General features: G+C 59.2%; 104 protein-coding genes, 7 tRNA genes and 1 other RNA gene (1 of these 112 running past the window's edge). 40 read left to right on the forward strand and 72 right to left on the reverse strand.

All coding sequences use genetic code 11. The features are described from left to right. Positions 1-509, forward strand: the final stretch of a protein-coding gene (locus F3J41_RS16150; protein WP_166711759.1) for a 4-aminobutyrate--2-oxoglutarate transaminase. 751 nt of this gene lie to the left of the window's left edge; the window shows 509 of its 1,260 coding nt (coding positions 752-1,260); the start codon falls outside the window, past its left edge; it ends in the stop codon at positions 507-509. 45 nt (positions 510-554) lie between these two features. On the opposite strand, the gene yfcD is transcribed toward F3J41_RS16150, so the two are convergent. Continuing rightward, complete coding sequence (yfcD, locus tag F3J41_RS16155; protein WP_021509200.1) at positions 555-1,100, reverse strand: NUDIX hydrolase YfcD; 546 nt, start codon at positions 1,098-1,100, stop codon at positions 555-557. A 105-nt stretch (positions 1,101-1,205) separates the two neighbouring features. Then, on the reverse strand, positions 1,206-1,847 hold the full coding sequence (gene yfcF, locus F3J41_RS16160) for a glutathione transferase (protein WP_166711761.1): 642 nt from the start codon (positions 1,845-1,847) through the stop codon (positions 1,206-1,208). A 204-nt stretch (positions 1,848-2,051) separates the two neighbouring features. On the opposite strand from yfcF, the gene F3J41_RS16165 reads away from it, so the two are divergent. Further along, positions 2,052-2,948 carry a TIGR01777 family oxidoreductase gene (locus F3J41_RS16165; protein ID WP_166711762.1) on the forward strand — a complete coding sequence of 299 codons (897 nt, stop codon included), beginning with the start codon at positions 2,052-2,054 and terminating at the stop codon, positions 2,946-2,948. Positions 2,949-2,965: 17 nt separating this feature from the next. Here F3J41_RS16165 and F3J41_RS16170 read toward each other — a convergent pair whose 3' ends face one another. Next, positions 2,966-3,853, reverse strand: a complete 888-nt coding sequence (locus F3J41_RS16170) for a LysR substrate-binding domain-containing protein (RefSeq protein WP_166711764.1) — start codon at positions 3,851-3,853, stop codon at positions 2,966-2,968. Between the two features lie 172 nt (positions 3,854-4,025). Between F3J41_RS16170 and F3J41_RS16175 the strand changes: the two genes are divergently transcribed. Then, complete coding sequence (locus F3J41_RS16175; RefSeq protein ID WP_166711766.1) at positions 4,026-4,895, forward strand: MBL fold metallo-hydrolase; 870 nt, start codon at positions 4,026-4,028, stop codon at positions 4,893-4,895. Positions 4,896-4,951: 56 nt separating this feature from the next. On the opposite strand, the gene F3J41_RS16180 is transcribed toward F3J41_RS16175, so the two are convergent. Beyond that, entirely contained in the window at positions 4,952-5,716 is a 765-nt protein-coding gene (locus F3J41_RS16180) for an SDR family NAD(P)-dependent oxidoreductase (protein ID WP_058775818.1), read from the reverse strand. A gap of 278 nt (positions 5,717-5,994) precedes the next feature. Between F3J41_RS16180 and F3J41_RS16185 the strand changes: the two genes are divergently transcribed. The 3 genes from F3J41_RS16185 to F3J41_RS16195 are packed head-to-tail and all read left to right on the forward strand — an operon-like array spanning position 5,995 to position 9,722. Further along, positions 5,995-6,744, forward strand: coding sequence for a gluconate 2-dehydrogenase subunit 3 family protein (locus tag F3J41_RS16185; protein ID WP_247656303.1), 750 nt, complete (start codon positions 5,995-5,997; stop codon positions 6,742-6,744). Next, a complete protein-coding gene (locus F3J41_RS16190; RefSeq protein WP_088517054.1) occupies positions 6,745-8,511 on the forward strand; it encodes a GMC family oxidoreductase in 1,767 nt (588 codons plus the stop codon). Further along, positions 8,508-9,722, forward strand: coding sequence for a cytochrome c (locus F3J41_RS16195; RefSeq protein WP_166711768.1), 1,215 nt, complete (start codon positions 8,508-8,510; stop codon positions 9,720-9,722). The genes F3J41_RS16190 and F3J41_RS16195 overlap by 4 nt, the downstream gene beginning before the upstream one ends. A 55-nt stretch (positions 9,723-9,777) precedes the next feature. Here the strand turns inward: F3J41_RS16195 and F3J41_RS16200 are convergent, their stop codons facing one another. Genes F3J41_RS16200 through dalD form a run of 3 tightly spaced genes read right to left on the reverse strand, consistent with a single transcriptional unit; the run spans position 9,778 to position 13,952 of the window. Beyond that, positions 9,778-11,058 (reverse strand): MFS transporter, encoded by a 1,281-nt coding sequence (locus F3J41_RS16200; protein ID WP_021509191.1) that lies wholly within the window; start codon positions 11,056-11,058, stop codon positions 9,778-9,780. 29 nt (positions 11,059-11,087) lie between these two features. Further along, positions 11,088-12,557: a xylulokinase gene (gene xylB / locus F3J41_RS16205; RefSeq protein WP_104188554.1), complete on the reverse strand. Its 1,470-nt coding sequence runs from the start codon at positions 12,555-12,557 to the stop codon at positions 11,088-11,090. 12 nt (positions 12,558-12,569) lie between these two features. Next, complete coding sequence (gene dalD / locus F3J41_RS16210) at positions 12,570-13,952, reverse strand: D-arabinitol 4-dehydrogenase (protein WP_166711770.1); 1,383 nt, start codon at positions 13,950-13,952, stop codon at positions 12,570-12,572. 196 nt (positions 13,953-14,148) lie between these two features. Here dalD and F3J41_RS16215 point away from each other — a divergent pair, with 196 nt between their 5' ends. Beyond that, entirely contained in the window at positions 14,149-15,096 is a 948-nt protein-coding gene (locus tag F3J41_RS16215) for a sugar-binding transcriptional regulator (protein WP_166711772.1), read from the forward strand. Between the two features lie 102 nt (positions 15,097-15,198). On the opposite strand, the gene hisP is transcribed toward F3J41_RS16215, so the two are convergent. From hisP to F3J41_RS16295, 16 genes are all read right to left on the reverse strand, one after another. Continuing rightward, the gene (gene hisP / locus F3J41_RS16220) at positions 15,199-15,972 is read right to left on the reverse strand and encodes a histidine ABC transporter ATP-binding protein HisP (RefSeq protein ID WP_058769896.1); all 774 of its coding nucleotides are present in this window, start codon (positions 15,970-15,972) and stop codon (positions 15,199-15,201) included. A gap of 8 nt (positions 15,973-15,980) precedes the next feature. Continuing rightward, the gene (locus F3J41_RS16225; protein ID WP_021509186.1) at positions 15,981-16,697 is read right to left on the reverse strand and encodes an ABC transporter permease; all 717 of its coding nucleotides are present in this window, start codon (positions 16,695-16,697) and stop codon (positions 15,981-15,983) included. Next, positions 16,694-17,380 carry a histidine ABC transporter permease HisQ gene (locus tag F3J41_RS16230; RefSeq protein WP_058785603.1) on the reverse strand — a complete coding sequence of 229 codons (687 nt, stop codon included), beginning with the start codon at positions 17,378-17,380 and terminating at the stop codon, positions 16,694-16,696. Before F3J41_RS16230 ends, F3J41_RS16225 begins: the two co-directional genes overlap by 4 nt. Positions 17,381-17,574: 194 nt before the next feature. Then, on the reverse strand, positions 17,575-18,357 hold the full coding sequence (gene argT / locus F3J41_RS16235; RefSeq protein ID WP_031280032.1) for a lysine/arginine/ornithine ABC transporter substrate-binding protein ArgT: 783 nt from the start codon (positions 18,355-18,357) through the stop codon (positions 17,575-17,577). Positions 18,358-18,631: 274 nt separating this feature from the next. Continuing rightward, entirely contained in the window at positions 18,632-19,201 is a 570-nt protein-coding gene (locus F3J41_RS16240) for a UbiX family flavin prenyltransferase (RefSeq protein ID WP_021509183.1), read from the reverse strand. A gap of 113 nt (positions 19,202-19,314) precedes the next feature. After that, a complete protein-coding gene (gene purF, locus F3J41_RS16245) occupies positions 19,315-20,832 on the reverse strand; it encodes an amidophosphoribosyltransferase (RefSeq protein ID WP_021509182.1) in 1,518 nt (505 codons plus the stop codon). 33 nt (positions 20,833-20,865) lie between these two features. Further along, complete coding sequence (cvpA, locus tag F3J41_RS16250; protein ID WP_021509181.1) at positions 20,866-21,351, reverse strand: colicin V production protein; 486 nt, start codon at positions 21,349-21,351, stop codon at positions 20,866-20,868. Beyond that, positions 21,338-21,523, reverse strand: a complete 186-nt coding sequence (locus F3J41_RS16255) for a hypothetical protein (RefSeq protein WP_152390625.1) — start codon at positions 21,521-21,523, stop codon at positions 21,338-21,340. The genes cvpA and F3J41_RS16255 overlap by 14 nt, the downstream gene beginning before the upstream one ends. A gap of 78 nt (positions 21,524-21,601) precedes the next feature. Then, on the reverse strand, positions 21,602-22,351 hold the full coding sequence (dedD, locus tag F3J41_RS16260) for a cell division protein DedD (protein ID WP_058769894.1): 750 nt from the start codon (positions 22,349-22,351) through the stop codon (positions 21,602-21,604). Continuing rightward, complete coding sequence (folC, locus tag F3J41_RS16265) at positions 22,341-23,609, reverse strand: bifunctional tetrahydrofolate synthase/dihydrofolate synthase (RefSeq protein WP_166711774.1); 1,269 nt, start codon at positions 23,607-23,609, stop codon at positions 22,341-22,343. The genes dedD and folC overlap by 11 nt, the downstream gene beginning before the upstream one ends. Before the next feature lie 72 nt (positions 23,610-23,681). After that, the gene (accD, locus tag F3J41_RS16270; RefSeq protein WP_021509178.1) at positions 23,682-24,590 is read right to left on the reverse strand and encodes an acetyl-CoA carboxylase, carboxyltransferase subunit beta; all 909 of its coding nucleotides are present in this window, start codon (positions 24,588-24,590) and stop codon (positions 23,682-23,684) included. A 132-nt stretch (positions 24,591-24,722) separates the two neighbouring features. Then, positions 24,723-25,385 carry a DedA family protein gene (locus F3J41_RS16275; RefSeq protein WP_010617492.1) on the reverse strand — a complete coding sequence of 221 codons (663 nt, stop codon included), beginning with the start codon at positions 25,383-25,385 and terminating at the stop codon, positions 24,723-24,725. A 27-nt stretch (positions 25,386-25,412) separates the two neighbouring features. Beyond that, positions 25,413-26,225 (reverse strand): tRNA pseudouridine(38-40) synthase TruA, encoded by an 813-nt coding sequence (truA, locus tag F3J41_RS16280; protein ID WP_166711776.1) that lies wholly within the window; start codon positions 26,223-26,225, stop codon positions 25,413-25,415. Beyond that, complete coding sequence (locus tag F3J41_RS16285) at positions 26,225-27,235, reverse strand: aspartate-semialdehyde dehydrogenase (protein WP_058775824.1); 1,011 nt, start codon at positions 27,233-27,235, stop codon at positions 26,225-26,227. Before F3J41_RS16285 ends, truA begins: the two co-directional genes overlap by 1 nt. Before the next feature lie 77 nt (positions 27,236-27,312). After that, a complete protein-coding gene (gene pdxB / locus F3J41_RS16290) occupies positions 27,313-28,449 on the reverse strand; it encodes a 4-phosphoerythronate dehydrogenase PdxB (protein ID WP_136545521.1) in 1,137 nt (378 codons plus the stop codon). 57 nt (positions 28,450-28,506) lie between these two features. Then, positions 28,507-29,286 carry a helix-turn-helix domain-containing protein gene (locus F3J41_RS16295; protein ID WP_021509174.1) on the reverse strand — a complete coding sequence of 260 codons (780 nt, stop codon included), beginning with the start codon at positions 29,284-29,286 and terminating at the stop codon, positions 28,507-28,509. 95 nt (positions 29,287-29,381) lie between these two features. Between F3J41_RS16295 and F3J41_RS16300 the strand changes: the two genes are divergently transcribed. Beyond that, positions 29,382-30,287 carry a DMT family transporter gene (locus tag F3J41_RS16300; RefSeq protein WP_088517062.1) on the forward strand — a complete coding sequence of 302 codons (906 nt, stop codon included), beginning with the start codon at positions 29,382-29,384 and terminating at the stop codon, positions 30,285-30,287. Here the strand turns inward: F3J41_RS16300 and F3J41_RS16305 are convergent. Both F3J41_RS16305 and tctD read right to left on the reverse strand, forming a co-directional pair. Beyond that, on the reverse strand, positions 30,274-31,650 hold the full coding sequence (locus F3J41_RS16305) for a sensor histidine kinase (protein WP_127834372.1): 1,377 nt from the start codon (positions 31,648-31,650) through the stop codon (positions 30,274-30,276). The genes F3J41_RS16300 and F3J41_RS16305 overlap by 14 nt on opposite strands. Continuing rightward, the gene (gene tctD / locus F3J41_RS16310; protein WP_104093057.1) at positions 31,641-32,312 is read right to left on the reverse strand and encodes a transcriptional regulator TctD; all 672 of its coding nucleotides are present in this window, start codon (positions 32,310-32,312) and stop codon (positions 31,641-31,643) included. The genes F3J41_RS16305 and tctD overlap by 10 nt, the downstream gene beginning before the upstream one ends. A gap of 120 nt (positions 32,313-32,432) precedes the next feature. Between tctD and F3J41_RS16315 the strand changes: the two genes are divergently transcribed. The 4 genes from F3J41_RS16315 (at position 32,433) to flk (ending at position 36,524) form a co-directional block, all read left to right on the forward strand. After that, entirely contained in the window at positions 32,433-33,410 is a 978-nt protein-coding gene (locus F3J41_RS16315) for a tripartite tricarboxylate transporter substrate binding protein (protein ID WP_127834373.1), read from the forward strand. Positions 33,411-33,421: 11 nt separating this feature from the next. After that, complete coding sequence (locus F3J41_RS16320) at positions 33,422-33,853, forward strand: tripartite tricarboxylate transporter TctB family protein (protein ID WP_058769887.1); 432 nt, start codon at positions 33,422-33,424, stop codon at positions 33,851-33,853. 12 nt (positions 33,854-33,865) lie between these two features. After that, entirely contained in the window at positions 33,866-35,374 is a 1,509-nt protein-coding gene (locus F3J41_RS16325; RefSeq protein WP_058782030.1) for a tripartite tricarboxylate transporter permease, read from the forward strand. Between the two features lie 118 nt (positions 35,375-35,492). Further along, positions 35,493-36,524: a flagella biosynthesis regulator Flk gene (gene flk / locus F3J41_RS16330; RefSeq protein WP_166711778.1), complete on the forward strand. Its 1,032-nt coding sequence runs from the start codon at positions 35,493-35,495 to the stop codon at positions 36,522-36,524. Positions 36,525-36,538: 14 nt separating this feature from the next. Here flk and F3J41_RS16335 read toward each other — a convergent pair whose 3' ends face one another. Beyond that, a complete protein-coding gene (locus F3J41_RS16335) occupies positions 36,539-36,982 on the reverse strand; it encodes a rhodanese-like domain-containing protein (protein ID WP_021509166.1) in 444 nt (147 codons plus the stop codon). A gap of 86 nt (positions 36,983-37,068) precedes the next feature. Between F3J41_RS16335 and F3J41_RS16340 the strand changes: the two genes are divergently transcribed. Continuing rightward, positions 37,069-38,487, forward strand: a complete 1,419-nt coding sequence (locus tag F3J41_RS16340; RefSeq protein WP_166711780.1) for a PLP-dependent aminotransferase family protein — start codon at positions 37,069-37,071, stop codon at positions 38,485-38,487. A gap of 62 nt (positions 38,488-38,549) precedes the next feature. Here F3J41_RS16340 and fabB read toward each other — a convergent pair whose 3' ends face one another. Then, entirely contained in the window at positions 38,550-39,770 is a 1,221-nt protein-coding gene (gene fabB, locus F3J41_RS16345; protein ID WP_021509164.1) for a beta-ketoacyl-ACP synthase I, read from the reverse strand. A gap of 155 nt (positions 39,771-39,925) precedes the next feature. Here fabB and mnmC point away from each other — a divergent pair, with 155 nt between their 5' ends. Beyond that, positions 39,926-41,938, forward strand: a complete 2,013-nt coding sequence (gene mnmC, locus F3J41_RS16350; protein ID WP_166711782.1) for a bifunctional tRNA (5-methylaminomethyl-2-thiouridine)(34)-methyltransferase MnmD/FAD-dependent 5-carboxymethylaminomethyl-2-thiouridine(34) oxidoreductase MnmC — start codon at positions 39,926-39,928, stop codon at positions 41,936-41,938. Between the two features lie 29 nt (positions 41,939-41,967). Here the strand turns inward: mnmC and F3J41_RS16355 are convergent, their stop codons facing one another. From F3J41_RS16355 to prmB, 6 genes are all read right to left on the reverse strand, one after another. Further along, complete coding sequence (locus tag F3J41_RS16355; protein ID WP_010617478.1) at positions 41,968-42,249, reverse strand: YfcL family protein; 282 nt, start codon at positions 42,247-42,249, stop codon at positions 41,968-41,970. A gap of 33 nt (positions 42,250-42,282) precedes the next feature. Further along, positions 42,283-42,828, reverse strand: a complete 546-nt coding sequence (locus F3J41_RS16360; protein WP_021509161.1) for an elongation factor P hydroxylase — start codon at positions 42,826-42,828, stop codon at positions 42,283-42,285. 66 nt (positions 42,829-42,894) lie between these two features. After that, a complete protein-coding gene (locus F3J41_RS16365) occupies positions 42,895-43,692 on the reverse strand; it encodes a sulfite exporter TauE/SafE family protein (protein WP_152390613.1) in 798 nt (265 codons plus the stop codon). A gap of 9 nt (positions 43,693-43,701) precedes the next feature. After that, positions 43,702-44,529 (reverse strand): penicillin-insensitive murein endopeptidase, encoded by an 828-nt coding sequence (gene mepA / locus F3J41_RS16370; protein WP_211075281.1) that lies wholly within the window; start codon positions 44,527-44,529, stop codon positions 43,702-43,704. Between the two features lie 5 nt (positions 44,530-44,534). Further along, a complete protein-coding gene (gene aroC, locus F3J41_RS16375) occupies positions 44,535-45,620 on the reverse strand; it encodes a chorismate synthase (RefSeq protein WP_166711784.1) in 1,086 nt (361 codons plus the stop codon). Positions 45,621-45,666: 46 nt separating this feature from the next. Then, entirely contained in the window at positions 45,667-46,599 is a 933-nt protein-coding gene (prmB, locus tag F3J41_RS16380) for a 50S ribosomal protein L3 N(5)-glutamine methyltransferase (protein ID WP_166711786.1), read from the reverse strand. Between the two features lie 153 nt (positions 46,600-46,752). Between prmB and smrB the strand changes: the two genes are divergently transcribed. Then, the gene (smrB, locus tag F3J41_RS16385; RefSeq protein WP_166711788.1) at positions 46,753-47,301 is read left to right on the forward strand and encodes an endonuclease SmrB; all 549 of its coding nucleotides are present in this window, start codon (positions 46,753-46,755) and stop codon (positions 47,299-47,301) included. Positions 47,302-47,618: 317 nt separating this feature from the next. On the opposite strand, the gene sixA is transcribed toward smrB, so the two are convergent. The 4 genes from sixA to F3J41_RS16405 form a co-directional block, all read right to left on the reverse strand. After that, positions 47,619-48,101 carry a phosphohistidine phosphatase SixA gene (gene sixA, locus F3J41_RS16390; protein WP_021509155.1) on the reverse strand — a complete coding sequence of 161 codons (483 nt, stop codon included), beginning with the start codon at positions 48,099-48,101 and terminating at the stop codon, positions 47,619-47,621. A gap of 195 nt (positions 48,102-48,296) precedes the next feature. Next, positions 48,297-50,426 (reverse strand): fatty acid oxidation complex subunit alpha FadJ, encoded by a 2,130-nt coding sequence (fadJ, locus tag F3J41_RS16395; RefSeq protein WP_166711790.1) that lies wholly within the window; start codon positions 50,424-50,426, stop codon positions 48,297-48,299. Next, positions 50,426-51,736, reverse strand: a complete 1,311-nt coding sequence (fadI, locus tag F3J41_RS16400) for an acetyl-CoA C-acyltransferase FadI (protein ID WP_021509153.1) — start codon at positions 51,734-51,736, stop codon at positions 50,426-50,428. Before fadI ends, fadJ begins: the two co-directional genes overlap by 1 nt. A gap of 168 nt (positions 51,737-51,904) precedes the next feature. After that, positions 51,905-52,201 carry a YfcZ/YiiS family protein gene (locus F3J41_RS16405; protein WP_021509152.1) on the reverse strand — a complete coding sequence of 99 codons (297 nt, stop codon included), beginning with the start codon at positions 52,199-52,201 and terminating at the stop codon, positions 51,905-51,907. A gap of 358 nt (positions 52,202-52,559) precedes the next feature. Between F3J41_RS16405 and fadL the strand changes: the two genes are divergently transcribed. Beyond that, complete coding sequence (gene fadL, locus F3J41_RS16410) at positions 52,560-53,843, forward strand: long-chain fatty acid transporter FadL (RefSeq protein ID WP_166711792.1); 1,284 nt, start codon at positions 52,560-52,562, stop codon at positions 53,841-53,843. A 71-nt stretch (positions 53,844-53,914) separates the two neighbouring features. On the opposite strand, the gene mlaA is transcribed toward fadL, so the two are convergent. Genes mlaA through ccmA form a run of 10 tightly spaced genes read right to left on the reverse strand, consistent with a single transcriptional unit; the run spans position 53,915 to position 61,674 of the window. After that, the gene (gene mlaA / locus F3J41_RS16415; RefSeq protein WP_021509150.1) at positions 53,915-54,682 is read right to left on the reverse strand and encodes a phospholipid-binding lipoprotein MlaA; all 768 of its coding nucleotides are present in this window, start codon (positions 54,680-54,682) and stop codon (positions 53,915-53,917) included. 35 nt (positions 54,683-54,717) lie between these two features. Then, positions 54,718-55,929: a c-type cytochrome biogenesis protein CcmI gene (gene ccmI, locus F3J41_RS16420; RefSeq protein WP_166711794.1), complete on the reverse strand. Its 1,212-nt coding sequence runs from the start codon at positions 55,927-55,929 to the stop codon at positions 54,718-54,720. Beyond that, on the reverse strand, positions 55,929-56,384 hold the full coding sequence (locus F3J41_RS16425) for a cytochrome c-type biogenesis protein (RefSeq protein WP_021509148.1): 456 nt from the start codon (positions 56,382-56,384) through the stop codon (positions 55,929-55,931). Before F3J41_RS16425 ends, ccmI begins: the two co-directional genes overlap by 1 nt. After that, positions 56,381-56,938 carry a DsbE family thiol:disulfide interchange protein gene (locus F3J41_RS16430; protein ID WP_058782039.1) on the reverse strand — a complete coding sequence of 186 codons (558 nt, stop codon included), beginning with the start codon at positions 56,936-56,938 and terminating at the stop codon, positions 56,381-56,383. Before F3J41_RS16430 ends, F3J41_RS16425 begins: the two co-directional genes overlap by 4 nt. Then, positions 56,935-58,893 (reverse strand): heme lyase CcmF/NrfE family subunit, encoded by a 1,959-nt coding sequence (locus F3J41_RS16435; protein ID WP_058769877.1) that lies wholly within the window; start codon positions 58,891-58,893, stop codon positions 56,935-56,937. Before F3J41_RS16435 ends, F3J41_RS16430 begins: the two co-directional genes overlap by 4 nt. After that, a complete protein-coding gene (ccmE, locus tag F3J41_RS16440; protein ID WP_021509145.1) occupies positions 58,890-59,375 on the reverse strand; it encodes a cytochrome c maturation protein CcmE in 486 nt (161 codons plus the stop codon). The genes F3J41_RS16435 and ccmE overlap by 4 nt, the downstream gene beginning before the upstream one ends. Further along, the gene (gene ccmD / locus F3J41_RS16445) at positions 59,372-59,605 is read right to left on the reverse strand and encodes a heme exporter protein CcmD (protein WP_031280028.1); all 234 of its coding nucleotides are present in this window, start codon (positions 59,603-59,605) and stop codon (positions 59,372-59,374) included. The genes ccmE and ccmD overlap by 4 nt, the downstream gene beginning before the upstream one ends. Then, positions 59,602-60,342, reverse strand: a complete 741-nt coding sequence (locus F3J41_RS16450) for a heme ABC transporter permease (RefSeq protein WP_031280027.1) — start codon at positions 60,340-60,342, stop codon at positions 59,602-59,604. Before F3J41_RS16450 ends, ccmD begins: the two co-directional genes overlap by 4 nt. Positions 60,343-60,400: 58 nt before the next feature. After that, entirely contained in the window at positions 60,401-61,060 is a 660-nt protein-coding gene (gene ccmB, locus F3J41_RS16455) for a heme exporter protein CcmB (RefSeq protein WP_058758454.1), read from the reverse strand. Beyond that, entirely contained in the window at positions 61,060-61,674 is a 615-nt protein-coding gene (gene ccmA, locus F3J41_RS16460) for a cytochrome c biogenesis heme-transporting ATPase CcmA (protein WP_104093049.1), read from the reverse strand. The genes ccmB and ccmA overlap by 1 nt, the downstream gene beginning before the upstream one ends. A gap of 243 nt (positions 61,675-61,917) precedes the next feature. Between ccmA and F3J41_RS16465 the strand changes: the two genes are divergently transcribed. Together F3J41_RS16465 and F3J41_RS16470 are read left to right on the forward strand one after the other, a co-directional pair. Further along, the gene (locus F3J41_RS16465; protein WP_021509140.1) at positions 61,918-62,850 is read left to right on the forward strand and encodes a formate/nitrite transporter family protein; all 933 of its coding nucleotides are present in this window, start codon (positions 61,918-61,920) and stop codon (positions 62,848-62,850) included. 88 nt (positions 62,851-62,938) lie between these two features. Further along, positions 62,939-63,013, forward strand: a tRNA-Arg gene (locus F3J41_RS16470). 34 nt (positions 63,014-63,047) lie between these two features. Here F3J41_RS16470 and F3J41_RS16475 read toward each other — a convergent pair. The 12 genes from F3J41_RS16475 to F3J41_RS16530 form a co-directional block, all read right to left on the reverse strand. Continuing rightward, the gene (locus F3J41_RS16475; RefSeq protein WP_166711796.1) at positions 63,048-64,412 is read right to left on the reverse strand and encodes a VasL domain-containing protein; all 1,365 of its coding nucleotides are present in this window, start codon (positions 64,410-64,412) and stop codon (positions 63,048-63,050) included. Positions 64,413-64,536: 124 nt separating this feature from the next. Then, positions 64,537-64,926, reverse strand: a complete 390-nt coding sequence (locus tag F3J41_RS16480) for a hypothetical protein (RefSeq protein ID WP_072217051.1) — start codon at positions 64,924-64,926, stop codon at positions 64,537-64,539. A 52-nt stretch (positions 64,927-64,978) separates the two neighbouring features. After that, positions 64,979-65,434, reverse strand: coding sequence for a type VI secretion system baseplate subunit TssE (tssE, locus tag F3J41_RS16485; protein WP_058775843.1), 456 nt, complete (start codon positions 65,432-65,434; stop codon positions 64,979-64,981). Further along, positions 65,434-65,979 carry a type VI secretion system lipoprotein TssJ gene (tssJ, locus tag F3J41_RS16490; RefSeq protein WP_127834381.1) on the reverse strand — a complete coding sequence of 182 codons (546 nt, stop codon included), beginning with the start codon at positions 65,977-65,979 and terminating at the stop codon, positions 65,434-65,436. Before tssJ ends, tssE begins: the two co-directional genes overlap by 1 nt. After that, on the reverse strand, positions 65,957-67,042 hold the full coding sequence (tssG, locus tag F3J41_RS16495; protein WP_166711798.1) for a type VI secretion system baseplate subunit TssG: 1,086 nt from the start codon (positions 67,040-67,042) through the stop codon (positions 65,957-65,959). The genes tssJ and tssG overlap by 23 nt, the downstream gene beginning before the upstream one ends. Then, positions 67,006-68,760 carry a type VI secretion system baseplate subunit TssF gene (gene tssF / locus F3J41_RS16500; protein ID WP_166711800.1) on the reverse strand — a complete coding sequence of 585 codons (1,755 nt, stop codon included), beginning with the start codon at positions 68,758-68,760 and terminating at the stop codon, positions 67,006-67,008. Before tssF ends, tssG begins: the two co-directional genes overlap by 37 nt. 41 nt (positions 68,761-68,801) lie before the next feature. Beyond that, positions 68,802-70,403: a type VI secretion system protein TssA gene (gene tssA / locus F3J41_RS16505; protein ID WP_166711802.1), complete on the reverse strand. Its 1,602-nt coding sequence runs from the start codon at positions 70,401-70,403 to the stop codon at positions 68,802-68,804. Further along, positions 70,400-72,358 (reverse strand): type VI secretion system protein TssL, short form, encoded by a 1,959-nt coding sequence (gene tssL / locus F3J41_RS16510; protein WP_166711804.1) that lies wholly within the window; start codon positions 72,356-72,358, stop codon positions 70,400-70,402. The genes tssA and tssL overlap by 4 nt, the downstream gene beginning before the upstream one ends. Beyond that, positions 72,355-73,695 (reverse strand): type VI secretion system baseplate subunit TssK, encoded by a 1,341-nt coding sequence (tssK, locus tag F3J41_RS16515; protein ID WP_058758377.1) that lies wholly within the window; start codon positions 73,693-73,695, stop codon positions 72,355-72,357. Before tssK ends, tssL begins: the two co-directional genes overlap by 4 nt. Before the next feature lie 17 nt (positions 73,696-73,712). Next, the gene (tssC, locus tag F3J41_RS16520) at positions 73,713-75,260 is read right to left on the reverse strand and encodes a type VI secretion system contractile sheath large subunit (RefSeq protein ID WP_031280019.1); all 1,548 of its coding nucleotides are present in this window, start codon (positions 75,258-75,260) and stop codon (positions 73,713-73,715) included. Positions 75,261-75,293: 33 nt separating this feature from the next. Next, positions 75,294-75,791, reverse strand: coding sequence for a type VI secretion system contractile sheath small subunit (gene tssB, locus F3J41_RS16525; RefSeq protein WP_021509110.1), 498 nt, complete (start codon positions 75,789-75,791; stop codon positions 75,294-75,296). A gap of 613 nt (positions 75,792-76,404) precedes the next feature. Then, positions 76,405-77,268: a helix-turn-helix domain-containing protein gene (locus F3J41_RS16530; RefSeq protein ID WP_059009050.1), complete on the reverse strand. Its 864-nt coding sequence runs from the start codon at positions 77,266-77,268 to the stop codon at positions 76,405-76,407. A 182-nt stretch (positions 77,269-77,450) separates the two neighbouring features. Here F3J41_RS16530 and F3J41_RS16535 point away from each other — a divergent pair, with 182 nt between their 5' ends. Then, complete coding sequence (locus F3J41_RS16535; RefSeq protein WP_059009049.1) at positions 77,451-78,350, forward strand: DMT family transporter; 900 nt, start codon at positions 77,451-77,453, stop codon at positions 78,348-78,350. A 36-nt stretch (positions 78,351-78,386) separates the two neighbouring features. On the opposite strand, the gene F3J41_RS16540 is transcribed toward F3J41_RS16535, so the two are convergent. After that, entirely contained in the window at positions 78,387-78,626 is a 240-nt protein-coding gene (locus tag F3J41_RS16540; protein ID WP_166711806.1) for a hypothetical protein, read from the reverse strand. Positions 78,627-78,906: 280 nt separating this feature from the next. On the opposite strand from F3J41_RS16540, the gene F3J41_RS16545 reads away from it, so the two are divergent. Both F3J41_RS16545 and F3J41_RS16550 read left to right on the forward strand, forming a co-directional pair. Next, a complete protein-coding gene (locus tag F3J41_RS16545) occupies positions 78,907-80,124 on the forward strand; it encodes an MFS transporter (RefSeq protein ID WP_166711808.1) in 1,218 nt (405 codons plus the stop codon). Between the two features lie 281 nt (positions 80,125-80,405). Next, positions 80,406-80,558 carry a hypothetical protein gene (locus F3J41_RS16550; RefSeq protein ID WP_166711810.1) on the forward strand — a complete coding sequence of 51 codons (153 nt, stop codon included), beginning with the start codon at positions 80,406-80,408 and terminating at the stop codon, positions 80,556-80,558. A 73-nt stretch (positions 80,559-80,631) separates the two neighbouring features. On the opposite strand, the gene F3J41_RS16555 is transcribed toward F3J41_RS16550, so the two are convergent. The 4 genes from F3J41_RS16555 to F3J41_RS16570 all read right to left on the reverse strand — a co-directional run bounded on the left by F3J41_RS16555 (position 80,632) and on the right by F3J41_RS16570 (position 83,226). After that, complete coding sequence (locus F3J41_RS16555; protein ID WP_021509105.1) at positions 80,632-80,913, reverse strand: membrane lipoprotein lipid attachment site-containing protein; 282 nt, start codon at positions 80,911-80,913, stop codon at positions 80,632-80,634. 254 nt (positions 80,914-81,167) lie between these two features. Continuing rightward, positions 81,168-81,971 (reverse strand): hypothetical protein, encoded by an 804-nt coding sequence (locus tag F3J41_RS16560; protein ID WP_058770795.1) that lies wholly within the window; start codon positions 81,969-81,971, stop codon positions 81,168-81,170. A 9-nt stretch (positions 81,972-81,980) separates the two neighbouring features. Beyond that, complete coding sequence (locus tag F3J41_RS16565; protein ID WP_058758371.1) at positions 81,981-82,433, reverse strand: universal stress protein; 453 nt, start codon at positions 82,431-82,433, stop codon at positions 81,981-81,983. A 7-nt stretch (positions 82,434-82,440) separates the two neighbouring features. Next, a complete protein-coding gene (locus F3J41_RS16570) occupies positions 82,441-83,226 on the reverse strand; it encodes an IclR family transcriptional regulator (protein ID WP_021509102.1) in 786 nt (261 codons plus the stop codon). Positions 83,227-83,375: 149 nt separating this feature from the next. Between F3J41_RS16570 and F3J41_RS16575 the strand changes: the two genes are divergently transcribed. From F3J41_RS16575 to ypdK, 3 genes are all read left to right on the forward strand, one after another. Further along, positions 83,376-84,977, forward strand: a complete 1,602-nt coding sequence (locus F3J41_RS16575; protein WP_166711811.1) for an MFS transporter — start codon at positions 83,376-83,378, stop codon at positions 84,975-84,977. Between the two features lie 5 nt (positions 84,978-84,982). Continuing rightward, the gene (locus F3J41_RS16580; protein ID WP_166711813.1) at positions 84,983-86,011 is read left to right on the forward strand and encodes an HlyD family secretion protein; all 1,029 of its coding nucleotides are present in this window, start codon (positions 84,983-84,985) and stop codon (positions 86,009-86,011) included. A gap of 202 nt (positions 86,012-86,213) precedes the next feature. After that, on the forward strand, positions 86,214-86,285 hold the full coding sequence (gene ypdK, locus F3J41_RS16585) for a membrane protein YpdK (protein ID WP_006120362.1): 72 nt from the start codon (positions 86,214-86,216) through the stop codon (positions 86,283-86,285). A gap of 42 nt (positions 86,286-86,327) precedes the next feature. Here the strand turns inward: ypdK and alaC are convergent, their stop codons facing one another. Both alaC and F3J41_RS16595 read right to left on the reverse strand, forming a co-directional pair. After that, positions 86,328-87,563 carry an alanine transaminase gene (alaC, locus tag F3J41_RS16590; RefSeq protein WP_058758368.1) on the reverse strand — a complete coding sequence of 412 codons (1,236 nt, stop codon included), beginning with the start codon at positions 87,561-87,563 and terminating at the stop codon, positions 86,328-86,330. Between the two features lie 119 nt (positions 87,564-87,682). Next, positions 87,683-88,207, reverse strand: coding sequence for a GNAT family N-acetyltransferase (locus F3J41_RS16595; protein WP_031280018.1), 525 nt, complete (start codon positions 88,205-88,207; stop codon positions 87,683-87,685). Positions 88,208-88,806: 599 nt separating this feature from the next. On the opposite strand from F3J41_RS16595, the gene F3J41_RS16600 reads away from it, so the two are divergent. Both F3J41_RS16600 and F3J41_RS16605 read left to right on the forward strand, forming a co-directional pair. Continuing rightward, positions 88,807-90,498: a sensor histidine kinase gene (locus tag F3J41_RS16600; RefSeq protein ID WP_021508253.1), complete on the forward strand. Its 1,692-nt coding sequence runs from the start codon at positions 88,807-88,809 to the stop codon at positions 90,496-90,498. After that, positions 90,495-91,223: a LytTR family DNA-binding domain-containing protein gene (locus F3J41_RS16605; protein WP_021508252.1), complete on the forward strand. Its 729-nt coding sequence runs from the start codon at positions 90,495-90,497 to the stop codon at positions 91,221-91,223. The genes F3J41_RS16600 and F3J41_RS16605 overlap by 4 nt, the downstream gene beginning before the upstream one ends. Before the next feature lie 35 nt (positions 91,224-91,258). On the opposite strand, the gene glk is transcribed toward F3J41_RS16605, so the two are convergent. Together glk and F3J41_RS16615 are read right to left on the reverse strand one after the other, a co-directional pair. Then, a complete protein-coding gene (glk, locus tag F3J41_RS16610; protein WP_166711817.1) occupies positions 91,259-92,224 on the reverse strand; it encodes a glucokinase in 966 nt (321 codons plus the stop codon). A 154-nt stretch (positions 92,225-92,378) separates the two neighbouring features. Further along, positions 92,379-94,040, reverse strand: coding sequence for an alpha-keto acid decarboxylase family protein (locus tag F3J41_RS16615; RefSeq protein WP_166711819.1), 1,662 nt, complete (start codon positions 94,038-94,040; stop codon positions 92,379-92,381). A 213-nt stretch (positions 94,041-94,253) separates the two neighbouring features. Between F3J41_RS16615 and F3J41_RS16620 the strand changes: the two genes are divergently transcribed. Then, positions 94,254-95,243, forward strand: a complete 990-nt coding sequence (locus tag F3J41_RS16620; protein WP_166711821.1) for an aldo/keto reductase — start codon at positions 94,254-94,256, stop codon at positions 95,241-95,243. A gap of 157 nt (positions 95,244-95,400) precedes the next feature. Beyond that, positions 95,401-95,754 (forward strand): DUF2502 domain-containing protein, encoded by a 354-nt coding sequence (locus tag F3J41_RS16625; protein WP_058758363.1) that lies wholly within the window; start codon positions 95,401-95,403, stop codon positions 95,752-95,754. A gap of 50 nt (positions 95,755-95,804) precedes the next feature. Here F3J41_RS16625 and F3J41_RS16630 read toward each other — a convergent pair whose 3' ends face one another. After that, positions 95,805-97,046, reverse strand: coding sequence for an Nramp family divalent metal transporter (locus F3J41_RS16630; RefSeq protein WP_166711824.1), 1,242 nt, complete (start codon positions 97,044-97,046; stop codon positions 95,805-95,807). A 370-nt stretch (positions 97,047-97,416) separates the two neighbouring features. Between F3J41_RS16630 and F3J41_RS16635 the strand changes: the two genes are divergently transcribed. From F3J41_RS16635 to F3J41_RS16655, 5 genes are all read left to right on the forward strand, one after another. Beyond that, positions 97,417-98,607 (forward strand): NupC/NupG family nucleoside CNT transporter, encoded by a 1,191-nt coding sequence (locus F3J41_RS16635; RefSeq protein ID WP_031279840.1) that lies wholly within the window; start codon positions 97,417-97,419, stop codon positions 98,605-98,607. A 192-nt stretch (positions 98,608-98,799) separates the two neighbouring features. Next, positions 98,800-99,888: an LLM class flavin-dependent oxidoreductase gene (locus F3J41_RS16640; RefSeq protein ID WP_021508245.1), complete on the forward strand. Its 1,089-nt coding sequence runs from the start codon at positions 98,800-98,802 to the stop codon at positions 99,886-99,888. After that, entirely contained in the window at positions 99,888-100,871 is a 984-nt protein-coding gene (locus F3J41_RS16645) for an ABC transporter substrate-binding protein (protein ID WP_132464867.1), read from the forward strand. Before F3J41_RS16640 ends, F3J41_RS16645 begins: the two co-directional genes overlap by 1 nt. Continuing rightward, a complete protein-coding gene (locus F3J41_RS16650; protein WP_058770806.1) occupies positions 100,868-101,458 on the forward strand; it encodes a cysteine dioxygenase in 591 nt (196 codons plus the stop codon). Before F3J41_RS16645 ends, F3J41_RS16650 begins: the two co-directional genes overlap by 4 nt. After that, positions 101,451-103,067: a rhodanese homology domain-containing protein gene (locus F3J41_RS16655; RefSeq protein ID WP_166711826.1), complete on the forward strand. Its 1,617-nt coding sequence runs from the start codon at positions 101,451-101,453 to the stop codon at positions 103,065-103,067. Before F3J41_RS16650 ends, F3J41_RS16655 begins: the two co-directional genes overlap by 8 nt. A gap of 125 nt (positions 103,068-103,192) precedes the next feature. Here the strand turns inward: F3J41_RS16655 and F3J41_RS16660 are convergent. Further along, a tRNA-Ala gene (locus tag F3J41_RS16660) sits at positions 103,193-103,268 on the reverse strand. 44 nt (positions 103,269-103,312) lie between these two features. Continuing rightward, positions 103,313-103,388 (reverse strand) — tRNA-Ala (locus tag F3J41_RS16665). Positions 103,389-103,749: 361 nt separating this feature from the next. On the opposite strand from F3J41_RS16665, the gene F3J41_RS16670 reads away from it, so the two are divergent. Both F3J41_RS16670 and F3J41_RS16675 read left to right on the forward strand, forming a co-directional pair. Beyond that, positions 103,750-104,538, forward strand: coding sequence for a formate/nitrite transporter family protein (locus tag F3J41_RS16670; protein ID WP_021508241.1), 789 nt, complete (start codon positions 103,750-103,752; stop codon positions 104,536-104,538). 111 nt (positions 104,539-104,649) lie between these two features. Continuing rightward, positions 104,650-105,003 carry a YfeC-like transcriptional regulator gene (locus F3J41_RS16675; RefSeq protein WP_058758359.1) on the forward strand — a complete coding sequence of 118 codons (354 nt, stop codon included), beginning with the start codon at positions 104,650-104,652 and terminating at the stop codon, positions 105,001-105,003. Positions 105,004-105,086: 83 nt separating this feature from the next. On the opposite strand, the gene gltX is transcribed toward F3J41_RS16675, so the two are convergent. Continuing rightward, positions 105,087-106,508: a glutamate--tRNA ligase gene (gene gltX / locus F3J41_RS16680; protein WP_166711828.1), complete on the reverse strand. Its 1,422-nt coding sequence runs from the start codon at positions 106,506-106,508 to the stop codon at positions 105,087-105,089. 273 nt (positions 106,509-106,781) lie between these two features. Here gltX and F3J41_RS16685 point away from each other — a divergent pair. The 5 genes from F3J41_RS16685 (at position 106,782) to F3J41_RS16705 (ending at position 107,352) form a co-directional block, all read left to right on the forward strand. Then, positions 106,782-106,857: transfer RNA gene (locus F3J41_RS16685), tRNA-Val, on the forward strand. Between the two features lie 41 nt (positions 106,858-106,898). Beyond that, positions 106,899-106,974: transfer RNA gene (locus F3J41_RS16690), tRNA-Val, on the forward strand. A gap of 41 nt (positions 106,975-107,015) precedes the next feature. Continuing rightward, a tRNA-Val gene (locus F3J41_RS16695) sits at positions 107,016-107,091 on the forward strand. A gap of 4 nt (positions 107,092-107,095) precedes the next feature. Further along, positions 107,096-107,171 (forward strand) — tRNA-Lys (locus tag F3J41_RS16700). Between the two features lie 44 nt (positions 107,172-107,215). After that, positions 107,216-107,352: non-coding RNA, RtT sRNA (locus F3J41_RS16705), on the forward strand. Positions 107,353-107,508 lie beyond the last annotated feature (156 nt).

The raw sequence follows: 107,508 nt of genomic DNA on the forward strand, positions 1-107,508 counted from the left end.
TTGCCAGCGAATATTATGAGGTGCAGCCGGATCTGATCACGCTGGCGAAAAGTCTGGCAGGCGGGTTTCCGCTGTCGGCGGTGAGCGGCCGGGCCGCGGTGATGGATGCACCGGAGCCGGGCGGTCTGGGCGGCACTTATGCTGGCCATCCGCCAGCAATTGCCGCCGCGCATGCGGTGCTGGATATTATCAGTGAAGAAAACCTGTGCGAGCGTGCGCAATGGCTCGGTACGCAGCTGGCAGAAGCGTTGAACGGCGCCGGCTGCCGTGCGCTGGCAGAGGTGCGCGGCTATGGCTCGATGATGGCGGCGGAGTTTCATGACGCCAGCGGCCGACCCTCAGCGGAGATCGCCAAAGCGATTCAGCAGCAGGCGCTGGCCGAAGGATTGATCCTGCTGACCTGCGGCGTGCACAGCAACGTGATCCGCTTTCTTTATCCGCTAACCATTCCGGACGCCCAGTTCAGTACGGCGCTGAACATTCTCACCCGCATTCTCAGCCAGCATTAAACACAAAAGGCACCCTTAGGGTGCCTTAATGCGGAAGCGCAGGAATCAGGCTTCGCTGCTTTGCTTACTGCGCACCGCGTCACTGTTGCGGCTCAGCCACAGCGACAGGGCTTTGAGTGAATCATCGGTGAATTCATCACATCGGGCGGTGATCTCTTCCGGCGTCATCCAGAACACTTCATCCACTTCCTCTTCCTGCATGGCAAACGGACCGTGCGACACGCAGCTGAACAGCCCACCCCATACGCGGCAGTGCTGATCTTCGAAGTAGAATTTGCCGTGCTCGGCGAACGGGACATCGGCGATGCCGAGCTCCTCTTCCGCTTCACGACGGGCGGATTCCAGCAGGTCTTCACCGCTTTGCACTACGCCACCCGCAGTGGCATCCAGCATACCCGGCATGAAATCTTTGCTCTCGGTACGGCGTTGCACCAGAATCTTGCCCATGCCGTCGTGCACTACAATATAGGTAGCGCGATGGCGCAGACATTGCGCACGCATCTGCGCACGGCTGGCCTGCGCAATCACTTCGTTTTCTTCGCTAACGATATCCACCCACTCGATACCGTCACCTGCCGTTTGATCCACCATCCGGTAACCCTTTCTCTGTTTTCGGCGTGCCCAGCACGCGCCTGTTTGCGATGCTTTATTAGAATGAGCGCTAAGGTAAAGCGTTCTTTTCGCCGCCGCAAGGTTTTAGCGTGCTTTACCCGACTCGGCCAGCCACAGCTGCACCGAGGCGCGCTGCCACTGGAATTCTGCATAGTGCTGCAGCTTCACCGGCAGCGGATCGCCGTGCAGCGCCAGCCGGTTAATCATCACCGCCAGGTCGGTGTCGGCAATCGACCACTCGCCAAACAGGTTCTGTTGGCCGTCCGGCAGCAGGCGCTGCACCGCGGTAATCAGTTTACTGGCGGCCTGTTCGCCAGCGGGCGTGAGCGGAGCAAAGCGTTCAGCAGCAAACAGCACTTCGGTAGGTCGCTCCGTGCGCAGCGCCAGTAAATCGCTGCGCAGCCATGCCTGCACTTCGCGCGCGTGAGCACGTTTTTCGCGATCGCGCGGATAGAGGCGCTCAAACTCCGGCGCCGGAAAACGCTCTTCGAGATATTCGGCGATGGCCGAGGATTCATTCAGGCTGACATCATCAATTTGCAGCGTGGGCACACGGCAGGTCAGCGACAGGCCGCGGTATTCATCGTCAAGCTGTGCATTGCGCGACAGGTCAACGCGCCTGACAGTAAAGGGAATGCCCTTCTCGGTAAGCGCAACATAAACTGACATGGCATACGGGCTAAAAAAACAGGAATCGGACCACAACGTAATGGCGGGATAGTTCATCAGCTGCCTCGGCTAAGCGTCAGGTGTGCATCATGTTTACCGATTTTTGCCGGCTAAGGCAATGGCGCGCTGGTCCGATGTTTTGCCGCAGGACCACGGCAAACTGGCGGTTTTTCATCATAAGCGTAAGCGCTGTCACGCCGCAGCGGCACTTCTCTTCTATGCTCAATTCAGAGCAGATAATTAATGACAGGGAGACTAAACATGCACCTGCTTATTACCGGCGGTACCGGCTTGATAGGTCGCCATTTAATTCCGCGCCTGCTGCAGCTGGGCCATCAGGTGAATGTGGTAACGCGTGACGTGGCGGCCGCGCGGGAAAAACTCGATGCGCGCGTGATGCTGTGGTCGGGCATTAACCAGCAGTCCGATCTCAATGCTATTGACGGCGTCATCAATCTGGCGGGAGAACCGATTGCCGACAAGCGCTGGACCGAGCAGCAGAAGCAGCGCCTGTGCGAAAGCCGCTGGCAAATCACTGAACAGATCGTCTCGCTGATCCACGCCAGCAGCAATCCGCCGCGCCTGTTGATTTCCGGCTCGGCCACCGGCTTTTATGGTGATACCGGCGATGTGGTGGTGACCGAGGACGATCCGGGCCACGAGGAGTTTACCCACACCCTGTGCGCCCGCTGGGAGCAGCTGGCGATGAAGGCGCAAAGCGAGCGCACCCGCGTGTGCCTGCTGCGCACCGGTGTGGTGCTGGCGCGCGAAGGTGGCGCGCTGAGCAAAATGAAGCTGCCGTTCAAACTTGGCGTCGGCGGACCGATTGGCAGCGGCAAACAGTACCTGCCGTGGATCCACGTGGACGACCTGGTCAACGCCATCCTGTGGTTGATCGATAACGATCAGTTGCAGGGCCCGTTTAACATGGTGGCGCCTTACGCGGTGCGCAACGAGCAGTTCGCCGCCACGCTGGGCCAGGTGATGCATCGTCCGGCCTTTATGCGCACCCCGGCCAGCGCCATCAAACTGATGATGGGAGAATCCGCCGTGCTGGTGCTGGGCGGGCAGCACGTGCTGCCGAAGCGGCTGGAGGAGTCCGGCTTTGGTTTCCGCTGGTACGATTTGCAGGAAGCGCTGCAGGATGTCGCCGGCTGACGCACCTCCGCTCAGGCTTACCGCGGCGCCACGGCGGGCGTGAGGCAAAGCTGCTGCAGAAAACGCGCCGTCAACGGTCGGGTATCCTGCCTGCGCCAGACGGCATACAGCACAATCTCCAGCGCCAGATCGGGTAGCGGCATCAGCACAACGTTATCCGGAACGATGCGCGCCAGGCTGTGCTGGATCAGGGTGAAACCCAGCCCGGCTTCGACACAGGCAAGCGCGGCCAGCGGACCATTCACTTCAAAACGAATATCCGGCTGAAAGCCGGCACGCTGGCAGGCTGCCAGCAATCGCGCCCGCGCGGCAGGGTTGAGATTTTCCTGGTCGGCAATCCACGCCCGGCCGTGCAAATCAGCCGCCAAGGGCGCGGTCAGCGCACTGGACGCCGGCATCGCCAGCAGCACCGGTTCGGTCGCGATCTTCTTATGCACAAAATCCGCGTCGACGTGCGGCAGCGTATGCACAATGGCAATATCGATCGCCCCCGCCTCTAACCGGGCAATTTGCTGTGCGGAACGTAACGCATGCAGCCGGACATCAATGCCCGCCCCCGGTGCCAGCCGCGCCAGCGCCGCGGGCAGCAGGCGCGAGTGAATAGCCGCCTCCACATATCCAATATCCAGCCGCCCAACGTCACCCTGCTGCAGATGCTGCGCATACTCTTTTAGCCGTTCGTGATGCTGCAAAAAGGGCGTCACCTCGGTGAGAAAGCGCTTACCCTCGTCCGTCAGGCGCAGACGTTTCTTTTCACGGTGAAACAGCACCATGCCCAGTTCGCTTTCCAGCTGCTGAATTTGCCGGCTAAGCGGAGACGGCGAAATATGTAACCGTTCCGCAGCCTGACCAATATGCTCCAGCGCCGCGACAGTGGCAAAGGCGCGCAAAATTTTTATGTCCATGACAATCCGGGTCTCAACTCTGTCAAAAATGACACTGGTCACCTTAACGGTGTTAGCGTCATTATCGCGCTGACAGCCACTGACGCAGCATTATCATCGCGCTAATCCGCCGCGAAAATTGCCGCGTTATTTTGTTTAACGTGAACGAATAAATTAGCGCACAGAGATCATTATGAGCCAGGCAATATTTTCATACACCACAGGGAAATATCAGGTCAGCGCCATCAGCGACGGCACTATGCAAGCCAGTCTGAGTTTATTAACGGATATTCACCACGACGATGCGGTCGAACTGCAACGTCAGGCAGGCATAGCACAGCCGGGCGACATCCATGTGTTTTGTTATCTGATTCGCGGTCAGGGACGCGTGATTCTGGTGGATACCGGGATGGGAAAACGCGATGCGCAGAGCGGCAAATTACTGCCTCATCTGCAGCTGGCCGGGGTGACGCCGGACGACATCGATACCCTGTTATTAACCCATGCGCACCCCGATCATATTGGCGGCTTGCTGGACAGCGCGGGTCAGCCGGTCTTTCGCCATGCCCGGCTCTGCCTCAGCCACAGCGAAGCCGCCTTCTGGCAGGATGATGCGGCGATCAGCCAGCTGAGTGAACGCGCGCAGTTAAACGCGGCGCTGGTGCGGCGCACGCTGCAGGCTTATAGCCCGCGGCTGCAGCTAATGGCGGATGAGGAGATCAGCCCGGGAATCCGTGCGCTGGCGTTGCCCGGTCATACCCCGGGGCATTGCGGGTTTCGCATTGATTCAGACGGCGAGCATTTATTGATCTGGGGTGATATTGTGCATTACCCGCCTGTTCAGCTGGCCTGCCCGCAGGTTTCCATTGCCTTCGATATCGATCCCGTCATGGCCAGAGAGACGCGCCAGCGTATTTTGCAGCAGGTGGCAGCGGAAAATACGGTGATTGCCGGCATGCATTTTGGCGCGTCTGGCTTTGCCAGAATCGTGGCGTTAGAGAACGGCGGTTATACGGCCAGCTATGTGTCAGCGTGTCACGATGGCGAAGCGGGTGAGCCATGACCGACTAACAGGCGGATTGACGGTGACAGTACACCTGACTCTCCGCCTGCTATGACTCACGCCTGTTTCGGCTGGCCGTTCGACGCCGTCAGACCGCCATCGACCGGCAGGTTAACGCCGGTGATATAACGCGCGTCGTCGCTGGCGATGAAAGCAATCGCGCTGGCGATATCTTCCGGCTCACCGGCGCGGCCCAGCGGAATACGGTCATAGAAGCGTGCAAGCAGCGCCTCATCGTTTTTCATCTCTTCGGTGAGATCGGTAAAGGTAAAGCCCGGGCAAACGGCGTTAACACGCACGCCGTCGGTGCCATAATCCATCGCCAGCGCGCGGGTAAAATTGGTCACCGCGCCCTTGGCGGCGTTGTAGACACTCATGCCCCAGTCGCCGCCCAGTCCGGATACCGACGAGGTATTCACCACGTTGCCTTTACTGTTGAGCAGCGCGGGCATAAAGAAGTGGGTGCAGTAAAATACACCGTCGAGGTCAGTGCTCATCAGCGACTTCCAGTCCGCTATCGACACTTCGTGAATTTTGCCCTGCACGATGCTGCCGGCGTTATTCACCAGCACATCCACGCGCCCATACTGGCGCTGCACCTGCTCTGCCAGCTGTTTAACCTGATCCGCATCGCCGACGTCGCAGGGTGCCACCAGATGATTCTCGCCGCTCAGCGTGCTCAGCACCTGTTCCAGCTTGTCACGGGTTCTGCCCACCAGCACCACCTGTGCGCCTTCACTGGCGAAACGCTGCGCCGCTGCGGCACCAATGCCGGATCCGGCTCCGGTAATCACCACCACTTTCTCTGCAAAGCGCGACATATTTCCTCCTGGTTATTTCGTGGTTGAAACGGTTAAGCCTGGCAGCCAGCGCGCTGAGTTCAAGCGAAGCCTGCAGATTTAACGTGGCGCTTAGTTCAGGAAATAACCGGCGGATTATCAAATAGTGCACTTTTTTGTACGGTTATTGGTCGCCACCACCCAGCCCGTCTACAGTTAACATTCGCCATAAAAATTTACAAAAACTGAAGATTCCGGCCCGTTGTGTCGCCGTGCACGCCGGCCGGTTACGCCTTATCTTGTTACTCTGTCTGGAAGCGATGATGAAAAAACGAGCCAAAACCCTGCCCGGTGTCACACGACGCCAGGTCCTGACCTGGTCGACGCTGGGCGTTGCCGCTGGCGTCACCCGCGCCGCCGATGCTGACTCCCTCAAGGGCTCCCCCGGCTGGACGCCCTTCGCCGATAACCCACCGGAACAGTTCCAGGCTCAGGGCTGGCTGTTCTTCACCGAGGAAGAAGCGCGCACCGTGGAAGCCATGGTTGACCGCATTATTCCGGCGGACGAGCTGAGCGTGGGCGGCAAAGAAGCCGGCTGCGCTGTCTTTATCGACCGCCAGCTGCACGGCTTTTATGGCACCTTCGAACGCCTCTATATGCAGGGCCCGTTTCAGCAGGGCACCACCGAGCAGGGCGACCAGTCGCCGCTGGTGCCGCAACAGCGCTATCGCCAGGGGCTGGCGGCGCTCAACCGCTACGTGCAGCAAACCTCGCAAAAGAACTTTGTCGATCTGACGCCGGCGCAGCAGGACGCGCTGCTGGCAGACATGGAAGCCGGAAAGGTGCATTTCAGCGGCTTTGATGCGCAGTCGCTGTTTCTCGAGGTGCTGAACAACACCATGGAAGGCTTCTTTGCCGATCCGATCTACGGCGGCAACAAAGACATGGTGTCGTGGAAGATGCTGGGCTTTCCCGGCGCGCGCTACGACTATCGCGAATACATTGAGCGCCATAACGAAAATCTGGGCTTAGAGCCGATCAGCATTGCGCAATGGAAAGCACGGGGATAGATGATGAAGAAATTACCGAAAACCGATGTGGTGGTGATTGGTCTCGGCTGGGCCGGATCGATTATCGCCAATGAACTGGCCGACGAAGGCCTGGAAGTGATCGGCATTGAGCGCGGCCCGTGGCGCGACACCGCGCGCGACTTCAATATTGGCACCGTCACCGACGAGCTGCGCTACGTGATGCGCGAAGAGCTGATGCTGCGTACGCGGCAGAACACCTGCACCATGCGCAACAATCCGTCGCAAACCGCCCTGCCGATGCGCACCTGGGGCTCGTTCCATCCGGGCAACGGCACCGGCGGCGCGGGCAACCACTGGGCCGGCATTACCTTTCGCTTTCAGCCGGAAGAGTTTCGCCTGAAAAGCCACCTGACCGAACGCTACGGCGCCAGTGCCATTCCGGATGAGCTGGTGCTGCAGGACTGGGGCACCAGCTGGGAAGAGATGGAGCCGCACTACATGCAGTTTGAGCGCGTGGCCGGCACCTCGGGTTACGCCGGTAATATTCAGGGAGAGAAACGCACGGGCGGCAATCCGTTCGAAGGTGCCCGGTCGGCCGACTATCCGACGCCGCCGCTGCGCCAGCCCTATGGTCCGACGCTGTTTGCCGAAGCAGCAAAAAATCTCGGCTACCAGCCGTTTCCGGTGCCCTCCTCGCTGGTCTCCGAGGCGTACACCAATCCCTATGGCGTCACCATGGGTCCCTGCACCTTCTGCGGCTTCTGCACCAACTACGGCTGCGCCAACTACTCGAAAGCCAGCGCCATCACCACCGTGCTGCCGGCGCTGATGCGCAAAGAGAACTTTACCGCGTACACCAACTGCGAAGTGCTGGAAGTGCTGACCGATGCCAGCGGCAAACAGGCCACCGGCGTTACCTACATTGACTCTTCCGGCGATAAGTGGGAACAGCCGGCCGATCTGGTGATCGTCGCCGCCTTTACCTTTGAAAACGTGCGCCTGATGCTGCTCTCTGGCATTGGCCAGGCTTATGATCCGGTCACCAACAAAGGCACCACCGGCCGCAATTACGCCTACCAGACCGCCAACGGCGTCACGCTGTTTTTCGACAACAAAAACTTTAACCCGTTTATCGGTGCCGGCGCGGTGGGCATGGGCATTGATGAATTCAATAACGATAATTTTGACCACAGCGGTCTGGGCTTCTTCGGCGGCGGCAGCATCCGCGTGACGCCCATCGGCTCGGCACCGATTGGCTACCGGCCGCTGCCGCCCAACACGCCCAAATGGGGCTCGAAGTGGAAGCGCGCGCTGAAAGACAACTACCTCAGCACCATGTCAATTGGCTGCGAGGCCAGCAGCTACACCACGCGCACCAACTATCTGTCGCTCGATCCCAACTACAAAGATCCGCACGGCCGACCGCTGCTACGCATCACTTTCGACTTTGCGGCGAACGATCTGAAAATGGCGCAGTACTGCACCGGTAAAGTGGCGGAAATCGCTAAATCGATGAACCCGCGCGAGATGATTGTCAAACCGATGACCGGCCACTGGAGCAGCGTGCCGTATCAGTCGTCGCACGTGGTTGGCGGCTTCATTATGGGCAGCGATCCCTCAACCAGCTCGGTCAATAAACATCTGCAGGTGTGGGATGTACCGAACCTGTTCGTGGTGGGCGCGTCAGCCTTTCCGCAAAACCCGGGCTATAACCCGACCGGCACCGTCGGCGCGCTGGCATTCAAAGCGGCGCATGCGATTCGTCACTACTATCTGCAACGTCCCGGGGAGATGATTACCGCATGAAAACACGCCTCTCTCTGTGCGCTGCCGCGCTGCTGCTCACCAGCTTTGTGTCTCACGCCCAGCCGGAATACGATCAGTACGCGCGCGGCAGCTATATCGCCACGCTGGCGGACTGCACCGCCTGCCACACCGCCGATCCGCAGCAGCCGTTTGCCGGGGGCGTCAGGTTGCAGACGCCGTTTGGTACGCTGGTCGGCGCTAATATCACGCCGGATCGCGAAACCGGCATCGGCAACTGGCGCTATGAAGATTTCCGCCGCGCCATGACCGAGGGCATCGGCCACGGCGGCAAGCGGCTGTACGGCGCGATGCCGTTCACCGCGTACACCAAAATGTCGGATAAGGATCTGCAGGATTTGTGGGCATGGATGCAGACGCTGCAGCCGATACACAACCCGGTCGAGACCAATCAGCTGCCCTTCCCTTTCAACATCCGCACCAGCCTGATGGTGTGGAACTGGATCAACTTTGACCAGGGCGCGTTCCAGCCGGACGCCCGTCAATCCGCCCAGTGGAATCGCGGTGCGTATCTGGTGCAGGGCGCGGGCCACTGCGGCACCTGCCACACGCCGAAAAACCTGCTCGGCGGCGATAAAAATGGCTCGTTCCTGCGTGGTGAAGTGGTCGAAGGCTGGATGGCGCCGGACATCACCGCGAACCCGCACAGCGGGCTGGGCAAATGGAGCCAGCAGGATATCGTCAGCTACCTGCGTACCGGCGTGAACCGTTTCGATATCGCTTCCGGTCCAATGGCCGACGCGGTGCGTCACTCCACGCAGCACTGGCGCGATGAAGATCTGCAGGCGGTGGCGGTGTACCTGAAAAGCGGTGAATCACGTGATGAGCAAGCGCCCGCCGCACTTGCCGCGACGGACGATCGCATGAAGCTGGGCGCGCAAATCTATGCGGCGAAGTGTTCAGCCTGCCACAGCCCGGGCGGCCGCGGTGAGAAGAATATCTTCCCGCAGCTGGCGGACAATCCGTTGCTCAATCAGGAGGATGCCACCTCGCTGATTCGGGTGGTCGCCGCCGGCAGTCGCGGTGTCGATACCGATGCCCGCCCCACGGCACCGGCAATGCCGGCCTTTGCCGGCACGCTGGGTGATGAGGAGATCGCCGCGGTGGTGAGCTACATCCGCAACAGCTGGGGAAATGCCGCCGCACCGGTCAGCGCTGACGACGTGAAGAAAGTGAAACAGAAGCTGGAATAGCGCCATGTCAGCACCGGCAGTCCTTGCTGCCGGTGCGACAGATTGACACTCAGCTTTAGCTACGCTGCTGCACCACCGACGACTTCACCGCTGACGCTTCCCGTGTGTGTCCCGGCTGCGGCACGCGGATGATAAAGGTCAGCACGCCGGCGAACAGGTAGAGCGCGGTATAGGCCCACACCACCCCGACGATATCGAAGAACGGCAGCAGCAGCGAAGCAATCGCCGGGGCAACAAAGTTACTCAGCCCGGCCGACAGATTGTAAATCGATACCGCTGCGCCCTTATGATGCGGTTCCAGCGTCGGGAACACCGCGGTCATTGGCACAAAGGCAGCGACAAAGATCCCCAGCATGATCGCCGGAATCAGCGCCACCCAGAAGTTATGCCCGGCATACAGCGGCAGGTAGTAAAACGCCAGGCTGGAGATCGCCATACCGAGGCAGCCGAACCAGCGCACCTGACGGATCCAGCCCAGCTTCTCACCGGTAATGCCCCAGAAAATATTGGTAAAGATGGTGACGAAGAAGAACACCGCCCAAATCTGCAGCCATTCGGAAATGGTAAAGCCGAGCCGATCGACAAACAGCAGCGGCATGATGATGGCAAAACCAAACAGCGACAGCGTATTGATGATGCGGATCAGGCAGGCATAAAACACATGCTGGTTGGTGAACAGAATGGTTACGGCACGCGACATCTCCGTCATCTTATCCCGCAGCGGCAGATTAACGCGGGAACGGTCCACCGGCACGTTGCGCAGGCTGAAGTAGGCCAGCACGCCGCCGCACGCCACCCAGACAATCGCCAGCCATAAGGTGCCGGTTTCGCCCAGCATCGGGATGGTCAGGCTCGGCAGATAGCTGCCCACCACGCCAATCCCCACGGAATACATCGCCCAGAACCAGCCGGTGGCGGCGGCCAGCTTGTCACGCGGCAGCACCTGCACCAGCATCATCATGAACGAGTAGATAAACAGCGGATAGGCCAGGCCGCGAATGCCGTAGAACAGCACCATCAGCGGATAGTTACGCAGTCCGAGCCCCAGCGACATAAACAGCGCATGCATGACGATCCACAGCACAAAGCCAATCATCATGGCGCGCTGCGGCGTAATCAGCTCCGCCACCACACCGGAGGCCCACGCCGCCAGCGCGGCGGCCAGACCATAAAACGTAAACACCACCGCCGACTGGGCCGGCGAAAAGCCCATGTCAGTGATGTGGCGCGAGAGAAACGCCATTTCGAAGCCGTCGCCGGCCATGAAAATGGCGATGGCCAGAAAGCCCCAGAACATCTTTTTCGGTAAGCCAAACCAGTATGCGTTCGATTGCATGACAATCTTCCTTCCGTTCGCTAATCCGATCAGGCAGGCAGCAACGCGCGCGCCTGCTGTTGTTGTACATAGAGTTCACGGAACAGGCGCAGCCGCTGCTGCAGCACGGCCCCGCGCGCCGCATCGGGCTGATAGCGCGCCTGCACCGGCGGCTTCAGGCACACGTCGGCTTCACTGCCGCCGTCGGCCAGCCACGCCAGTCGCGCCGCCCCCAGCGCGCCGGAGGCGCTGGCCGGATGGGTCACTATCGGCAGCTGCAGCACGTCGGCAATCAGTTGCGCCCACAGCGTGCTGCGCGCGCCGCCGCCGGTCAGGCTGCACTGCTGAATCTGCTGCTGCGTATCGCCCAGCACCGCCAGACCATCCGCCAGGCCAAACGCCACGCCCTCAATCACCGCATAGCCGAGCAGCGCGCGCGGCGTTTCGTGGCGCAGATGGAAAAATGCCCCGGTCGCCTGCGGATCGTTGTGCGGCGTGCGTTCACCAGAGAGATACGGCAGAAACAGCGGTGCCTGACGCAGCTGTTCCGCGCTGAGCTGTGCCATCTCGTCCATCAGCTGGCTTTCGGTGACCGACAGCAGATTGCACAGCCAGCGCAGACAGCTGGCGGCGCTGAGCATCACGCTCATCTGGTGCCAGCGTCCCGGCAGCGCATGGCAGAAAGCGTGCACGCCGGATTGCGGATCGGCACGCAGCCGATCGTTAACCACAAAAATCACGCCTGACGTGCCGAGCGAGATAAAGGCATCGCCCGCATTAACCGCACCGACGCCCACCGCCGACGCGGCATTATCACCGCCGCCGCCGGCCACGCTCACCGTGGCGGCTAAGCCCCATTCGCTGGCCAAATCGGCGCGCAGCGTAGCGCTGACCGCGCTGCCCTCAACCAGTTCGGGCATCTGTGCGCGCGTCAGCCCGCTAATTGCCAGCAGTGCGTCAGACCAGTCGCGCTGCGCCACGTCGAGCCACAGCGTACCGGCGGCGTCCGACGGCTCGCTGACAAAGCGCCCGGTCAGACGCCAGCGCAGGTAATCCTTCGGCAGCAGCACCTTGTCGATGCGGCGGAAGATTTCGGGCTCATGTTCCGCCACCCAGTGCAGTTTCGGCGCGGTGAAGCCGGGCATAATCAGGTTGGCGGCGATCTGCATCATCTGCGGATGCTGCTGGCGCAGCGCATCACACTGCGCCGCGCTGCGCGTGTCGTTCCACAATATGCACGGCCGCAACACCTCACCGGCGGCATCCAGCAGCACGGCGCCATGCATCTGACCGGAGAGACCGATGGCGCGAATCGCGGCCCACGCGTCCGGTGCCTGCTGGCGCAGCCCGGCGATCGCCTGACCACACGCCTGCCACCAGCGCTCGGGATCCTGCTCCGCCCAGTGCGGATGCGGGCGCTGCACGCTGAGCGTGGCGTGATTCGACGCCACAATCTCGCCCTGCGGGTTAACGATCAGCGCTTTGAGTTCAGAGGTGCCAATATCAATGCCGAGATACATGCTGTGCGCTCCTTACACCGTCGCCGGCTGCAGCAGTTGCTGCTCTATGGCGTCTACGCTGCGCGTCACCAGCGCATGAAAAGCGCGGTCATCGGCCAGTTCGGCAAACAGCGCGCGGTCGCTGAGGAACCGCTGCAGTGCATCCTCACCGGCCAGCTGCTGGCGCAGCGCATCAGCATTGAGCACGCCATCCTGATACGCATACGGCAGCTGGTTACTGGCCCAGCGTTGCAGGAACAGGTAGAACAGCGCCGGCAGCACGGCGGTAGCGGTCGGTTCTGCGCCGCGCTGATAGCATTCGCGCAGCGTTGGCGTCACCATGCCGGGAATCTTCGACAGCCCATCGGCACCAACGCGCTGGTTGGTGTCTTTGATGTAGGGATTGCTAAAGCGCGCCAGCACCACGTCGCGGTAATCCGCCAGATCGAGCGGGCTGGGCGACAGTGACGGGATCACGTCCTGCGTGATGTAGTCATACGCCAGCTGATAGATCGCGGGCTGCCGCGTGCTGTCATCAATGTAGTCATGGCCGGTGAGCGTGCCGGCCCAGGCAATCGCCGCGTGCGTGGCGTTGAGAATGCGGATTTTCGCCTCTTCCCACGGCAGCACCGACGCCACCAGCTCCACGCCCACCTTTTCCAGCGCCGGGCGTCCGGCGATGAAATCATCCTCAATCACCCACTGGATGAACGATTCCGCCATTACCGCCGCGCCATCGTCTTTGCCGGTGGCCGCTTTGACGCGTTCGGCAACATCCGGCGTGGGGCGCGGCGTGATGCGATCCACCATGGTGTTTGGCGAAGTGGTGTTATCGCGCACCCAGCTGGCCAGCGCGTGGTCGCCCTGCGCAGCAAGAAACGCCAGCATGCCGTGACGGAAACGTTCGCCGTTGTGACGCAGGTTGTCGCAGTTGAGCAGCGTGACCGGCGCACCGCCGCTGGCCACGCGCTGGCGCAGAATGCGGGTCAGCGCGCCGTAAATAGTGCGCGCCTCACCACGGAGATCGGCCTGAATATCCGCCTGGCTGAGATCGAGTTCATGCGCCGGCGTCAGGTAGTAACCCGCTTCGGTCACGGTAAAACCGATCACTTTTGTCTCAGCGCTGGCGCCCTGTGCCACCAGCGCGCTGATCTCCGCGTCCCACGGCAGGATGGTGCGCAGCGAAGTAATGGTTTCATACGCGCGCTCGCCCTCCGGCGTCACGGTTTCCAGTACGTACTCGCCGTTTTGCGCCTGCAGCTGGTTGAGCAGCGCTACCGCATCGCCGCGGATGTTGCCAAGTGCGATGCTCCAGCTGTCATCGCCCTGCTGGTACAGCTGGTGCAGATACCACGCCTGATGCGCGCGGTGAAAAGAACCTGCGCCGATATGCATCCACACTGATTTCGTCGTCATAGTCGCCTCGAAATAAACATTTGCCACAATGGAGGGCATTTGCCCGATGAGGCGTAGCATAGTCGCCGGCGGGGCGATCGTTCTGCGATATCCATCACATTTAATACTTTTGCTCTTTTTTAGGGCTTTTGCTCAGTTAACGCTTCAGGGGCAAGACGCGATAAACTGGCGCATCGGAGTTTGACGGAACAAGGCGATGAGCAGAGAAGAGAAGAAGCAGGAGCTGGCAGCGCGGGCAGCGTGGATGTATTACGTGGCGGGCGTCACGCAGCAGGAGATTGCGCGCGCGCTGGGCTTATCGCGGCAGGTGGCGCAGCGGCTGGTTTCCAGCGCGCGTGAAATGGGCATGGTCAGCGTGAAGATCGACCATCCGGTCACGCACTGCCTGCATCTGGCGCGCGAGATCGAACAAAAGTTTGGCCTGACGCTGTGCCGCGTGGTGCCGTCAGCCGGGCTGGATGATGAGGCGATTCAGCAAATGCTGGCGGTTGAAGGTGCGGCGGTGATGGCGCAGTTTATCAACGAAGAGACGCCGCAGGTGTTTGGCATCGGTTCCGGCAAAACGCTGCGCTCAATGATTGATGCGCTGCCGTGGGTTGAACGGCCACAGCATCAGTGTGTGTCGATGATCGGCGCGATTGCGCGTGACGATTCCGGTACCCGCTACGACGTACCGCTGAAAATGGCGGAGAAGATGCAGGGCAAATATTTCTTCATTCCGGCGCCGCTGTATGCTGACACGCCGCAGGATAAGATGATGTGGGTGCAGCATCAGGTCTATCAGCGTGTCACCCAGCGTGCGCTGCAGGCGAACGTGGCGTTTGTCGGCATTGGCGAAGTGATGCCGGGCTGCCCGCTCAATGCCGAAGGCTTTATCACCGATGCGCAGGTAGAAGCGCTCAACGCACGCGGCGTGGTGGGTGAAATGCTGGGGCATTTTTTCAATCAGCAGGGAGAGCGGGTGTACGGCGAAACCGATGAGCTGCTGACCAGCGTGCTGCTGGAGAGCCAGACGCAGCGCAATATCATCGGCTTTGCCGGCAGCGCGCGCAAATACGCAGCGATTCACGCCGCGCTGCACGGCAGCTGGATCTCCGGGCTGGTGACAGATGAAGACACCGCGCTGAAACTGCTGCATGATTAATTAAATATTTCTGTGATTCGTCACGGCGCGATGTATCGCGCGGGTTTGACCGCCACATCGCCGGGAAACGCGCAGTATATTGCGCCGCAACGGTTCAGAAACCTATTTCAACGATCCCTTCAAAAACTGCTGCAGGCGCGGGCTTTTCGGGTTGCCGAACAGTTCGTCTGGCGCGCCCTGCTCTTCGATTTTGCCCTGATGCAGAAAAATCACGTGGTTGGATACGTGACGGGCGAACTCCATCTCGTGCGTCACTACCACCATGGTTTTGCCCTCTTCGGCCAGCTTCTGCATGATGCGCAGCACTTCGCCTACCAGCTCCGGATCGAGCGCCGAGGTGGGTTCGTCGAACAGCAACACTTCCGGCTCCATCGCCAGCGCGCGGGCAATCGAGACACGCTGCTGCTGGCCGCCTGACAGATGCACCGGGTATTTGGCACGCGCGCGCGCATCAATACCGACTTTATCGAGATATTTAATTGCCCGCTCGCGTGCTTCGGCTTTGCTCAGCCCCAGCACCTGAATCGGTGCTTCAGTGACGTTATCCAGCACCGTCATGTGGCTCCACAAATTAAAGTGCTGGAACACCATGGTCAGCCGGGTACGCAGCGAACGCAGCTGCTCCTTGTTGGCCACTTTCAGCTGGCCATCGGTGTCGCGCACCAGGTTTATCGCCTCGTTGTTAACCGCGATGGTGCCTTCACTCGGCTTTTCGAGGAAGTTGATGCAGCGTAAAAAGGTACTTTTCCCGGAACCGGACGAGCCAATAATGCTGATCACATCGCCGGCGTTGGCCTGCAGCGACACGCCCTTCAGAACTTCATGTTCACCGTAACGCTTATGCAGTTCGGTAACGCTTAATTTATTTTCAGCCATAGTCATACTCAGTGCGACGAAGAGGGTTTCACATGCGCGAGGAAGCGGCGCTCCGCAAGGCGGAACAGGCTAATCAGCACGTAAGAGATAATCAGGTACAGCACCGCAGCGATGCCGAACGCGGTGAACGGCTGATAGGTCGCCGAGTTGATATCGCGCGCGATTTTTAGCAAATCCGGCACGGTGGCGGTGAACGCCAGCGCGGTGGAGTGCAGCATCAGAATCACTTCATTGCTGTAGGCGGGCAGCGCGGTGCGCAGCGCCGACGGCAGAATGATGCAGCGGTAAAGTTTAAACGGCGAGAAACCATAGGCGCGCGCGGCTTCGATTTCACCGTGTGGCACGGCGCGAATGGCACCGGCAAAAATCTCGGTGGTATAAGCACAGGTGTTCAGGGTAAATGCCAGCAGCGTACAGTTCAGGCCGCTGCGGAAGAAGGCGTTCAGCAGCTCGGAGCCTTTCACCACCTCCAGCGTGTACATGCCGGAATAGAACACCAGCAGCTGCACATACAGCGGCGTGCCGCGAAACACATAGGTAAACAGCCACACCGGCGTGGAGATATAGCGATTTGGCGAGACGCGCGCGATGGCCAGCAGCACCGCAAGGCTGCCGCCAATCACCACGGACAGAATCAGCAGCCACAGCGTGATGGCCACGCCGGTAAAACGGTAACCGTCGGTCCAGAGCAGTTGTTTCCAGTACTCCTGAATAATCTCGATCATAACTCTGCCCTTTTCACCCCTACCGAGTAGCGGCGTTCAAGCCACCACAGCACGCCGTTGGACAGCGTGGTAAACACCAGATAAATCACCCCGGCAACAATCGCGAAGTAGAACGGTTGCCAAGTACTTTTGCCGGCCAGCTGCGTGGCTTTTACCACATCTTCAAGGCCGAGCAGCGACACCAGCGCGGTGGCTTTGAGAATCACCTGCCAGTTGTTGCCGATGCCGGGCAGCGCAAAGCGCATCATCGCCGGGAACAGAATGCGACGGAAAGTTTGCGCGCCGGTAAAGCCGAAGGCGGTGGCGGCTTCAATCTGCCCTTTCGGCACCGCGAGAAACGCGCCACGGAAGGTTTCAGTGAAGTAAGCACCGTAGATGAAGCCGAGCGTAATAATACCGGCCACCATCGGGTCGATATCAAACTGTGCCATGCCGAGCGCATCGGTTACGGCGTTGAGGGCAATCTGCAGACCGTAAAAGATCAGCAGCATCAGCACCAGGTCGGGCACGCCACGGATTAGCGTGGTGTAGCCTTCAAAAATCATCGCCAGCGGGCGATTGCGGGAGAGTTTGGCGCCGGCCCCTATCAGGCCCAGCACCACGGCCAGTACCACCGAGCTGAGCGCCAGCTCAAGAGTCACCAGCGTGCCTTTGAGAATTACTTCAGAATAGCCATACAACATGGGTTCGATCCTGTCGTGAGGGAAATAAACAAACGCTGTCCAACAACACACGGACAGTCCTGACCAGGGATGTGAATCACGGAAGGATGGTGGCAAGCGTATGAACTCCGGGAGTTTACATAAGTAAGCGCCCGGAGTGAATAGTTATGACCCACGTTAGCGTGACTCAATACACCCGTTCAGGAACAGGAGTCTTAATCGCCGTAAACGTTGAAATCAAAGTACTTCTTCGCAATCTTGTCGTAGGTACCGTCTTTGCGCATGTCGTTAAAGGCTTTGTCGATGGCAGCTTTCAAATCAGCGTCATCTTTACGCAGGCCCATACCGGTGCCGACGCCAAAGATTTTGTCATCTTTCACCGCCGGACCGGCGAAGGCGTAGTTTTTTCCGACCGGCTGCTTAAGGAAGCCTTCGCTCGCCTGCACTTCATCCTGGAACGCCGCGTCAATACGGCCAGCATTCAGGTCCTGATACACCAGATCCTGGTTGGCATACGGCGTGACGGTCACCCCTTTTGGACGCCAGTATTCATTGGCGTAGGTTTCCTGCGTGGTGCCCTGCAGCAGACCAATGTTCTTGCCCTTCAGCGACTCAATGGTCGGCTGCAGTTTAGACCCCTTCGGCGCCACTAAACGCGCGTTCGCTGCATACAGTTTTTCCGAGAAGGCGATCTCTTCCTGACGTTTCTCGGTGATTGAGAGTGAAGAGATGATGGCGTCGATCTTCTTCGCTTTCAGCGACGGGATCAGCGCATCGAAATCACTTTCCACATAAGTACATTTGGTCTTGATACGCTTACAGATCTCGTTGGCCAGGTCGATATCAAAGCCAACCAGCTGGCCCTGCGCGTTCTTGGACTCAAACGGCGGGTAAGTTGGATCGGTCCCGATGCGCAGCGACTGCGGTACCGCCGCGAACACGCTCGCAGCGCCGGACATAGCCAGCATCAGAGAAAGAGCCAGAACTCGCTTTTTCATAGGTAACCCTCAAGTGAAGTGCTTATTGTTATGTGGTGCGTGATGTGTTTGCGCTGAATGTTTTGCAGGTTTCATGCCAGTTGTGCAAATCGGCGAAACTGTGCGCAGGCGCACTAAATACCGCGTCCATCTGGGACGCAAGCACTTAGTTTGTGAGGGAAATATAACAGCGGTGTGAGGAAGAAAAAGTGAGATTGTTAACTTTTGGTGCACAAGATGCACGAACAGTGATCGGCCCCGCGCTTTTGCACGCATTCAGTGCATTATTGCACCATCATGCACCCTGCCAGCGGGTAAACAGATCTTCCGGCAGCTCGATATCAAACTGATCCAGCACGCGGTTGACCGTCTGATCAATCAAATCGTCGATGCGCTGCGGGCGGTGATAAAATGCCGGCACCGGCGGCATAATCAGCGCCCCAAGCTCGGCGGCGGTGGTCATCATGCGCAGATGACCGAGATGCAGCGGGGTTTCCCGCACGCACAGCACCAGCCGGCGCTGCTCTTTCAGCACCACGTCGGCGGCGCGCGTCAGCAGACTGTCGCTGTAGCTGTGCACAATGCCCGACAGGGTTTTCATGGAACACGGCACAATTGCCATACCCAGCGTTTTGAACGAGCCGGACGAGATGCTGGCGGCGATATCGCGCACATCGTGCACAACATCGGCCAGCGCCTGCACGTCACGCAGGCTGTAGTCAGTCTCCAGCGCCAGCGTTTGCCGCGCCGCCGGGCTCATCACCAGATGGGTTTCCACTTCGGCTAACGGTTGCAGCACCTGCAGCATACGCACGCCGTAGATCGCGCCGCTGGCGCCGGAAATACCAATGATGAGTCGTTTCATAATTCAGCCTTGCTGCAAAAGAGTGCGCCAATAATAGCCGCTCCGCCGCCATAAATACAAAAACAAACAGGGCGGGATTGCGCCCGCCCTGTTTCGTCTGCCTGAGACTGACCTTAACCTTCGTTATGCAGTTCCAGGTTCTCCACTTCGTTCTGACGCGCAATCGCTTTAGCATCGTCGTTACGCAGCGACTGCAGATATTCCAGATACTGCAGGTCAACGTCTTTGGTGACGTAGATGCCGTTGAACACCGAGCATTCGAACTGGGCAATATCCGGGTTCTCTTCACGCACCGCGTCGATCAGATCCTGCAGATCCTGGAAAATCAGCGCATCGGCTTTAATCAGCTGACGAATCTCTTCCACTTCACGGCCGTGCGCAATCAGCTCGGTAGCGCTCGGCATATCGATGCCGTAGACGTTAGGGAAGCGAATTTCCGGTGCCGCCGACGCCAGATAGACGCGTTTCGCGCCCGCTTCACGCGCCATCTCGATAATCTGCTCAGAGGTGGTGCCGCGCACAATCGAGTCATCCACCAGCAGCACGTTTTTATCGCGGAACTCAGCGCGGTTGGCATTGAGCTTACGGCGTACCGCACTGCGGCGCAGCTGCTGGCCCGGCATAATAAAGGTACGGCCCACGTAGCGGTTTTTCACAAAACCCTGGCGGTACGGCTTATCAAGAATACGGGCGATCTCCAGCGCAGTATCGGTCGAGGTTTCCGGAATCGGGATCACCACGTCAATATCGAGATCTTCCCACTCGCGGGCAATTTTCTCGCCCAGCTTGGTGCCCATGCGCACGCGTGCGCTGTAGACGGAGATCTTGTCGAGGAACGAGTCCGGACGCGCAAAGTAAACGTACTCGAACAGGCACGGATTGCTTTTCGGGTTCTCTGCGCACTGGCGCGTCGAGAGCTGACCCTGCTCGGTGATGTACACCGCTTCGCCTGGCGCAACGTCACGAATAAATTCGAAGCCGAGCGTATCCAGCGCCACGCTCTCTGAGGCCACCATGTATTCGGTGCGGCCATCGGCCAGCTCACGCTTGCCCAGTACCAGCGGACGGATACCGTTAGGATCGCGGAACGCAACCATGCCGTGACCGATAATCATCGCCACCACGGCGTAAGCGCCGCGCACCTGCTGATGCACCGCCGCCACGGCAGCAAAAATGTTGTCAGCTTCCAGCGGATAGTGCTGAAAACGATCCAGCTCCTGAGCAAAGATGTTGAGCAGGATTTCGGAGTCTGAGGTGGTATTCACATGACGGCGACCGACTTCGAACAGCTGCTTGCGCAGTTCATGGGCGTTGGTCAGGTTACCGTTGTGAGCCAGCGTGATGCCGTACGGCGAGTTCACGTAGAAGGGCTGCGCTTCAGAGGCGCTGGAGCTGCCGGCAGTCGGATAACGCACGTGGCCGATACCCATATTTCCCTGCAAACGCTGCATGTGGCGCGCTTCAAACACGTCGCTGACCAGGCCATTGGCCTTACGCAGACGGAAGCAGTTCAGCGCATCGATGGTACAAATGCCGGCGGCATCCTGCCCGCGGTGCTGCAGCACCGTTAACGCGTCATAGATCGACTGGTTTACTGGCATAAAACCGGTGATACCAACAATACCGCACATGTTGTCATTTCCTCATTAGCCGCACTCCCGGTGTTACCGGGGTAAAAAACTCGACGTGCTTTTCAGGTAATCGAAAAACCACCTGATGATGTAACTGAACTGGGGAATGAGTTGAGACTGTTGCCAGTCCGGACTTTTTGAAAAGCCGGTGAATGTATCAAGGAAGAAGAGAATGGCGGATACAATCAGCACGCCACGCAACGCCCCGAAACAGACCCCCAACACCCTGTCGGTTCCCGACAAGCCGGTTTTCTCAACCAGCGAGCCGATCACATAGTTCACGATGGCACCCACAATCAGGGTGGCAACGAATAACACCGCGATGGCGATGCCGTTGCGAACCAGTTCGTCGTCAAAACCTGTAAACCAGACTGCAAGGTAGGCGTAGTAATGACTGGCGACAAAAAACGCGCATCCCCAGGTAACAAGAGATAAGGCTTCCCGGACAAACCCGCGAATCAGGCTGACCAGAGCCGAAAAACCAACTACCGCAATAATGACGTAATCAATCCAGATCATGAACGCTTCCAGTACAGTGCATTTGCACCCCTGCATCCAGTTCGGGGCGCATTCTAACAGAAAAAGAAAACGTTTGCGTAGGGTTTTCCGGTTCTGTCCCGAGAAAAAGGGCGATGAAAAAAACTTTCCTCGCCCTTGTTGATGTCAGCCATTTAACCTGCTGATATTCCATAAATTTTCATTAATGCTTCACTAAAAAACACGCCAAAAGCCGCGCCTGTTTCTGCTATCGGCGCGGCTTATCAGTTGATCAGCGTGTGCTGTACGGCTTCACAACGCCGCCGAGGCCGGAGATGCCTTTCAGCTCGCCGAGTGCGCCCTGCAGTTTCGCTTTGGACGCATCCGGCCCCACGTAAATACGGGTGATCTGCCCCTGCACCGGCGTCGACGGCACGGTAAAGGCGCGATAGCCGGAGAGCCGCAGCTGCGCCACGATCTCATTCACTTTGGCGGCGTTCTTCAGCGCGCCGAGCTGTACCACATACGCCTGTCCTGCTGGCGCGGCCGGTTCGCTCTGCTTCGGCGTTTCCGCCGCTTTAGGTTGCTCTGTAGTTTTTGGCTGTTCTGTCGCTTTCGGTTGTTCTGCCGGCTTCGGTTTCGGCTGCTCCACCGGTTTAGGCTTCGGCTGCTCCACCGGCTTCGGCTTCACCTGCTCTGCCGGTTTCTGCTGCTGGTGCACCGGCGGCGGCGTCACGACGCTGGGCTGGCTGTTTTGCGCTGGCTGCGTGCTGCCGCTGGCGGCACTGCTCTGCGTTGCGCTGCTGGCGGGCGCCTGCTGCGCCGCGCTTGCCCCTTCCGGCGGCTGCGACGGCAGCGGCTGCGTCACCGGCGGCACCATTTCGCTGTCCTGCTGATCGTCAGGCTTTGGCACCAGCGGAATCGCCGCGAACTCCTCTTTATAATGCTTTTTCTTACCGTCCAGCAGACCCGGCAACACGATGACGCCAATCGCCACCAGAATCACCGTGCCCACTAAACGATTCTGAAACTTACTTGCCACTGCCGTTCTCCGCTGCCATCGATTGCATTACCTGCGCCACGGTGTGGAACGAGCCGCACACCAGAATCACATCGTCGGGCTGAGCCTGCTGCCGCGCCGCCTGCCACGCGGCTTCAACGCTCTGCCAGGCGCTGCCGCCCTGCAGATGCGCCATCAGCTCATCAGCGGACGCCCCGCGCGGGCCGTCGAGCGGCGCGCAGTACCAGCGGTTGACCTGCGGTGCCAGCGCAGCCAGCGTCCCGGCGATATCCTTGTCGTGCAACATGCCAACCACCGCATGCACCGTGCCGTGTGCCGGCAGCTCAGCGAGACGTGAAGCCAGATAATAAGCCGCATGCGGATTGTGTGCCACATCAAGGATCACGCGCGGCGCGGTGCTGACCGTCTGGAAACGTCCCGGCAGAATCGCCAGCGGCAGATGCTGACGAATCAGCGCCTCGCTCACCGTCAGGCCGGAAGCGCGCAGCGCAGCAATGGCGGTGGCCGCGTTAGGGAGCGGCACCTGGGGCAGCGGCAGATCGCGCAGTTCACCCTGGGCATCCTGCAGCGTCCAGCTGTCGCCCTGGCGCTGCCACTGCCAGTCGCGGTTAATTTGTAACAGCTGCGCACCCTTCTCTGCGGCCACCTGGGCAATGGTGGCGGGCATATCAGCCTCGCCGACCACCGCCGGTTTACCGCCGCGGAATACGCCGGCCTTCTCGCGGCCAATGCTGGCGCGATCCGGCCCCAGCCAGTCGGTGTGGTCCAGCGCAATGCTGGTGATTACCGCCACGTCGGCGTCGACAATGTTCGTCGCATCCAGCCGGCCGCCCAGCCCCACTTCCAGAATCACGACATCCAGCTGCGCTTCACGGAACAGATTAAGCGCGGACAGCGTGCCAAACTCAAAGTAGGTAAGCGAAATATCGCCGCGTCCGGCCTCGATGGCGGCAAAGCTGGCGCTGTGCCGGGCTTCATCCAGCTCAGCGCCCTGCACGCGCACGCGTTCGGTGTAGCGCACCAGATGCGGCGAGCTGTAGACGCCAACGCGATAGCCTGCGGCCATCAGCAGGGTTTCCAGCGTACGGCAGGTAGTGCCTTTGCCGTTGGTGCCGGCGACGGTGAAGACAAACGGAGCGGGTTTTAGCAGGTCGAGGCGTGCGGCGACGCGCTGAATACGGTCCAGGCCCAGATCGATAGCCTGAGAATGCAGATGCTCAAGATAATGAAGCCACGTGGCCAGAGGCGACGTGGCTTGCGGGAGGTGAAGAGTGTCCATGTGCCCTGTTAGCTCTTTACGATGTGATGCATGAATAAAAAGGCGCATCACTCTGCGCCTTTCGGTTGCCTGTCAGGCTTCGTTGCTCTCCGGCTCAGCCGCAGTCGGGCGATCACCATCCTGCAGCGGTGCCGGCAGGTTCATCATTTTCGCCAGCAGGCTGGCCAGCTTAAAGCGCATTTCCGGACGACGGATAATCATGTCGATCGCGCCTTTTTCGATCAGGAACTCACTGCGCTGGAAGCCCGGCGGCAGCTTTTCACGTACCGTCTGTTCAATTACGCGTGGGCCGGCAAAGCCGATCAGCGCTTTTGGCTCAGCGACGTTCAAATCGCCCAGCATCGCGAAGCTGGCGGAGACGCCACCCATGGTCGGATCAGTCAGTACCGAAATATACGGCAGACCGCGCTCCTGCATTTTTGCCAGCGCCGCACTGGTTTTCGCCATCTGCATCAGCGACTGCAGCGCTTCCTGCATACGCGCACCACCAGAGGCGGAGAAGCAGATCAGCGGGCAGTTGTCTTCCAGCGCCTGCTCAACCGCACGCACGAAACGGGCGCCAACCACCGAGCCCATTGAGCCGCCCATAAAGGAGAACTCAAATGCGGCGGCCACTACCGGCATACCGTGCAGCTGGCCTTTCATTACCACCAGCGCATCTTTCTCGCCGGTCTCTTTCTGTGCCGCAACCAGACGATCTTTGTACTTCTTCGAGTCGCGGAACTTGAGCAGGTCTTTCGGTTCCAGCTCGCTACCCAGCTCTGTCATCGAACCTTCATCCATCAGGCTATGCAGACGCTCGCGCGCGTGCATACGCATGTGGTGGTCGCACTTCGGGCAGACTTCAAGGTTGCGCTCCAGCTCGGCGCGGTACAGCACCTGACCACAGCTATCGCATTTGGTCCACACCCCTTCCGGGATGCTGGCTTTGCGCGAAGGCGTGGTAGTGCTTTTATTCAGTATGCGTTCAATCCAGCTCATTGATGACCTTTCTGTTTAATGCTGACCTGGTCCAGTCTTGTCGTTACTGCTGAAATCACCTTCAGCAGGCCGTAAATGTCGCTCATTAAACCACAACCCGTTCACGCTGTGGATAAAAATCTGGTAACAGGCTTACTGCGACTTGTGCTGACGCGCCTGGCGGCGGTGACGCCACACTTCAATCACGCCTGGCAGTACCGAGACAATGATGATGCCGACAATCAGCAACTTAAGGTTTTCCTGCACCACCGGCAGGTCACCAAACAGGTAACCGGCATAGGAGAATAGCAGGACCCACAGCAGCGCGCCTGTCACGTTAAAGAGCGCGAAGTGGCGATAAGACATGTGTCCCATTCCCGCCACAAAGGGGGCAAAGGTTCGCACGATTGGCACAAAGCGCGCAAGTATAATGGTTTTACCGCCGTGGCGATCGTAAAACGCGTGGGTTTTGTCGAGGTAGCTGCGGCGGAAAATTTTCGAGTTCGGGTTGCTGAACAGCTTCTCGCCAAACAGCCGGCCAATGGTGTAGTTAACCGCGTCGCCGAGGATCGCGGCAATCACCAGCAGCGTCACCATCAGGTGCACGTTGAGGTCGTTGCCCGGCAGCGCCGCCAGCGCACCGGCGACGAACAGCAGCGAATCGCCCGGCAGGAACGGCGTAACCACCAGCCCGGTTTCACAGAACAGAATCAGGAACAAAATGGCGTAAATCCAGATGCCGTACTGCGCCACCAGCTCGGCCAGATGCACGTCAATGTGCAGAATGAAATCGACGATAAAGTGGATAAACTCCATAACAGCTAACTCCCTGACACTTTCCGATTAAAATGAATCCGCGAGGAACAACGGTCCCAGCGCAGGCTGAGGTAACGCAAACTGAGCAGGGTAATCCACCGCCACCAGATACAGCCCTTCGGCTTTCGCCGTTGCCGCCGCCAGCGTACGATCTTTTGCCGCCAGCAGCGTGGCCATCCACGTTTCCGGCTGATTGCCGCAGCCAATCTCCAGCAGACTGCCGACGATATTGCGCACCATGTGATGCACAAAGGCGTTGGCTTTGATATCCACAATCACGTACGGCCCCAGGCGCGTGACGTTGAGATGCATCACGTTGCGCCACGGCGTGCGCGACTGGCACTGCACTGCACGGAACGAGGTAAAATCGTTCTCACCCAGTAAAGCCTGGGCGGCGCAGTGCATTTTTTCCGCATCCAGCAGATGGTAAAAATGGGTAATGCCTTTACCGAGAATTGCCGGGCGCAGCCGCTGGTTGTAGATCACGTAGCGATAACGGCGCGCGGTAGCGCTGAAGCGCGCGTGAAAGCTTTCCGGCACCGCTTTCACCCAGCGCACCGCAATATCGTCCGGCAGGTTGGCGTTCACGCCCAGCGTCCAGGCGCTGTCGGCACGCGAGGAGGTGGTCTCAAAATGCACCACCTGGCCGGTGCCGTGCACGCCCGCGTCGGTGCGTCCGGCGCAGAACACGTTCACCGGGTGATTGGCCACTTTCGCCAGCGCTTTTTCCAGCTTTTCCTGCACGCTGCGTACTTCATTCTGGCGCTGCCAGCCGTAGTAACGGCTGCCGTCATACTCAATGCCGAGCGCCAGCTTAAACGGGGTCGCGTCTTCCAGCATTAATACAGATACTCCTGCACCAGCTTCTCTGCGGTTTTCACCGCCATCAGCGCGCCGCCGAAGCGGATGTTGTCGGCCACCGACCAGAACTGCAGCAGCTCCGGGATGCCGTAATCGTTGCGCACGCTGCCGATGCTCAGTGCTTCACTGCCGGAGGCGTCGCTGACCGGCGTCGGGTAATCACCGTCGTCGCTCAGGCTGATATCGTCGGCGCGCGCCAGTTCGTCACGCGCTTCCTCCGCCGACAGCGGCCGCAGGTTTTCGATATAGACGATCTGCGCGTTGCCGTAGAACACCGGCGCCTGCACGCTGCTCACCGCAATCGGTAATCCTTCGTCCTGCAGCACTTTACGCACCTGATCGACCAGCCGGCGCTCGCTCGCCACGCTGCCGGCACTGTCCGCCTGCTGCGGCAGCAGGTTGAACGCCAGCTGGCGGCCAAAATAGTGCTCATCGGCCGGTACGCCGTTCAGCAGCCGCGCGCTCTCACCGGCCAGGCCGTCTACTGCTGCTTTACCGTGGCTGGAGACCGACACCAGGTTGGTCACCTGCAGACGGCCTAAACCGGCGGTATCCACCAGCGGTTTGATGGCGCTTAACAGCTGGCTCACCAGCGCATCGGCCACGGTAATGATGTTGCGATTACGGTAATCCGCCAGCACCTGTGGATTGACATCCGGCACCACCAGCGGCACGTCCGGCTCCAGCGCGAACAGGTCGCTGCTGTCGATTACCAGGCAACCCTGGCTGGCGGCTTCTTCGGCATAACGCGCCGACGCCTCGCGACCGGCGGTAAAGAACGCCAGCTGCGCCTGCGACCAGTCAAATTCCGCCGCGTCCTGCACGCGCAGCGAGCGGCCATCAAAGCGCACGCTTTCACCGGCGCTGTTTTCACTCGCCAGCAGATACAACTCACCAACCGGGAACTGGCGTTCCGCCAGCAGTTCCAGTACAGCGTTCCCTACTGCGCCTGTCGCGCCCAGTAGCGCAATATTCCAGCCGTCAGACATGTTGGTTTACTCCAGACAATGACATAAAAAAGAGAGGCGATGACATGCATCGCCCATTAATTCAGAAAAATCAGAGATTAGTGATTCGCCTGCAGCGTGGCGCTGAAGCCAAGCTGATTGAGCAGCGCCGCGCTCTCCGCCTCATCACAGATCACCTGCAGCGAAGACCACTCGCGGCGCTCGACATACTGCTTGCGCAGGCGATCAAATTCGCCCGGCTGCGCGGCCACTTTGCGCAGCGGCGCATCGTCGCGGCGCACATCATACACCAGATGCACCAGGCGTTTCAGCGTCGGCTGATCGAGCTTGCCGTGCAGCGTAAGGGTGCCAAACTCGGGGCGCGGCAGCAGCGTGTCCAGCGCCACCTGCTGCGGCTGACCAATAAATTCGCTCCAGGCCTCAAACACCTGAGTGGTGCCGCGCGCTTTCCCTTCAAGGGTATAACCGGCGATATGCGCGGTGGCGATATCGACCTTGTCCAGCAGATCGAGGTTGAGATCCGGCTCCGGTTCCCACACGTCCAGCACCACGCTGAGATCGTTACGCAGTTTCAGCACCTCCAGCAGCGCGGCGTTATCCACCACCGGGCCACGACAGGCATTGATCAGAATGGTGTTGGGGCGCAGCGCCATCAGCAGCGCGGCATCCGCCAGATGCCAGCTTTTGTAGCGGCCGTCTTTAAACAGCGGCGTGTGAAAGGTCAGGATATCGGCCTGTGCCACCAGCGCGTCGAGCGAGTGGAAATCTTCGTCATCGCCGCGATCGGCGCGCGGCGGATCGCACAGCAGGGTTTTTACTCCCCACGCGGCGAGGCGTTTAGCCAGCCGTCCGCCCACGTTACCGACGCCGACGATACCCACGGTGCGATCGCGCAGATCAAAGCCGTCGCGTTCGGCCAGCAGCAGCAGCGCGGAGAACACATATTCCACCACCGCAATCGCGTTACAGCCCGGCGCGGCCGAGAAGCCGATACCGGCCGCCGCCAGCGAGGCATCATCGACATGATCGGTGCCGGCAGTGGCGGTGCCGACAAACTTCACCGGCGTGCCGGCCAGCAGTGCGGCATCCACTTTGGTGACGGAGCGCACCATCAGCGCGCTGGCATCCTGCAGTTCGGCTGCCGGCAGCGGGCGGCCCGGCACCGCCACCACCTCTCCGGTGCGGCTGAACAGTTCACGGGCGTAGGGCATATTTTCATCGACGAGAATTTTCACGGCGGCGGTCCTGTCTGCTTGAAATAAACGGGGCATATCATGGCACAAAGCCGGGGATTAACCTAACCGACTGCGATAGCGATCCGGCGTGGTGCCCGCCTGCTGCTGAAACATCACGATCAGCGCAGAGGCGGAGCTGTAACCCAGCTCGTGGGCGATGCCCTGCACGCTGCAGCCCTGCTCAAGCAGCGCAATCGCGCGCAGGAAACGTAAACGCTGGCGCCACTCGCTGAATGACATCTGCAGCTGCTGCTGACAGCGCCGCGCCAGCGTACGCTCGGTGGTAAACACGCGCTTCGCCCATTGTGCCAGCGTGGTGTTATCACCCGGGTTCTCTTCCAGCGCGCGCAAAATCGGTGCGAGGAATTTATCGTCGGACATCGGCAGATAGCTGGTGTTCACCGGTGCAAGACGCAGCCGATCAATCAGCACTTCGCACAGCCGCCAGTCGGCGTCGCTCTGCGGCTGCTCCAGCGCGCGGCGGGCAAAATCATTCATGATGGCGTGCACGATGGCGTCCACGCTCAGCAGGCAGGCTTTCTCTGGCATGCCGGCGCATAAATCCGCGGCAAGGTTGAAGGTGCGAAACTGCGCCTGACAGTGGTTGTAGCTGCTGTGGCGCTGGCCCGGCGGGATCCAGATCGGCATTTCGGCCGGCGTCAGCAGCCGCTCGCCCTCCACTTCCATCTCCAGCACGTGGCTGGTGACAAATATCGCCTGGCCCCAGTCGTGCTGGTGCGGCAGGTATTCGGTTTTGGCGTTGGTTTGCTCATAGCGCATGAAAAAACGCAGCAGCGGCGCGTCGCGCGGTGGCTGATACTCAACCTGAAGATTCATTCTGTCCGGTCACTAACGAATTTTGTCCGATTTTAACTATCTGCTTTAAACCGGTCAAACGTAAGCTAGTCGCGATTCACATTTGGAGCCGTACTATGAACTTATTGTTACCGCTGGTGGCGGTGCTGATCTGGTCGATCAACACCATCGTCAGCAAGCTGTCTGCCGGCAGCATCGATCCTGCTGCCATCTCTTTTTACCGCTGGTTGCTGGCGCTGCTGGTACTCACGCCGTTCTGCCTGCCGGGCGTATGGCGCCATCGTCACACCATCAAAACCCAGCTGTGGCGACTGCTGGTGCTGGGCCTGCTCGGCATGGTGCTGTATCAGAGCCTCGCCTATTACGCGGCGCACAGCGTCTCGGCGGTGATGATGGGGATTCTTGGCGCCACCATTCCGCTGCTGACTATCCTGCTCAGCCTGGTGGTACTGCGCCTTGCGCCGACGCGCGGCATTCTGATTGGCGGCCTGCTGTCGTTTGCCGGGCTGGTGTGGCTGGTGAGCGCCGGCAACCCGGCACAGCTGCTGAGTCAGCGCCTCGGCAACGGCGAGCTGATGATGCTGGCAGCCTCAACCTCCTACGCGCTGTATGGCGTACTGACGAAGCGCTGGGCAATCCCGCTGCCGACGTGGCAAAGCCTGTACGTGCAAATCTTCTTCGGCGTGCTGTTGCTGCTGCCCGGCTTCTGGCACGCGCCGGAGGTGGCGCTGAATGCCGACAATATTCCGCTGGTGCTGTTCGCCGGGCTGTTTGCCTCGATTGTAGCGCCGTTCCTGTGGATCCTCGGCGTGCAGCGCCTCGGCGCCAGCACCACCAGTATTTTCATGAACGTGGTGCCGGTGTTTACCGCCCTCATTGCCGTGCTGTTCCTGCACGAACAGTTGCATGCTTATCACTGGATTGGCGGCGGTCTGACGCTGGTCGGGGTGATCCTGGCGCAGCGGCTGAAAACCCCGCTGCGTAAAGCGCGCGCGATGACTCCACCGATCAGCGAAAGCTAACCGTCACCCGCAGGCCACCCAGCTGCGGGCTGCGGTCCAGCTGCAGCTGCGCGCCGTGCCAGGCGCAGATATCCTGCACCAGCGCCAGTCCAATGCCCGCCCCGGGCTGGCTGGCGTGATCGAGCCGGCCAAACGGCTGCAGCGCCTGCCGCTGCTGATCCGCCGCGATGCCCGGCCCGCTGTCTTCAATCTCCAGCACCTTTTGCCGCAGCCGCGCGGTCACCGTGCCGCCGTGTGGCGTGTATTTGATAGCGTTGTCCAGCAGATTGGCGCACAGCTCGGCCAGCAACAGCGCATCGCCCTGCACCTGGCTCGCCGCCTGCTCTTCAAACCCCAGGTCGATCTGTTTACGCCGCGCCGCCGCATAACCGCTAAAACAGGCCTGCTGCACGATGTCGCTGAGATTGACCTCACTGAAAGGCTTGTCTTCGCCGTGACGCGCCTTGATTTGCGCCAGCTGCAGCAGGCGATCGGTGAGCTGAACGGTGTCGTCCAGCGTGTGGCGCATGCCCTGCAGGCTTTCGCGCCACTGCTGCGGGTCGTCGCTACTGAGCGCGACGCCAACCTGGGTTTTCAGGATGGTGAGCGGCGTGCGCAGCTGGTGCGATACATCGGCGCTAAAGCGTTCCTGCCGCGCCAGCAGCCCGCGCAGCCGCTCCAGATGGCGGTTGAAGGCGACGATCAGCGGCTGCAGTTCGGACCACGGCAGCAGCGACGGCAGCGGCGTCAGTTCGCCCGGCGCGCGGCGCAGCATCATGCGCGACAGCCGGCGCAGCGGGCGCAGCACTTTCCGCAGCAGCAGCCCGGCCAGCAGCAGCGTAATCAGCACCAGAAAACTCTGGCTGATCAGCGCGGTGCGCAGCAGACTGTCGGCAAAGGCGTGACGCGAATTGAGCGTTTCCGCCACCAGTACCAGCGCCATGCCCTGCACCCCTTCCTCGTTCACCGGCTGCCACAGCGCGGCCACGCGAATCGGCTGCTTGCGGTAGTGCGCATCGTAGAAATGCACCAGCGCCGGATAGACATCGGACAGCGGCGCGTTGCCCGGCACCAGCGGTAAATCCGGGTAGCCGGACAGCGTGCGACCTTCGGGCGAAATCACCTGATAGAACAGCTGATCGTTCATGTTGCGCTCAAAGCTGTCCAGCACCACCCAGGGCACATCCACCTCCAGGCGTTGATGACGCACCACCAGCCGCTCGGCCACGGTGCGCGCCGAGGCCAGCAGCGAGCGATCGTAAGCCTGATTCGCCGCCTGCAGCGCGCTCTGATAATGGGTGTAGACCGACAATCCCCACAGCAGCAGCAGCGGCGCGCCCAGCCACGCCAGCAGTTCACCGCGCAGCGAGTGGATCAGTCGCACGGCTGGCACTCCAGGCTGTAACCGAGGCCGCGCAATGTGACGATCGCCACGTCGCTGCCCGCCAGCTTTTTACGCACCCGATGCACATACAGCTCAATGCTCTCCGGGCTGGCCTCATCCGCCAGCGTGAACGTTTGCTCGTACAGATGCTGGCGCGACACCGGCCTTCCCGGGCGCTGCATCAGCGTCGACAGCACGCTGGCCTCGCGCGGCGTCAGCGGCAGCGGCTTGTGATTCAGCAGGAAATAGCCTTCCGCATCGCGTTCCAGCTGGCCGAGGCTTTGCGTCTGCGTGGCCTGGCCCTGACTGCGGCGCAGCAGCGCGCGCAGCCGCGCGTCCAGCTCGTCCAGCTCAAACGGCTTGGTGAGGTAATCATCGGCGCCCGCATTCAGCCCCTGCACGCGCTGTTGCAGCGCGCTCTGTGCGGTGAGCAACAGCACCGGCACGCGTTGTCCGCGCTTGCGCAGGCGCGCCAGCACCGCAAGGCCATCCAGCCGCGGCAGCGACACATCCAGTACCACCAGCGCATAATCCTCACTCTGCAACACATGATCCGCCGCCACGCCGTCGGCCACCCAGTCCACGGCGAAGCCTTTTTGCGTCAGCGCTTTCTGCAGCCAGTTGGCCAGCTCCACGGTATCTTCCACCAGTAAGAGACGCATATCACATCCTGTTAGTTTTGCCGATGGCTGAAAGGTAAATGAAAGGTTGCTGTTTTAACAATTCAGCAACCCCGAATGTTCGGTGGCAATCACACTCTGGAAGAAACAATGGAGCGACAGATGAAAAAAACAATGCGCACCGCCTTTGCCACAACCCTGCTGGCTTTTTCCCTCGCGGCGGCTCAGGCCGCAGCACCCGAGCGGACCGAATGTATCGCCCCGGCCAAACCCGGCGGCGGTTTTGATCTGACCTGTAAACTGATCCAGGTTTCCCTGCAGGAAACCGGGCAGATCACCACGCCGATGCGCGTCACCTACATGCCGGGCGGCGTCGGTGCCGTGGCATATAACGCCATCATTGCGCAGCGGCCCGCCGAAGCAGGCACGCTGGTGGCCTTCTCCGGCGGGTCGCTGCTGAACCTGTCGCAGGGCAAGTTTGGTCGTTACTCGGTGGATGACGTGAAGTGGCTGGCGGCCATTGGTACGGACTACGGCATGGTGGCGGTGCGCGCCGATGCGCCGTGGAAAACGCTGGGCGAGCTGCTGGAGGCGATGAAACAGGATCCGACCAAAGTGGTGGTCGGCGCCGGCGCGTCGATCGGCAGCCAGGACTGGATGAAAACCGCGCTGCTGGCGCGGGAAGCCGGTATCGATCCGCGCAAAATGCGCTATGTGGCGTTTGAAGGCGGCGGCGAACCGGTTACCGCGCTGCTCGGCAACCACATCCAGGTGGTATCAGGCGACATGAGTGAAATGGTGCCGCACCTGCAGGGCGGCAAGATGCGCGTGCTGGCGGTAATGAGCGATAAACGTCTGCCGGGTGAGCTGGCTGACATCCCGACCGCCAAAGAGCAGGGCTTCAACGTCGAGTGGCCGATTATTCGCGGCTATTACCTCGGCCCCAAAGTCAGCGATGCCGATTATCAGTGGTGGGAACAAACGTTTAAAAAACTGGTGACCACCAAAGAGTTTCAGCAGCAGCGCGATCTGCGCGGCCTGTTTGAGTTCAACCTGTTTGGTAGCGAGCTGGACGCCTACGTCAAGAAACAGGTGGCGGATTACCGTGAACAGGCGAAATCGTTCGGCCTGGCGAAATAACGGAGGCACAGATGAGCGATCGTATCTTTGCGGCGGTGTGGCTGGTGCTCTGCATCGTCGGGATGGTTATCGCCTGGCAGATTCAAAGCGAGTACAGCTACGAGCCGGTTGGCCCGCGCCCTTTCCCGCTGCTGCTGCTCGGTCTGATGGCGATCTGCGCGGTGATGATGCTGCTGCGCAAGCCGGACGCCGTACAGTGGCCGGTGGCGGCAACGCTGAAAAAGCTGCTGGCGCTGTGCGTGATGCTGATGGTGTACGGCTGGCTGTTTGAGAAGCTGGGTTTTGCCCTGTGTACCACGCTGCTGACCTTCGGCATCGGCATGCTGTTTGGCGCACGCTGGTGGGCAGCCGTCCTCTCCGGTGTGGTAATGGGTGTGGCGCTGTTTTACGCCTTCGATCGTCTGCTGGACGTTACGCTGCCGGTCGGCAGCTGGTTCAGTTAACAGGAGTCAATTATGGATACCTGGTCTTTTCTGATGCAGGGTTTCGCCGTCGCCATGACGCCGGAAAACCTGATGATCGCCCTGATTGGCTGCTTTATCGGCACCATCGTCGGCCTGCTGCCGGGGCTTGGGCCGATTAACGGCGTCGCGATTCTGATGCCGCTGGCGTTTGCGCTGCACTTACCGGCGGAATCCGCGCTGATCCTGCTGGCAACGGTGTACATCGGCTGCGAATATGGCGGGCGCATCTCGTCGATTCTGCTTAACGTGCCGGGGGATGCCGGCGCGATCATGACCGCGCTGGATGGCTATCCGATGGCGCAGCAGGGCAAAGCCGGCGTGGCGCTGTCGATCTCGGCGGTCAGCTCATTCATCGGCTCAACCATCGCCATCATCGGCATCATTCTGTTTGCGCCAATCCTCGCCAACTGGTCGCTGGCGTTTGGTCCGGCAGAGTACTTCGCGCTGATGGTGTTCGCGATTGCCTGTCTCGGCAGCATGATGAGCCACAATCCGCTGAAGTCGTTCCTCGCTGCGCTGATTGGCCTCGGCATGGCGACGGTGGGCGTTGATGCCAACACCGGCGTCTATCGCTTTACCTTCGACAGCGTGCATCTCTCGGACGGCATTCAGTTTGTGGTGGTGGTCATCGGCCTGTTCTCGGTGAGCGAAATTCTGCTGATGCTGGAATCCACCAGCAGCGGCCAGAAAATGGTGCGCGCCAGCGGCCGCATGCTGTTCAACATGAAAGAAGCGGCGCAGGCTACCGGCGCAACGCTGCGCTCCTCGTTCATTGGCTTCTTTGTCGGCGTGCTGCCGGGTGCAGGCGCCACCATCGCCAGCGCCATTGCCTATATGAGTGAGAAGAAAATCAGCGGCAGCGATCAGTTTGGCAAGGGCGACATTCGCGGCGTGGCAGCGCCGGAAGCGGCGAACAACGCCTCAGCCTGCGGATCGTTTATCCCGATGCTGACGCTGGGCATTCCCGGCTCCGGCACCACGGCGGTGATGGTCGGCGCGCTGACGCTGTATAACATCACGCCCGGTCCGGCGATGTTTACCGAGCAGCCGGACATCGTCTGGGGGCTGATCGCCGCGCTGCTGATCGGTAACGTGATGCTGCTGATCATGAACATTCCGATGATCAACATCTTTGCACGCATGCTGACCATTCCGCTGTGGTTCCTGGTACCGGCAATTGCCGCGATTTCGGCGGTGGGCGTGTATGCGGTGCACAGCACTACGTTTGACCTGCTGCTGATGGTCGGGCTGGGCATTTTCGGCTATATCCTGCGTAAGATGGATTTCCCGATGTCGCCGCTGATTCTCGGCTTTGTGCTGGGCGAAATGCTGGAGCAGAACCTGCGGCGCGCGCTGTCAATCAGCAACGGCAACCTGCCAATTCTGTGGGAAAGCCTGATCTGTAAAGTGCTGCTGGTGCTGGCTGTCGCCGTGCTGGTGGTGCCGCCGCTGTGGAAGCGCTGGCGTCGCAAGCGCATGAAGCTGGCCGCCGCCGAATAAATCCGTGTCTTATTGTTTTTCTCCCTGCCGCCCCCGTGGATTTCCCGGGGGCTTTTGCTATCATGTGCCATCGTTTTTCCGGCGCACCCGGATCTGACTCGTTTTCAAGGATTCCGCCATGCAACCTCTCAGCGGTCCCGGTGTGCCCGCGGGCGATCGTTCCTCTGTTAACCCGGCTAACGGCACCGGCCGCCCCGGCGCGGTACTGGGCGACCAGCCGCTCTCCCCGGCCCAGCGCACCACGCTGGAACGCCTGATCGTCCGTATCATGTCACTCAGCACGCTGAAAGCGCCCGAACTGTGGGCTGGCATACGCCACGAAGTGGGCGTGAAAAATGATGCCGAACTGCAGTCGCGCCACTTTCCGGCGGCGGAGCAGCATCTTAACAGCCGTCTGACGCAGGTGCAGAACAGCCACGCCACGCGTCAGCTGTTGCAGCAGCTGCTGGAAAAGCTGCCGCAGGGCAACAATCGCCAGGCGGTGAGCGACTTTATCCGCCAGCAATTTAACCAGACGGTGTTAAGCGCGCTGAGCCAGGATCAGCTGCGTCAGGTGCTGACCATGCTGCAGAACGGCCAGATGGCCATCCCGCAGCCGCAGCAGACGCGCACCACCGATCGCACCCTGTTACCGGCCGAACAGCAGGCGCTTAACCAGCAGGTCACGCGCCTTGCCGCCGCGACCGGGGAATCGCCGGTAAAAGTGCTGGCCGACACGCTGAAACTGGTCAATCTGAAGAGCGGCGACCCGGTTCCGTCGCGCCACTTCCCGCTGCTGACGCAGTTTTTACAGGTGCGCCAGACGCTGAGCCAGCACAGTGCGCCGACGCTGCAGCTGCTGGAAAGCTCGCTCAAACAGCCGCTGAGCCACGACGAGCAGCGTATGCTGGAGGATTACAGCCTGCAGCGCTTCCAGGCCACGCCGCAGACGTTGCTGACACCGGCGCAGAGTCAGGATCTGCTGATGCTGCTGTTCAGCCGCCGCGCCGAGCGCAACAGCGAAACGCCGCTGGCCGACAGCGAGCTGCGTCCGCAGCCAATCTGGGCACCGTTTGTCGAAATTCTGCCGCGTCCACTGGCGCAGCGCCCGGCGCTGACGCTGGTGCTCGGCCTGGCGCTGTTCTTCTTTTTGCTCTGGCTGCTGCTGTAGTTAAGCCATCGCGCTCAGCAGCCGCACTCCGCCGCGGATGTCGCGGCGGGCCACTCGCCTGCCGCCGCGCCCCACGCCATCGGGTGGCCGTCGCGCTTCCAGAAATCCAGCCCGCCAATCAGCTCTTTAACCTGAAACCCCAGCTCAGCCAGCTTTAGCGCCGCTTTGGTCGAACCGTTGCAGCCAATGCCGTCGCAGTAAGTCACATAGACGCGGTGACGATCGAGCCGAGCGGTGCTGGCCGCATCCATCTCGCGATGCGGCAACGACAGCGCGCCGCAGATATGTCCGGCCTGATATGCGTCGCGGCTGCGGGCATCAATCACCACAATCTGCGTGACGCCCTGCGCCAAATCCGCCGCCAGATCCCAGGCATCGGTGTAGTAGCTCAGTTTGTGCTGCAGATAAGCCACGCTGTGCTGCGGGCTGGCGGGCGGATAAAACAAAACGGCTGACATGGCATTCTCCTGTTGTGATGTCCCTGCAGTGTACGGCAAAGTGGTCTGCACTCTGATACCACTTCAGCCGGAACGATAAGACCATTATGCACCACGCCTTTTTGCCGCTGTTTCGTCATCAGACGCAGGGCGGTTTACGCCAGCGGCTGTGCGCCACGCTGCGCCAGGCCATTGTCAGCGGCCATTTGCACTTCGGGCAGAAGTTGCCGTCCAGCCGCCAGCTGGCTGCCGATCTGGCGCTGTCACGCGTGACGGTCGAAGCCGCTTACAGCCAGCTGGAGAGCGAAGGCTACCTGCAGCGGCACAGCGGACGCGGCACCTTTGTCGCCATCGCCCTGCCGCCGCCGGCGGAAAAGGCCACGCAGCAGCGCGCACCGCGCTTTTCGCGCCGCGGCGAGCAGGTGCTGGCCACCGGTGGCTGTCAGGATCCCCCTTTCCCCCTCGCTTTTGCCGCCGGATCACCGGATCTGCGCGCGTTTCCGCACCGCCAGTGGCAGCGGCTGAGTCACAGCGTGCAGCGCGCGCTGGGCAGTCAGGTGATGGGCTATGGCGATCCGCTCGGTTATGCGCCGCTGCGCCAGGCGGTGGCGGATTATCTGGCGCTGTCGCGCGGCGTGCGCTGTACGGCTGAGCAGGTCATCATGCTCACCAGTTCACAGCAGGCGCTGCAGCTGCTGGCGCTGATGTTTCTGGATGCAGAGGATGAAGTGTGGCTGGAGGAGCCGGGCTACCGTGGCGCGCGGAACGCCTTTCTCGCCGCCGGTGCCCGCTGCCGCGCCATGCCGCTGGACGATCAGGGCGCGCTACCACTCAGCGGCCGGGCGCAACTGGTGTATCTGACGCCCGGCCACCAGTATCCGACCGGCACACCGATGAGCCTCGCGCGGCGGCTGCAGTGGCTGGCGTGGGCACGTCAGCACGATAGCTGGCTGATCGAGGATGACTACGACAGTGAATTTCATTATGACGGTCGCCCGGCGCCGGCGCTGCAGGGCATGGAAGCCGATAGCCGGGTCATCAGCCTGGGGACTTTTTCCAAAACCCTGTTTCCATCGCTGCGGCTGGCGTGGATGGTGGTGCCCGCGGCGCTGGTGACGGCGCTGGGTCGCGCGCGCAGCGTACTGGACGGCCACAGCGCCCTGCTGCCGCAGGCGATCACCGCCGAATTTATCCAGCAAGGCTATTTCGCCAGCCACCTGCGGCTGATGCGTCAGCTCTATCATAGCCGGCGCGATCGGCTGCTGGCGCAGCTGGAACAGCATCTGCAGCCGTGGCTGCGGCCGCTGCCGGCAACAGGCGGGTTGCAATTGACGGTTGAGTTATTACAGGGAGATGAGGCGCGGCTCACGCAACAGGCGCAGGCCGACGGTCTGCTGCTGCCGCCGCTGTCACCCCTTTACGCCGGCGCATCGCCACAGCAGGGCTGGATACTCGGCTTTGCGGCGTTGACGCCCGGCGAAATTGACCGCGCTTGCGCGAAGCTGGTAAGGCTGCTGGCAACCTGAATCCATCAGCGACAAAAACAACAAAGGCCGGATTAACCGGCCTTTGAGCATTAGCGTAAGCGTTACGCCTGGTATTTACGCAGGGTCAGCGTGGCGTTGGTGCCACCGAAGCCGAAGCTATTGGACATCACCGTGGTCAGCGCTTTTTCGGTTGGCTGCGTCACAATGTTCATACCCTTCGCTGCGTCATCCAGCTGTTCCACGTTAATGCTTGGCGCGATGAAGCTGTGCTCCAGCATCAGCAGGGTGTAAATCGCTTCCTGCACGCCTGCCGCACCCAGCGAGTGACCGGTCATGGCTTTGGTCGCAGAGATGTATGGCGTGTTGTCGCCAAACACTTCGCGAATCGCGCCCAGCTCTTTCACGTCGCCGACCGGCGTTGACGTGCCGTGGGTGTTGAGGTAGTCGATTGGCGTATCCAGACCCTGCATCGCCATCTTCATGCAACGCACCGCGCCTTCGCCTGACGGAGCCACCATGTCAGCGCCGTCAGAGGTTGCGCCGTAGCCGACGATCTCAGCGTAGATGTGGGCACCACGCGCCAGCGCATGCTCCAGCTCTTCCACCACCACCATACCGCCGCCGCCGGCGATCACGAAACCGTCACGGCTGGCATCGTAAGTACGCGACGCTTTTTCCGGGGTTTCGTTGTATTTAGTCGAGAGCGCGCCCATGGCGTCGAACTCACAGGCCATTTCCCAGCTCAGCTCTTCGCCGCCGCCAGCAAATACCACATCCTGTTTGCCCAGCTGAATCTGCTCTACCGCGTTACCGATGCAGTGTGCAGAGGTGGCGCACGCCGAGCTGATGGAGTAGTTGACGCCGTGGATTTTGAACGGCGTGGCCAGGCAGGCAGAGACGCCGGACGCCATCGCTTTGGTCACCACGTACGGGCCAACGCCTTTCAGGCCGCGCGGGCCACGCATCGCGTCGGCACCGAACACCTGATAACGCGGGGAACCGCCACCGGAACCAGCAATCAGACCGACGCGCGGGTTGTTCTGGTACTGCTCATCCGTCAGCCCGGAATCTTTGATTGCTTCTGCCATCGACAGATAGGCATAGATTGAGGCATCACTCATGAAACGCACGATTTTGCGATCGATGAGCCCGTTAGTGTCCAGTTTGACGTTACCCCATACATGGCTGCGCATGCCGGCATCTTTCATCTCTTCGGAGAAAGTGATTCCGGAACGGCCTTCACGCAGGGAAGCCAGCACTTCCTGCTGGTTATTACCAATACTGGAAACGATACCCAGGCCAGTAATCACTGCACGTTTCATTCAATAGTCCTCATTCCACTTCTTTTGGATTGACGTGCACTCTAGCTTACAGTTGTACGCCGAACAAGTCCGATCAGCCATTTCCTTTTGTAAATTTGCGTCATGTGACGCCACTCGCTAAAATCGCGCCACTGCCTGAAAAATGAGCCTTTCCCGTGAAGTTATCCCCGGTTGAACACGCGCAATTAAACTGGAACGATCAGGGTACACCTGTTTCCCGAGCGTTCGACGACGTCTATTTCTCCAACGACAACGGACTGGAGGAGACGCGCTATGTGTTCCTCGACGGTAACCATCTTCCACAGCGATTTGCCGCCCATCCGCGCGATCTGTTCATCGTTGCCGAGAGCGGTTTTGGCACCGGACTCAACTTTCTTACCCTGTGGCAGGCGTTCGATCGCTTCCGCGCCGCCCATCCGCAAGCCGGCTTGCGCCGCCTGCACTTCATCAGCTGCGAAAAATACCCGCTGACCCACGCCGATCTGGTGAGCGCGCACGCGCACTGGCCGGAACTGGCCCCGTGGGCCGGACAGCTACAGCAGCAGTGGCCGCAGGCCCTGCCCGGCTGTCAGCGCCTGCTGTTCAATGGCGGCGAGGTGACGCTGGATCTGTGGCTGGGTGATATTAACGCGCTGATTGATACTTTTGATGACAGCCTCAACGGCCAGGTCGACGCGTGGTTTTTAGATGGCTTCGCGCCGGCGAAAAACCCGGAGATGTGGACACCGGCACTGTTCGCCGCCATGGCGCGGCTGGCGCGTCCCGGCAGCACCTTCGCCACCTTTACCTCGGCGGGCTTTGTGCGGCGGGGCTTACAGCAGGCCGGGTTCAGCGTGGCGAAGCGCAAAGGCTTCGGCCACAAGCGTGAAATGCTGACCGGCGTACTGGACAGCGCCCCCGGGCAGCTAGCGGCTCAGCCGTGGTATGCGCGTCCGCAGGCCACCAGCCGCGAGGTGGCGCTGATTGGCGGCGGCGTGGCCAGCGCGGTGCTGGCGCTGGCGCTGCTGCGGCGTGGCTGGCAGGTTACGCTGTACTGCGCCGATGCCGCCCCGGCGCTCGGCGCATCGGGTAATCGTCAGGGCGCGCTCTATCCGCTGCTTAACCAGCACGATCCGGCGCTCGCCACTTTTTTCCCGGCGGCATTCAGCTTTGCCCGCCGCCTGTACGATGCGCTGCCGGTGATGTTCGAACATCAGTGGAGCGGCGTGCTGCAGCTCGGCTGGGATGCCAAAAGCGCGGAGAAGATCGCGCAGATGCTGAGCATGGATCTGCCGCACGAGCTGGCGCACGGCGTCAACCCGCAGCAGGCGCAGCAGCTGGCCGGCGTCGATCTCGACTGCGGCGGTATTTTCTATCCGCAGGGCGGCTGGCTGTCGCCGTCGCAGCTCACCAGCAATCTGCTGGAGTATGCCCAGACTCAGGGGCTGCGCATGCACTGGCTGCATCGCGTGACGCAGCTGGTCCGCCAGCAGGCAGGCTGGACGCTGCAGTTCGCCCAACAGCCTGCGGTAAGCCATCAGCAGGTAGTGCTGGCCAACGGCCATGCGCTGCAGGCGATTGAGCAAAGCCGCGATTTGCCGGTGTATGCGGTGGCCGGTCAGGTCAGCCATGTGCCGACCAACGCGGCGCTGAATCCGCTGCGCACCGTGCTGTGTTATGACGGCTATCTCACGCCGGTCAGCCCGAACTTTGCCACGCACTGCATCGGTGCCAGCTACCATCGCGGTGAAACGACAACCGCTTTCCGCGGCGACGATCAGCAGGAGAATCGCCAGCGGCTGATTAACTGTCTGCCGCAGGTTAGCTGGCCGACGCAGGTTGACGTCAGCGCTGATGAAGCGCGCAGCGGCGTGCGCTGCGCCACGCGCGATCATCTGCCGATGAGCGGCAGCGTGCCGGATTACGCGGCGACGCTCAGTGAGTATGCGGATTTACCGGCGCAGCGCGCGCGCGGCGAGCAGATTGCGGAAGCGCCGGTGCATCCCGGCCTGTTCGTGCTTGGCGCACTGGGGTCGCGCGGACTGTGCAGCGCGCCGCTGGCAGCAGAAGTGCTGGCGGCGCAAATGAGCGGCGAGCCACAGCCGCTGGACAGCAGCACGCTGGCGGCGCTGCATCCCAACCGTTACTGGGTGCGCAAATTGCTGAAAGGGAAAAAGGCAGGACGCTAAAGCGCGGGGCGAGCGATCGCCCCGGCCAGTCAGGCAGTGAGGCGCGCCTGGGTAAACAGGTTATCCCACATGCCCACCACCAGCGCCTGGTCGCGCGGCGACAGTTCACCGGCGGCGATGGCGTTTTGCAGGCTGTTGGTAACCTGAATCTGCAACGCTTCCGGCGTGTGTTCGCCGCTCTGCTCAATTTCCGCTACTGCCAGCGTCAGATGGCCACGCAGATAACCGCTGGCAAACAGTTCGTCGTCGCTGGCGTGTTCGACCATATCGTCAATCAGCGCCAGAATGCGGGACTCGAATTCTACGATCATCTTCTCATCATCCTTCATTTATCGGAGTGCGGCTCACAGATCTTCCGGCCACGGAAACTGTGCCGCCGTCAGTGCAGGCGTACCATAATAGCTGGCTAACGCATCAATAAAGCGCGCCGGACGCGCCGGAATGCCGTGCTGCAGATAATGCATTACCTGCGCATGCACCTTGCGCTGAAACGCGATGCGATCCGGTTCACAATCGCCGTCGAGATTGTCACAGCTGACGTTGAAGGGAAAGCCAGCTGCCACACAGAACAGCCACTCCAGCGCCTGCGGCTTAATCTCCACCGCTTCAAACTGGCCCTGCGTTTGCGCATCGCGCCCGTCCGGGCAGTACCAGTAACCAAAATCTACCAGTTTGCGCCGCGCTTCACCGGCAATACACCAGTGCGAAATTTCGTGAAGCGCGCTGGCGTAAAAGCCATGGGCAAACACCACGCGGTGCCACGGTGAGGTGTCATCCGCTGGAAGATAAATAGGTTCATCATCGCCTTTAATTAGACGCGTCTGAAAATCGTCAGCAAAACAGCCGTCAAAAATCTCCACCAGCTGCTGATAATGGTGCTCTTTACTCATAATATTTTAATCTTTAAACAAACCGCCGCCATTGTCGCACTGGCGGCCGGTTTTGACGAGTGCGGATTACAGTGCGGCAAACCAGGCGAGAATGACACTGCCGTGGCTGTCCCACAACAGCTTAGCGCTCATGACGGCAGACACTGTCACCACCATCGGGCGAATCAGCTTCTGACCGCGGCTCAGCACCAGCCTGGCGCCGAGGCGTGCGCCAATAAACGCCCCCAGCAGCATAATCACGCCGGTGCCCCACACCACCTTGCCGCCGAACATAAAGAACAGCAGACTGGCGAAGTTGGAGGTGAAATTTAGGATTTTGGCGTGGGCGGTGGCTTTGGCCAGATTGAAGCCGCAAAGCGTGACGAAGGCCAGCGCATAAAACGAGCCGGCACCCGGGCCGAAGAAGCCATCGTAAAAGCCGACGCAGCCGCCGCCCACCAGCGCAAACGCCAGGCCGTGCAGACGCTGCTCGCGATCGGCCTCGCCGAGACGCGGCATCAGCAGGAACCACAGCCCGATGCTGATCAGCAGCAGCGGCAGAATCTGGCGCAGTATCTCAGCCTGAATATGCTGAATCAGCAGCGTTCCGCCAATCGCGCCGAGAAAGGTCATGGCGATATTCAGCCGCTGCTCGCGCAGTTTCACCGCGCCGCGCCGCACAAAATAGAGGCTGGCCGAGAAGGAGCCGCCAACCGACTGCAGCTTGTTGGTCGCCAGCGCCTGCGCCGGTGAAAGACCGGCTGCCAGCAGCGATGGCACGGTCAGCAGACCGCCACCGCCGGCGATGGAGTCGATAAAGGCCGCCAGCACCGCGACCAGAAACAGCACGCCAAGCACCATCGGGCTGACAACAAACAGATCCATCTCAGGTTCCTACAGTAGATGCTTATCAAGTAACGCCTGGCAGGAAGGCGGCAACGGCGGCGGGGATTTCTTCACCGGCGGCGTGCTGCCCGGCTTCTTCGGCAGGAACCAGCTCTCCAGCTCTGCGCCGCAGCCATCGCCCGGCGGCGGTGGCGCCTGATCTTCGCACTCCAGGCTGCCAGGCGGACAGCGCAGGCGCACGTGCATGTGTGCCCGGTGGGCGAACCACGGCCGCACTTTGTGGAGCCACGCACGATCGTTACCGGCATCGGCACAAAGCTGCTTTTTAATTGCCGGATTGACGAAGATGCGCGTGACGTCGTCATCTTTCGCCGCCAGCTTGATCAGGCTGTCGATCTGCGGCTGCCAGTGACGCGCAATCACCTGGCGGTCGTCCGGCCCAACCAGATCGAGCGGCTGCGGCTTCAGCAGCTGCTGTGCCGTCCAGCGGCTCTGCGGCAGCTGCAGCCAGATATCCACGTCGAGACCGGTCTGATGGCTGGCGTGGCCGCTGCTAAAACGTCCGCCGGCGGCCATGCCCATATCACCAATCAGCACCTGGCCCAGCTGCAGCTGATGCGTCTGGGTGCTGAGGCGCTGGATAAAGGCGATCAGGTCCGGGTGGCCGTAATAGCGGCGCTGATCCTGACGCATCACCTGATAGTTAGGCGAGTTGAGCGGCAGCTGCTGCGCCCCGACGATACAGCCGTTGGCAAAGCTGCCGATGGACTGCGGGCTGCCGGCAATCGGTTGATGGATTTGCTGCCACGGCGTGGCAGCAAGGCTGACCGCACTGCACAGCAGCGCGGCAAGGGAGAGAAGCAGGCGACGTATCATGCGGCTTACCAGCGCGGGACGCTGCTGTTGACGTCAGCGTTCTGCCCACGCTGGCGCAGCAGGTGATCCATCAGCACAATCGCCATCATTGCTTCCGCGATCGGGACCGCGCGGATGCCAACACAGGGATCGTGACGGCCTTTGGTAATCATCTCCACTTCCGCGCCGTCGCGGGTGATGGTGTTGCCCGGCACGGTGATGCTGGAAGTGGGCTTCATCGCCAGGTTGGCGCTGATGGTCTGACCGCTGCTGATCCCGCCGAGAATGCCGCCGGCATGGTTGCTTTGAAAACCGTTGCTGCGGATTTCATCACGGTGCTGACTACCGCGCTGGTTGATTACCGCGAAACCATCACCGATCTCCACGCCTTTCACCGCGTTGATGCTCATTAGCGCGTGCGCCAGATCGGCGTCAAGGCGATCGAACACCGGCTCACCGAGGCCCGGCGGCACGTTTTCGGCCATCACCGTGACTTTGGCACCGATGGAGTCACCCTCTTTTTTCAGCGCGCGCATCAGTTCGTCCAGCGCATCGAGTTGGTCGGCATCGGGGCAGAAAAACGGGTTATCTTCCACGATACTCCAGTCTTTCAGCTCGCAGGCGATGTCGCCAATCTGCGCCAGATAGCCGCGCACCACGATACCGTGCTTCATCTGCAGATACTTTTTAGCAATGGCACCGGCCGCTACGCGCATGGCGGTTTCGCGGGCCGAGGACCGGCCGCCGCCGCGATAGTCGCGCAGGCCATATTTCTGTTCGTAGGTGTAATCCGCATGGCCGGGACGGAACAGATCTTTAATCGCGCTGTAATCCTGCGAACGCTGGTCGGTGTTTTCAATCAGCAGACCGATGGAGGTGCCGGTGGTGAGGCCTTCAAACACGCCGGACAAAATCTTCACCTGATCCGGCTCGCGGCGCTGGGTGGTATAGCGCGAAGTGCCGGGACGACGACGATCGAGATCGTGCTGAATATCGGCTTCGGTCAGCGGGATGCCGGGCGGCACGCCATCAACAATGCAGCCAAGCGCAATACCGTGCGACTCGCCAAAGGTGGTAACGCGAAAAAGTTGTCCGATGCTGTTTCCGGCCATGGGGGTTCCTTGTTGCGATGTTGCGGGCGAGCGCTCGCCCCGATTTTTAGTCTTTATAGAATGAGAAGTGCGACTGCGCCGCGACGATTTGATCGCGCGTCAGCATGAACACGCCGTCACCGCCGTTATCAAACTCCAGCCAGGTAAAGGGCACGTCCGGATACTGCTCCATCATGTGCACCATGCTGTTACCAACTTCGCAAATCAGCACGCCCTGCTCGCTGAGGTAGTCCGGCGCGCAGGCCAGGATGCGGCGCACCAGCTTCAGGCCGTCGCTGCCCGCGGCCAGACCGAGCTCCGGCTCGTGGCGATATTCGTTCGGCAGGTCGTCCATGTCTTCGGCATCGACGTACGGCGGGTTGGTGACGATCAGATCATATTTAACCTGCGGCAGATTGCGAAACAGGTCGGCGCGAATCGGCGTGACGTGATGCAGCAGACCGTGCTCTTCAATATTCTGTTCAGCCACGGCCAGCGCGTCGGTGGAGATATCGACAGCATCCACTTCCGCTTCCGGGAAGGCGTACGCACAGGCGATGGCGATGCAGCCGCTGCCGGTGCACATGTCGAGAATATGGCGTGGCGCACCGTTGATCAGGCCGGCAAAGCGGTTTTCGATCAGCTCGCCAATCGGTGAACGCGGCACCAGCACGCGCTCATCGACGTAGAATTCATGGCCGCAGAACCAGGCTTTGTTGGTGAGATAGGCCACCGGAATGCGCTCGTTAACGCGACGGATCACGCGTTCCACGATGCGGTGACGTTCGCTGGCGGTCAGACGCGCGTGGCGCATGTCTTCCGGAATATCCAGCGGCAGCCACAGCGTCGGCAGCACCAGTTGGACCGCTTCGTCCCAGGGATTGTCCGTGCCGTGGCCGTACCAGATGCCCGCCGCCGAAAAGCGGCTTACTGCCCAGCGCAGCATATCCTGAATGGTGTGCAGTTCGTTCACTGCCTCATCGACGAAAATCTTGTCCACGTAGCCCTCCGCAGGCCATAAAATCAATCGGCCGATAGTGTGCCATGAAGCCGGGCAGAATTCAGCGCAGCGAGGTGAAAAAGCTGACATTTGTTGACGCTTAGCGGTAAGGTAACGGCCAGACACCCGCCATTTCTGATGATTCACTGAGACATGAGTAAAAAGACGCCGCTAAGCCAGGACGACCAGGCGCTGTTCCGCCAGCTAATGAGCGGTACGCGCCAGCTGAAACAGGATACGATCGTGCACAAACCGGCAGTGAAAAGCCGTGAAGTGCCGCTGAAACGGCTGCTGTCTGAGCAGGCCGATAACAGCCATTATTTCTCCGATGAGTTTCAGCCCCTGCTCTCCAGCGACGGGCCGACGCGCTATGTACGCGCCGACGTCAGCCATTACGAGCTGAAAAAATTGCGGCGTGGCGATTACACGCCAGAGATTTTTCTCGATCTGCACGGGTTAACCCAGCTTCAGGCGAAACAGGAACTCGGCGCGCTGATTGCCGCCTGCCGCCGCGAGCATATTTTTTGTGCCAGCGTGATGACCGGCCACGGCAAGCACATTCTCAAGCAGCAAACCCCGCTGTGGCTGGCACAGCATCCGCACGTGATGGCGTTTCACCAGGCACCCAAACTGTTTGGCGGCGACGCCGCGCTGCAGGTGTTGATTGAAGTCGAAGAGTGGCAGCCGCCGGAGTTACCCTGACAGGGCAGGATTAGGGAACATTGCGCACATCATTCCCCGAAATAATTCAGGTTGCAGCAAGGCGGCAAGGAAATGAATCCCCAGGAGCTTACATTAGTAAGTGACTGGGGTGAATTGACGCAGCCAACGCCGCTGCGGCCTGAAGTATGACGGGGAATCCCCGGGAGCTTACATTAGTAAGTGACTGGGGTGAATTGACGCAGCCAACGCAGCTGCGGCCTGAAATATGACGGGGAATCCCCAGGAGCTTACATCAGTAAGTGACTGGGGTGAATTGACGCAGCTAACGCAGCTGCGGCCTGAAGTATGACGGGGAATTACATGGCTTTGGCTAATTTGGCCGGACTCACCTGCCACGCCAGCTTGCCTTCACAGGCGTCGGCATCAAACTCCACGCAGGCAATGGCGGAGGTGGCGAACATCGGTGGCGCTTCCTGCGGGCAGAGTTCGGAAACCAGATAGCCGACCAGCGGCAGATGCGAAATCACCAGCACCGCGTGCGCACCCTGCACCGCCAGTGCCTGTAAATGACAGGCGACCATGCCCGGATCGCCGCCTGGCGTCAGTTCTGGCAGCACTTCCTGCCCTTCCGGCAGTTTCAGCGCTTCACGTACCGTGGCGAGCGTTTGCCCGGCGCGCAGATAAGGGCTGACCAGCACCTTATCGATTCCCGGCGTCTGACCATTCAGCCAGCTCGCCATCTGACGTGATTCGTCGCAGCCACACAGGGTGAGAGGACGAACCGCATCACTCGCTGCTTCCAGAGCTGCGTCGCCGTGACGCATGATAAAAACTTGCATAAAGCACCGCTGTTGTTTGTCGATATCGCCGGGTACCACAGCACCAGACGCTTCATTCTGCGAATGAACGCTGTGTTTTACCCCAATGGCTTGAGTATAGTCAACCGGTTGTTTATTAAATAAGCATATCTCAGAATGGTGCCGCGCCAGGCACTGCGCGGCCCCGATTCTAACCCGCTGAATCCGTGCGGCTATTCATGAATGTGCAGAAGTGTAAAAATTCGTTTGCCCTTCTGACATAGCCACCAGCGCCTCACACGGCGCGAAACGCTCACCGTATTGCTGCATTAATGTGCGTAATGTATTGACGATCTCGCCCGCATCACGCTGGTCAATATAGCGGAACGGCCCGCCTAGAAACGGCGGAAACCCGATGCCAAACACTGCCGCGATGTCGCCATCTCGGGCGCTGCGGATCACCGCTTCGTCGAGACAACGTACCGCCTCGTTGAGCATCAGCATCACACAGCGCGTGGCGATCTGCTGCTCGCTCTGTTTCGCCTGGGGTTTTAACTGCAGCAGGCGGTACAGACTGGCATCGGCCTGACGTTTGCGCGGCCAGCGCGTGCGCTGATAATCATAAAAACCTTTCTGGTTTTTGCGCCCTTTGCGATCGTCGGCCAGGATAGCGCTCACCGCCTGCGGCGCGCTGAAGCGTGAACCGTAGGCCTGTTCAAGAATCGGGCTGATTTTGCTGCCGACATCAATACCGACTTCATCCAGCAGCTGCAGCGGGCCGACCGGGAAACCAAATTTCACCAGTGCGCTATCAATGTGTTCAATGGGCTCGCCCTCCAGCAGACAGCGCATGGCTTCATTTATATAGGGCGCGAGAATGCGGTTAACATAAAAGCCGGGACGGTCAGCCACCACCACGGCGGTTTTGCCCTGACGACGCGCCAGATCCACCGTGGTGGCCAGCGTCTGTGCTGAAGTGCCGCTATGCGGAATCACCTCGACCAGCGGCATCTTGTCTACCGGACTGAAGAAGTGCAGGCCGATAACATTCTCCGGGCGCTGCGCGCCGGCGGCGATCTGCGCAATCGGCAGCGACGAAGTGTTAGACGCAAAGATGGTGTGCGGTTGACAGTGTTCTTCAATCTCGGCCACCATTTGCTGCTTCAGCGCCAGATCCTCAAACACCGCTTCGATCACCAGATCGCGCTGGCGGAAGCCCTGATAATCGGTGCCGCCGCTGATGCGCGCCATCTGCTGCTGGCGTTCCGCCGGCTTGAGCTGGCGCCGTTTCACCTTTTTGCTCAGCAAATCCCAGCTGTACTGCAGCGCGTGGTTAACGCCGTTAAGGTTGATATCGCGAATTCGCGCCGGCAGACCGGCTTTCAGCGCGGTGACGCTGGCAATCCCACCGCCCATCAGCCCGCCGCCCAGCACGCCAATCTGCTGCAGCGGGCGCGGCGGCGCATCTGCCATCGGCTCTTTCTTCAGAGCGGTGGACGTAAAAAACAGGCTGCGCAGTGCGGCCGACTGCGGCGTCATCGCCAGTTCGCCAAACGCGCGCGCTTCGGCAGCGTGACCGGCGGCGCTGCCCTGCTCCAGCCCGATGCGCACCACCTGCAAAATACGGTCGGTGGCCGGATAGTTACCGTGGGTTTTACTGTCGGTCTGGCGTTTGGCCAGCGCAAACAGCAGCGGACGCGCCAGCGGCCCCTGCAGCAGGCGATCGCGGCGCGACAGGCTGCGTGCGGCGTGCTTTCCTTTATGTACACGTGCCACGGCGGTTGCCAGCAGAATCGCCTGCGGCACCGCATCATCCACCAGGCCAAGCTTTAGCGCCTGCTTAGCGCGCAGCTGTTTGCCACTGAGGATCAGCGGCAGCGCCTGCTGCACACCTATCAGACGCGGCAACCGCTGGGTGCCGCCGGAACCGGGTAACAGGCCGAGCTGCACCTCCGGCAGGCCGAGACGGGTTTTCTCATCCAGCGAGCAGATGCGCGCATCGCAGGCCAGCGCCAGCTCCAGCCCGCCGCCAAGACAGGCTCCGTGAATGGCGGCGACCACCGGGAACGGCAGCGCGGCGATCTCCGCCATTACTTCCTGTCCCTGCCGCGCCAGCGCTTCAGCCTGCTGCGCCGTTTCACAACGGGCGATCATGCTGATGTCCGCACCGGCGACGAAGTTGTCGCGTTTGCCCGAAATCAGCACGATGCCCGCCAGCTGCGCATCGCTGCGCGCCTCCGCCAGCACCGCGCGGATTTGCGGCACAAACTCCGCTTTCAGGGTGTTCATCTTTTCGCCCGGCACATCAATGGTGATCACCGCAACGTGATCCGGACGCATCTGTAAATGGAATGCAGATTCGCTCATTATTCGGCCTCCAGAACCATCGCGCTGCCTAATCCGCCAGCGGCACAGGCGGTCACCAGCCCTAAGCCGCCGCCGCGCCGCCGCAGCTCATGCAGCGTTTGCGTGATCATGCGCGCGCCGGTGGCGGCGAACGGATGACCGTAGGCGATGGAACCGCCCAGCACGTTGAAACGCGTCTCGTCGACTTCGCCCAGCGCGCGATCGCGCTTCAGCACCTCGCGCGCAAAACGTTCATCGTTAAACAGCCTGAGGTTGGCCAGCGTCTGCGCGGCAAAGGCTTCATGCATGTCGATCAGGGTCAGATCGCCGAGGGTAATGCCGGCGCGATCCAGCGCCAGCGGTGATGCGTAAGCCGGTCCGAGCAACATGTCCTGCCAGACATCAATCGCGGCAAACGCATAGCTGCGCAGGTATCCGAGCGGTGTAATGCCCAGCTCACGCGCGCGCCCTTCGCGCATCAGAATCAGCGCCGCCGCGCCATCGGTCAGCGGCGTGCTGTTGGCCGCGGTGACCGAGCCGTGGCGACGGTCAAACGCCGGACGCAGCTTTGCATAATCCGCCGCACTGGCGTTAAAGCGAATGTTGTTGTCCTGCTCTATCGGTGCTTTCCACGGCGGCACAAATGCCGGCATCACTTCCTGTGCCAGCACGCCGGATTGCCAGGCCTGCGCTGCACGCTGGTGCGAGCGCAGCGCCAGCGCGTCCTGCTGCTCACGCGTAATGCCGTGCGTTTTGGCCATCTGCTCGGCGGTGTCGCCCATGCGTAAACCGGTGGAGTATTCCGCCACGGCCGGCGGCACCGGCAACAGATCGCGTGGGCGCAGGCGGCGTAAGATGTGTAATTTTTTGCTCAGGGTGCGGGCTTTGTTGAGGTCAACCAGCGCGCGCGCCAGCGTTTTGCTGACGCCAATCGGCAGCACCGAGGAGGAGTCAGCGCCACCGGCAATACCTGCATCAATGGTCCCGGCCATCAGGCTTTCCGCCACGTTGGCCACCGCCTGAAAGCTGGTGGCGCAGGCGCGGCTCACGCTGTAGGCATCGGTGTGCACGCTCAATCCGCTGCTTAGCACGATTTCACGCGCGATGTTGGGGGCTTCCGGCATCTGCACCACCTGGCCGAACACCAGCTGATCGATCACCTCCACCGGCAATTCGCTGCGCGCCATTAATTCGCTGACCACCATGCGCCCCAGCTCCAGCGCCGGAATGCCATGAAAGTCGCTTGCCTGGCGGGCAAACGGGGTGCGTAATCCGTGGGTAATGGCGATACGTTCGCCCTGACGCGTCAGCAGCGGCTGCGCTTTGCTCATTGCACTCACCTGTAATTTACGACCTGAGCATCATTGCCCAACAGGTCTGACCTGATCATCAGTGTTAACCAGGTGTTGCTAAGTCGCCAATAACAGAAGAAAAAAAGTGCGAGGAGTAACACGAAAAAGAGGCAACGCTGCCGAAAAAGCGGGTCGGCAGCGGCGGGATTAGCGTAAGCCGAGCTGGAAAATCAGGGTTTCGGCCTGGCAGGCAAAGGTGAAATCGACGTCCAGACGCACGCCGTCTGCTTCGTCGGTAAAGCGCGAATGAATCTCGCACGGATCGGACTCGACCTGGCGCGCTTTGGCGCTCAGCTCGGCCAGCATTGCTTCTGCCGCCTGACGGTCAGCGAACACGCCTGACCAGCTGGCGCTGCAATCGGTATTGTCCATCACGGTGCCCACGTCAACGCAGCAGCAGGCTGCCGTTTCGTTCGCACTACAGTTTCTAATGGCATCAGTCATGTTTTTCTCCTGACGATAAATCAACACTATCGGATCATTTTCTGCTGCAAAGTGTACGCCGGATGCCACGTCGCGGCTATCTTCCGCCCGCTAAGTGACGAATATCATACTAAAATTTGATCCAAAACAAATTTGACTCGCTATGCTGGAGCAGAACCGCAAGGATTTTGTTAAGCAGATCTGATTTTATCGATCAAAGCAGAAATATTTTAAAAACAATATTGCAACAAATACACAGGTCGGACCTATACTCGTCGCACTGGTCTGATATGTGTCTGTATCGTCAGTCCCTACAATCCGCCGTCCTTTGTTACGCGACGTAACTACGTTTAATAATAATTTAGATGAGGTTGTGGTCATGAACCATAAGAACCTGTTTGCAAAGTCAGCTGTGGCAGCTGCAGTGGCGCTCGTCTCTTCTCACGTCTACGCCGCAGGCTTTCAACTTAACGAATTCTCAGCAATCGGCCTGGGCCGCGCCTATTCCGGTGAAGGCGCCATGGGTGATACCGCCGCCTCTGCCAGCCGTAACCCAGCCACGATGGCCCTGATGGACCGCCCTTCTTTCTCCATCGGTGCCGTCTATATCGACCCGGAAGTGGATATCAGCGGTAACAGCCCGACCGGCAACAGCCTCAACGCCAGCAATATTGCGCCTAACCAGTGGATCCCGAACATCCATTATGTGCATCCGATTAACGATCAGTGGTGGATTGGCGCCTCGGCCACCTCGAACTACGGTCTGGCCACCGAATTTAATAACGGTTACACCGCGGGCGGCTTTGGTGGCAAAACCGATCTGATGACCGGCAACTTCAACCTCAGCACCGCTTATCGGTTAAATGATAACTTCAGCTTCGGCGTCGGCTTTGACGCGGTGTACGCCAAAGCGAAAATTGAGCGCTACGCCGGTGAAGCCGGTGCCCGCGCCGGTCTGCCGGCCGATACCCAGGTCGCGCACCTGAAAGGTGACGAATGGGGCTACGGCTGGAACGCCGGTATCCTGTATGAAGTGGATAAAAACAACCGCTTCGGCTTCACCTATCGTTCCAAAGTGAAGATCGACTTCGACGGCGACTATAAGAGCAATATCCCGCGCGCCTTTAACGCCACGCCGCAGGCGATTGCGCTGGGTCTGCCGTATGGCACCAGCGGCGCCACCATTCCGGGTTCGCTGACGCTGAACCTGCCGGAAATGTGGGAAGTGTCCGGCTGGCATAAAGTGGCGCCACAGTGGGCGGTGCACTACAGCCTCGCTTATACCAGCTGGAGCCAGTTCCAGGAGCTGAAAGCCACCGGCAGCAACGGCCAGACGCTGTTCTATAAAGATGAAGGCTACCGTGATGCATATCGCATCGCGTTAGGTACCACCTACAACTACGACGACAACTGGACGTTCCGTACCGGTATCGCGTTTGATGACAGCCCGGTGCCGGCGGATAAACGCTCTATCTCGATTCCGGATCAGGATCGCCTGTGGCTGAGCGCCGGTGCGTCTTACGCCTTCACGCCGGACGCGTCGGTGGATGTCGGGGTTTCCTATATGCACGGTCAGCACGTGACGGTGAAAGAAGGTCCTTATACCTTTAATTCCGAAGGTAAGGCCTGGCTGTACGGCGCTAACTTTAACTACAAGTTCTGATAATCAGTGCAGCGGCCCATGCGGGTCGCCAGCTGAAAACAAAACGGCGACCTGTTGGTCGCCGTTGTCATTTATTGAGAGTCGATATCTTTTAAATCGTCCTGAATCGCGCTGGCGTTCGGGTTCTCCTCCGGCTTCAGCTTGCCGCCGCTGGCGAGGAAATCGTTACGCTGGAAATAGGCGTTGCGGATAAAGGCGTACGGATCCTGCTGCTGTCTGAGCAGGCCGTCGGAATCAAGCAGCTGCGCGCGCGTTTCCACCCCTTCCAGCGTCCATTTACCGATCGACATTGGCCAGGTAAGCCAGCTCAGCACCGGATAAAGCGTATCGACGTAGTCGCCGCCATCCTGACGCACGGTAAAGCTGCCGTAACCTGGCAGCACCACGTACGGACCGTAGCCAACGCCATAACGGCCCAGCGTGCTGCCAAAGTGGTGCGGCACTTCACGCGCCAGCTGGGGATTAGCTTTGCCTGCGACGTCGATGAAACCGCCGAGGCCGAGCACGGTATTCAGGAAGAAACGGGTAAAGTGAATGCCCGCCTGACGCGGCTCGCCGACCAGAATCGAGTTCACCATGCTGGCCGGTTCATCAAGGTTACCGAGAAAGTTGCTCAGCCCGGTACGGGCCGGCACCGGCACGTAATCACGCCAGGCAACCGCCACCGGACGCACCACATAGGGATCCAGCACGTTGTAGTTGAAGTTAAACATCGTGCGGTTGAACCCTTCGAGCGGATCGCTGCGCTGCGCAGGCGTCGTCTCGTCGGCCGGTTTGGAACTGGCACATCCCACCAGCAGTAAACTGGCCAGCGCCAGGCCGGTCAGGCGATTATTCATTCTTCTCTCCCTGTGCAGATAAAAGGTGTATCGCTTCAGGGCTGCTGCTGATTGACCTCAACAGCCATCGGCTGGTGACCATCCCAGGGGGTGACCGCGCTTAAACCAAACCAGTCGCCGGACTGCGGATTAGCACTACCATCGCGCGAAATGCGCACCCTGATCTGCACCTGATGCTGCGCCGAAAGCAGGCGATCCGGCATCATGGCGTTGCTGTCATCCAGCGTAAGCGATAGCGGGAAGTGGCTGAGCGGTAAACGCTTTACAGCCACAGGCACCGGTGAAACACCGTCAGACACAGAAATATACAACACTCCGCCCGGCGGTAACATTTTTTCTGCCTCTGGCGTTAAGCTCACCGTCAATGCCAGCTGGCTATTTTGCTGTCCCGCGTCGGTTTTCGCTTGTTCAATGCTGCGCTCTATCATGGTAATACGTCGATCGCCGGCCGGCAGCAGCTTCAGCATCACCTGCCACGCGCCAATCGCTTCGCCATACTGCTGCTGCTCAAAGGCATTGAACGCCAGCAGACTGAGGGTGCGCACGTTGCTGTGGTCGCGCTTCAGCAGGTCTTTCAGCAGCATATTGGCCTGGCGGTTATCCTGCGGATCGCTGGAGCGCGTCAGTACTTCGGCATAATCCTGCTGCAGTTCAAGGTTGTCCGGCGCCAGCTGCAAAGCGTGCTCAAAGGCCTGGCTGGCATCGGTGGCGTTGTTCAGCACCATGCCGAGGCGACCCAGCATTGCCCAGTCATTGAGGTTTTGCGGATCGTTTTGCAGCGAGGTGCGCAGACCGAGCTGCAGACGCGCCAGCTCTTCCATGGTCAGCGGCTGCGCATTGGGATCCATCACCCGCGCGCGCAGCGCCGGGTACTCCTGCTGCACGCTCTGCCAGCCCGCCAGCTGGGCGAGGCCACCGGTTTTCAGATAAACGCCCACCGACACCAGCACCAGGACGATCACGCCCGGCAGCAGTACCCAGCGGCTGCTGTGATGCGCGCGTGCCGCCGCGTCGCCCGGCACGTCGGTCAGCAGCGTTTGCTGCAGTTCGCGCACCATCTCCGGACGTTCACTGACCACGCCCTCGGCTTCATCATGCTCCAGCTCGCGCAGGCGCTGCTGATAAAAATCGGTGTTCAGGCGATCGCGATCGCCGCTGCTGGCCTGACGCTGCCGCCAGCCGGCACCGACAAACAGCGCCGTCGCCGCCGCCAGTAAAATAATCAGGGTAATCCAGAATCCAGTCATTACGGCTTCCCGTCACGCTTCAGAATCGCCGCAAGGCGCTGTTGTTCATCGTCATCCAGCTCGCTGCGCGCGTTGCCGCGTCGGCTGCGCAGAATAATAATCAGCCCGCCGAGCACCACAAACAGTGCCGGTCCGACCCACAGAATCAGCGTCGACGGCGTCACCGGCGGTTCATAAGTGACGAAGTTGCCATAACGCGCCACCATGTAATCAATGATCTGCTGGCGGCTCTGGCCCTGCTTCATCAGCTCATACACTTTCAGCCGCATGTCGGCGGCAATCATCGCGTTGGAGTCGGCAATACTGTTGTTCTGGCACTTCGGACAGCGCAGCGATGCGGTGAGCTCACGATACTGCTCCTCCTGCTGGACCGAATCGAACTGATAAGTATCGATCGCGGCCCACAGGCTGGTGCTCAGCAGCAGACCCGCGAGCAACATAAGCAGCTGTTTCATACGCCGGCCTCCCTGCTGTATTTCTGCCACAGCGGCTTCACCTCTTCATTCCACACCCGGTCGTTCATGTCGCCGGCGTGGCGGTAGCGGATAATGCCGTGGCCATCAATCAGGAAGGTCTCCGGCGCGCCGTAGACGCCGAGATCCAGACCGAGCATGCCGTCGCCGTCATACAGGCTCAGCGCATACGGATTGCCGAGCGTGTTAAGCCAGGTGACGGCTTTGCTGCGATCGTCTTTGTAATTGAGGCCAACCACGCGAATGCCCTGCTCCGCCAGCGTGTTGAGATATTGATGCTCGGCGCGGCAGGTCGGGCACCAGGTGGCCCAGACGTTCAGCAGCAGCGGTTTGCCATCGGTCAGCACCTGCTGGTTATAGATTTTACCCGGCTGATCCAGCGCTTCGAGTTTAAACACCGGCACCGGTTTACCGATCAGCGCCGATTCGAGTCGCGTAGGATCGTCACCGCTGGCGTTGCGCGTCAGCTGCCACAGCAGCGCCGCCGCCAGCAGCAGAAACAGGACTAAAGGAATAAACAGGATCTTTTTATTCATGCCAGTTCCTCGCGCTGCGCTTTTTTGCGCGAGCGATAGCGCGGATCGAGCAGGCACAGCAGGCCGCCCACCGCCATAAACACGCCGCCGAACCAGATCCAGCGCACAAAGGGTTTGTAATAAATACGCACCGCCCAGGAACCGTCATCCAGCTCTTCGCCCAGCGCCGCGTAGAGATCGCGCGTGAAGCCGCCGCTGATCGCCGCTTCCGTCATCATGGTGCGCGCTGCGGTATAGAAGCGCTTCTCTGCATGCAGCACCGCTTCTGGCTTACCGTTGCGTGTGACATCGATAATCGCCACGCCGCCGCTGTAGTTGGGGCCCTGCAGATTGTGCACGTCGCGGAAAATAAAGTGATAGTTGTGGATATCCACGCTGTCGCCGGCCTTCATGCGCACGTCACGCTCAACGCTGTATTGGGTGCTGAAGGCAATGCCCACCACCGTCACCGCCACGCCAAGATGGCCCAGCACCATGCCCCAGTGGCTGCGCGACAGATGGCGCAATCCCGCCAGAAAACGATGCCGATGGGTAGCGCGTTCGTGCAGCTCCATCAGCGTCAGCAGAATCACCCAGATGGCCATCAGCAGGCCAATCACCGTCATCGCTTCAATGCGATCCTGCAACAGCCACGGCAGCACGATCGACAGGATCAGCGTCACCAGCAGACCCACGCCGAGCCGCTTCCACAGCTTTTGCGGCTCATCGCGGCGCCAGCGCACCAGCGGCCCGATGCCGAGCATCAGCGCGAACGGTGCCATCAGCCAGGTGAACATGGTATTGAAGAACGGCTCGCCAACCGAAATGCTGCCCAGCCCGAGCTGTTTATGCACCAGCGGCAGCAGCGTACCGAGCAGTACCACCAGCATTGCGGCAATCAGCAGCACGTTGTTGCCGAGCAGGAAGGATTCGCGCGACCAGGCTTCGCTCTGCACGCGGCTGCGCACCTGGCCCCCTTTCAGAGCGTACAGCAGCAGCGAACTGCCGATGACAATCACCAGGAAGGCGAGGATAAACATCCCGCGCGCCGGATCCGAGGCGAACGAGTGCACCGATACCAGCACGCCGGAACGCACCAGGAAGGTGCCCAGCAGGCTCAATGAGAACGCGGTAATCGCCAGCAGCACCGTCCACGACTTAAAGCTGCCGCGTTTTTCTGTCACCGCCAATGAGTGCATCAGCGCAGTACCGGCCAGCCACGGCATAAAGGACGCGTTTTCAACCGGATCCCAGAACCACCAGCCGCCCCAGCCGAGTTCGTAATAGGCCCACGCGGAACCGAGCACGATACCAATAGTCAGAAATACCCATGCCGCGGTGGTCCACGGACGTGACCAGCGCGCCCATGCAGTATCCAGCCGGCCCGCCATCAGCGACGCGATGGCAAAGGCAAACGCCACCGAGAAGCCAACATAGCCCATATAGAGCAGCGGCGGATGGAAGATCAGCCCGATATCCTGCAGCATCGGGTTGAGGTCGCGCCCATCAATCGGAAAGTTCGGCAGCGTGCGGGTAAACGGATTCGAGGTGAGGATGATGAACAACAGGAAGCCGAGGTTGATCATCCCCATCACCGCCAGTACGCGCGCCAGCGCATCCTGCGGCATGCCGCGGCTGAAAATCGCCACCGCTAATGTCCAGGTGCTGAGCAGCAGCACCCACAGCAGCAGCGATCCTTCATGCGCACCCCAGGTGGCGGCGATGCGGTAATACACCGGCAGCAGTGAATTGGAGTTGGTGGCAACGTAGCCGACGGTGAAATCGTTGACCACAAACGCGTGCACCAGCACGAGGAACGCGGCGGCGATGCACAGGAACATGCCCCAGGTGAGCGGACGCGCCAGCGCCATCAGCCGGCCATCCTGACGCGCCGCGCCCCACAGCGGATAAATACTTAATAACAGCGCTAAGCCCAGCGCCAGACACAGCAGAAAGCTGCCAATTTCCGGCATCATGATTGCGTACCCGCCTGCTGATAGGCCGCTGCCGGTCCGTTATGATTCTTCTTCATTGCGTCCTGGATTTCCGGCGGCGTGTACTTCTCATCGTGCTTCGCCAGCACCTCTTTGGCGTTGACCAGATTCCCGTCCTCCAGCACGCCCTGCGCCACCACGCCCTGCCCTTCGCGGAACAGATCCGGCAGAATGCCTTCGTAGCTGACGCTGACCACGCCGTTGGCATCATACAGTTTGAACGACACCGCCAGCGTTTTCGGATCGCGTTTGACGCTACCGGGCATCACCATGCCGCCGACGCGCAGGCGCTGTCCGGCCTCCGGCTTCTGGTGATCCTCACCTTTGCCGTACAGAATTTCACTCGGGGTGTAGAACAGGTCGATGTTGGAACGCAGCGCGTACATCACCAGCGACGTGGCAAGGCCTAAGCCCACCAGCACCGCCACCACCACATACAGGCGGTTACGACGACGGATATTCACACGGACTCTCCTGCTGCTTCACTGGCAGCTTGTTTAGCTTTTGCCGCGCGGATGCGGCGCTCGCGGGACTGACGCTGGCGAATCTCTGCCAGCAGGCGGCGACGGAACAACACGGTGTGCAGCACCAGACCGATCAGCGGAATCAGCGTAAAACACACGGCCAGCCAGACGTAAAAGGCATAGCCGCCCATGGCGAAAAACTCGCTCCACGATGAGAAGGCAGGCGTCATGCTTTGCGTCCTCCCTGCGCCACGTCAATCGCCCACGGGCGGTGACGCTCGGTAAACAGGATCAGGTTGCGCAGACGCATCAGGGTGAGCGCACCAAACACCAGCAGATAGCCAAGAATCGACCAGCGCAGCGGCGTGCGCATGCTGGGATCGATCGCCTGTTGCAGAATGCCCGACGAGCCCTGATGCAGCGTGTTCCACCACTGCACGGAGAAGTGAATAATCGGCAGGTTAACCACGCCGACCAGAATCAGGATGCCGGCCGCGCGTCCGGCGGTGCGGCGATCGTCGAAAGAGTGATAGAGCGCAATCACGCCCATATAGAGGAACAGCAGCACCAGTTCAGAAGTCAGACGTGCGTCCCAAATCCACCAGGTGCCCCACATCGGCTTGCCCCACGCCGAGCCGGTCACCAGTGCGATAAAGGTAAATACCGCCCCAACTGGCGCCATCGCCGCAGCCGCCAGATCGGCCATTTTCATCTGCCACACCAGACCGATAAAGGCGGCGATGGCCATCGAGGCATAGACGCCCATCGACCACATCGCCGCCGGCACGTGAATGTACATGATGCGGAAGCTGTTGCCCTGCTGATAATCCGCCGGCGCAAAGCCGAATCCCCAAATCCAGCCGAGCAGCAGCGCGCCGACGCCCAGGACTGCGAACCAGGGAATCAAGCGACCGCATAGCTGGTAAAGCCGCTCAGGCTTTGCCCACTGGTGTAACCATTTCCACATTGACATTGCTCACACTAAACAAGAATTCGGATGGCGGCCTCTCTGCCGGAGGCCCGCCTTAATGCAGACTGATGCGCAGCGCGGCAGCAGTCGCAAACGGCGACAGCGTGGCGCTGACCGCCAGCATGGCGCCAAGAATCGCCAGATAACCGCCGATCGGTAACCCCTGACCGGCCGCATCAATCGCCGCGCTGGCAAAAATCAGTACCGGTATCGACAGCGGCAACACCAGTAAACTCAGTAATACGCCGCCGCGCCGCAGCCCGACGGTGAGGCCGGTGCCAATCGCACCGAGAAAACTCAGGGTTGGCGTGCCGATTAGCAGCGTCAGCGCCATTGCCCGCCAGCCAGCAAAATCCAGCGACAGCAGCAGCGCCGCCAGCGGCGAGAGTAAAATCAGCGGCAGCCCGGTAATCAGCCAGTGCGCAATCACTTTGCCCAGCACGGTGATCGGCAGCGGCGTCGGCAGCAACAGCAGCTGCTCCAGCGATCCATCGAGAAAGTCGTCGCGAAACAGCCGCTCCAGCGCCAGCAGCGATGCCAGCAGCGCGGCTACCCAGGCGACACCAGGCGCGATGCGCGCCAGCTGCTGCGGCTCAGGGCCAATGCCTAACGGGAACAGCGTAATCACGATCAAAAAAAACCACAGCGGATTAACCACTTCCGCGCCGCTGCGAAAGGCAATCTTTAACTCACGCTGAATAACCCGGCCAAGCATCACGCCCACTCCGATGTAAGACGAATTTTGCGCACGCGCGCATGGCTGTCCGGCAGATCCTGATGGGTGGTCAGAATCACCACGCCACCGTTATCGGCATGATCGGCGAAGCGCGCCATTAATTTTTCCACGCCGTGTTTGTCGATGGCGGTCAGCGGCTCATCCAGAATCCACACCGGAGCCGGGCTGAGCCACAGTCGCGCCAGCGCCACGCGCCGCTGCTGCCCGGCGGAAAGCTGAGCCACCGGCACCTCTTCATAGCCCAGCAGATTGACCTGCTCCAGCGCGTCATAAAGCGTGTCTTCGCTGCGATCGCCGTGCCAGAAATGCAGATTCTCCCGCGGCGACAGCACCGATTTCACGCCCGGATGATGGCCGAGATACAGCAGGTTTTGCTGCCATATTTCGCGCTGCCGGCGAATCGACTGCTGTTGCCAGCGTACTTCGCCCTGCTCTGGCCGGCTTAACCCGGCCAGCAGTCGCAACAGTGAAGTTTTGCCTGCGCCGTTGGGCCCTTCGATTTGCACCACATCGCCCGCCTGCACCTGAAAACTCAGTCCGTGGAACAGGGTTCGCTCATCGCGAACGCAGGCGAGATTAATCACTTCGAGCATAGAAGGGAGATTCATAGCAATAAATGAGGCGGGAATAATACCACACTCAAACCAGGGGCCGAAGTCTGTGCGCAAGCTCCCCCTTCCCCCAAATGGGGTATTCATGCGCATCAGATCAAGAAAGCGCTCAAAAAACCACCTTTGCTAATCTCTTGTTACTCTTAATTTGAATCTTTGTAACATTTCGACCTTGCTAAAAGCGTCTACGCTTATTACGCACTGGCATTATCACCGGGAGAAAAAATGAAGCCATCGCCATCAAATAACACGCATGACAATGACGTGGACAGTGAAGAAAAAGAACAGGGAACGGATATCGAAGTGGACGAAGACGCCCTGCCCTCGCGGGCTGCGGCGATCCATGAAGAGATTCGACAGGACGGTGAAAAGGAGCTGGAACGCGACGGTATGGCGCTGCTGTGGTCAGCGATTGCCGCCGGCTTATCGATGGGTGCCTCGCTGATGGCGAAAGGCATTTTCCAGGTGCACCTTGCTGGCGTGCCCGGCGCTTATCTGCTGGAGAATCTCGGCTACACCTTTGGTTTTGTCATCGTGATTATGGCGCGCCAGCAGCTGTTTACTGAGAATACCGTCACCGCCGTGCTGCCGGTGATGCATAAACCCACCGGCGGCAATTTTATGCTACTGCTGCGGCTGTGGAGCGTGGTGCTGATCGGCAATTTGATTGGTACCGCGCTGGGCGCGCTGGCGTTTAATCATATGCCGATTTTCGATGACGCTACGCGCCAGGCCTTCACCGCCATCAGCGAAAAAGTGATGGAGCACACGCCGGGCGAAATGTTTGCCAACGCGGTGATTTCGGGGTGGATCATCGCCACCATGGTGTGGATGTTTCCTTATGCTGGCGGCGCCAAAATTGTGGTGATTGTGATGATGACCTGGCTGGTGGCGCTGGGCGATCTGGCGCACATTGTGGTCGGATCGGTTGAAGTGCTGTATCTGGTGTTTGCCGGCACGCTGCCGTGGCAGGAGTTTTTGTGGCCGTTTGCACTGCCCACCCTGCTGGGCAACATCACCGGCGGTACGCTGATTTTTGCCCTGATCAGTCACGCGCAGATCCGTAACGACATGAGCGAAGCGGCCAAAGCCAAAGCGCGAGCCGAACAGAAGCGTAAAGAGAGGCAGGAAAAGCAGAAAAATCAGGAAAATGCGTGATCGCCACCGCCTGATTGCTGACACTTTGAGCAAACAGGCGGCCTACGGTTAAAATCCCCTGCACGGTGCGCTATACTGCGCGCCGCACGTCTCCTTAGTTAAATGGATATAACGAGCCCCTCCTAAGGGCTAGTTGCAGGTTCGATTCCTGCAGGGGACACCAGTAACAGCTCTTCTGCTTTGGTTTACCGCTTCGTTTATTGGTCCTCTCCCTCTGCCACCCCAATGCTGTTTTTCATCTGCCACAAGGTGTAAATCTGCGATCGCAGGTGTTGTTCGAGCTGGCGGATAAGCTGTTGCCGCTGGGGGGCACTGGCTGGTAGCGAGTGGACTTGCCGCAATTGTTCCTCAATGGGCTCAGCCTGCTGAAAACGGGTCATCATGCCAAATACCGAGGACTTCAGCTCACTCACCGTGATGTATTTGCCTTTTTGCTCATCCAGTCCATTCAGCCGCTCGCTTAATTGTGCCAGCTTCATCATTCCCTGATGCCAGGCCGCAAGGTTTTGCGATGGCAACGTGCTGGCCTCAAGCTGATGCTGCCACCGAGCTGATAACGAACCCGCCTGTTCCGGCCACAGCACCTGCGCCTGCTCCACCAGCTGCTGGCCATACGCAATATTCCAGTCGGGCGCGAGTTGTTCCAGACGAGATAACTGCTGCTGTGTGTCGGCAAGCAAAGCTGGTGGTAAGGACGTCCGCTGCCGCAGCACATCCCGCTGCTGTGACGTGAGTGTGGCGGGCACAGGAGCCAGCGATGCCACCAGCTGAGCCTGCAGTGGATCGGGCCGGTGAAGATATTGCCAGCCACCCACCGCGGCCATGCTGATTAGCAGCATGGTAAACATCCCGGCACTGAAAAATTGCCACTTATTACGACGGGCCAGCGCCGCTGTCTGCACCTTTATCTTCGGCTGATGTTGCTGCTGCGCGACATAAACCCATCTGGCGCTATGCGGAGTTTTCGTTTCATGCGGGTGTGCGGATATCGCCCCGTTATCTAGCGTGGTACCGGGCAAGATGTCGCTGGTCGTATCGTCACGGCTTTCCAGCCTGGCGGCACTGTTATGCATCAGAGCACGCAACGTATCAAGCTGGCTAAGATGTTTAAGCTCCAGCCGCTGTAATACGGTCCCCAGGCGGGTAAGCAGTTGTTCAGCACGATAAAGCTGACTCAGATCGTCATAATTCAGGGAAAGGGTGCGCATCTGCTGCTGCACGCGCTGGCTCAGGCTGGTGAGAATGTCCATGCGCGCGTGGATCGGTTGCGGCCACAGCGCCCCCCACTGGTGGCTCACTAGCGCTTCCAGTAGCGCCAGACCTTCATTCAACCCGACCAGGCCGGCCAGCTGCAGGCGGGCAAGCGTGTACCAGGCCGCGGTCTGCAACTCCACTCCATTTTGTTCGAACAGAGAAAGGCAGCGTTGTTCAACATAAAGCCAGTCTATATCTGGCCGTGCCGGATGGGTCAGTTTGCTCAGCTCTTCACGCAGAGCAGCATAATCCGGCAGCTTACGCGGGTCGCTGCCGGTTTTAATCCGACGGGCAGGCATGTCATTCATGACTTATTGTCCCTGTGAGGTATGTACAGCGTGGGAGGATAATTACTTATGCAGTTTGGTTTTCTGCCTGTTCTGAGCGATGAACGATGCAAATATTTCTTTACCGCCCCCCTTCCCGCCTTAATTAATATTGATTACCGGTGCAAATAGGTAAATTCGTATAGCCGGGTTTGCTGGCCATATAAAGCGGGGCGCAGGTTGGTTTTCGTGGTAGCAAATCGTTCTGATCCTGAGCCACTGGCTGTGGCTGTTTCTTTGATGTGGCGATCTTTTTGGTCTGCGTTTTTCCGCTGTTAAGCGGTGATTTTGCCTGCTGCGTGCTTTCTGACGAATCATACCTGGAGCAAATTTTCTTCGACTGGCTCAGGCTTCCGTCATTACAGACAAAACGTCCATCTGAGGTACAGTGTGCAATACCACCCTTTGCACCAGAACAGGGTTTTCTGCCTCTGGCCGCCTCTGCCTGCAGAGTCACTAATAAGCTAAAAACCAACAGCGGTATCAATTTTTTCATATTCAAATCCATGTGTTATTTTATTATTCAGCCTCGTTCGTAATAATGCCGCTTAGATTTGCGCTTTACCATCAAGATATTGCTGCTGCCTGAGATGCCGCAACAGAACGCGCCCCTCGGGCATAAATTCAGTGCCGTACCGCACCAGACCGAGTCCCTTCAGTTCCGCATCAATCGCGTAGCGCAGTTCGCCGGGCTGCGCCTGCTCCAGCAGCACCACTCTGATGCTTTTCAGGCGCGGCTCATACCTGAGCAGAACAGCAGACAGGGTGCCAATCAGCTCATGGGCAGTACCCGGCATGCCCTGCAGGATTTTGGTCATATCGGGCAGACCATAGTCCGGCAGATGTGCCAGCGTGCCGGCGCGGCAGTTGAGGATGCGCTGCATGTTATCGAGCACGGACAAAATCACCTGATTTTGTTCGCTGACCTGATGCAGGTCGAGGCCGCCGGTGAAGTTGCCGGTGAGCATTTCATACAGCGAAGGTGTGTTATGTCCCTGGGGCATCAGTCGTCCTTGAGCGGTTGCAGTGTCAGATGATTGTTACCGGCTTCCAGAATGCGCGGCTTATCCGGGTCAAGGTCTTCACGCCCTATCACCAGCTTCCAGGTGTTGTTGACCCTATCCGGATGGCGGAACAGTCCTGCCACGGCGACAAACTGCGCATCTTCTTCCATTGGCATATCGAGGTTCGCGTCACCGCCAGGTTTTACCACCACATCCCGGGTCGCCAGCAGATCGGCTTTCAGGATCGTGTCGCCATCCCGGAGTAGCTGCTGATAGACCGTTTTGTCGAAGGTTTTACGGTCTTTCAGCTGCCAGACCCGAATAACCACCGGCTCAGACAGCGAATTACTTTCACGGGAATCGGTGTTCAGCGCCTCACGGGCGGTGAAATCCAGGTGCAGCACCTTAATCTTTTTGTAAAACACGGCGTTAAATGCCGATTTGGTGCCATCGGTGATACCCTGCGTCACCCCACACCCCGTCAGGCTGAACGCCAGTAGCGCAGGTAGCCAGCATGCGGATTTAATCAAACTTGTACGTAACACGTCGGTTTCCTTGTTGTGATGATGCAGGCTCCAGCCCGGCGTAATAACCCAGTTCCGTGGTAAAGGTCTGCGGAATATCCTCCGGGAGATCTTCATCTTGCGCGCCCAGTACGCCATTCATCCCCAGCCAGAATGGGCCTTCGCCGAGCGGCGGCGCAACCAGCAGGCGGGTTCGGGTGGTCAGGGTGATTTTTGCTTTAAAGCGCCAGCCGAGATACACCCGCAGCATCACCAGAAAGTCCTGATACAGCAGGCCGTCCGGTTTCCAGCCCTGTGATTCCTGCTCGTTATCGGTGGACAGAGCAATCAACAGCTGGCTGTTGGCATCCATCGCCTCTTCACCCAGCGGTGTGTTGCCATTCAGCAGAAAATCGTCATCGCCGTAAAAGCCCAGCGGCTGGCTGACTGCCACTGGTCGCAGGCAATACGGGCTCACCTGCACCGTCGTGTCGGGTGCCAGCAGGCTCACCAGGGCCTGTATTCCCTCCTGGGTTTTACCTGGCTGCTGCAGCACACCCAGCAGCGCCAGAAATCGGGATACCGGGGTGGCGATGTGCCCTGCGGTGCCCGGTATCCCCAGTCCCACCAGACCCAGCAGTGACTGCGAGATAGTGTCAGTACCGCCGGGCTCAAAGGTGGCCGGGTAGGAGTATTTACGCCAGATACGGTAAAACTGCGTCAGGATACGGTGGCTGAAGATATCCAGAAAACCCTGCAGCGCTTCGTGACCTTCGCGACGCTGAGTGATGTCGTCGAGATAGGCGGTCGGCAAGGGAGAATCAACTCCGTACATCCCCATAAAGGTCGTGCGGATGAGCGGTGGCTTGCTATCATCCTCCTCGTCATATTCGACAGTCTTTATTTCGCTGGCCGGAAATCCCATCCCCGGATGTGGCGCAAACCGCACCGGGTCATCCGTCGGGTGGCTGGTCGAGCCCATCAGCGGCCTGCCAGGATTACGCTTCTCCAGCAGCTGGCATAAGCGGTAAAAGTTGATACGGTGAAGGTCGGCTTCCAGCCGCGGGGTCAGCCGGGAATGCGGCGGTTGTGCTTCTCTTCCCATTCCAGGCGCTCTCCAGTCGGTTGCAGGATGATAATCAGGCGGTTGAACAGATAGATATCGGTATACAGCGCAAAGAAGCGGCTCAGCATCTCGCCGAACAGACAGATGTCGCCGCGCCCGGCAAAGCCGTGACTGTCCAGCGTCACCTCAATCTGCACACCACGTACCAGATAGCCCTGTTCGAAACGCTCGGTTTCGCGGTGCTTCACGTCAATGATGGCTTCCAGCCGACGGCGGTTCATCTCACTGTCGGTCCATTCGTACAGCGCCAGCGTCCCGCGTAGCAGGTCGGCATTGTCCATCATCGACAGGAATCCGCTGCCGAGATGGCTCAGCACGCGCCAGTGGAAACGGTCCTGCGCCGGTGGATAACAGGGTAGTGTCGGCGCACACAGGTTACGCACGGCGATGCTGGCTGAGGTGGTTTTCATCACCGTATCAAGCACCGTGCTCTGCAGAGCACGTCGTGGCAGTTGGCCATTGGTGCCAGTGAGCGTCAGCGACAGGCTCTCGTCTTCCGGCACCGTGTGGTTATCAAACGCTTCACCGCCAAGGATAAGCCAGGTATTATGCAGTCCGGACGGACCGCGACGTACGCGCGTGTGGTAGTAATATTCCGGGGCCTGATGGCGCATCATGCCGCCTTTGTGGCGAAAGCTCGAAAACGGAACGTAGCTATGCTGGCTGGATGACATCACCGAATCCACCGCATAAACCTCGGTATGGCCATCCTGCACGCGCATCGGGCGCAGCATGTATTCGGTCTGCAGAGAGTTGAGCGTCAGCGGGTCAGATTCCAGCGGGAACAGGTTAATCACCGGCACACAGTTCAGGCGCAGATGCTTTTCGGTAAAGCTGAAGTCATGCTCCCAGCGCTCCGCCAGCACCACGTCAATTTCAAACCAGGGGAGCTCAGCCGGAAAGACCACGGTCTCCAGCCCACGCAGGCCCGTGAACATGAATTTCTCGCGGAAGGTGAAATACTCCAGCAACAGCTGATAGCCGCTGAAACTGCTGCTGCCCTTCGGCCACAGGTCGTCGTTATCGCCAAAGCCCAGCGCGGTGAAATACCCGTCGAGCGGTCTTCTGTCCATGTCACCCGGCAGGCGCAGCCACAGGCGGGCGACATTCATGGTGAAGGCTTCATGCATGGCACAGGCCAGCGGCGCGTCGGCGTTGAAATACAGCGGAATACAGCTCAGGTCGATGCGCGTCCAGTCAGCCAGGTCACTGCAGTGAAAACGCAAAGTAATAACCGAACGCCCGTCAGGGTCAGTCGACAGACGGGCATGTTCCAGCGACAACGGCTGAAGCGTCATCTCTTTGGTGGTGGTATACCGGCAGCGCGTGCCCTTCTCGCCGATCGGCCGCGAGTTCACCTCAAAACCTTTGACGATGCGCATCGGCTCTTTCATCTCGCGCCAGTCAGGGGTGAACTCGACCACCGACATGGACGGAATGGTGCGCAGGTAATGTGGCCACAGCAGACTGACCAGCCCTTCGGTTAATTCGGGCAAGTCGTCATCGAGCTTCTCGCGCAGCCGGCCCATCAGGAAGGCAAAGCCCTCGAACAATCGCTCCACGTACGGATCGCGCGCCCCCGCTTTATCGAGATTGAGCATTGCCGCCTGCTCGGGGTGAGCACGGGCAAACTCTTCACCGGCTTCCAGCAGGTAGCGCATTTCAGCGTCGTAGTAACGCAGGGTTAAATCATCCATAAAAACCTGAATATGTGTGTTTGAAAGGTATGCCTGGCGTTTTAGCCGCAAAGCACCGCGCTGCTGGCCGGATCGAGCGCAATCAGACCCGCCAGAAGCTGGTCCATCTCTGGCTGTAACCGTGATTTATCGGTTTCACTGCGTGTGGCTTTCATGCGAAGCAGTCTGAGCCGTCGGGATTTCACTTCAAACAGCAGTGCCGGTGTCCACTGTATGAGGGTGATGGACTGGGCGGCACTGTCGAGCTCTCCCAGCAGATGCAGTGCCAGTTCATTTTTGCCCTTCTGCTCGGCCACGCGGGCCATCAGCAGACGCAGCAGCCATCTGTCTTTTGTCGAGTCGGTGCCCGGGCGTGTCTGTAGCCAGTGGAGTGTGGCATCCAGACCGTCGGTGTCCGCTTTCTCCAGCGCTTCCGGCTCGAGAGCCAGGATATCGTTATCTGTTTCACCGGCGGCGCTGACCGGCTCATCCCGCCAGCCGGAGATGTCGTCCAGTACGCTCTGGTTTATCCAGTTCAGCGTCACTTCATCGGCAAACGGCGTACCGTCATTAAAGGCCAGGGTTTCAAGCCCGGTAAGGCGACGCAGCAATCCTTTCAGGTCGGCGGCGATGATCCCGGCAAGCACCTCCTGCCCCGATTTCATCAGCGCCTGGTGGATATACCACTGCAAATCCAGCCAGAGGTGATTAGCGCCACGCGAAAAGGCGCTGTCTGCCTGCTCCAGTATTTCGCACCAGCTCTGCTGCAGATACAGACGTTTGAGCATGGCACGCTGGTCTGCGCGAGGCGGATCTATACGGGTTTTGCCTTGTGCATCCGGGGCAGGAATGCTATGCAACGTGTCATGACGCAGACTTTTCATCAGCCGGTGTGCGGCAAGCCAGCCATCGGGTTGCTCACGCAGATATCCGGTCAGGGTGCGGGCCTGGGCCAGCAAATCCTGACCGGAGGTGATGCGGCTCAGCACTGGCGCATCTGGCTCCGTCACAGGCGTGGAGAGCTGTGACGGAGCCTTATCACCTGCGTTCTGCGGTACCACGGCATCCACACCTCCGGCCTTTATCAGGCGGGATTCCAGCGCGCTGTACAGGGCATTCAGCTCTGGCCGCGACGCTTCCGGCTCTGTGTCCAAACTGTCGCGCAGCAGCAGCAACGCACCGGCAGTGCGTAGTGCATCGTCGCGAACCACTTCCGGCCAGAGTGACAGGCTGTCCAGAACACGGGAGCCTGCGAGCCACTCCAGCGCCGATTTACGGCTCCGCTCGCGCTGAGGATGAAGCTGCGTGCCATAGCGCTGTAGCAATCCCGCCAGCAGCTCAAGTCCTTCGGCAAAACCGGCTTCGCCGTCCTGGTGCAGGCGCGCCCAGCAGTAATAAGTTGCAACCCGGATATCTTTGGCCGCAGTGGTCAGCAGTTTTTCGGCAAGCGTACAAATCAACCCGGTATCAATGCCGGAGAGCTTATTGACCTCTTCGCGGATACGCTGAAAATCATCATCATAGCCCGGGTCCTCACCGGTCGGACTGGCGCTACTTACCGGCGCAAGCCAGGGCTGCCAGTTTTCCGTGCGTACCTGCGCCTGCCGCCGCAGCTGAGTTTCGTCAGCCTGACAGGCGGTAACCAGATTCTGCAGTGTGCTCATTCTTCGACCTCCTCCATGTCACTGTTTGCGGTGTTAGCCATCAGCGCCTGCGCGGTGGCCGCGCTGTCGACACTGAATATCTGATCCGGCAGCGTGAAACCGCGCAGATCCAGCAACGCCAGCGGACCTTTCCCGAGTTGTGAGCGCAGCACCCACTGCAAAGTGCGACCGTCCGGGGCAGTAAAGCTCATCATCCACTGGCTGCGGTCAAGCTGCTGGCGTTTGCCCTGGTCCAGCCAGCGAATAAAGCCCCAGGTCCCGCTGTAATCCCCGAACAAACGCGCACCAGCGTTGACCGAGGTCCAGGTCAGCATCGTCCCCGGCTTGTAAGTGTCACCCGGCCAGCGGAAGCTCTGCCAGTCGGCCATCTGGTTGAAGTAGTGCAGCTTTTGTCCATCAATAATCAACTGGGTCTCCACTACCTGCGGTACAGGACGCGCCTGCAGCTCAAAGCTGATGCCCTGGCTGCCATCGGTGAACAGAATGTCTGACAGTTGGCTCAGCTGATTAATCGCCCGCAGCAAGGCCGGGTTGAAGCTCAGCCCCTGGCTGTTGACCTTATCCGGCACCCACTGGCTGCCCTCTTTGTGCAGCACCCCGTTGAGCTCTGTGGTCAGGAAGCGCTCGATACGCCCACTGTCCTTGCGCACAAATTCAGCCAGCATGGGTAAAGAGGCATCACTTTTGCTGGCGGCAAACGGGAAACGTCCGTCAAAGGCAGTTTGCCAGTTAGCGACAACCGAGCGGCTCCATTTATCATTCAGGCTCGCCGCCGACGGCTGAAGCACGGTCTCCCAGGCCTGAGTCAGAGGCTGGACAAACATCGTGCTGCCAAAACCACTCCACTCTTCGCCCAGGCTTGCCGAAATCAGACTGCCGTACTGCTGGGTGTCGGTCAGATCCACACTTTTGCCCTGGAACACGGTCTGCGCCAGAGTCTGCATCATCGCCTGCGGATCAGAGGCGCTGGCCACCTGCTGCAGGCGCAGACGCACGCGGGTGATGCGGGTCAGATATGTCTGCAGACTCAGTGACGTGTCCGCAGACATAACGTTGCTGCCTTTGTTTTTACCTAAAAGCTGAAGCAGCGGGCCAAAGGTGTCATCCAGCGGGCCCTGCGGCCCTGATGCAGACTGGTCAATCGCTGGCTTGTCCTGTCCACTTACGAGATCTTTAGCCGATTTGATAATGGAATCCGAAAGACTTTCGCTGTGCTGGCCGGTCTGCCCCTGCCAGGCAATGGTATTCATCAGGGCAATCAGTGGAGACTGGCGGACATCGCTCATCAGCGTCACCAGCATCTGATCCAGCCAGTGGCTCAGTCCCCACCACAGCGCAGCCACCAGCACCACGCTCAGGCCAATACGCACGGGCCATGACGCCAGCCAGCCGCCCATTTCTCGTCCGGTACGGCTTTCCGCCAGAACCGGATGGGTTGGTGGATAGCTGAACGGCGTGACATGTTCACTGAGCGCGTTGATAAGCTTCTGGCGCTCCGGATCGTTCAGAGAGCGGAAACTGCCGAGGAACCCCAGCATCATGACCCGCTGAAAGCAGGTCATGACAGCCTGGTCAGGCGCTGGTTCACGCAGCACATCACGCATGCGATCGCACAGCGTATCACCGGCATCCATGGTGCCGAGGAAGTGCCCCTGCAGGGGAATGTCATACCACTGCACGCAGGCGTCATCCTCCACACCACGACCTTTGACCGCCTCATCAAGCAGCGCACACTGTGCGGTGAGAATATGCTGACAGCTGACTTCATCGAGTTCGCTCGCTTTCAGCTCACGCTGCACACGTTCAACATCGGCAATGCAACGCTCCCACAACGTGCGCCCTTCTCCATCCTGAAACGTCGGACCGTGACGCAGGCTGATGACCTGCAGCCAGGTATCCTGCAGCAGAGCATCAATATCAATGGGCGCAGCAGTACTGCGTTTAGGCTCACTCATGTTCTCAGTACCGCAAAAAGTTCAAGTTCAGGCTCGCCGAGCATGCCCGGAACGTAAAACATACAGGTGCCGCTCTGAAGCATTTCACTGGCCAGGGGATGCGAGACATCAAGGCTGAAATACTGGTTTTCCAGACGCAGCGGAATGGCTGCCGGCACATGGCGCAGTGGCGTCAGTGGCACGCCCACCCGTGAGGAATTGACGATACTCCTGACATGATCGGGACTGCCGATCTTGCACTGGCGCGGGAACTGCTCCTGCAGTTGTGCCACCGGCATCGGTGAACGCACGGAAAGGTAGTAATCCGCCCCTTCGCGCAGACGGGAGTCATGCAGACGGGCCTGCCAGACGTGTAGCCGGGCATCGTGCTCAAGCTCAATCGCCACCACCCGCGACGGCAGGCTGGCTTCCAGCAGATCGCCCAGTAAGTCGAACAGCGGCGGGAAGACGCTATTCAGCTGTTCATGCTGCCAGACCGGAATAGCACTCACCTGATGTTCCAGCGAGAAAGTCAGCAGGCTGCCCGCAAGCCGCGCCAGTTCCGGGTACAAACGCTCCGGTGGGCTTTGCAGGTTACGCTGAAACTGGCCGAGCACCGGTTCTGCGCTGTTCAGGGCATTGAGCAGCCAGAACAACGACACATCAGCCACGGCAAAGTCGGCCATGCGCTCGTTACTTTCACGCCGCATGGACATCAGTCGACTCAGACGGGCACGCAGTTGCGTCATCAATTGTTCCAGCTGGGTTACCAGCCAGCGGCTGCCCTGCAGAGCCAGCAGTGGCGGAAGCCAGGTTTCATCGAGTGCCCAGCTGCCCTGGGAATCCTGCTGCAGACGGGCGACCGGACAGGTCAGATAATCACTGTTGTTCTGATGGGCAAAACGCAGCGTCAGCTCTGGCTGCATCACTGCAATCTGCCGGGTATCGTCGCCAAAGGTGTTGCGGACATCCCGCCAGCGCTGGCGATAACGCACAGGGCGCTCGGCCACCTCATCGGGTTTAAGACAGTTGCCGCCATTTGCCCGCAGCAGCGGAAGTGCCAGAACCACCACCACGTCCTGTGATTCGCCCTCAAGCATCAGCACCGGCGGCAGGTCATCGGCGTTCTCGGTGTCGATAAGCGTGCCATCAGGAAAACGGATGTGCAGATGACGGGCCTGCAGGCGGCCCAGCTTCAGTGCATCAGGTTCGAAGGTGGCAGTAATCATCCCCCAGGGATGGCAGAGGCCCAGCCGGGCGATGCATTCCGCAGACCAGGCCGCATAGGCGACCTGTTGCTGGAAGTGCTGGGGAGAGACCATAACGCCCCTGCCCCATAACGGTTGTTCCGTTTTCATTGGCTTCCTGCCTTCGCTTACGATTTCGCCTTCGGCATCTGGGAAACCAGTGACAGGTTGACGTCCATGCCCTCTACCTGGAAGTGTGGGATGGCGTACAGCCTGACGCGGAAGAAGCCCGGGTTGTCGTCGATATCTTCCACTACCACCTTCGCGTCGCGCAGCGGGTGAGAAGCCTGCAGCTCATCGCCCGGATCGGTCATTTCGGTCACCAGACTGCGCACCCAGGTGTTTAACTCCAGTTCCAGCAGACGCCGATCCTTGGTGGTGCCGATGTTTTCACGCTGAATCAGCTTCAGATAATGCGCGATACGCGACAGCAGGAAGATATACGGCAGACGGGCGTTAATGCGGCTGTTGGCGGTGGCATCCGCAGTGTCATACAGCGCAGGTTTCTGGGTGGAGTTGGCCGAGAAGAAGCAGCTGTAGTCGCGGTTTTTGTAGTAGGACAGCGGAATGAAACCGAGATTGGCGAACTCAAATTCGCGGGTTTCCGGGATCATTACCTCACTCGGGATCTTCACCTGATTACCGGTGCCCAGATCGTACAGATGAATCGGCAGATCCTGCACCGCACCACCGGCCTGTGGACCACGGATTTGCACGCACCAGCCATTGTTAATGAAGCTGCGCACCATGTTGGATGCGAAGGCAAACGAGGCGTTGGTCCACAGGTATTTGTCGTGATCCGGGCCTTTGACTTCTTCAACGTAGTTGAAGCTGCGCACCGGTACGGTGTCCGGGCCATACGGCAGGCGACCCAGCACACGCGGCATCACCAGACCGATGTAGCGCGAATCGTCCGTCTCGCGGAAGGATTTCCACTTGATGTATTCAGCGCGGTCAAAATAGTTACCGATATCTTTGATGGCCGCCACGTCTTCCATTGAATCCTTGAGGAAGAATTGCGGGCCGGCAGAGCCGATAAACGGCATATGCGCCGCAGCAGACACTTTTGAAATATTGCGCAGCAGGGCAACATCCTGCGCAGACGCATCAAACTCATAAGCGGAAATCAGCGCCGCAATCGGCTCGCCGCCTGGTGTGTCATACTCATCAATGTAGGTGTGTTTATACAGGCCGCTCTGGATAATTTCCGGGCTGTCTTCGAAGTCCTGACGCAGGTCTTCTTTAGACATATCCAGCAGTTCGACTTTCACGTTCTGGCGGAAATCGGTTTTATCAACCAGCGATTTCACGCCGCGCCACAGGCTCTCCACTGCCTGGAACTCTTCGCTATGCATGACCGCATCCAGCTGACGACTGATCTGGTGATCCAGCGCGGCGATATGATGGTCAATCAGGTTTTTGTCGAGTTTTTCAACTTTTGCGCCTGATTTTTTCAGGCACTCCAGAAATACCTGCATGCCGGCGGTTAAACGCTCATCCGCCGTTGCATCCGACATCGCCTGCGCATCCTGCCAGATATCCAGCGCGCTCAGCTCAGAAACCGGGTTGAGATTGATCTTTTCAAACAGGGTGGCATAAACCCCACCGGCTGCCGGACGTTCCAGCACCACGCTCTCGCCACCCGTCGCATTCTCATTATTTACAGACATCAGCATCTTCCTTATTAATCCGTTAAATCATCGTGATGGTTATGGCTGTTTTGGTGCCAGGGTTGAGAGCTCAGCGCGCAGCTCTGCACTTAACGCCGGGTCCAGCAGAATTTTTTCCAGCTCTTTTCGGAAGGCCTGGTTATCCAGCAGGTTGGCTTTTAAATCACGCAGTAAATTACGCATGGAAAGCATGGCCTTCAGCTGAGGTATTTGCCGGGAGACCTGTTCCGGAGAGAAATCTTTCATGCTCTGGAAAGTCAGACTGATGCTGTCTTCGCTGCCGTCATCGGCCAGCGTATTTTTAACGGCAACCGTGACTTTGGGCGAATATTCGGAAAGCACTGCGTCAAAATTATTTTTATTCAGATTAACTTTGGTTCGCTCTGATAATGGTGCGGACGCCTGACCATGACTGAAGTCGCCCGCCACCAGTAATTTCAGCGGAAGCTCGGTTTTCTTGCTTGCGCCCCCGGTATGCAGGTCAAGTTTTAAGTTAATACGTGCCTTTGGCACTTCATTCTGGAAACTATCTGCCATTTCATCATCCCTCTGTTTATCTCAGCGCACATTTTTCGCGCCATACTACTTTAGAGGTAACAACAGAGCAATGATCGACAAAAAAGCAAATAGCCAGATCTTTAAGCTATAAAAGTGACGAACACAGGCCATTAACACTAAAAAAGGCAGATCATTGTCACCTGAAACCAGCTAAAAAAACTGGCAAAGACATTAAAGACCGCACATTAATGCCAATAAAAATAAAGTTGTGGATTAATATTAACAAAGCGTGAATTTGTTGATTCAGGTCAAAATAAAAAATCCGCCAAAAACAATCACACCATCAAGAAAGAAATGACATAAAAAGATAAAAATTGCGGATAGCAGCAGTGCGGAATCTCATACAGGAGGGTAATGAAATGAAGTAAATATTTCAGGTAAAACAGAGCGCACTTAAGCCCCGTGCTACATCCGTTCAACGTAATCGTATAAATCATCACCCATGCGGGAAATTTCGTATAAATAACGTTCGGGAGCGACCAGAGGGAATCAATCAGGATAGCGTGGTTCACGACATAATGACGTATGCGATCAATCGCGCCGCTGCTAATTCAGTAATCTATTCCTCACAAACTTCATTCCAACTGCCCCGTCAGCGCTGACGCCATGCCGAGGGTGCCATGCCGTGCAGCTGGCGGAAGCGGTTGCTGAAATGGCTGGAGGAGTGGAAACCGCAGCGCAGGGCAATCTCGGTGAGCGACAGCGCGCTGAATTGCAGCAGTTGCTGCGCGGCTTCCATACGGCGGCGCATCACATACTGGTGCGGCGCTTCGCCGGTGCTGCTGCGGAACATACGTGCAAAATGGTATTCGCTGAGCGCCGCCTCTGCCGCCAGTTGGGCCAGCGTTAACGGCTGATCCAGCTGCGTATCGATCAGCGCCAGCACGCGGCGCAATACCACCGGTGCCAGTCCGCCGCGCACCTGCGGCAGCTGCCACTGTACCTGACTGTAGCGCTGCAGCAGATGGGTCATCAGCAGTGTTGAGGCGCTGCTCAGCATCAGCTGGTTAGCCGGCTGCTGCCAGTCGGCGCTCAGTAGAAAATGGCGATACAGCTGGGTGATGCGATCATCGTCGGCAAAAATCTTCTCATGCAGGTTAAGCTGCGCCGGGCTGCGATCCCACACCTGCTCACCGAGGTGACGCAAATGCGCATCGGTGCAATAAAGGTGCACGAAGGATAAATCCGCGCGCAGATCCCAGGTCGACTCGGTGCCAGACGGCATCAGGCAAAAGCGATCCGGCGCGCCGCCGTTGCGCCAGCCGTGCGGTGTTTTGTGCCAGGTGTCGTAACCATCGGCAACGTACAGGCTAAGCGTATGGTGATCGCTGAGGTTGGTCACGCGATCGCCACTGTTGAACCATGCCGCCAGCCGAATGCCGCCGCTCAGCTGCACGCTATCGCGCAGCTGCGCTTTGTGACGCTGAAGCATAGTAAACGTCTGATATTCCGGCATGGTCTGACATCGCTCTCTGGGTTGATGTCCTGTAGTTTACGCAACTGACCGGACAGAAAACAGGCCAATGCCGGACCAGGCGGGAAAAAGCGCAAGAATTTGCAAGTGCTGCGCAAAGTCATGCAAGCCGCGCTCCTGTCGCTCAGGCACACTGCGAGCCTGATTCCGCCGGAGAGTTTCTGATGAACCTGATGTTATACCTCGCGGTGGTGCTGATTTGGGGCACCACCTGGATTGCGATTTTTCTGCAGCAGCAGGCCGCCGATACGCCGGTACTGGTGGCGGTGTTCTGGCGCTTCCTGTTCGCCTCGTTGACCATGCTGGTGCTTCTCCGGCTGCTGAAACGTCTGCGTACGCTGGATGCGCGTGACCACCTGTTTTGTCTGTTACAGGGCGGCTGCGTATTCGGTTTTAATTTTGTCTGCTTTTACCATGCGGCAGCGATGATCAGCACCGGACTGGAGTCGGTGATTTTTTCGATGGCGGTGCTGTATAACGCGCTCAACAGCTGGATCTTTTTCTGCCAGCGCCCGCCTTTCCGCCTGCTGCCCGCCGCCGCGCTGGGCCTCGGCGGGATTGTTGCGCTATTCTGGCAGGATATTCAGTCAGCCCAGGTTGCGCCGCAGCTGCTGTGGGGCGTGGGGCTGAGCGCGCTGGGCACGCTCGGTTTCTCCTTCGGCAATATGATTTCTACCCGCCATCAGCGTCGTCAGCGCGACGTGCTGACCACCAACAGCTACGCCATGCTATACGGTGCGCTGATCATGGCCGTGCTGGCGCTGGTGAATGGCGACGCGCTGGCACCGGCACTCAATCTGCAGTGGCTGGGCGCAATGAGCTATCTGGCTTTGTTTGGCTCGGTGCTGGGCTTCGGTGCCTACTTCACGCTGGTGGGGCGCATCGGTGCCAGCCAGGCGGCTTACAGCACCCTGCTGTTTCCACTGGTGGCGCTGACGCTTTCGACGCTGTATGAAGGCTATCAGTGGCATAGCAATGCTATCGTCGGGCTGGTGATGATTCTGGCAGGGAACATGGTGATGTTCGTGCGCTGGCCGGCTCATCGCCGGTTACGTCTGGCCTGAAGCAAGAGCGGGCATAGCGCCCGCTCTGTCACTCCTCTAGCGCCAGCCCCCGACGCCGATGTTGAGCTGGTGAGGTTGGTTAATGGCTTTTCTGGCAATCCAGTAAAGCAGAACGCGTTCATCATCTCTGTCGCGGTCGGCCATCGCCAGTAATTTCAGCGACAGGGTGGACTTGGTCACAGGCTGCTGTTCATCGCTTAACTCGATAACCGCCTGACCGATGATGCAGCAAACCTCATCCCCGCTGGATACGGATTCATATGCCCGGTCTTTCATATTTCCTCCTGTTGAGTGAACTATAAGCCTGGCAAAGTTCCTGTGTTTTGCCGCGCAGATGCTGCGCTTAAAACACCCTGTTACACATGCTCACCTGTCGCAATGCCTGTTCATGTGACGACATCCGCGCTGCGCTTAAGCAAAGGCGCAATGCCATTCATACCGTTTTCACAGCATTTCATTCCGTCTCCCGCTCCGTTCACGCCCGTCCGCACCACCCGCGCCCGCGTGAGGCTTATTATCGCTGCAGATTCCGTATTCCCGGATGGGAGAGAGAAAAATGACAACAGCCGTTACCCCTAATCATCAGCGTGTCCGTATCCTTACCCTCGCAGGCACCATCATTACCCAGTTCGCGCTCGGCTCGGTTTATACCTGGAGCCTGTTTAATGGCCAACTGGCACAGAAACTGGATGCGCCGGTCAGCCAGGTGGCTTTTTCCTTTGGTCTGCTCAGCCTCGGTCTGGCGATTGCCTCCTCGCTGGCCGGCAAGCTGCAGGAGCGCTTTGGCGTGCGCAATGTCACTATCGGTGCAGGCATTCTGATGGCGATTGGCTTCTGGCTGACCGCCCATGCTGACAACCTGATGATGCTGTACCTGAGCGCCGGCATTCTGGTCGGGCTGGCCGATGGCGCGGGCTATCTGATGACGCTCTCTAACTGCGTGAAGTGGTTTCCGCAGCGCAAAGGGCTGATTTCGGCCTGTTCGATCGGCGCTTACGGCCTCGGCAGTCTCGGCTTTAAATTTATCTGTGGCGCGCTGCTCAGCACTCAGGGGCTGGAAAATACCTTTGTGATTTGGGGTGTGCTGGCGATGACGATGATTATTGCCGGTGCACTGATGATGCGCGATGCGCCGCTGCAGCAGGCTGGCTCACGTCAGCAACAGGCCACACAGGAGTTTACGCTGGCGCAGTCGGTGCGCCTGCCGCAGTACTGGATGCTGGCGCTGATGTTCCTGACGGCCTGCATGAGTGGTTTGTATGTGATTGGTGTCGCGAAAGACATTGGTGAAGGCCTGGTGCATCTGAGCACGCAAACGGCGGCCAATGCGGTGACGATAATTGCCATTGCCAACCTGAGCGGACGACTGATTCTCGGCGTGCTGTCGGACAAAATGGCGCGCATCCGGGTCATTTCGCTGGCACAGCTGGTTTCGCTGAGCGGTATGAGCATCCTGCTATTCACCCACATGAATGAAACCACCTTCTTCCTGTCGCTGGCCTGCGTTGCATTCAGCTTTGGCGGCACCATCACCGTCTTCCCGTCACTGGTCAGCGATTTCTTCGGCCTCAACAACCTGACCAAAAACTACGGCCTGATCTATCTCGGCTTCGGCATCGGTAGCGTGCTTGGCTCGCTGGTAGCTTCGGTGTTCGGCGGCTTCACCGTGACCTTCAGTCTGATTATGACGCTGCTGGTGATCTCGCTGGTGCTGTCGCTCAGTATCCGTCTGCCAAATCGTCAAAACCTGGTCGCGCCGGTACTGCATAATTAATTCACCACCCTGCCGTGTAAATGCACGGCAGGCTTTTTACTGATAAACACAGAATTGATCACGCGTTGAGAATGACTGTTATTTAACCTTGCATTTCAGAGTAATCGGGTTATTATCAGGCGCTATTCAGCTTATTCCGATTGGTTTATTTCCCGCCCTGTCACTTTTAGCTTTTAATTGACATATCTGGTAATAATTACGGAAATAACTCTACATTCACTGCATCTTCACTCCACTTTTCCCGGTTAATCTGGCCTCATTGGAAAAGAGGAGGACTCTCCATGAAGAAGTTAATAAAAGTCGCTTCGGTGGTGGCGATTATGACCATGCTAAGCGGGTGTATTATCGAACACGATCATGGACGCGGTCCCGGCTGGGGCCACGGGCACGGCGGCGGCTGGCATCACGGCCATGGCGGCTATCGTCACTGGTAATTGGGCAAAGCACACACAGCACATAATAAAAAATGAATAAAGAAAGGGCGGGAATCAATCCCGCCCTTATTTTTTAGCTTTTCACCGCGTAATTACATTGATACCAGACTTTCTTCAGGCCAGGCAAATTGCTGTCCTGCGCCGGAAGCGATTCGACTTTATCGAAGCCGCGCTGGTTACAGTAATTCGCCAGATCAAGTTCCAGCGCATCTTTATCCAGCTTCTGTGGATCGTAACGATACTGTACGGTATTTGAACGGGCATCTTCATCCACGCGCTCAAAACCCCCGGGTTTGCTGACACTACAACCGGCCAGCATAAAAAGCGCTAACGCGCTAATAAGCATTTTATTCATTAGGGTGTCCTCATCAGACGTTGCAGTGTAAAAGGCAACGCCACACGCCTCTATAGGAAAAAGACGCGAAATGTCCGATTAATGCAAAGTTTTCGCCAATCAAATCAATAAAACCAAACGGTTTTCCTTATCACATCAGCAGTGAGAAGATGACTTCAGACAAAACGAAGTCTGCACCACACCAGGTGATACCCACAAAAAGACATACTGAAAGTGACCTTTATGCCCGTGCTGAGCGGGCTTTTTTTCGCCCGTTATCCGGTAAGGCTGACCATCTTACGCAAAAGATTGGCCGCTTGTTTGTCCGGCAATGCGAGAATTCCGCTGTAAAGATCTATCGACATCGCGCACATCGTGCCGCGATCCACCGCCGTATCCGCCGGCATATTCAGCTGCTGCAGCTTATCGCCCCACTTGCCATACAGTTTTTCCACCACGCGCTGCAGATCGCGCTGCGCCTGAGGCTGATCCACCGCCAGCTCATCGCCGGTACTGTTTTGCAGCAGTGCCTCGAGCGCTTCACCATCGCGCTGATTAAGCTCCGGCGACAGCACCTGTTGCAGATTGACGCCACCGCTGACCTGCGGATAGAGGAAACGGAAGCAGCGCTGCGTATCCTGCTGCTGCAGCGCCTGCATCTCCTGCACCGAAACGCGGATGTAGTTGATGATCGCCGCATCGCTGGCGCGCGCCATGCGCTGATTCACCAAATCCATCAGCCAGCCGCGCATATCGCCCAGCGCCTGCTCCGCAGGTACGCCCTCTGCCAGCTTGTGCTGCAGCTCGCGATTGAGCAGTTGCCACAGCGCCGGCTCCTGCACTTTCAGTACGCGATAACCCGGCGCGTCGCTCAGTTGGGTAGCCACCTGCGCCGCCAGCGCCTCGCGCTCCTGACGCGGATGCAGCCAGCTAAACCACAGCAGATTAGCCAGCAGCACAGGCAGCAAAAACAGCAGGACACCCTGCCAGACGCGCAGCGCGGTGGTGCGCAGCAGTACCACGATGATGATCGCCAGCAGCACAAAAGCAGCCAGCGTGAGCGGGAAAAGCGAGAACATGGAGCGACATTAATCCTTGCGAACGTCAATTAAAACCGGACAGCTGGCGCGTTCAATCACTGCTGCGCTTACCGAGCCTTTCAGCAGGCGGTTGAGCGGCGACAGGTGACGACGGCCCATTATAATCATACTGGCGTGCAACGCCTCAGACTGCGCCACAATGGTTTCCGCCGCTTCACCGGCCAGAATCAGCCCGCGTGCGTCAATGCCAGCGCGCAGCAGCGGTGCCAGCGCATGGCGTACCACCATTTCAGCCGTGTTTTGTTCATCCTGCGCCACGACAAAATCGTCCGGGTCTTCCCCGGCGTCGATCTCAATCGGCTGATTGCACGACGAATAAGCCGGATCGACACAGCACAGCACGGTGACCTGCGCCTGTTGCGCCAGAGCCTGTTCAATGGTCAGGGCGATCACTTTTTCCGCCACCGGTGAGTTATCAATGGCCATCAGCAAGGTTTTCATCAGTCGGTTATCCTTCCGCAGCAGTTATTTTGCCAATTTCGCGAATCAGCGCCTCTTTACACTTTATCAGCGCTGTCCGGTAATGCGCTTCCTGGCGGTGAAAACGTGCCGTCGGCACCAGCAGTGAGATCGAGAAGCGCCCGAACAGCGTATCAATCGCTACCGCCATGGTGGAAATGCCCTCCAGCGTTTCGCCGCGATCGATAGCCAGTCCGCTAGCGCGCACCTCCGCAATCAGCGTCAGCAACTGCGGCAGCGTTTTTACCGTCATTTCCGTCAGTTCCGCATAGGCTTCACCGACCATCACCCGCACATCTTCGTCGCTCTCCAGCGCCAGTAGCGCCCGACCACCGGACGTACTGTAGAGCGGCAGATTCAGGCCGATGTGGGGCACCACGCGCAGCTCACGCGTGGCCACCACGTAATGGACAATCGCCAGCTGCGTCCCGCTGGCCCGCGCCAGCGACACCGTTTCATTGATTTCCGCCGAGAGTTGTTCGAGGAACGGCCGGACAATTTCCACCACGTCACTGTGCACGCTGGAGATCAGCTTCAGCAACGCCGGACCGAGGCGCAGCCCGCCAGCCCCGCCGCTGCGCACCAGCTGCGCGCTATCCAGCGCCGCCACGATGCGCTGCACCGTCGAGCGCGGCAGATCGACCACCTGCGCAATTTCACCCAGACTCATGCCGCCCGGATGCTCACCGAGCGCATTTAAAATTTTTGCCGCACGCGCAATGACCTGAATGCCACCCGCTTTTTCATCCTCACGGCTTGAGGGAGGTTCTACCATGATACGTTCCTTTTTGGCCTGCCCTACTTTAGCGCGAACGATCGCACTTTTACACCCTGTATCACATTGCAATACACCATATCGAAATGTAAGATGCGAGCTGTATCACATCGCAATACACTGCATCAACCAATAACGAGACACCTGTTATGAATGCCCAGCCCGTGGCGGCACCGGCACCGCATCCTTTTACCCTGCGCCTCGCGCTGGGGCTGGTGGGAGTGCTGATCGCCGCGCTGACCTCCGGATTAAACGATCGCGTTACCGACATCGCGCTGGCCGATATCCGTGCCGCAATCGGCATTAGCTACGATTACGGCAGCTGGATTATTTCGGCTTATCAGGCAGCGGAAGTCGCCGCGATGATGATTGCACCGTGGTTCGCCGTCACCTTTTCGCTGCGCCGCTTCGCGCTGGCGGTGTCGGCCGGTTTCATGGTGTGCGGTGTCCTGCTGCCCTTTATGCCCACGGTCCCGCTGTTTATTGCGCTGCGCGTGGTGCAGGGACTGTTTGGCGGCGCCCTGCCGCCGCTGCTGATGACGGTGGCGCTGCGCTTTCTGCCACCGCCGATCAAACTTTATGGGCTGAGTGCTTACGCCCTCACCGCCACGTTTGGCCCGAATCTGGCGGCGTCGCTGGCGGCGTTCTGGACCGATGACGTCAGCTGGATGTTTGTGTTCTGGCAGGTGGTGCCGGCCATGCTGATCGCCATGCTGCTGATCGGCTGGGGTCTGCCGCAGGATCCGCTGCGCACTGAGCGATTTAAACAGATTGACCTGTTCGGCATGCTGAGCGGCTGCTCGGGCATGGCGCTGCTGATTCTGGCGCTGACGCAGGGTGAGCGTCTCGACTGGCTCAGCTCGCCGCTGTTTGTCGCCCTATTATTCAGCGCGCTGGCGTTGCTGATTGTGTTCTTTATTAATGAATGGTTTCACCCGCTGCCGCTGTTTAAGTTGCAGATGCTGCGCCGCCATAATTTGTCGCACGGTTTGCTGGCGCTGGCGGGTGTACTGATTCTGGCGCTGTCCGGTTCGGCGCTGCCGTCGGCCTATTTTGGTCAGGTGGAGGGGTTTCGCACGCTGCAGTTCGCGCCGCTGGCGTTGACCATCGGCCTGCCGCAGCTGCTGATTGCACCGCTGGTCGCCAGCCTGCTGAATATCCGCTGGATTGACTGCCGCTGGGTGCTGAGCGCCGGTGTGCTGCTGCTGACGACCGCCTGCCTGCTCGGCATGCAGATCACCACCGACTGGGCGCGGCAAAACTTCTGGCTGATGCAGGTCTTGCAGGCGTTTGGTCAGCCGATGGTGATTCTGCCGGTGCTGATGAGCGCCACCAGTGTGGTCGCGCCGCCGGAAGGACCGTTCGCCTCCGCCATGTTCAATACCGTACGCGGCTTTGCCAGCATCGCCGCCAGCACGCTGGTGGAGTGGTTTATCAGCCATCGCGAGCAGTTTCACTCCAGCGTGCTGGTCGATCAGGCGGCCAGTCGCAGCTGGCTGATGACCGCAGCGGATAGCCAGCAGGCCAGCAGCAGCCTGCCGCTGTTGGCCGACGGCAGCGCCAGCAGCGCGGCCAATCTCAGCGGCTTCGCCACCCTGCTGAAGCATCAGGCCATGGTGCTGAGCCTGAGCGATGCGTATCTGATGCTGATCGCTTTCGCTGTCGGGCTGTTAGTGCTGACGCTGTGCCTGGCGAAACGCGTCTGGCCACCGCAAACCCTGATTCAACCTGTTACCAAAACTCCGGAATAACTGTTATGCACGCTTTTGCTATGAAACGAACAACCTTGCTGAGCGCCCTGCTGCTGGTTTTGCTGGCGATGGCGTTCTGGCTCTGGTCAGCCATGACCGGCAACGACCATCGCACTGATGATGCCTGGGTGAATGCCGATTACACGCTGGTGGCCCCGAAGGTGTCCGGCTATATCGCCCACGTCAACGTGCAGGATAACCAGCGCGTGCGGGCTGGTGACGTGCTGGCGACGCTCGACGACCGCGACTATCGCGTGGCGCTGGAGACCGCGCGGGCGAATCTGCAGGTCAGCGACGCCAAACGGCTGAGCGCGCAGGCGCAGCTCGACCAGCATCAGTCCACCATTGCCGAGGCCCGTGCCACGCTGGCCGCCAGTCAGGCATCGGCGCAGTATGCCGGACAGAGCGCGGCGCGCTACAACCAGCTGTACAAGAGCGGCACCATAGCCGCTGACGATCAGCAGAAAGCCAGCTCAACCCAGCGTTCTGCGGCCGCTACGGTGCGCCAGAGCGCAGCGGCGCTGGCGGCGGCCGAACAGCAGGTGAAAGTGCTTGAGGCCGCGCTGCGTCAGGCGGAGGCTGATGTCGCGGCGGCGCAGGCCAGCGTCGACCAGGCCGGGCTGAATCTCTCTTATACGCGTATTATTGCGCCGGTGGATGGCATGGTGGGTCAGCGTTCGGTGCGCGTGGGAGCCTGGGTCAGCGCGGGTACGCGTCTGCTGGCCGTGGTGCCGCTACAGCGGACTTACATCACCGCCAATTATCTGGAGACGCAGCTGGCGGATGTGCGCCCGGGCCAGAGAGTGGTGGTGAAGATTGATGCATTGCCCGGCAAGACCTTCACCGGTCACGTTGACAGTATTGCGCCCGCTACCGGCGCCACGTTTTCCGCGATTGCCCCCGATAACGCCACCGGCAACTACACTAAAGTGGTTCAGCGTTTGCCGGTGAAAATTGTGCTGGATCCGCATCAAAGCGATCTGGCGCAATTACGTGTCGGCATGTCGGCGATTCCGCAGATTGAGACCCGATGAAAATGTGAGCAACTTCTCAGAAGTGACCTATTTATTTTCGGATCGAATCCGCGTAAATTAGCGCTCGATCCTGTTTCGGGGCAGCCCGGAGCGACCTGAGTAGAAAGCGTGTAGCGATGATGAACTCCACCTTTCTCTTATTCTGTTCGGGTTACGCTGGTTTGGGATCGCCATCATTGTAACCGCTCAGAGGAGTTGTTTTGTGAAATACGCCTTGATGGGAATCTCTTTCTTCGTCTTACTTTGGGTCGGCACCTTCGTGCTGATGCTGTAAAGACGCCAGCCGGGGCGACCGCTCAGTCGCCCCGATTTGTAGTTACTCTGCTTCTTCCACCGCTTTTACCGTTCCCGGCAAAATACCGTCGGCGCGGAACATCGCTTTAATGCCACGCACCGCCTGACGAATACGATCGCTGTTTTCAATCAGGGCAAAACGCACGTGGGTATCGCCGTAATCACCAAAGCCAATGCCTGGCGAGACGCACACTTTCGCCTCCTGCAGCAGCAGCTTGGCAAATTCCAGTGAGCCCAGATGCGCATAGTGATCGGGGATTTTCGCCCAGACGTACATGGACGCTTTCGGCAGATCGACCATCCAGCCCGCTTCATGCAGCCCTTTCACCAGTACATCGCGCCGGCGTTTATACTGCTCAGCGATATCGCGCACGCACTGCTGATCGCCCTCCAGTGCCGCAATCGCCGCCACCTGCAGCGGTGTGAAGGTGCCGTAGTCGTGATAGCTTTTGATGCGTGCCAGTGCCGCCACCAGCTCTTTGTTACCGACCATAAAGCCGATGCGCCAGCCCGCCATGTTGTAGCTTTTTGACAGGGTAAAGAATTCCACCGCCACATCGCGCGCGCCCGGCACCTGCATAATCGACGGCGCTTTCCAGCCGTCATAGGTGATGTCGGCGTAGGCCAGATCGTGGATGACCAGCACGTTGTACTGCTTCGCCAGCGCGATGACGCGCTCGAAGAAGTCCAGCTCCACGCACTGCGATGTCGGGTTGGACGGGAAGCCGAGGATCATCATCTTCGGTTTCGGGTAACTTTCGCGGATGGCGCGTTCCAGCTCATTGAAGAAATCGACGCCTGCGACCAGCGGTACCGAGCGCACCTGCGCGCCGGCGATCACCGCACCGTAGATGTGAATCGGGTAGCTGGGATTGGGCACCAGCACGGTGTCACCGTGATCGAGCGTCGCCAGCATCAGGTGCGCCAGGCCCTCTTTCGAGCCGATGGTAACAATGGCTTCAGATTCCGGATCGATATCCACCTGATAACGCTCGGCGTACCAGCGCGAAATGGCGCGGCGCAGGCGCGGAATCCCTTTGGAGGTAGAGTAGCCGTGCGTGTCTTCACGCTGTGCCACCTGACAGAGCTTTTCCACGATGTGCGGCGGTGTCGCGCCATCCGGGTTGCCCATGGAGAAATCGATGATGTCTTCGCCGCGCCGGCGCGCAGCCATCTTCAATTCAGCCGTGATGTTAAACACATAGGGGGGCAGACGTTCAATACGCGAGAAACGACGGGGTGTGCTGTTATCAGCCATGATGTCCTCTGGATTACGTTAGCGCCCGGACCGTCCGAGCGACGCTGGTCACTGCCGTGACCGAAACAAGAACATAACGCGCTGATAACAATATTGTCGAGGGGGGACGGCAAATTTTCTTAGCCTGCTTCGTTTAAGCGCCCAAACACCCAATCGTTTACCCACTGACCGTTGAGCCGGTAATTATCGCGTAGCGTGCCTTCCAGCGCGAAACCGTTCTTTTCCAGAATGCGCCGCGACGGCCAGTTGCCCTCAATCACCAGCGCTTTGAGTTTGTGGAAGTCGGCCTGCAGCAGGAACGTGCACAATGCCTGCAACGCTTCGCTGCCGTAGCCCTGACCGGTACAGGCGTGGCGCAGCATGTAACCCACTTCGGCCTGACGATACGGATGCCATTCGGCGCTGCAGCCAAACAGGCCAATCGCTTCACCGCTATCGCGCAGGCGCGCCACCAGGCACAGCATGTGAAAACTACTGGGTTGCCACGGTGCCAGCCGCTCGTTAAAGCGCTGGCGGATGTCGTTTTCATCGGGGATCTCGCTCACCCAGGTCATGGTCGCGGCATCTTCATGGACCGCTTTGAAAATCTGCCAGTCTTCCGGCTGTAACCGGCTGAGGGACAAACGAGGGGTGAGTAATTGCATGGCCACGCTCCGCTGTTGTGCTTACGGCAACATAGCAAACCGCATCCGTGACAACCAGTGAACGCTGCACGCTTTCAGCAATCCTCTTTTTAGCACTCAGGATTTCCTCTTTTCAGGTTTCATAGCGGATAATTTGCCTTGCCTCCCTTCAGGGGCGGGTGTTACGGGCGGATCTGGTCGCCATAAATGGCGCCCCTACGGTGCATCTGCGGTCTTGCAGGGTGCGCATCTTCGTATCTGGTCGCCATAAATGGCGCCCCTACGGTGTGTCAGCGGCCAATTTTACACGGCGCGCATCTTCCAATCTGGTCGACATAAATGGCGCCCCTGCAATGCATCTGCGGTCTTGTAGGGTGCGCATTGATGCGCACCGGCAGTGCGCACCTTCATATCTGGTCGCCATAAATGGCGCCCCTGGAGTGCATCCGCGGTCTTGTAGGGTGCGCATTGATGCGCACCGGCAGTGCGCATCTTAAAAATTGATCCAGGCTATGAGAAACGTCTGCAGCTTGCCGGGACGCTGGCGGATCGCGATCACATTTTTTATCATGTCCGCAACCTTGCCTGCTCCGGAGAACACCGTGCCTTCCCATTTCGACATGCTGCTGGCGGTGTTTGACCGCGCCGCGCTGATGCTGATCTGCCTGTTCTTCCTGACCCGCACCCGCGTATTTCGTCAGCTACTGCAAAAAGATGAACATTCAATCGGCGAAAAAGCCGTGGTGACCGCCATCTTCTCGCTGTTTGCGCTGTTCAGCACCTGGTCCGGCATCAACGTTGACGGCTCACTGCTCAACGTCCGGGTGATTGCGGTCATGGCGGGCGGCATTCTGTTCGGGCCGTGGGTCGGCATTGCAACCGGTGTGATTGCCGGCGTGCACCGCTTCCTGATTGATATCGACGGCATCACCTCGGTGCCCTGTCTGATTACCAGCATCATCGCCGGTATCGCCGCCGGTGCCATCAACCGCTTCGTCAGCAAAGAGCAGCGCTGGCGCGCCGGCATCCTTGGCGGCATGCTGTGTGAAAGCCTGACCATGCTGCTGATCGTGCTGTGGGCGAAACCGATGTCACTCGGTTTAACCATCGTGTCGGAAATTGCGCTGCCGATGATTCTCGGCGCGTCGAGCATTGGTTTGATTGTGCTGCTGGTGCAGAGCGTCGAAGGGGAAAAAGAGGCGATTGCCGCGCGTCAGGCCAAGCTGGCGCTGGAGATTGCCAACAAAACCCTGCCGCTGTTTCGTCAGGTTAACAGCGACTCGCTGCGCAAAGTGTGCGCCATCATTCGCAGCGACATCCATGCCGATGCGGTGGCGATCACTAACACCAAACAGATTCTGGCTTACGTTGGCTACGGCGAGCAGAACTACCACAACGGCGACGACGGCATCAGTCCTACCACCGCGCAGGCGATCGCCAGCGGTAAAATTATCATTAAGAATAATGATGAGGCACACCGCACCAAAGACATTCACTCAATGCTGGTGATTCCCCTTTGGGAAAAAGGGGAAGTGACCGGCACGCTGAAAATCTACTATCGCCGCGCCCATCGCATTACCGGTTCGCTGAAAGAGATGGCGGTCGGACTGTCGCAAATCATCTCAACGCAGCTGGAAGTCTCGCGTGCCGAGCAGCTGCGCGAGATGGCCAATAAAGCGGAACTGCGCGCGCTGCAAAGCAAAATCAACCCGCACTTCCTGTTTAACGCGCTGAATGCCATCTCCTCATCAATTCGCCTGAATCCGGACACGGCGCGCCAGCTGGTGATTAATCTGTCGCGCTACCTGCGTTACAACCTGGAACTCAACGACGATGAACCCATCGACATCAAAAAAGAGCTGTGGCAGGTGAAAGATTACATCGCCATTGAGCAGGCACGGTTTGGCGACAAGCTGTCGATGATTTACGACATCGATGAAGATCTGCACTTTTCGCTGCCCAGCCTGCTGATCCAGCCGCTGGTAGAGAATGCCATCGTGCACGGTATTCAGCCCTGTCGCGGCAAAGGCGTGGTCACGCTGAGCGTGAAAGATCTGGGCGATCGCGTGCGCGTGGCGGTGCGCGATACCGGTGCCGGCATCAGCGAAGAGGTGGTCAGCCGGGTAGCGCGCAACGAAATGCCGGGCAATAAAATTGGCCTGCTGAATGTGCATCACCGGGTGAAACTGCTGTCCGGCCACGGCTTAACCATCACCCGTCATCAGCCCGGTACGGAAATCGCCTTTACCCTCAGCAAAAGTGGTCAGCGGCTGTCCGGCCCGCTCACCCCGTTAGCGGAAACCTCAGCGTGAAAGCCATTATTGTCGAAGACGAATTCCTGGCGCAGCAGGAGCTAAGCTGGATGATCCAGCAGCATAGCCAGATCAGCATCGAAGCCTGCTTTGATGATGGGCTGGAAGTGCTGAAGTATCTGCAGACTCATCGGGTGGACGTGATTTTTCTCGATATCAACATCCCGTCGCTTGACGGCATGTTGCTGGCGCAGAACATCAACCAGTTTATCCATAAGCCGCTGATTGTGTTTATCACCGCGTGGAAAGAGCACGCGGTCGAGGCCTTCGAACTGCAGGCGTTTGACTACATCCTCAAGCCGTATCACGAGTCGCGCATCATCACCATGCTGAACAAGCTGGAGGCCAGCGCACAACAGCAGCAGGCGCAGCAGCACAATCCGGCAGCCAGCGCGCCGCAAACGGTGAATTTAGTTAAAGATGAGCGCATTATCGTGACCGATATCAACGATATCTATTACGTTGAAGCACATGAGAAGCTGACGTTTGTCTACACGCGGCGCGAAGCCTATGTGATGTCGATGGCGATCAGCGAGTTTTGCAGCCGTTTGCCTGAGTCGATGTTCTTTCGCTGCCACCGTTCCTACTGCGTTAATCTGAGCAAGATTGGCGAGATCGAACCGTGGTTTAACAACACCTATCTGGTGAAGTTGCGCGATATGGATGCGCAGGTGCCGGTGAGTCGCAGCAAGGTGAAGGCGTTTCGCCAGCTGATGCATCTTTGAAGGCGAACGGCACGGGAAGCCGTTCGCCCGTCAGATTACAGCACGCGCCCCAGCGCCTGGCGCAGATGGGCACCGGCACCCAGCAGGCCCGGCTGGTCGTGAGTAATCATGTAAACAGGAATATCGACGAGATAATCGCGGAAGCGACCTTTGTCTTCAAATGCCGCGCGGAAGCCGGACGCTTTAAAGAAATCGAGGAAGCGCGGCACGATGCCACCGGCAATGTAGACGCCGCCAAAGGTGCCGAGGTTCAGCGCGAGGTTGCCGCCAAACCGTCCCATGATGACGCAGAACAGCGTCAGCGCGCGGCGGCAGTCAATGCAGCTGTCCTGCAGTGCCCGCTCGGTGACATCTTTTGGCTTGAGGTTTTCCGGCTCGCGCTGATCGGATTTCACAATCGCGCGATACAGGTTAACCAGCCCGGAACCCGACAGCACGCGCTCGGCAGAAACGTGACCCAGTTCGGCGCGCAGCACTTCGAGAATTGCATCCTCTTCTTCACTGTTTGGCGCGAAGTCAACGTGACCGCCCTCGCCCGGCAGGCTGACCCAGCGCTTATCGACGTGCACCAGATGGCTGACGCCGAGCCCGGTGCCGGCACCGTAGATGGCAATCGGTTTATCCTGCACCGGCGTTTTGCCACCGAACTGGATGACGTCCTGTGCGGTCAGCATCGGAATCGCCATGGAAACCGCGGTGAAATCGTTGATGATTTCCAGCGTCGCAAAGCCCAGACTTTCCTTCATCTGACGCGTTGAGAAAGCCCAGTCATGGTTGGTCATTTCCACCCAGTCGCCGGTAATCGGACAGGCGATGGCGATGCAGCCGTCGGTAATGTCCTGTTTTTGCATATCCAGATAGTGACGGATAACTGCTTCAAGGTTGTCGTAGTCTGATGTTGAGAATGTTTTGGCCTGGGAGATGGCGCCGGTCTCCACCTCACACAAGGCGAGACGAGCGTTAGTGCCGCCCACATCGCCGACCAGGGCGTATTTTGTCATTCTTCTGCTGCTCCGCTTGGGTCATAAACAAGTGCAGGACACTATAAAAGCCTGCCAATAAAACAACAACGCTCACCTTGCACGATGAGCGTTGGTCATTCAGTGCGACGCACAGCCTGACTGTCGCCAGCCCAACTGTACAGAGGCAACTGTCCTAAACTTTGTGGCTATTGCGCTGGTGCAGCGCCGCCGTGACGGTGCGCAGCAGCGGCGGCAAATCCTGTTTCTCCATCACCACCTCAATCAGTGACAGGCAACGCGCCTGGCTGAGCAGCGCCATCACGGCGTCGAGCTGCGCCGTTTCACTGATGCGCCAGCTCTGAGCCGCACAATTCAGGCTCATCGCCTGCGGCAGCGCGGTCCAGTTCCACTGCGCGATGTCGTTGTAGCGCTGTTCCGCTCCATGGATCGCGCGTTCGACAGTGTATCCCTCATTATTCAGCAGAAAAATGATCGGGCTTAAGCCGTCGCGCTGGATCGATCCCAGTTCCTGAATGGTCAGCTGCGCCGATCCATCGCCGATGATCAGAATGACGCGGCGGTCGGGCTGCGCCGTCTGGGCACCAAAGGTGGCGGGTAAAGTATAGCCAATGGAACCCCATAAAGGTTGTACCAGCAGCTGCGCATCATGCGGTAAACGCAGCGCGGCAGCGCCAAAGGCCGCCGTGCCCTGATCGGCAAGGATAATATCACCGGGCTGCAGGAAACGCTGCATCGCCTGCCAGAAAGCCTGCTGACTGATTACGGCAGCAGCAGCCGGCGGTGCATCGTCCGGCATGTCGGCCTCGCCCGTGGCCCAGTGCGCGCAGTGGCGCTGATAAACCGGCAGCAGCGCGGCCAGCGCCTGCGCCATGCTCAGCGGTGCAAAGGTTTCTCCGGCGACGCTGGCATGAAACGGCTGCAGATCAATCACCCGCTGCGCCGACAGCTGCTGGGTAAACCCGGCGGTCAGGGTGTCGGTAAAACGCACGCCGACGCACAGGGTGACATCGGTGTCTTCAATTGCCGCGCGCACGGTTTCGCGGCTGCCGCTGGCGGCGTAGGTGCCGACGAAGCCCGGTTGCTGCTCATCCAGCACGCCCTTGCCCATCAGTAGCGTGGCTGCCGGAATGGCGCGCAGCGCACGCAGCTCAGCCAGCGGTGCCTGCAGCTGCCAGCGGGCAGCGAGAAAATCGGCCAGCAGCGCCACGCGCTGCGCCGGTGCCAGCAGGCGTTCCGCCGCTGCGGCAAACGCCTGCGCCACGTCGCGGTTTTCAGCCGGTACCGGGCTGGCGCTGGCTGACGGCAGCGTTACCGTGGCGGCGGCGACATCCACCGCCAGCAGCAGATAGCCCGGACGATGCTGCTGCAGCGCGCTAGCAATGACCCGATCAATTTCAGCCACGGCGTTTTCCGCGCTCAGCACCGCGCTGGCGGCACTCACTTCCTGGGCCATACGCAGAAAATGACCAAAATCACCGTCGCCGAGCGAGTGATGCACGCAGTCGCCCTGCTGCTGCGCGTGGCTGGCAGGAGCGCCGACGATGTGAATCACCGGCACGTATTCGGCGTAGCTGCCGGCAATGCCGTTAATCGCGCTGAGTTCACCGACGCCAAAGGTGGTCAGCAGCGCGGCCGCGCCGTTGCAGCGACCGTAACCATCGGCCGCATAGGCGGCATTGAGTTCATTAGCGCAGCCGACCCAGGTAATACCGGGATGGTCAATGACGCTGTCGAGAAATTGCAGGTTGTAGTCGCCGGGTACGCCGAACAGATGGCGGATACCCGCCTGGTGCAAACGATGCAGTAAATAGTCGCCAACGTTAAGAGTGTTCATCGACCGCTCCTGTGAGGGGGAATGATCAGGAGTATTAGCGATGTGGCTGAACTGGCGAGATTTTCACCATCATCGCGCTGTCATGCATGGCAAGCATTCGTTACGACGACAGAAAATTCTGTAAGTTGCGATCTTTGCCGCGTTACGGCGCAGTGTAAACGCATACACTGCTATGCTGATGCCACTTTCTCCCACCTGAGACAGGAACGCTGCATGAGTACTTTTCCCCACGCCGAACGTTATCACCAGATGCAGTATCGCCGCAGCGGCCGCAGCGGCCTGAAGCTGCCGGCGATTTCGCTGGGTCTATGGCACAACTTTGGCGACAGCACGCGCGTCGACAACAGCCGCGCGCTGCTGCGTCACGCGTTTGATCGCGGTATTACCCATTTTGATCTGGCCAATAACTACGGGCCGCCGCCCGGTTCTGCGGAGAGCAACTTTGGCCGCATTCTGCGCGAAGATTTTCACGGCCTGCGCGACGAGCTGGTGATCTCCACCAAAGCGGGTTACACCATGTGGGACGGTCCGTACGGCGACTGGGGCTCACGCAAGTACCTGATTTCCAGCCTCGATCAAAGCCTGAAGCGCATGGGGCTGGAGTACGTGGATATCTTTTACCATCATCGTCCGGATCCGGAAACGCCGCTGGAAGAGACCATGCGCGCGCTCGATCAGGTGGTGCGTCAGGGTAAAGCGCTGTACGCGGCGATTTCGAACTACCCCGCGGATAAAGCCGCCGCCGCTATCGCCATGCTGCGCGATCTCGGCACCCCCTGCCTGATCCACCAGCCGCGCTATTCGATGTTCGAACGCACGCCGGAACAGGGTCTGCTGGACGTGCTGGGTGACAATGGCGTCGGCTGTATTGCTTTCTCGCCGCTGGCCGGTGGCGTGCTGACCGACCGCTATCTGCAGGGCATTCCGCAGGATTCGCGCATCGCCAGCGGCAGCAAATTCCTCAACGAAAACCAGCTAACGCCAGAGAAGATGGCGAAGGTGCAGCAGCTGCAGGCGCAGGCGCAGCAGCGCGGTCAAAAGCTGGCGCAAATGGCGCTGCGCTGGGTGCTGCGCGACACGCGCGTCACGTCGGTGCTGATTGGCGCCAGTAAAACCGCGCAGATTGATGATGCCGTCGACATGCTGAGCCAGCCTGAATTAACGGCGGACGAGATCGCCGCCATTGAGCAAATCCTGGTGTAACCGTTTACCCGCCCGGACTTTTCCGGGCGCTGTCTTTAGCAGAAAACGCTGCACAACCTTTCGCTGACACTTTTTCAGACTAAATCTCAAGGCGTGTCTGGTCCGATATGGCACACTAGCGCCACGGTAGCCTCGATGCTATCGATGAGGAGAAAGTATGAAACGTGCAATTTTGTTTGCCGCTTTGCTGGCAACGTTATCCCCTCTGGCGCTGCACACAGCTGAAGCCAGTAGCGCTACCATCAATCTGGCCCCTGGCGTCACGCTGCATCTCGGCGATCGCGATCGTCGCGGCTACTACTGGGACGGTGGTCGCTGGCGTGAACCGCGCTGGTGGCACGATCGCTATCAGTACAACGATCATCGCTGGTGGCGTCACGAAGAGTGGAAACGCCACCGTGCCTGGGAGCGTGAACGTGAGCGCCGCTGGCACGAGCGCGAACGTCGCGAACACTGGCGTCACGATCACCGACACGATCGGCATGACCGCCACGACCATCATCACCATTAAAAAAAATCCCGGCGCAGACGCAGCCGGGATTTTTTTATTCAGTCATTTGTTTACCAGCCGAGCGCTTCGCCCACCAGCAAATAGATATTCAGCGCCACCACCAGCACCACAATCAGACGACCGGCATTTTGCATCAGGCGTGAGTTCACCAGTTCATCGCCCATGATGTCACGGTTCCCGGTGAACGACAGCAGCGGAATCAGCGCCAGCGCAATACCGAAGCTCAGCAGCACCTGGCTCATCACCAGAATGCGCGTCGGATCCCAGCCCGCCCAGATAACAATAAAGGACGGCAGCATGGTAATGGTACGCCGGAACCACAGCGGAATGTGGAAGCGGATAAAGCCCTGCATCACCACCTGGCCGGCCAGCGTGCCCACCACGGTAGAAGAGAGGCCGGCCGCTACCAGACTCAGCCCGAACACAATCGCCGCCGCGTGACCCAGCAGCGGCTGCAGCGTCAGATAGGCCTGGTCGAGATCGACAATGCTGGTGTGACCGCTAAAGTGGAACGCGGCCGCTGCGGTGGCCATCATCGCCAGGTTAACGAAACCGGCAATGGTCATGGCGATCGCCACGTCGAGCTTGGTGGAGGAGTAGCGCTCCGCCTTGCTGCCTTTATTACCGTACTGCGTCAGCGCCGAGTGCAGATAAATGACGTGCGGCATAATGGTCGCGCCCAGCACGCCAGCCGCGAGGAACACCACGTCCGAAGTAGGCAGGCTCGGCAGCGCCATGCCCACCACCAGATCGCTGACGCGCGGCTGCGAGAAGAACAGCTCAACGATATAAGCGGCGGCGACAAACAGCAGCAGCCCGCCAATCACCAGCTCCAGCGGCTTCTGTCCACGGTTTTGCAGCATCAGGATCAGGAACGTGGCGATACCGGTTAACACCGCGCCCTGCAGTAGCGAGATGCCGAGCAGCAGCTTAAAGCCGAGCGCAGCCCCGATGAATTCCGCCAGATCAGTGGCCATGGCGATAATCTCCGCCTGTACCCAGTAGAACCACACCGCCGGGCGCGGGAAGCGATCGCGAATATGCTCGGCGAGGTTTTTACCGGTGGCAATACCCAGCTTGGCAGACATCAGCTGGATCAACATCGCCATAATGTTGGCCCATACCACCACCCACAGCAGTTTGTAGCCGTACGCGGCCCCCGCCTGGATGTTGGTGGCAAAGTTGCCGGGATCGATATAACCAATGGCCGCGATGAAGGCCGGTCCCAGCAGCGCGAGCTTGATCTTTCTGGCTCCGCGAGCGGCGCGCTCGGCGGTGCGACTTTCTGACATAGTTTTGACCCTGTCCTAACGCTTGTCTGACCCATCCAGCTTACGGGGCATTCAAGGCAAGTGAAATTTGGTTATAGTTATCGCATTGATAGATGGTGCTATAAAGTATAGCCATTGCTATACCACAAGGTAAAGTTAGCGCTTGCTAAAAATTATGCAACAGGTTTCACTCTACTCCCGGGTCAAATTATAGACAATCTCTTTGTGGATATTTCTTGTGATCGATTTGTAAACAGGTTGTGAGCGGTGAGACTAATCTGAGAAATAAAGCGATACCGAATACTTATATTGTGGTTTTGATCTCGTTTTTAAGTAACGCGTTACATAGAATACGCAGCAAAATACAACCCTCCTCAAATTTGGAGCCGATATGTCCCATATTTTGCACTTCCTTTTAGCATTGGTGGTGGTAGCCGTGCTGGCGTTACTCGTCAGTCACGATCGTAAGAGTATCCGGATTCGCTATATCGTTCAGCTGCTGGTGATTGAAGTGCTGCTGGCGTGGTTCTTCCTTAACTCCGAAGCAGGCCTTGGTTTTGTTAAAGGTTTCGCCGGGCTGTTTGATCATCTGCTCAAATATGCAGCAGAAGGCACCAATTTCGTGTTCGGTAACATGAACGAGAAAGGCCTGGCCTTCTTCTTCCTCAATGTTTTGTGCCCTATCGTCTTCATCTCGGCCCTGATCGGTATTTTGCAGCATTTCCGCATCCTGCCGTGGGTGATTCGCGCTATCGGTACCGTGCTGTCGAAGATCAACGGCATGGGCAAACTGGAATCCTTTAACGCCGTCAGCTCTCTGATTCTGGGACAGTCAGAAAACTTTATCGCCTATAAGGATATCCTCGGCAAAATGTCACAGCGCCGCATGTACACCATGGCAGCCACCGCGATGTCGACAGTGTCGATGTCGATTGTGGGTGCCTACATGACGATGCTGCAGCCAAAGTACGTGGTGGCCGCGCTGGTGCTCAACATGTTCAGTACCTTTATCGTGCTGTCGCTGATTAACCCGTACCGCGTGGACAGCGAAGAAGACCTGCAGCTGCAGGATCTGCATAAAGGTCAGAGCTTCTTTGAGATGCTGGGTGAATACATCCTGGCCGGTTTCAAGGTGGCGATTATCGTTGCAGCGATGCTGATTGGCTTTATCGCGCTGATCTCCGGCCTTAACGCGCTGTTTGATACCATCTTTGGTATCAGCTTCCAGGGCGTGCTCGGCTATGTGTTTTATCCGTTTGCCTGGGTAATGGGCGTGCCATCCAGCGAAGCGCTGCAGGTGGGCAGCATCATGGCGACCAAGCTGGTTTCTAACGAATTCGTTGCAATGATGGATCTGCAGAAAATCGCCGGTCAGCTGTCGCCGCATGCGGAAGGCATTCTGTCGGTGTTCCTGGTCTCCTTCGCCAACTTCTCCTCAATCGGTATTGTCGCAGGCGCGATCAAAGGTCTGCATGAAGAGCAGGGTAACGTGGTATCACGTTTTGGCCTGAAACTGCTGTACGGCTCGACGCTGGTGAGCGTGCTTTCCGCCGCCATCGCCGGTCTGGTGCTGGGCTTCTGATCTACAGGGCGGGCTGCGGCTCGCCCTTCTCTTCTTTTATATACCTAAGCGTTATATCCCGCGCCAGTCAGCCTGCCGCCGCGTCACGCCCTGCTTCACCGTTTCCCGCAAACCCTTTGCACAATATCGAATTTCCGTTGTTGCCGTCTGCGCCCGTAGCTTTTCTTTCTGACCTCACCTCAGGAGAATCGCATGAGCATTCAGTTCCTCGGCATGATTGGCCACCGGCTTGCCTCAGAAATCATTCCCGCGTCCGGCACGTTGTTCGATAAAGATTACATTGCCCGCTTTGCCCGCGCCCATGAAGCGGCCGGCTTCGACCGCATCCTTGTCGGCTACTGGTCCGATCAACCCGATGGCTTTCTGGTCACCGCGCACGCAGCGGCGCATACCCAGAAGATTAAATTCCTGCTGGCGCACCGTCCGGGGTTTGTCGCGCCCACGCTGGCGGCCCGCAAGCTGGCTTCGCTCGACCATCTCACCGACGGCCGCCTGGCCGTGCATATTATCAGCGGCGGCAGCGACAGCGAACAGCGCCGCGACGGTGATTTTCTCAGCAAGGCTGAACGCTATGCGCGCACCGACGAATTTCTCAGCGTGCTGAAACAGAGCCTTGAGTCGCCACAGCCTTACGATCATCAGGGCCGGTTTTACCAGGCTGAGCAGGCTTTCTCTGCCATTAAACCGCTGCAACATAAGCTGCCGATCTATTTCGGCGGATCGTCACCGGAGGCGATTGACGTGGCGGCGCGGCATGCTGATGTCTTCGCGCTGTGGGGCGAACCGTTAAAAGGCGCGGCCGAGACGGTACGTAACGTGCGTGCGGCGGCGGCCGCGCAGGGGCGCCAGATTGCGTTTAACATCTCCTTCCGGCCTATTCTGGGTAACACTGAAAAAGAAGCCTGGGAGCGCGCCGAACATATCCGCGCCACCGCAGAGAAGCAGCTGGCGGAGACCGGCTATACCTTTGGTTTGCCGAAGCCGCAGAGTGTCGGTGCGCAGCGTCTGCTGGCGGCGGCGCATGAGAGCGAACGCCACGACAAAGTGCTGTGGACCGGCGTGGCAAAACTGGTGCAGGGCGGCTACAACTCCACCGCTCTGGTCGGCACGCCGGATCAGGTTTCTGAGGCGCTGCTGGATTACTATCGCCTCGGCATTCATAGCGTGCTGATCCGCGGATTTGACCCGCTGAATGACGCGGTGGAATACGGCCGTGAACTGCTGCCGCTGACGCGTGAAAAAGTGGCTGCGCTCAGCGCAACTGAAAAAAGGAGCGCCTGATGCGTCTCGCCGCTCTGTTTGCCGGTGTTGCGCTGGCCCTCGCGTCACTCCAGCCGCTGCTGGCGGCCGATAAAGTCACGCTGCGCCTTGGCGATGTTAAAGGCGATCGTTTTGCCGCCCTGAAAGCCTCGGGCGAACTGAACAATCTGCCTTACGATCTTAAGCTCACCGCCTTTGACTCCGGCGCGCCGGTGCAGGAAGCGCTCAATGCCGGGGCGCTCGACGTTGGCTTTACCGGTGATTTGCCGTTTCTGTTTGTCTATGCGGCAGGCGCGCCGGTGAAAGCCGTGGGTGCCTGGCAGAATAACCCGGACAGCATCGCCCTGCTGACCCGCCCCGACGCCGGCATTCACCGGCTGCAGGATTTGAAAGGTAAGCAGATCGCGGTCAACCGCGGCGGCTGGGGACACTATCTGCTGCTTGGCCTGCTGGAGCGCGCGGGCCTGACGCCGCAGGATGTCACGCTGCGCTTTCTCGGACCGGTGGATGGCCGCGCGGCGCTGACGTCCGGTGCGGTCGCGGCCTGGGCGCCGTGGGAGCCTTATATCGCCACCTCGACCGCCATCGACGGCACGGTGCGCGTACCGGACGGCGGGGGTAAAGGCATTATGTCCGGTTACTCCTACGCGCTGGCCCGCAATGAAGCGTTGCAGGACGCCGGCAAGCGGGAAGCGATTGCCGACCTGCTGGCGCGACTGGCGAAGGCGCAAATCTGGGCGCAACACCATCCGCAGGAATTCGCCGGCGTGCTGAGCAAAACCCTGAATATGCCCACCGCCATTACCCGCAGCTGGATTGACGATGCGCGCATCCGCCCGCTGGTGTTTGATACGCACCTGATTGCCACGCTGCAGAAATCCGCCGACTTTTTCCATCGTTATCAGGTATTGCCAAAACAGGTCGATGTCAGCCAGGCGTTTGACTTCAGTCTGTCCGCCGCCGCTAACCGCATCGCCCAGCACGCGCCGGGAGACAAATCATGAGTGATTATCAGCACCATCGCCTGCGCACCTTCGTCGCCCGGCTGGCCACCCTGCTCGACAGCCAGCCGGACGAAGCGACCATTTTGCGGCAGGGCAGCGGCTGGCTGGCCGAACTGATTCGCCACGATGACTGGCTGGATGAGGCGTTTACCCAGCCCCATCCGCAGCACTATCAGCAATATCTGCTGTATGCCGATGCGCAGCAGCGCTTTTCCGTGGTGAGTTTTGTCTGGGGGCCGGGTCAGCAGACGCCGATTCACGATCACCGCGTCTGGGGCCTGATTGGCATGCTGCGCGGCGCCGAGATTTCACAATCGTGGCAGCCGGGCCCGCACGGTTTACAGGCGGAAGGAGCGCCGGTGCGGCTTGAACCCGGCAGCGTGGAGGCGGTGTCGCCGACGGTCGGTGATATCCATCGCGTCAGCAACGCCTTTGACGATCGCGTCTCCGTCAGTATCCACGTGTATGGCGCGAATATCGGCGCGGTTGAGCGCGCGGTCTACACCGCCGACGGCCACGAAAAACGCTTTATTTCCGGCTACAGCAACCGTTATCTACCTAACATTTGGGACCTTTCACATGACTAAACCGGTTTTCCCGTTTCGCCAGGCGGCGGAACTGCTGACAGCGCTGCGTCAGCAACAGGAAGTGGCGATCATTGACGTGCGCGATGAGGCGCTGTTTGCCACCGGGCATCCGCTGTTTGCCGTCAACATTCCGCTGTCAAAGCTGGAGCTGGAGCTGCTGGACCGCATTCCCCAACGTCACACCGCCATTACGCTGTATGACAACGGCGAAGGCCTGGCGCAGACCGCCGCTGAACGTCTCGCCGCACTGGGTTATCAGCAGGTCACGCTACTGGCCGATGATTTAGCCGGCTGGCAGGCGTCTGGCGGTGAGCTGTTTATCGATGTCAATTCACCCAGCAAAGCGTTTGGCGAACTGGTGGAACATCATGCCCGCACGCCTTCGCTCTCCGCCGATGAGGTACAGGCGCTGATTAGCGATGATGCCGACGTGGTGGTTTTGGATGCGCGGCGCTTCGATGAATATCACACCATGAGCATTCCGGGCGCCACCAGCGTACCGGGCGGCGAACTGGTGCTGCGCGTGCGCGATTTAGCCCCCTCACCGCGCACCACGGTGATTGTGAATTGCGCCGGACGCACGCGCAGCATTATTGGCACGCAGTCGCTGGTCAATGCCGGTATTCGTAATCCGGTATTCGCGCTGCGCAACGGCACCATTGGCTGGACGCTGGCCGGTCATGCGCTGGAGCATGGGCAGAGCCGCCGCTATGGCAACGCCAGCGAAACCGCGCAACGTCAGGCCGCGAGCCAGGCCCGCGCCATTGCCGATCGCGCTGGCGTGACGCGCATTCCTCTGGCGACGCTGACGCGCTGGCAGCAGGAAGCACGCACCACCTACCTGTTTGACGTGCGTGATGCCGAAGAGTACGCCGCCGGTCATCTGCCGGGCAGCCGCCACGTGGCAGGCGGCCAGCTGGTACAGGAGACCGATCATTACGCCAGCGTGCGCGGTGCGCGTATCGTGCTGGTGGATGATGATGGTGTCCGCGCCAATATGACCGGCTCCTGGCTGGCGCAGCTTGGCTGGCAGGTGGCGGTGCTTGACGCATTGCAGGCCAGCGATTTCAGCGCTGTCGGCAGCTGGCAGCCGCAGGTCGCGCCGGTTGCTGCGCCGGAATCGATCTCCCCCGCGCAGCTGGCCGAGTGGCTGGCGGCTGGCGACACGCAGGTGCTGGATTTCACCACGCTCGCCAATTACCGCAACAGCCATATTCCCGGTGCGGCCTGGCTGCTGCGTTCCACCCTGCAGCAGCAGGGCAAGGCACTACTGCCCGATGCAGGCCGCTATGTGCTGACCTGCGGCAGCAGCCTGCTGGCCAGCTATGCCGTGGAGCAAATTGCCACGCTGACCGGCAAACCGGTGCGGGTGCTGGCGGGAGGCAATGCAGCCTGGCGTGCCGCCGGTCTGCCCACCGAACAGGGCGAGCAGCGCCTGCTCTCGCCGCCCATCGATCGTTATCGCCGCCCGTACGAAGGCACCGATATTGAACCGGACGTGATGCAGGCCTATCTCGACTGGGAATATGGTCTGGTGGCGCAACTGGATCGCGACGGTACCCACGGTTTTCGCGTGCTGCAGCTGCAGCCACAGGCCGTGACGGTTTAACACGGAAAGGCGCTGCAGGTCAGCGCCATTGCGCGCAGCCAGTCGGCGAATACAACGTCACACTGCGCAAACGGGCAGTATTATTATCGGGTTTTGAATACGTTTGTTCTGAACGAACAGAGAATTGGTGGAGATAAGCGGGATCGAACCGCTGACCTCTTGCATGCCATGCAAGCGCTCTCCCAGCTGAGCTATACCCCCACATCTGGAATTCGTTTTTTCAGTGCAAACCGTTGGGAGCGGTTTGGTGGAGCTAAGCGGGATCGAACCGCTGACCTCTTGCATGCCATGCAAGCGCTCTCCCAGCTGAGCTATAGCCCCGTACCGAAAAAACCGCCGAGTTACCTCGACGGACGGCATAATATGAGACCGCTGTTTGAGTGTCAACGGCAAATTCTCGTTCTGCGTGCGATCGCTGAAAAAGGCGGCAACCCTGTGTCGCCGTGGCTTTTTTTTCAGCGCAGCGCGTACTCGTCATCCCTGCCCTCAGCCGTTATCTCAACGCCGCCTCAACGGTGCACCACGCCGAGGTTAACTTTAGGTTAAAGATGTTAGCGTCAGGCTTGTTTTCGTTAATGGTGCGTGTAAAACTTAGCGCGCTAATTAACCGGTTAGCCGTCCAGGGTATTCACTCGCTAACCGGCCAGCACGTCCTCCTTGTTTAATAAAAGAAAAGTGAACTATGTCGCTGCATACACCTAAAGAGATCGCGCAACTGGCGATTCAGGCCGGCGTGGCTAAAAGCCGTCTGCCGGTTTCCACCTTATTAATTCTTGGCTTTATGGCTGGCGCGTTTATCGCGACCGGCTTCCTGCTCGATCTGCACGTTATTAACCAGCTGCCTGCTGAATGGGGCTCGTTTGCCGGCTTCCTCGGTGCGGCGGTATTCCCGGTCGGACTGATTCTGACCGTGCTGGCGGGCGGCGAGCTGCTGACCGGCAACATGATGACCCTGCCCATTGCCTGGTTCGCGCGCCGCATTAGTGGTTTCAGCGTGCTGCGTAACTGGTTTTGGGTCACCATCGCCAATTTTATTGGCAGCGTTGCGGTAGCATGGTTCTTCGGCCATCTGCTCGGCATGACCGAAGGCGACTATCTGAAGAAAACCGTGGCGATCGCCCATGCCAAAGTGAACGCCGATTTCATGCACGCGTTCATCTCCGGCATCGGCTGCAACTGGCTGGTGTGCCTGGCGGTGTGGCTGGCCTTCGCCAGTAAAGATATGGTCGGCAAAATCTTCGGCATGTGGTTCCCGGTGATGGCCTTCGTGGCAATCGGTTTCCAGCACGTGGTGGCCAACATGTTTATCGTGCCTGCCGCAATTTTTGCCGGTCAGATGAGCTGGGCAGAATTTGCACCTAACGTGGTTGCGGTATTTTTAGGCAATGGTGTGGGCGGTGCGATCTTTGTCGGCCTCACCTATTTCCTCGCCTTCCGTCCGGCACAGGCGGCGGTCAGCGAAGCGCAGTAAACCGATTTTGCCTTTTGTCGCACAGCAAAAGGCATTTTCTGCCTTGATTACTTTTCCCCGTAACGTTTTGTTGTAATATGTAGAGCTAATGTATTTAACAGGGACAGCATCGTGAAAAAGGAATGGCTCACTCCCGAAGAGCTCGCGCTGGAAACGGGCTACAGTCGGCAGACGGTGAATAAATGGATCAAGCGTGAAAACTGGACGACCACGCCTAAGCCCGGTGTACAGGGCGGTAAGGCGCGATTAATCCACATTGATGAGCGTGTCAAAAGCTTCATTCAGTCCACCCGCCATGCAAACGAACCGGCGGCGAATTACGGCGCTCAGCAAAATACGTTACCTGCGTTATTAATAAATTCTGTCCAGCAAATGACGGCCACCGAACAGGAACAACTGGCGGCGCTGTTATTGCGGGAAGGGATCAGGGGCGTATTACAGCGGTTAGGAATCCAGGAAGAATAGAAAAGCCGGAAGCAGTGAGATGCTTCCGGCTTTTTTGTTGCCTGCCTCATCACAGCAGCCTGACAGGCCGCTGTTCAGCTCAATCAGGCCTGTGCCTCACGCTCCGCGATGAACGCCAGCGCTTTTTCTATACGCGCCACGCTGCGGCTGCGGCCGATGGCTTCCACCGTCACGTCGAGCCCAGGCGACTGACCGGCACCGGTTACGGCAACGCGCAGCGGCATACCGACTTTGCCCATGCCGAGTTCAAGTTCATCCGCAGCAGCCTGAATGGCGTGATGCACGTTTTCCGCATTCCAGTCGCTGTCGCTGATGGCTGCCAGCTTGTCGCGTACCACTTCCAGCGGCTGACGCGCCACCGGACGCAGATGCTTTTTCGCTGCATCCGCATCAAACGCGTGAAACTCTTCATAGAAGTAGCGGCAGGACGCGGCGATTTCGACCAGCGTTTTGCAACGCTCACCCAGCAGCGTCACCAGCTTCGCCAGCTCCGGTCCGGTGCGGGTATCAATGTTCTGCTGCTCGATGTGCCACTGCAGCTGGGTCGCGACATATTCCGGCGGCAGCGTATTAATGTAGTGGTGATTGAGCCACTGCAGTTTCTCGGTGTTGAAGGCGCTGGCCGATTTGCTCACCGCATCAAGGGTGAACAGTTCAGTCATTTCCGCCACGCTGAAAATCTCCTGATCGCCATGTGACCAGCCGAGGCGCACCAGATAATTAAGCAGCGCTTCCGGCAGGTAGCCGTCGTCGCGATACTGCATGACGCCCACCGCGCCGTGACGCTTGGACAGCTTTTTACCGTCGTCGCCAAGGATCATGGATACGTGCGCATAGGTTGGCACTTCCGCACCAATCGCTTTCAGGATGTTGATCTGACGCGGCGTGTTGTTGATATGGTCTTCACCACGAATAACGTGCGTGATGCCCATATCCCAGTCGTCGACCACCACACAGAAGTTGTAGGTCGGTGAACCGTCGGTACGGCGGATGATCAGATCATCCAGTTCCTGGTTGCTGAATTCGATCGGACCACGAATCTGATCGTCAAAAATTACCGAACCGTCCTGCGGGTTGCGGAAGCGCACCACGCACGGTTCATCGGCAGCATGATGTTCATGGCTGTCGCGGCAGCGGCCGTCATAACGGGGCTTCTCGCCTTTTTCCATCTGCTCTTCACGCAGCGCGTCCAGACGCTCTTTCGAGCAATAGCATTTATAAGCAGTACCGGCTTCCAGCATTTCGTCGATAACGTCGTTATAACGGTCGAAACGTTTGGTCTGGTAGTACGGGCCCTCATCCCAGTCGAGATTCAGCCAGTTCATCCCATCCATAATGGCTTCGATCGCTTCCGGCGTGGAGCGCTCCAAGTCGGTATCTTCGATACGCAGGACGAATTCGCCCTGGTTATGGCGAGCATAAAGCCATGAGTAAAGCGCAGTACGCGCACCACCGACGTGCAGGTAGCCCGTCGGGCTGGGTGCGAAGCGAGTTTTGATTTTCATTCAGCATTGCCTTAAATGCGCAGGTTTCGTTGTCTGGATGACAAAAAAACGGGTTAACGCGGAAAAACAGTGCGCATATTCTAGCAGGTGAGGCTGATTCCTCAATCACTGTCACGCTGGCGGCGCGGGCAGAAGTGCGTTTTTCTGCTAATAAAACCAGCACATTGGCTAAAAGCGCTGCATGATGTCTAAATTTAAAGCGAACGCACATTTATGTTTTAAAAAGCGTTGACTCACTTCGAAGGATCCCTATAATGCGACTCCACACAGCGGGGGTGATTAGCTCAGTTGGTAGAGCATCTCCCTTACAAGGAGGGGGTCGGCGGTTCGAGCCCGTCATCACCCACCACTCTTAATGAGATGGCCCGCAGTGAACAAGAGATAAGATATGGGTGATTAGCTCAGTTGGTAGAGCATCTCCCTTACAAGGAGGGGGTCGGCGGTTCGAGCCCGTCATCACCCACCATATCTTAGTCAGATGACACTCTTGTTAAGCAGTACCGAAGTGGGTGATTAGCTCAGTTGGTAGAGCATCTCCCTTACAAGGAGGGGGTCGGCGGTTCGAGCCCGTCATCACCCACCACTTCGGGTCGTTAGCTCAGTTGGTAGAGCAGTTGACTTTTAATCAATTGGTCGCAGGTTCGAATCCTGCACGACCCACCAAATTCAGAAAAGAGCGCCCTTTGGGCGCTTTTTTCGTTTCTGTGTGCCGATGCTGAACGTGCAGGATGAGAACCTGCTGCAGGTTCGACTGAATCGCCGGGAGCGATTCAGGCTGATGCGCCAGCATCACCCGCAGGGCGAGGCCCCGGATGGGCCGAGGCATATCCTGCACGACCCACCAAATTCAGAAAAGAGCGCCCTTTGGGCGCTTTTTTCGTTTCTGTGTGCCGATGCTGAACGTGCAGGATGAGAACCTGCTGCAGGTTCGACTGAATCGCCGGGAGCGATTCAGGCTGATGCGCCAGCATCACCCGCAGGGCGAGGCCCCGGATGGGCC

This window comes from Pantoea sp. Ap-870 (assembly GCF_011752515.1).
GTDB lineage: Bacteria > Pseudomonadota > Gammaproteobacteria > Enterobacterales > Enterobacteriaceae > Pantoea > Pantoea dispersa.

Excerpts from the sequence above, each read along its gene's own strand:
- F3J41_RS16355 (WP_010617478.1), bottom strand. The coding sequence starts at position 42,249 with ATGATCGTAGAATTCGAGTCCCGCATTCTGGCGCTGATTGACGATATG.
- cvpA (WP_021509181.1), bottom strand. The coding sequence starts at position 21,351 with ATGATCTGGATTGATTACGTCATTATTGCGGTAGTTGGTTTTTCGGCT.
- F3J41_RS16650 (WP_058770806.1), top strand. The coding sequence starts at position 100,868 with ATGAGTGATTATCAGCACCATCGCCTGCGCACCTTCGTCGCCCGGCTG.
- ccmD (WP_031280028.1), bottom strand. The coding sequence starts at position 59,605 with ATGACGCCTGCCTTCTCATCGTGGAGCGAGTTTTTCGCCATGGGCGGC.
- yfcF (WP_166711761.1), bottom strand. The coding sequence starts at position 1,847 with ATGAACTATCCCGCCATTACGTTGTGGTCCGATTCCTGTTTTTTTAGC.
- F3J41_RS16630 (WP_166711824.1), bottom strand. The coding sequence starts at position 97,046 with ATGTCAGAAAGTCGCACCGCCGAGCGCGCCGCTCGCGGAGCCAGAAAG.
- F3J41_RS16320 (WP_058769887.1), top strand. The coding sequence starts at position 33,422 with ATGAGCGATCGTATCTTTGCGGCGGTGTGGCTGGTGCTCTGCATCGTC.
- fadL (WP_166711792.1), top strand. The coding sequence starts at position 52,560 with ATGAACCATAAGAACCTGTTTGCAAAGTCAGCTGTGGCAGCTGCAGTG.
- F3J41_RS16465 (WP_021509140.1), top strand. The coding sequence starts at position 61,918 with ATGAAGCCATCGCCATCAAATAACACGCATGACAATGACGTGGACAGT.
- tssE (WP_058775843.1), bottom strand. The coding sequence starts at position 65,434 with ATGCCCCAGGGACATAACACACCTTCGCTGTATGAAATGCTCACCGGC.
- F3J41_RS16540 (WP_166711806.1), bottom strand. The coding sequence starts at position 78,626 with ATGAAAGACCGGGCATATGAATCCGTATCCAGCGGGGATGAGGTTTGC.
- aroC (WP_166711784.1), bottom strand. The coding sequence starts at position 45,620 with ATGGCCGGAAACAGCATCGGACAACTTTTTCGCGTTACCACCTTTGGC.
- F3J41_RS16225 (WP_021509186.1), bottom strand. The coding sequence starts at position 16,697 with ATGATCGAGATTATTCAGGAGTACTGGAAACAACTGCTCTGGACCGAC.
- tssG (WP_166711798.1), bottom strand. The coding sequence starts at position 67,042 with ATGGGAAGAGAAGCACAACCGCCGCATTCCCGGCTGACCCCGCGGCTG.
- F3J41_RS16580 (WP_166711813.1), top strand. The coding sequence starts at position 84,983 with ATGCACGCTTTTGCTATGAAACGAACAACCTTGCTGAGCGCCCTGCTG.
- ccmI (WP_166711794.1), bottom strand. The coding sequence starts at position 55,929 with ATGACTGGATTCTGGATTACCCTGATTATTTTACTGGCGGCGGCGACG.
- F3J41_RS16435 (WP_058769877.1), bottom strand. The coding sequence starts at position 58,893 with ATGATGCCGGAAATTGGCAGCTTTCTGCTGTGTCTGGCGCTGGGCTTA.
- F3J41_RS16325 (WP_058782030.1), top strand. The coding sequence starts at position 33,866 with ATGGATACCTGGTCTTTTCTGATGCAGGGTTTCGCCGTCGCCATGACG.
- F3J41_RS16340 (WP_166711780.1), top strand. The coding sequence starts at position 37,069 with ATGCACCACGCCTTTTTGCCGCTGTTTCGTCATCAGACGCAGGGCGGT.
- xylB (WP_104188554.1), bottom strand. The coding sequence starts at position 12,557 with ATGTATCTCGGCATTGATATTGGCACCTCTGAACTCAAAGCGCTGATC.
- F3J41_RS16450 (WP_031280027.1), bottom strand. The coding sequence starts at position 60,342 with ATGTGGAAATGGTTACACCAGTGGGCAAAGCCTGAGCGGCTTTACCAG.
- F3J41_RS16285 (WP_058775824.1), bottom strand. The coding sequence starts at position 27,235 with ATGTCTGACGGCTGGAATATTGCGCTACTGGGCGCGACAGGCGCAGTA.
- F3J41_RS16545 (WP_166711808.1), top strand. The coding sequence starts at position 78,907 with ATGACAACAGCCGTTACCCCTAATCATCAGCGTGTCCGTATCCTTACC.
- dalD (WP_166711770.1), bottom strand. The coding sequence starts at position 13,952 with ATGACGACGAAATCAGTGTGGATGCATATCGGCGCAGGTTCTTTTCAC.
- F3J41_RS16170 (WP_166711764.1), bottom strand. The coding sequence starts at position 3,853 with ATGGACATAAAAATTTTGCGCGCCTTTGCCACTGTCGCGGCGCTGGAG.
- F3J41_RS16360 (WP_021509161.1), bottom strand. The coding sequence starts at position 42,828 with ATGAGTAAAGAGCACCATTATCAGCAGCTGGTGGAGATTTTTGACGGC.
- tssK (WP_058758377.1), bottom strand. The coding sequence starts at position 73,695 with ATGAAAACGGAACAACCGTTATGGGGCAGGGGCGTTATGGTCTCTCCC.
- F3J41_RS16195 (WP_166711768.1), top strand. The coding sequence starts at position 8,508 with ATGAAAACACGCCTCTCTCTGTGCGCTGCCGCGCTGCTGCTCACCAGC.
- smrB (WP_166711788.1), top strand. The coding sequence starts at position 46,753 with ATGAGTAAAAAGACGCCGCTAAGCCAGGACGACCAGGCGCTGTTCCGC.
- glk (WP_166711817.1), bottom strand. The coding sequence starts at position 92,224 with ATGACAAAATACGCCCTGGTCGGCGATGTGGGCGGCACTAACGCTCGT.
- F3J41_RS16255 (WP_152390625.1), bottom strand. The coding sequence starts at position 21,523 with ATGGAATATCAGCAGGTTAAATGGCTGACATCAACAAGGGCGAGGAAA.
- F3J41_RS16620 (WP_166711821.1), top strand. The coding sequence starts at position 94,254 with ATGAGTACTTTTCCCCACGCCGAACGTTATCACCAGATGCAGTATCGC.
- ccmA (WP_104093049.1), bottom strand. The coding sequence starts at position 61,674 with ATGCTCGAAGTGATTAATCTCGCCTGCGTTCGCGATGAGCGAACCCTG.
- F3J41_RS16595 (WP_031280018.1), bottom strand. The coding sequence starts at position 88,207 with ATGCAATTACTCACCCCTCGTTTGTCCCTCAGCCGGTTACAGCCGGAA.
- F3J41_RS16215 (WP_166711772.1), top strand. The coding sequence starts at position 14,149 with ATGAGCAGAGAAGAGAAGAAGCAGGAGCTGGCAGCGCGGGCAGCGTGG.
- tssC (WP_031280019.1), bottom strand. The coding sequence starts at position 75,260 with ATGCTGATGTCTGTAAATAATGAGAATGCGACGGGTGGCGAGAGCGTG.
- hisP (WP_058769896.1), bottom strand. The coding sequence starts at position 15,972 with ATGGCTGAAAATAAATTAAGCGTTACCGAACTGCATAAGCGTTACGGT.
- argT (WP_031280032.1), bottom strand. The coding sequence starts at position 18,357 with ATGAAAAAGCGAGTTCTGGCTCTTTCTCTGATGCTGGCTATGTCCGGC.
- F3J41_RS16550 (WP_166711810.1), top strand. The coding sequence starts at position 80,406 with ATGAAGAAGTTAATAAAAGTCGCTTCGGTGGTGGCGATTATGACCATG.
- F3J41_RS16200 (WP_021509191.1), bottom strand. The coding sequence starts at position 11,058 with ATGCAATCGAACGCATACTGGTTTGGCTTACCGAAAAAGATGTTCTGG.
- truA (WP_166711776.1), bottom strand. The coding sequence starts at position 26,225 with ATGCTGGAAGACGCGACCCCGTTTAAGCTGGCGCTCGGCATTGAGTAT.
- fabB (WP_021509164.1), bottom strand. The coding sequence starts at position 39,770 with ATGAAACGTGCAGTGATTACTGGCCTGGGTATCGTTTCCAGTATTGGT.
- F3J41_RS16315 (WP_127834373.1), top strand. The coding sequence starts at position 32,433 with ATGAAAAAAACAATGCGCACCGCCTTTGCCACAACCCTGCTGGCTTTT.
- F3J41_RS16405 (WP_021509152.1), bottom strand. The coding sequence starts at position 52,201 with ATGACTGATGCCATTAGAAACTGTAGTGCGAACGAAACGGCAGCCTGC.
- ccmB (WP_058758454.1), bottom strand. The coding sequence starts at position 61,060 with ATGCTTGGCCGGGTTATTCAGCGTGAGTTAAAGATTGCCTTTCGCAGC.
- tctD (WP_104093057.1), bottom strand. The coding sequence starts at position 32,312 with ATGCGTCTCTTACTGGTGGAAGATACCGTGGAGCTGGCCAACTGGCTG.
- tssF (WP_166711800.1), bottom strand. The coding sequence starts at position 68,760 with ATGGATGATTTAACCCTGCGTTACTACGACGCTGAAATGCGCTACCTG.
- mepA (WP_211075281.1), bottom strand. The coding sequence starts at position 44,529 with ATGATACGTCGCCTGCTTCTCTCCCTTGCCGCGCTGCTGTGCAGTGCG.
- F3J41_RS16480 (WP_072217051.1), bottom strand. The coding sequence starts at position 64,926 with ATGAAAAAATTGATACCGCTGTTGGTTTTTAGCTTATTAGTGACTCTG.
- F3J41_RS16565 (WP_058758371.1), bottom strand. The coding sequence starts at position 82,433 with ATGAAAACCTTGCTGATGGCCATTGATAACTCACCGGTGGCGGAAAAA.
- F3J41_RS16535 (WP_059009049.1), top strand. The coding sequence starts at position 77,451 with ATGAACCTGATGTTATACCTCGCGGTGGTGCTGATTTGGGGCACCACC.
- tssB (WP_021509110.1), bottom strand. The coding sequence starts at position 75,791 with ATGGCAGATAGTTTCCAGAATGAAGTGCCAAAGGCACGTATTAACTTA.
- F3J41_RS16180 (WP_058775818.1), bottom strand. The coding sequence starts at position 5,716 with ATGTCGCGCTTTGCAGAGAAAGTGGTGGTGATTACCGGAGCCGGATCC.
- F3J41_RS16625 (WP_058758363.1), top strand. The coding sequence starts at position 95,401 with ATGAAACGTGCAATTTTGTTTGCCGCTTTGCTGGCAACGTTATCCCCT.
- F3J41_RS16295 (WP_021509174.1), bottom strand. The coding sequence starts at position 29,286 with ATGAATCTTCAGGTTGAGTATCAGCCACCGCGCGACGCGCCGCTGCTG.
- F3J41_RS16275 (WP_010617492.1), bottom strand. The coding sequence starts at position 25,385 with ATGGAGTTTATCCACTTTATCGTCGATTTCATTCTGCACATTGACGTG.
- fadI (WP_021509153.1), bottom strand. The coding sequence starts at position 51,736 with ATGAGCAAAGCGCAGCCGCTGCTGACGCGTCAGGGCGAACGTATCGCC.
- alaC (WP_058758368.1), bottom strand. The coding sequence starts at position 87,563 with ATGGCTGATAACAGCACACCCCGTCGTTTCTCGCGTATTGAACGTCTG.
- F3J41_RS16560 (WP_058770795.1), bottom strand. The coding sequence starts at position 81,971 with ATGTTCTCGCTTTTCCCGCTCACGCTGGCTGCTTTTGTGCTGCTGGCG.
- accD (WP_021509178.1), bottom strand. The coding sequence starts at position 24,590 with ATGAGCTGGATTGAACGCATACTGAATAAAAGCACTACCACGCCTTCG.
- F3J41_RS16300 (WP_088517062.1), top strand. The coding sequence starts at position 29,382 with ATGAACTTATTGTTACCGCTGGTGGCGGTGCTGATCTGGTCGATCAAC.
- F3J41_RS16190 (WP_088517054.1), top strand. The coding sequence starts at position 6,745 with ATGATGAAGAAATTACCGAAAACCGATGTGGTGGTGATTGGTCTCGGC.
- gltX (WP_166711828.1), bottom strand. The coding sequence starts at position 106,508 with ATGAAAATCAAAACTCGCTTCGCACCCAGCCCGACGGGCTACCTGCAC.
- F3J41_RS16575 (WP_166711811.1), top strand. The coding sequence starts at position 83,376 with ATGAATGCCCAGCCCGTGGCGGCACCGGCACCGCATCCTTTTACCCTG.
- F3J41_RS16185 (WP_247656303.1), top strand. The coding sequence starts at position 5,995 with ATGATGAAAAAACGAGCCAAAACCCTGCCCGGTGTCACACGACGCCAG.
- tssL (WP_166711804.1), bottom strand. The coding sequence starts at position 72,358 with ATGAGTGAGCCTAAACGCAGTACTGCTGCGCCCATTGATATTGATGCT.
- purF (WP_021509182.1), bottom strand. The coding sequence starts at position 20,832 with ATGTGCGGTATTGTTGGTATCACCGGTTTTATGCCAGTAAACCAGTCG.
- F3J41_RS16600 (WP_021508253.1), top strand. The coding sequence starts at position 88,807 with ATGCTGCTGGCGGTGTTTGACCGCGCCGCGCTGATGCTGATCTGCCTG.
- F3J41_RS16365 (WP_152390613.1), bottom strand. The coding sequence starts at position 43,692 with ATGGATCTGTTTGTTGTCAGCCCGATGGTGCTTGGCGTGCTGTTTCTG.
- F3J41_RS16165 (WP_166711762.1), top strand. The coding sequence starts at position 2,052 with ATGCACCTGCTTATTACCGGCGGTACCGGCTTGATAGGTCGCCATTTA.
- folC (WP_166711774.1), bottom strand. The coding sequence starts at position 23,609 with ATGGACACTCTTCACCTCCCGCAAGCCACGTCGCCTCTGGCCACGTGG.
- F3J41_RS16640 (WP_021508245.1), top strand. The coding sequence starts at position 98,800 with ATGAGCATTCAGTTCCTCGGCATGATTGGCCACCGGCTTGCCTCAGAA.
- F3J41_RS16475 (WP_166711796.1), bottom strand. The coding sequence starts at position 64,412 with ATGAATGACATGCCTGCCCGTCGGATTAAAACCGGCAGCGACCCGCGT.
- F3J41_RS16645 (WP_132464867.1), top strand. The coding sequence starts at position 99,888 with ATGCGTCTCGCCGCTCTGTTTGCCGGTGTTGCGCTGGCCCTCGCGTCA.
- F3J41_RS16635 (WP_031279840.1), top strand. The coding sequence starts at position 97,417 with ATGTCCCATATTTTGCACTTCCTTTTAGCATTGGTGGTGGTAGCCGTG.
- F3J41_RS16570 (WP_021509102.1), bottom strand. The coding sequence starts at position 83,226 with ATGGTAGAACCTCCCTCAAGCCGTGAGGATGAAAAAGCGGGTGGCATT.
- fadJ (WP_166711790.1), bottom strand. The coding sequence starts at position 50,426 with ATGAGCGAATCTGCATTCCATTTACAGATGCGTCCGGATCACGTTGCG.
- F3J41_RS16655 (WP_166711826.1), top strand. The coding sequence starts at position 101,451 with ATGACTAAACCGGTTTTCCCGTTTCGCCAGGCGGCGGAACTGCTGACA.
- mlaA (WP_021509150.1), bottom strand. The coding sequence starts at position 54,682 with ATGAATAATCGCCTGACCGGCCTGGCGCTGGCCAGTTTACTGCTGGTG.
- F3J41_RS16670 (WP_021508241.1), top strand. The coding sequence starts at position 103,750 with ATGTCGCTGCATACACCTAAAGAGATCGCGCAACTGGCGATTCAGGCC.
- F3J41_RS16335 (WP_021509166.1), bottom strand. The coding sequence starts at position 36,982 with ATGTCAGCCGTTTTGTTTTATCCGCCCGCCAGCCCGCAGCACAGCGTG.
- F3J41_RS16230 (WP_058785603.1), bottom strand. The coding sequence starts at position 17,380 with ATGTTGTATGGCTATTCTGAAGTAATTCTCAAAGGCACGCTGGTGACT.
- F3J41_RS16530 (WP_059009050.1), bottom strand. The coding sequence starts at position 77,268 with ATGCCGGAATATCAGACGTTTACTATGCTTCAGCGTCACAAAGCGCAG.
- tssA (WP_166711802.1), bottom strand. The coding sequence starts at position 70,403 with ATGAGCACACTGCAGAATCTGGTTACCGCCTGTCAGGCTGACGAAACT.
- yfcD (WP_021509200.1), bottom strand. The coding sequence starts at position 1,100 with ATGGTGGATCAAACGGCAGGTGACGGTATCGAGTGGGTGGATATCGTT.
- F3J41_RS16425 (WP_021509148.1), bottom strand. The coding sequence starts at position 56,384 with ATGAAACAGCTGCTTATGTTGCTCGCGGGTCTGCTGCTGAGCACCAGC.
- sixA (WP_021509155.1), bottom strand. The coding sequence starts at position 48,101 with ATGCAAGTTTTTATCATGCGTCACGGCGACGCAGCTCTGGAAGCAGCG.
- F3J41_RS16555 (WP_021509105.1), bottom strand. The coding sequence starts at position 80,913 with ATGAATAAAATGCTTATTAGCGCGTTAGCGCTTTTTATGCTGGCCGGT.
- F3J41_RS16240 (WP_021509183.1), bottom strand. The coding sequence starts at position 19,201 with ATGAAACGACTCATCATTGGTATTTCCGGCGCCAGCGGCGCGATCTAC.
- F3J41_RS16430 (WP_058782039.1), bottom strand. The coding sequence starts at position 56,938 with ATGAATAAAAAGATCCTGTTTATTCCTTTAGTCCTGTTTCTGCTGCTG.
- F3J41_RS16615 (WP_166711819.1), bottom strand. The coding sequence starts at position 94,040 with ATGAACACTCTTAACGTTGGCGACTATTTACTGCATCGTTTGCACCAG.
- F3J41_RS16175 (WP_166711766.1), top strand. The coding sequence starts at position 4,026 with ATGAGCCAGGCAATATTTTCATACACCACAGGGAAATATCAGGTCAGC.
- flk (WP_166711778.1), top strand. The coding sequence starts at position 35,493 with ATGCAACCTCTCAGCGGTCCCGGTGTGCCCGCGGGCGATCGTTCCTCT.